Annotated in this window: 113 protein-coding genes (2 of these 113 only partly in view); 65 read left to right on the plus strand and 48 right to left on the minus strand. The window is 69.9% G+C overall.

From position 1 onward, the window contains the following. Together ACG02S_RS10860 and ACG02S_RS10865 are read left to right on the plus strand one after the other, a co-directional pair. Positions 1 to 16 carry the 3' end of a YgjV family protein gene (locus ACG02S_RS10860; RefSeq protein ID WP_394470471.1) on the plus strand. Its footprint begins 515 nt before the window's first position, so only the last 16 of its 531 coding nucleotides appear in the window; the start codon falls outside the window, past its left edge; its stop codon occupies positions 14 to 16. Between the two features lie 8 nt (positions 17 to 24). Beyond that, on the plus strand, positions 25 to 1,134 hold the full coding sequence (locus ACG02S_RS10865; RefSeq protein WP_394470472.1) for a GGDEF domain-containing protein: 1,110 nt from the start codon (positions 25 to 27) through the stop codon (positions 1,132 to 1,134). 159 nt (positions 1,135 to 1,293) lie between these two features. Here ACG02S_RS10865 and ACG02S_RS10870 read toward each other — a convergent pair whose 3' ends face one another. Further along, positions 1,294 to 2,223 carry an MBL fold metallo-hydrolase gene (locus tag ACG02S_RS10870; protein WP_394470473.1) on the minus strand — a complete coding sequence of 310 codons (930 nt, stop codon included), beginning with the start codon at positions 2,221 to 2,223 and terminating at the stop codon, positions 1,294 to 1,296. A 178-nt stretch (positions 2,224 to 2,401) separates the two neighbouring features. Here ACG02S_RS10870 and ACG02S_RS10875 point away from each other — a divergent pair, with 178 nt between their 5' ends. The 5 genes from ACG02S_RS10875 to ACG02S_RS10895 all read left to right on the plus strand — a co-directional run bounded on the left by ACG02S_RS10875 (position 2,402) and on the right by ACG02S_RS10895 (position 7,144). Next, positions 2,402 to 3,172, plus strand: a complete 771-nt coding sequence (locus tag ACG02S_RS10875) for an ABC transporter ATP-binding protein (protein ID WP_394470474.1) — start codon at positions 2,402 to 2,404, stop codon at positions 3,170 to 3,172. Between the two features lie 117 nt (positions 3,173 to 3,289). Continuing rightward, positions 3,290 to 4,003 (plus strand): ABC transporter ATP-binding protein, encoded by a 714-nt coding sequence (locus ACG02S_RS10880; RefSeq protein ID WP_394470475.1) that lies wholly within the window; start codon positions 3,290 to 3,292, stop codon positions 4,001 to 4,003. Positions 4,004 to 4,028: 25 nt separating this feature from the next. Beyond that, positions 4,029 to 5,243, plus strand: coding sequence for an ABC transporter substrate-binding protein (locus tag ACG02S_RS10885; RefSeq protein ID WP_394470476.1), 1,215 nt, complete (start codon positions 4,029 to 4,031; stop codon positions 5,241 to 5,243). A gap of 18 nt (positions 5,244 to 5,261) precedes the next feature. Next, positions 5,262 to 6,149: a branched-chain amino acid ABC transporter permease gene (locus tag ACG02S_RS10890; protein ID WP_394470477.1), complete on the plus strand. Its 888-nt coding sequence runs from the start codon at positions 5,262 to 5,264 to the stop codon at positions 6,147 to 6,149. Then, on the plus strand, positions 6,149 to 7,144 hold the full coding sequence (locus ACG02S_RS10895) for a branched-chain amino acid ABC transporter permease (protein WP_394470478.1): 996 nt from the start codon (positions 6,149 to 6,151) through the stop codon (positions 7,142 to 7,144). The genes ACG02S_RS10890 and ACG02S_RS10895 overlap by 1 nt, the downstream gene beginning before the upstream one ends. On the opposite strand, the gene ACG02S_RS10900 is transcribed toward ACG02S_RS10895, so the two are convergent. After that, positions 7,065 to 7,997, minus strand: a complete 933-nt coding sequence (locus ACG02S_RS10900) for a DMT family transporter (RefSeq protein ID WP_394470479.1) — start codon at positions 7,995 to 7,997, stop codon at positions 7,065 to 7,067. The genes ACG02S_RS10895 and ACG02S_RS10900 overlap by 80 nt on opposite strands. Positions 7,998 to 8,098: 101 nt before the next feature. On the opposite strand from ACG02S_RS10900, the gene ACG02S_RS10905 reads away from it, so the two are divergent. From ACG02S_RS10905 to ACG02S_RS11010, 22 genes are all read left to right on the plus strand, one after another. After that, positions 8,099 to 9,007: a helix-turn-helix domain-containing protein gene (locus ACG02S_RS10905; RefSeq protein WP_394470480.1), complete on the plus strand. Its 909-nt coding sequence runs from the start codon at positions 8,099 to 8,101 to the stop codon at positions 9,005 to 9,007. Positions 9,008 to 9,091: 84 nt separating this feature from the next. After that, complete coding sequence (locus tag ACG02S_RS10910; RefSeq protein WP_394470481.1) at positions 9,092 to 9,223, plus strand: hypothetical protein; 132 nt, start codon at positions 9,092 to 9,094, stop codon at positions 9,221 to 9,223. A gap of 83 nt (positions 9,224 to 9,306) precedes the next feature. Then, positions 9,307 to 14,403 carry an alpha-2-macroglobulin family protein gene (locus ACG02S_RS10915; protein ID WP_394470482.1) on the plus strand — a complete coding sequence of 1,699 codons (5,097 nt, stop codon included), beginning with the start codon at positions 9,307 to 9,309 and terminating at the stop codon, positions 14,401 to 14,403. Next, positions 14,400 to 15,209 carry a hypothetical protein gene (locus ACG02S_RS10920; protein ID WP_394470483.1) on the plus strand — a complete coding sequence of 270 codons (810 nt, stop codon included), beginning with the start codon at positions 14,400 to 14,402 and terminating at the stop codon, positions 15,207 to 15,209. The genes ACG02S_RS10915 and ACG02S_RS10920 overlap by 4 nt, the downstream gene beginning before the upstream one ends. Before the next feature lie 278 nt (positions 15,210 to 15,487). Continuing rightward, the gene (locus tag ACG02S_RS10925) at positions 15,488 to 15,613 is read left to right on the plus strand and encodes a hypothetical protein (RefSeq protein WP_394470484.1); all 126 of its coding nucleotides are present in this window, start codon (positions 15,488 to 15,490) and stop codon (positions 15,611 to 15,613) included. Positions 15,614 to 15,785: 172 nt separating this feature from the next. Then, on the plus strand, positions 15,786 to 17,729 hold the full coding sequence (locus tag ACG02S_RS10930; protein WP_394470485.1) for a right-handed parallel beta-helix repeat-containing protein: 1,944 nt from the start codon (positions 15,786 to 15,788) through the stop codon (positions 17,727 to 17,729). 36 nt (positions 17,730 to 17,765) lie between these two features. After that, positions 17,766 to 18,146: a DUF5329 family protein gene (locus tag ACG02S_RS10935; protein ID WP_394470486.1), complete on the plus strand. Its 381-nt coding sequence runs from the start codon at positions 17,766 to 17,768 to the stop codon at positions 18,144 to 18,146. Between the two features lie 40 nt (positions 18,147 to 18,186). Then, a complete protein-coding gene (locus ACG02S_RS10940; protein WP_394470487.1) occupies positions 18,187 to 18,444 on the plus strand; it encodes a type II toxin-antitoxin system Phd/YefM family antitoxin in 258 nt (85 codons plus the stop codon). Continuing rightward, positions 18,441 to 18,863: a type II toxin-antitoxin system VapC family toxin gene (locus ACG02S_RS10945; protein WP_394470488.1), complete on the plus strand. Its 423-nt coding sequence runs from the start codon at positions 18,441 to 18,443 to the stop codon at positions 18,861 to 18,863. Before ACG02S_RS10940 ends, ACG02S_RS10945 begins: the two co-directional genes overlap by 4 nt. Continuing rightward, positions 18,850 to 21,222: a penicillin-binding protein 1C gene (pbpC, locus tag ACG02S_RS10950; RefSeq protein ID WP_394470489.1), complete on the plus strand. Its 2,373-nt coding sequence runs from the start codon at positions 18,850 to 18,852 to the stop codon at positions 21,220 to 21,222. The genes ACG02S_RS10945 and pbpC overlap by 14 nt, the downstream gene beginning before the upstream one ends. A 165-nt stretch (positions 21,223 to 21,387) precedes the next feature. Beyond that, positions 21,388 to 22,608: a response regulator gene (locus tag ACG02S_RS10955; protein ID WP_394470490.1), complete on the plus strand. Its 1,221-nt coding sequence runs from the start codon at positions 21,388 to 21,390 to the stop codon at positions 22,606 to 22,608. A gap of 213 nt (positions 22,609 to 22,821) precedes the next feature. After that, entirely contained in the window at positions 22,822 to 23,034 is a 213-nt protein-coding gene (gene cspE, locus ACG02S_RS10960) for a transcription antiterminator/RNA stability regulator CspE (RefSeq protein ID WP_394470491.1), read from the plus strand. A gap of 102 nt (positions 23,035 to 23,136) precedes the next feature. Continuing rightward, on the plus strand, positions 23,137 to 24,156 hold the full coding sequence (locus ACG02S_RS10965) for a S1 family peptidase (protein WP_394470492.1): 1,020 nt from the start codon (positions 23,137 to 23,139) through the stop codon (positions 24,154 to 24,156). After that, positions 24,153 to 24,440 (plus strand): CrpP-related protein, encoded by a 288-nt coding sequence (locus ACG02S_RS10970; protein ID WP_394470493.1) that lies wholly within the window; start codon positions 24,153 to 24,155, stop codon positions 24,438 to 24,440. Before ACG02S_RS10965 ends, ACG02S_RS10970 begins: the two co-directional genes overlap by 4 nt. A gap of 81 nt (positions 24,441 to 24,521) precedes the next feature. After that, complete coding sequence (locus tag ACG02S_RS10975) at positions 24,522 to 24,842, plus strand: YbjQ family protein (protein ID WP_394470494.1); 321 nt, start codon at positions 24,522 to 24,524, stop codon at positions 24,840 to 24,842. A gap of 16 nt (positions 24,843 to 24,858) precedes the next feature. After that, entirely contained in the window at positions 24,859 to 25,341 is a 483-nt protein-coding gene (locus ACG02S_RS10980; protein WP_394470495.1) for a YbjQ family protein, read from the plus strand. A 19-nt stretch (positions 25,342 to 25,360) separates the two neighbouring features. After that, entirely contained in the window at positions 25,361 to 26,227 is an 867-nt protein-coding gene (locus tag ACG02S_RS10985; RefSeq protein ID WP_394470496.1) for a M48 family metalloprotease, read from the plus strand. 65 nt (positions 26,228 to 26,292) lie between these two features. Further along, positions 26,293 to 28,479: a heavy metal translocating P-type ATPase gene (locus ACG02S_RS10990; RefSeq protein WP_394470497.1), complete on the plus strand. Its 2,187-nt coding sequence runs from the start codon at positions 26,293 to 26,295 to the stop codon at positions 28,477 to 28,479. Continuing rightward, the gene (gene cueR, locus ACG02S_RS10995; protein WP_394470498.1) at positions 28,476 to 28,871 is read left to right on the plus strand and encodes a Cu(I)-responsive transcriptional regulator; all 396 of its coding nucleotides are present in this window, start codon (positions 28,476 to 28,478) and stop codon (positions 28,869 to 28,871) included. Before ACG02S_RS10990 ends, cueR begins: the two co-directional genes overlap by 4 nt. Positions 28,872 to 28,930: 59 nt before the next feature. After that, positions 28,931 to 29,377 (plus strand): hypothetical protein, encoded by a 447-nt coding sequence (locus tag ACG02S_RS11000; RefSeq protein WP_394470499.1) that lies wholly within the window; start codon positions 28,931 to 28,933, stop codon positions 29,375 to 29,377. Further along, on the plus strand, positions 29,374 to 30,270 hold the full coding sequence (locus tag ACG02S_RS11005; protein WP_394470500.1) for a DUF2145 domain-containing protein: 897 nt from the start codon (positions 29,374 to 29,376) through the stop codon (positions 30,268 to 30,270). Before ACG02S_RS11000 ends, ACG02S_RS11005 begins: the two co-directional genes overlap by 4 nt. Positions 30,271 to 30,383: 113 nt before the next feature. Continuing rightward, positions 30,384 to 31,721, plus strand: coding sequence for an aminotransferase class I/II-fold pyridoxal phosphate-dependent enzyme (locus tag ACG02S_RS11010; RefSeq protein ID WP_394470501.1), 1,338 nt, complete (start codon positions 30,384 to 30,386; stop codon positions 31,719 to 31,721). A 13-nt stretch (positions 31,722 to 31,734) separates the two neighbouring features. Here ACG02S_RS11010 and ACG02S_RS11015 read toward each other — a convergent pair whose 3' ends face one another. The 3 genes from ACG02S_RS11015 to ACG02S_RS11025 form a co-directional block, all read right to left on the minus strand. Further along, positions 31,735 to 32,418 (minus strand): hypothetical protein, encoded by a 684-nt coding sequence (locus ACG02S_RS11015; protein WP_394470502.1) that lies wholly within the window; start codon positions 32,416 to 32,418, stop codon positions 31,735 to 31,737. After that, complete coding sequence (locus tag ACG02S_RS11020) at positions 32,418 to 33,122, minus strand: glutathione S-transferase N-terminal domain-containing protein (protein WP_394470503.1); 705 nt, start codon at positions 33,120 to 33,122, stop codon at positions 32,418 to 32,420. The genes ACG02S_RS11015 and ACG02S_RS11020 overlap by 1 nt, the downstream gene beginning before the upstream one ends. Positions 33,123 to 33,189: 67 nt before the next feature. Next, positions 33,190 to 33,666: a hypothetical protein gene (locus ACG02S_RS11025; protein WP_394470504.1), complete on the minus strand. Its 477-nt coding sequence runs from the start codon at positions 33,664 to 33,666 to the stop codon at positions 33,190 to 33,192. 41 nt (positions 33,667 to 33,707) lie between these two features. On the opposite strand from ACG02S_RS11025, the gene ubiA reads away from it, so the two are divergent. Continuing rightward, positions 33,708 to 34,613: a 4-hydroxybenzoate octaprenyltransferase gene (gene ubiA, locus ACG02S_RS11030; RefSeq protein WP_394470505.1), complete on the plus strand. Its 906-nt coding sequence runs from the start codon at positions 33,708 to 33,710 to the stop codon at positions 34,611 to 34,613. Between the two features lie 76 nt (positions 34,614 to 34,689). Next, positions 34,690 to 36,291 carry a S41 family peptidase gene (locus ACG02S_RS11035; protein ID WP_394470506.1) on the plus strand — a complete coding sequence of 534 codons (1,602 nt, stop codon included), beginning with the start codon at positions 34,690 to 34,692 and terminating at the stop codon, positions 36,289 to 36,291. 111 nt (positions 36,292 to 36,402) lie between these two features. Here ACG02S_RS11035 and ACG02S_RS11040 read toward each other — a convergent pair whose 3' ends face one another. The 6 genes from ACG02S_RS11040 to ACG02S_RS11065 form a co-directional block, all read right to left on the minus strand. Beyond that, on the minus strand, positions 36,403 to 37,464 hold the full coding sequence (locus tag ACG02S_RS11040) for a Gfo/Idh/MocA family protein (protein WP_394470507.1): 1,062 nt from the start codon (positions 37,462 to 37,464) through the stop codon (positions 36,403 to 36,405). Then, positions 37,454 to 38,614, minus strand: a complete 1,161-nt coding sequence (locus ACG02S_RS11045) for an HPP family protein (RefSeq protein ID WP_394470508.1) — start codon at positions 38,612 to 38,614, stop codon at positions 37,454 to 37,456. Before ACG02S_RS11045 ends, ACG02S_RS11040 begins: the two co-directional genes overlap by 11 nt. Before the next feature lie 92 nt (positions 38,615 to 38,706). Continuing rightward, on the minus strand, positions 38,707 to 39,255 hold the full coding sequence (locus tag ACG02S_RS11050) for a hypothetical protein (RefSeq protein WP_394470509.1): 549 nt from the start codon (positions 39,253 to 39,255) through the stop codon (positions 38,707 to 38,709). A 174-nt stretch (positions 39,256 to 39,429) separates the two neighbouring features. Beyond that, a complete protein-coding gene (locus ACG02S_RS11055; protein WP_394470510.1) occupies positions 39,430 to 39,957 on the minus strand; it encodes a chorismate--pyruvate lyase family protein in 528 nt (175 codons plus the stop codon). Next, positions 39,958 to 40,773, minus strand: coding sequence for a pyrroline-5-carboxylate reductase (gene proC, locus ACG02S_RS11060; protein ID WP_394470511.1), 816 nt, complete (start codon positions 40,771 to 40,773; stop codon positions 39,958 to 39,960). Between the two features lie 20 nt (positions 40,774 to 40,793). After that, positions 40,794 to 41,981 carry a GGDEF domain-containing protein gene (locus tag ACG02S_RS11065; protein WP_394470512.1) on the minus strand — a complete coding sequence of 396 codons (1,188 nt, stop codon included), beginning with the start codon at positions 41,979 to 41,981 and terminating at the stop codon, positions 40,794 to 40,796. Positions 41,982 to 42,069: 88 nt separating this feature from the next. Here ACG02S_RS11065 and ACG02S_RS11070 point away from each other — a divergent pair, with 88 nt between their 5' ends. Continuing rightward, positions 42,070 to 43,059 carry an alpha/beta hydrolase gene (locus tag ACG02S_RS11070; RefSeq protein WP_394470513.1) on the plus strand — a complete coding sequence of 330 codons (990 nt, stop codon included), beginning with the start codon at positions 42,070 to 42,072 and terminating at the stop codon, positions 43,057 to 43,059. A gap of 3 nt (positions 43,060 to 43,062) precedes the next feature. On the opposite strand, the gene ACG02S_RS11075 is transcribed toward ACG02S_RS11070, so the two are convergent. Both ACG02S_RS11075 and ACG02S_RS11080 read right to left on the minus strand, forming a co-directional pair. After that, on the minus strand, positions 43,063 to 43,785 hold the full coding sequence (locus ACG02S_RS11075; protein WP_394470514.1) for a proteasome-type protease: 723 nt from the start codon (positions 43,783 to 43,785) through the stop codon (positions 43,063 to 43,065). Then, positions 43,782 to 44,591 carry a transglutaminase-like domain-containing protein gene (locus ACG02S_RS11080; protein ID WP_394470515.1) on the minus strand — a complete coding sequence of 270 codons (810 nt, stop codon included), beginning with the start codon at positions 44,589 to 44,591 and terminating at the stop codon, positions 43,782 to 43,784. The genes ACG02S_RS11075 and ACG02S_RS11080 overlap by 4 nt, the downstream gene beginning before the upstream one ends. A 275-nt stretch (positions 44,592 to 44,866) precedes the next feature. On the opposite strand from ACG02S_RS11080, the gene ACG02S_RS11085 reads away from it, so the two are divergent. Beyond that, positions 44,867 to 45,481: a hypothetical protein gene (locus ACG02S_RS11085; RefSeq protein WP_394470516.1), complete on the plus strand. Its 615-nt coding sequence runs from the start codon at positions 44,867 to 44,869 to the stop codon at positions 45,479 to 45,481. A 78-nt stretch (positions 45,482 to 45,559) separates the two neighbouring features. After that, entirely contained in the window at positions 45,560 to 46,186 is a 627-nt protein-coding gene (locus ACG02S_RS11090) for a sensor histidine kinase (RefSeq protein WP_394470713.1), read from the plus strand. A 48-nt stretch (positions 46,187 to 46,234) separates the two neighbouring features. On the opposite strand, the gene ACG02S_RS11095 is transcribed toward ACG02S_RS11090, so the two are convergent. Further along, positions 46,235 to 48,088, minus strand: a complete 1,854-nt coding sequence (locus tag ACG02S_RS11095; protein ID WP_394470517.1) for an ABC transporter ATP-binding protein — start codon at positions 48,086 to 48,088, stop codon at positions 46,235 to 46,237. A 720-nt stretch (positions 48,089 to 48,808) separates the two neighbouring features. On the opposite strand from ACG02S_RS11095, the gene ACG02S_RS11100 reads away from it, so the two are divergent. From ACG02S_RS11100 to udk, 3 genes are all read left to right on the plus strand, one after another. Further along, positions 48,809 to 49,732, plus strand: a complete 924-nt coding sequence (locus ACG02S_RS11100) for a type IV toxin-antitoxin system AbiEi family antitoxin domain-containing protein (RefSeq protein ID WP_394470518.1) — start codon at positions 48,809 to 48,811, stop codon at positions 49,730 to 49,732. After that, a complete protein-coding gene (locus ACG02S_RS11105) occupies positions 49,729 to 50,586 on the plus strand; it encodes a nucleotidyl transferase AbiEii/AbiGii toxin family protein (RefSeq protein ID WP_394470519.1) in 858 nt (285 codons plus the stop codon). The genes ACG02S_RS11100 and ACG02S_RS11105 overlap by 4 nt, the downstream gene beginning before the upstream one ends. Before the next feature lie 198 nt (positions 50,587 to 50,784). After that, positions 50,785 to 51,426, plus strand: coding sequence for a uridine kinase (gene udk / locus ACG02S_RS11110; RefSeq protein ID WP_394470520.1), 642 nt, complete (start codon positions 50,785 to 50,787; stop codon positions 51,424 to 51,426). 72 nt (positions 51,427 to 51,498) lie between these two features. On the opposite strand, the gene ACG02S_RS11115 is transcribed toward udk, so the two are convergent. From ACG02S_RS11115 to ACG02S_RS11125, 3 genes are read right to left on the minus strand one after another with little or no spacing between them, the layout of a single operon-like run. After that, positions 51,499 to 51,924: a hypothetical protein gene (locus ACG02S_RS11115; RefSeq protein ID WP_394470521.1), complete on the minus strand. Its 426-nt coding sequence runs from the start codon at positions 51,922 to 51,924 to the stop codon at positions 51,499 to 51,501. 38 nt (positions 51,925 to 51,962) lie between these two features. After that, on the minus strand, positions 51,963 to 52,241 hold the full coding sequence (locus ACG02S_RS11120) for a DUF2277 domain-containing protein (RefSeq protein ID WP_394470522.1): 279 nt from the start codon (positions 52,239 to 52,241) through the stop codon (positions 51,963 to 51,965). Between the two features lie 12 nt (positions 52,242 to 52,253). Further along, positions 52,254 to 52,421 carry an oxidoreductase-like domain-containing protein gene (locus ACG02S_RS11125; RefSeq protein WP_394470523.1) on the minus strand — a complete coding sequence of 56 codons (168 nt, stop codon included), beginning with the start codon at positions 52,419 to 52,421 and terminating at the stop codon, positions 52,254 to 52,256. A 33-nt stretch (positions 52,422 to 52,454) separates the two neighbouring features. Here ACG02S_RS11125 and ACG02S_RS11130 point away from each other — a divergent pair, with 33 nt between their 5' ends. The 5 genes from ACG02S_RS11130 (at position 52,455) to ACG02S_RS11150 (ending at position 55,912) form a co-directional block, all read left to right on the plus strand. After that, entirely contained in the window at positions 52,455 to 52,862 is a 408-nt protein-coding gene (locus ACG02S_RS11130) for a hypothetical protein (RefSeq protein WP_394470714.1), read from the plus strand. Further along, positions 52,863 to 54,095 carry a helix-turn-helix domain-containing protein gene (locus ACG02S_RS11135; RefSeq protein ID WP_394470524.1) on the plus strand — a complete coding sequence of 411 codons (1,233 nt, stop codon included), beginning with the start codon at positions 52,863 to 52,865 and terminating at the stop codon, positions 54,093 to 54,095. Between the two features lie 36 nt (positions 54,096 to 54,131). Further along, positions 54,132 to 54,779: a Vgb family protein gene (locus ACG02S_RS11140; RefSeq protein ID WP_394470525.1), complete on the plus strand. Its 648-nt coding sequence runs from the start codon at positions 54,132 to 54,134 to the stop codon at positions 54,777 to 54,779. A gap of 39 nt (positions 54,780 to 54,818) precedes the next feature. Continuing rightward, positions 54,819 to 55,202 carry a hypothetical protein gene (locus ACG02S_RS11145; RefSeq protein ID WP_394470526.1) on the plus strand — a complete coding sequence of 128 codons (384 nt, stop codon included), beginning with the start codon at positions 54,819 to 54,821 and terminating at the stop codon, positions 55,200 to 55,202. A gap of 65 nt (positions 55,203 to 55,267) precedes the next feature. Then, positions 55,268 to 55,912, plus strand: a complete 645-nt coding sequence (locus ACG02S_RS11150; RefSeq protein ID WP_394470527.1) for a pyridoxamine 5'-phosphate oxidase family protein — start codon at positions 55,268 to 55,270, stop codon at positions 55,910 to 55,912. Between the two features lie 15 nt (positions 55,913 to 55,927). On the opposite strand, the gene putA is transcribed toward ACG02S_RS11150, so the two are convergent. Continuing rightward, positions 55,928 to 59,485 (minus strand): bifunctional proline dehydrogenase/L-glutamate gamma-semialdehyde dehydrogenase PutA, encoded by a 3,558-nt coding sequence (gene putA, locus ACG02S_RS11155; RefSeq protein WP_394470528.1) that lies wholly within the window; start codon positions 59,483 to 59,485, stop codon positions 55,928 to 55,930. Between the two features lie 88 nt (positions 59,486 to 59,573). Between putA and ACG02S_RS11160 the strand changes: the two genes are divergently transcribed. The 4 genes from ACG02S_RS11160 to ACG02S_RS11175 all read left to right on the plus strand — a co-directional run bounded on the left by ACG02S_RS11160 (position 59,574) and on the right by ACG02S_RS11175 (position 61,244). Further along, complete coding sequence (locus tag ACG02S_RS11160) at positions 59,574 to 60,047, plus strand: Lrp/AsnC ligand binding domain-containing protein (protein WP_394470529.1); 474 nt, start codon at positions 59,574 to 59,576, stop codon at positions 60,045 to 60,047. A 104-nt stretch (positions 60,048 to 60,151) separates the two neighbouring features. Beyond that, positions 60,152 to 60,496: a Fic/DOC family N-terminal domain-containing protein gene (locus ACG02S_RS11165; protein ID WP_394470530.1), complete on the plus strand. Its 345-nt coding sequence runs from the start codon at positions 60,152 to 60,154 to the stop codon at positions 60,494 to 60,496. Next, positions 60,493 to 61,062: a Fic family protein gene (locus ACG02S_RS11170; protein ID WP_394470531.1), complete on the plus strand. Its 570-nt coding sequence runs from the start codon at positions 60,493 to 60,495 to the stop codon at positions 61,060 to 61,062. The genes ACG02S_RS11165 and ACG02S_RS11170 overlap by 4 nt, the downstream gene beginning before the upstream one ends. Positions 61,063 to 61,100: 38 nt before the next feature. Further along, positions 61,101 to 61,244: a hypothetical protein gene (locus ACG02S_RS11175; protein WP_394470532.1), complete on the plus strand. Its 144-nt coding sequence runs from the start codon at positions 61,101 to 61,103 to the stop codon at positions 61,242 to 61,244. Positions 61,245 to 61,254: 10 nt separating this feature from the next. On the opposite strand, the gene ACG02S_RS11180 is transcribed toward ACG02S_RS11175, so the two are convergent. The 3 genes from ACG02S_RS11180 to ACG02S_RS11190 form a co-directional block, all read right to left on the minus strand. Then, the gene (locus ACG02S_RS11180; protein WP_394470533.1) at positions 61,255 to 61,962 is read right to left on the minus strand and encodes a dienelactone hydrolase family protein; all 708 of its coding nucleotides are present in this window, start codon (positions 61,960 to 61,962) and stop codon (positions 61,255 to 61,257) included. 71 nt (positions 61,963 to 62,033) lie between these two features. Then, positions 62,034 to 63,347 (minus strand): hypothetical protein, encoded by a 1,314-nt coding sequence (locus ACG02S_RS11185; RefSeq protein ID WP_394470534.1) that lies wholly within the window; start codon positions 63,345 to 63,347, stop codon positions 62,034 to 62,036. A gap of 12 nt (positions 63,348 to 63,359) precedes the next feature. Next, a complete protein-coding gene (locus ACG02S_RS11190; RefSeq protein WP_394470535.1) occupies positions 63,360 to 64,187 on the minus strand; it encodes an SEL1-like repeat protein in 828 nt (275 codons plus the stop codon). 148 nt (positions 64,188 to 64,335) lie between these two features. Between ACG02S_RS11190 and ribA the strand changes: the two genes are divergently transcribed. After that, entirely contained in the window at positions 64,336 to 64,944 is a 609-nt protein-coding gene (gene ribA, locus ACG02S_RS11195; protein WP_394470536.1) for a GTP cyclohydrolase II, read from the plus strand. A gap of 152 nt (positions 64,945 to 65,096) precedes the next feature. Here ribA and ACG02S_RS11200 read toward each other — a convergent pair whose 3' ends face one another. Both ACG02S_RS11200 and ACG02S_RS11205 read right to left on the minus strand, forming a co-directional pair. Continuing rightward, positions 65,097 to 65,294, minus strand: coding sequence for a hypothetical protein (locus tag ACG02S_RS11200; RefSeq protein ID WP_394470537.1), 198 nt, complete (start codon positions 65,292 to 65,294; stop codon positions 65,097 to 65,099). Positions 65,295 to 65,552: 258 nt separating this feature from the next. Continuing rightward, positions 65,553 to 65,945: a VOC family protein gene (locus tag ACG02S_RS11205; RefSeq protein ID WP_394470538.1), complete on the minus strand. Its 393-nt coding sequence runs from the start codon at positions 65,943 to 65,945 to the stop codon at positions 65,553 to 65,555. A gap of 350 nt (positions 65,946 to 66,295) precedes the next feature. Here ACG02S_RS11205 and ACG02S_RS11210 point away from each other — a divergent pair, with 350 nt between their 5' ends. Continuing rightward, positions 66,296 to 68,443 (plus strand): ATP-binding protein, encoded by a 2,148-nt coding sequence (locus tag ACG02S_RS11210; protein WP_394470539.1) that lies wholly within the window; start codon positions 66,296 to 66,298, stop codon positions 68,441 to 68,443. Then, complete coding sequence (locus ACG02S_RS26455; protein WP_474103949.1) at positions 68,440 to 70,638, plus strand: putative bifunctional diguanylate cyclase/phosphodiesterase; 2,199 nt, start codon at positions 68,440 to 68,442, stop codon at positions 70,636 to 70,638. The genes ACG02S_RS11210 and ACG02S_RS26455 overlap by 4 nt, the downstream gene beginning before the upstream one ends. A gap of 12 nt (positions 70,639 to 70,650) precedes the next feature. Here the strand turns inward: ACG02S_RS26455 and ACG02S_RS11230 are convergent, their stop codons facing one another. Beyond that, positions 70,651 to 71,421: a helix-turn-helix domain-containing protein gene (locus ACG02S_RS11230; protein ID WP_394470540.1), complete on the minus strand. Its 771-nt coding sequence runs from the start codon at positions 71,419 to 71,421 to the stop codon at positions 70,651 to 70,653. Between the two features lie 111 nt (positions 71,422 to 71,532). Between ACG02S_RS11230 and ACG02S_RS11235 the strand changes: the two genes are divergently transcribed. Further along, positions 71,533 to 71,856 carry a DUF2834 domain-containing protein gene (locus ACG02S_RS11235; RefSeq protein WP_394470541.1) on the plus strand — a complete coding sequence of 108 codons (324 nt, stop codon included), beginning with the start codon at positions 71,533 to 71,535 and terminating at the stop codon, positions 71,854 to 71,856. Between the two features lie 18 nt (positions 71,857 to 71,874). On the opposite strand, the gene ACG02S_RS11240 is transcribed toward ACG02S_RS11235, so the two are convergent. From ACG02S_RS11240 to ACG02S_RS11280, 9 genes are read right to left on the minus strand one after another with little or no spacing between them, the layout of a single operon-like run. Continuing rightward, on the minus strand, positions 71,875 to 72,414 hold the full coding sequence (locus tag ACG02S_RS11240; RefSeq protein ID WP_394470542.1) for a DUF805 domain-containing protein: 540 nt from the start codon (positions 72,412 to 72,414) through the stop codon (positions 71,875 to 71,877). Between the two features lie 25 nt (positions 72,415 to 72,439). Further along, positions 72,440 to 73,819, minus strand: a complete 1,380-nt coding sequence (locus ACG02S_RS11245) for a DUF58 domain-containing protein (protein ID WP_394470543.1) — start codon at positions 73,817 to 73,819, stop codon at positions 72,440 to 72,442. Further along, positions 73,816 to 74,796 carry an AAA family ATPase gene (locus tag ACG02S_RS11250; RefSeq protein ID WP_394470544.1) on the minus strand — a complete coding sequence of 327 codons (981 nt, stop codon included), beginning with the start codon at positions 74,794 to 74,796 and terminating at the stop codon, positions 73,816 to 73,818. Before ACG02S_RS11250 ends, ACG02S_RS11245 begins: the two co-directional genes overlap by 4 nt. Beyond that, positions 74,793 to 76,094 (minus strand): DUF4350 domain-containing protein, encoded by a 1,302-nt coding sequence (locus tag ACG02S_RS11255; RefSeq protein ID WP_394470545.1) that lies wholly within the window; start codon positions 76,092 to 76,094, stop codon positions 74,793 to 74,795. Before ACG02S_RS11255 ends, ACG02S_RS11250 begins: the two co-directional genes overlap by 4 nt. Then, positions 76,091 to 76,822 (minus strand): DUF4129 domain-containing protein, encoded by a 732-nt coding sequence (locus ACG02S_RS11260; RefSeq protein ID WP_394470546.1) that lies wholly within the window; start codon positions 76,820 to 76,822, stop codon positions 76,091 to 76,093. The genes ACG02S_RS11255 and ACG02S_RS11260 overlap by 4 nt, the downstream gene beginning before the upstream one ends. Further along, positions 76,809 to 77,555 (minus strand): hypothetical protein, encoded by a 747-nt coding sequence (locus ACG02S_RS11265; protein ID WP_394470547.1) that lies wholly within the window; start codon positions 77,553 to 77,555, stop codon positions 76,809 to 76,811. Before ACG02S_RS11265 ends, ACG02S_RS11260 begins: the two co-directional genes overlap by 14 nt. Then, positions 77,545 to 78,504, minus strand: coding sequence for a stage II sporulation protein M (locus tag ACG02S_RS11270; RefSeq protein ID WP_394470715.1), 960 nt, complete (start codon positions 78,502 to 78,504; stop codon positions 77,545 to 77,547). Before ACG02S_RS11270 ends, ACG02S_RS11265 begins: the two co-directional genes overlap by 11 nt. A gap of 5 nt (positions 78,505 to 78,509) precedes the next feature. Next, on the minus strand, positions 78,510 to 79,211 hold the full coding sequence (locus ACG02S_RS11275) for an RDD family protein (RefSeq protein WP_394470548.1): 702 nt from the start codon (positions 79,209 to 79,211) through the stop codon (positions 78,510 to 78,512). A gap of 23 nt (positions 79,212 to 79,234) precedes the next feature. Then, positions 79,235 to 79,744: an RDD family protein gene (locus ACG02S_RS11280; RefSeq protein ID WP_394470549.1), complete on the minus strand. Its 510-nt coding sequence runs from the start codon at positions 79,742 to 79,744 to the stop codon at positions 79,235 to 79,237. A gap of 161 nt (positions 79,745 to 79,905) precedes the next feature. Between ACG02S_RS11280 and ACG02S_RS11285 the strand changes: the two genes are divergently transcribed. Beyond that, on the plus strand, positions 79,906 to 80,106 hold the full coding sequence (locus tag ACG02S_RS11285; protein WP_394470550.1) for a hypothetical protein: 201 nt from the start codon (positions 79,906 to 79,908) through the stop codon (positions 80,104 to 80,106). A 16-nt stretch (positions 80,107 to 80,122) separates the two neighbouring features. Here the strand turns inward: ACG02S_RS11285 and ACG02S_RS11290 are convergent, their stop codons facing one another. From ACG02S_RS11290 to ACG02S_RS11315, 6 genes are all read right to left on the minus strand, one after another. Then, positions 80,123 to 81,781 carry a long-chain-fatty-acid--CoA ligase gene (locus ACG02S_RS11290; protein ID WP_394470551.1) on the minus strand — a complete coding sequence of 553 codons (1,659 nt, stop codon included), beginning with the start codon at positions 81,779 to 81,781 and terminating at the stop codon, positions 80,123 to 80,125. After that, positions 81,778 to 82,659, minus strand: coding sequence for a DMT family transporter (locus ACG02S_RS11295; RefSeq protein ID WP_394470552.1), 882 nt, complete (start codon positions 82,657 to 82,659; stop codon positions 81,778 to 81,780). Before ACG02S_RS11295 ends, ACG02S_RS11290 begins: the two co-directional genes overlap by 4 nt. Positions 82,660 to 82,669: 10 nt before the next feature. Next, positions 82,670 to 82,900 carry a cysteine-rich CWC family protein gene (locus ACG02S_RS11300; protein WP_394470553.1) on the minus strand — a complete coding sequence of 77 codons (231 nt, stop codon included), beginning with the start codon at positions 82,898 to 82,900 and terminating at the stop codon, positions 82,670 to 82,672. After that, entirely contained in the window at positions 82,897 to 83,307 is a 411-nt protein-coding gene (locus ACG02S_RS11305) for a DUF1801 domain-containing protein (RefSeq protein ID WP_394470554.1), read from the minus strand. The genes ACG02S_RS11300 and ACG02S_RS11305 overlap by 4 nt, the downstream gene beginning before the upstream one ends. A 12-nt stretch (positions 83,308 to 83,319) precedes the next feature. Continuing rightward, the gene (locus ACG02S_RS11310; protein WP_394470555.1) at positions 83,320 to 84,012 is read right to left on the minus strand and encodes a hypothetical protein; all 693 of its coding nucleotides are present in this window, start codon (positions 84,010 to 84,012) and stop codon (positions 83,320 to 83,322) included. Positions 84,013 to 84,089: 77 nt separating this feature from the next. Beyond that, positions 84,090 to 85,385: a DUF4397 domain-containing protein gene (locus ACG02S_RS11315; protein ID WP_394470556.1), complete on the minus strand. Its 1,296-nt coding sequence runs from the start codon at positions 85,383 to 85,385 to the stop codon at positions 84,090 to 84,092. A gap of 192 nt (positions 85,386 to 85,577) precedes the next feature. Between ACG02S_RS11315 and ACG02S_RS11320 the strand changes: the two genes are divergently transcribed. Then, positions 85,578 to 87,638, plus strand: a complete 2,061-nt coding sequence (locus ACG02S_RS11320) for an oxidoreductase (protein ID WP_394470557.1) — start codon at positions 85,578 to 85,580, stop codon at positions 87,636 to 87,638. A 30-nt stretch (positions 87,639 to 87,668) separates the two neighbouring features. On the opposite strand, the gene ACG02S_RS11325 is transcribed toward ACG02S_RS11320, so the two are convergent. Next, positions 87,669 to 87,872, minus strand: a complete 204-nt coding sequence (locus ACG02S_RS11325; protein WP_394470558.1) for a hypothetical protein — start codon at positions 87,870 to 87,872, stop codon at positions 87,669 to 87,671. 166 nt (positions 87,873 to 88,038) lie between these two features. Beyond that, positions 88,039 to 88,698, minus strand: coding sequence for a DNA alkylation repair protein (locus ACG02S_RS11330; protein ID WP_394470559.1), 660 nt, complete (start codon positions 88,696 to 88,698; stop codon positions 88,039 to 88,041). 180 nt (positions 88,699 to 88,878) lie between these two features. Here ACG02S_RS11330 and ACG02S_RS11335 point away from each other — a divergent pair, with 180 nt between their 5' ends. Continuing rightward, positions 88,879 to 90,438 carry a thioredoxin family protein gene (locus ACG02S_RS11335; RefSeq protein ID WP_394470560.1) on the plus strand — a complete coding sequence of 520 codons (1,560 nt, stop codon included), beginning with the start codon at positions 88,879 to 88,881 and terminating at the stop codon, positions 90,436 to 90,438. A gap of 27 nt (positions 90,439 to 90,465) precedes the next feature. Here ACG02S_RS11335 and ACG02S_RS11340 read toward each other — a convergent pair whose 3' ends face one another. After that, positions 90,466 to 92,208 carry a hypothetical protein gene (locus ACG02S_RS11340; protein ID WP_394470561.1) on the minus strand — a complete coding sequence of 581 codons (1,743 nt, stop codon included), beginning with the start codon at positions 92,206 to 92,208 and terminating at the stop codon, positions 90,466 to 90,468. 254 nt (positions 92,209 to 92,462) lie between these two features. On the opposite strand from ACG02S_RS11340, the gene ACG02S_RS11345 reads away from it, so the two are divergent. From ACG02S_RS11345 to ACG02S_RS11365, 5 genes are all read left to right on the plus strand, one after another. Continuing rightward, a complete protein-coding gene (locus ACG02S_RS11345) occupies positions 92,463 to 93,944 on the plus strand; it encodes an alpha/beta fold hydrolase (RefSeq protein ID WP_394470562.1) in 1,482 nt (493 codons plus the stop codon). Continuing rightward, positions 93,941 to 94,723 (plus strand): ABC transporter ATP-binding protein, encoded by a 783-nt coding sequence (locus ACG02S_RS11350; protein ID WP_394470563.1) that lies wholly within the window; start codon positions 93,941 to 93,943, stop codon positions 94,721 to 94,723. The genes ACG02S_RS11345 and ACG02S_RS11350 overlap by 4 nt, the downstream gene beginning before the upstream one ends. Continuing rightward, positions 94,720 to 95,904 (plus strand): ABC transporter permease, encoded by a 1,185-nt coding sequence (locus ACG02S_RS11355; protein ID WP_394470564.1) that lies wholly within the window; start codon positions 94,720 to 94,722, stop codon positions 95,902 to 95,904. Before ACG02S_RS11350 ends, ACG02S_RS11355 begins: the two co-directional genes overlap by 4 nt. Continuing rightward, on the plus strand, positions 95,901 to 96,401 hold the full coding sequence (locus ACG02S_RS11360; protein ID WP_394470565.1) for a hypothetical protein: 501 nt from the start codon (positions 95,901 to 95,903) through the stop codon (positions 96,399 to 96,401). Before ACG02S_RS11355 ends, ACG02S_RS11360 begins: the two co-directional genes overlap by 4 nt. Positions 96,402 to 96,513: 112 nt before the next feature. Continuing rightward, the gene (locus tag ACG02S_RS11365; RefSeq protein WP_394470566.1) at positions 96,514 to 96,741 is read left to right on the plus strand and encodes a DUF2061 domain-containing protein; all 228 of its coding nucleotides are present in this window, start codon (positions 96,514 to 96,516) and stop codon (positions 96,739 to 96,741) included. Positions 96,742 to 96,763: 22 nt separating this feature from the next. Here ACG02S_RS11365 and ACG02S_RS11370 read toward each other — a convergent pair whose 3' ends face one another. From ACG02S_RS11370 to ACG02S_RS11380, 3 genes are all read right to left on the minus strand, one after another. Then, complete coding sequence (locus ACG02S_RS11370) at positions 96,764 to 97,756, minus strand: thioredoxin family protein (protein ID WP_394470567.1); 993 nt, start codon at positions 97,754 to 97,756, stop codon at positions 96,764 to 96,766. A 102-nt stretch (positions 97,757 to 97,858) separates the two neighbouring features. Further along, positions 97,859 to 98,137 carry a YkgJ family cysteine cluster protein gene (locus tag ACG02S_RS11375; protein WP_394470568.1) on the minus strand — a complete coding sequence of 93 codons (279 nt, stop codon included), beginning with the start codon at positions 98,135 to 98,137 and terminating at the stop codon, positions 97,859 to 97,861. Between the two features lie 26 nt (positions 98,138 to 98,163). Continuing rightward, entirely contained in the window at positions 98,164 to 98,358 is a 195-nt protein-coding gene (locus tag ACG02S_RS11380) for a YgaP family membrane protein (RefSeq protein WP_394470569.1), read from the minus strand. Between the two features lie 190 nt (positions 98,359 to 98,548). Between ACG02S_RS11380 and ACG02S_RS11385 the strand changes: the two genes are divergently transcribed. After that, positions 98,549 to 99,181, plus strand: a complete 633-nt coding sequence (locus tag ACG02S_RS11385) for a cytochrome b/b6 domain-containing protein (protein ID WP_394470570.1) — start codon at positions 98,549 to 98,551, stop codon at positions 99,179 to 99,181. Positions 99,182 to 99,266: 85 nt separating this feature from the next. On the opposite strand, the gene ACG02S_RS11390 is transcribed toward ACG02S_RS11385, so the two are convergent. Next, positions 99,267 to 100,166 carry an Abi family protein gene (locus ACG02S_RS11390; RefSeq protein ID WP_394470571.1) on the minus strand — a complete coding sequence of 300 codons (900 nt, stop codon included), beginning with the start codon at positions 100,164 to 100,166 and terminating at the stop codon, positions 99,267 to 99,269. A 956-nt stretch (positions 100,167 to 101,122) separates the two neighbouring features. On the opposite strand from ACG02S_RS11390, the gene mnmG reads away from it, so the two are divergent. From mnmG to ACG02S_RS11420, 6 genes are all read left to right on the plus strand, one after another. Continuing rightward, positions 101,123 to 103,084 carry a tRNA uridine-5-carboxymethylaminomethyl(34) synthesis enzyme MnmG gene (mnmG, locus tag ACG02S_RS11395; RefSeq protein WP_394470572.1) on the plus strand — a complete coding sequence of 654 codons (1,962 nt, stop codon included), beginning with the start codon at positions 101,123 to 101,125 and terminating at the stop codon, positions 103,082 to 103,084. After that, entirely contained in the window at positions 103,081 to 103,707 is a 627-nt protein-coding gene (gene rsmG / locus ACG02S_RS11400) for a 16S rRNA (guanine(527)-N(7))-methyltransferase RsmG (protein ID WP_394470573.1), read from the plus strand. Before mnmG ends, rsmG begins: the two co-directional genes overlap by 4 nt. Before the next feature lie 78 nt (positions 103,708 to 103,785). Then, complete coding sequence (locus ACG02S_RS11405; protein ID WP_394470574.1) at positions 103,786 to 104,559, plus strand: ParA family protein; 774 nt, start codon at positions 103,786 to 103,788, stop codon at positions 104,557 to 104,559. Further along, positions 104,556 to 105,098, plus strand: coding sequence for a GNAT family N-acetyltransferase (locus tag ACG02S_RS11410; RefSeq protein WP_394470575.1), 543 nt, complete (start codon positions 104,556 to 104,558; stop codon positions 105,096 to 105,098). The genes ACG02S_RS11405 and ACG02S_RS11410 overlap by 4 nt, the downstream gene beginning before the upstream one ends. After that, positions 105,091 to 105,852, plus strand: a complete 762-nt coding sequence (locus ACG02S_RS11415) for a GNAT family N-acetyltransferase (RefSeq protein WP_394470576.1) — start codon at positions 105,091 to 105,093, stop codon at positions 105,850 to 105,852. Before ACG02S_RS11410 ends, ACG02S_RS11415 begins: the two co-directional genes overlap by 8 nt. 43 nt (positions 105,853 to 105,895) lie before the next feature. After that, positions 105,896 to 106,615, plus strand: a complete 720-nt coding sequence (locus ACG02S_RS11420; protein WP_394470577.1) for an extensin-like domain-containing protein — start codon at positions 105,896 to 105,898, stop codon at positions 106,613 to 106,615. Positions 106,616 to 106,676: 61 nt separating this feature from the next. On the opposite strand, the gene ACG02S_RS11425 is transcribed toward ACG02S_RS11420, so the two are convergent. Together ACG02S_RS11425 and ACG02S_RS11430 are read right to left on the minus strand one after the other, a co-directional pair. Then, the gene (locus ACG02S_RS11425; protein ID WP_394470578.1) at positions 106,677 to 108,032 is read right to left on the minus strand and encodes an esterase/lipase family protein; all 1,356 of its coding nucleotides are present in this window, start codon (positions 108,030 to 108,032) and stop codon (positions 106,677 to 106,679) included. After that, positions 108,029 to 108,061, minus strand: partial view of a hypothetical protein gene (locus ACG02S_RS11430; RefSeq protein WP_394470579.1) — the 3' end only. Its footprint extends 2,403 nt past the window's final position; 33 of the gene's 2,436 nt are visible here — the last part of the coding sequence; its start codon lies beyond the right edge, outside the window; its stop codon occupies positions 108,029 to 108,031. The genes ACG02S_RS11425 and ACG02S_RS11430 overlap by 4 nt, the downstream gene beginning before the upstream one ends.

Here is a 108,061-nt window from a genome sequence, read left to right on the forward strand (position 1 = left end):
TACTCACGGCTCATGAGCCCGGCCGTGCCCGCCCCGACCGACGATGCCGACGTGCAGCGCATCGCGTTCGCGCAGTGCGTGGCCGTCCAGCAGCGCACGCTGCTGACGGCGCCGCTGGGCTGGGCGCTGGTGGCCTGGCTGTGCTGGAGCGCCGTGCCGCGCGACCGGCTGCTGGGCTGGCTGGCGCTGGTGCTGTGCGGCTGGCTGGTGTGCCTGCTGCTGATCGCGCTCATACGCCACCAGGGCGCCGACATCGCGCGCCACGCCCGACCCCTGCTGGCGGTGCCCGTGCTGGAGGGCGTCTGCTGGGGCGCGATGGGACCCTGCCTGATGGGCGGCGACGCCATCCTGAATGTCTCGCTGGGCGCCATCCTGTGCGGCGTGGCCGCTATCAACGCCCCGCTCTACGTGGTGCGCATGCAGCTGTACTTCTGCCTGTGCGGTGCGCTGTGGCTGACGCTGCTGACTGGCCTGCTGCGCACGCCGGCGCCAGCGCAGGCCCACCTCGTCATGCCCGGGCTGGCGCTGTTCCTGGCGCTGCTGAGCTTCTACATGCACGGCATCGGCCAGCGCGTGATGGAGGGCATCCGGCTGCAGCTGGCCAACACGCGGCTGACCGTGCAGCTCAGCGAGGCGCTGGCGGCGATGGAACACCAGGCTGCCACCGACGCGTTGACCGGGCTGCCCAACCGCCGCTCGCTGGACCGGGCGCTGGCTGCCCAGCTGGCCCTGGCCGAGCGCGAGCACCGGCCGTTCACGCTGTTGATGCTGGACCTGGACCACTTCAAGGCGGTCAACGACACCCGCGGCCATGCCGTGGGCGACGCGGTGCTGAAGGCATTCGCGCAGCGCGTGCAGGGGCAGCTGCGGCCGTCGGACCTGTGCGCGCGCTACGGCGGTGAGGAGTTCGTCGTGCTGCTGTCGGGCACGGCGGGGCTGCTGGCCATCGACGCCGCCGAGCGTCTGCGCCGCGCGGTGGCCGACGCGCCACTGGGGCCGGGCGTGGCCATCACCGTGTCGGTCGGCATCGCGACGTGGCAGGCGGGCGACGACGCCACCGCGCTGCTGGCTCGCGCGGATGCAGCGATGTACGCCGCCAAGCAGGCCGGGCGCAACCGCGTCATCGCCGGCTGAACGGGCGCCCCTCGTCCGGACTTGCCGCTGGACGCGAGCAAGCCCGGCCGGTCCCCCCAGGGGACGGCGATGCTTGCGGGGGTGACCCCGCTCGCACATCGCCAGACGGGCCGGCTTGGGGCGGCCCTGCGCTCGGCCCGACCACCTGATGCGGGCGCTTCAGCGGTTGGTGGAATAGTTCACCGGCAGCCAGTCGTAGCCCTTGCCGTCCGCACGCAGGCGGCCGATGCCGGGGAAGCTGACGTGCGTCACGGCGACGTAGTAGCCGTCCTTGGCGGCTGCGGCATAGGCCTTCTCGCGCGCCGGGCGGGCGGCCTTGGGGTCGGAGTCGAACTGGATGGTCACCGACGGGTCGGGGAACTGCACGGCGGCCACGTGCATCAGGTCGCCCCAGAACATCATCTTCTGGCCCTGGCTCTCGGCGACGTAGTTGCTGTGGCCGGGCGTGTGGCCGTAGGCGGGGAAAGCCTTCACGCCGGGCACGATCTCGACGCCGTCCTTGCTGCCGTCGAAGGGTTTGAAGCGGCCACTGTCGGAGAAGCCCTTGACGAGTGCCGCGATGGCCTTCGCGCCGTCACCACCCTTGGCGACCTGCTCGGCGCCGAGCCAGTGGTCGCTGTCGCGCTTGTCGATCCGCAGCGTGGCGTTGGGGAAGGCCGTGCTGGAGGCCCCGCCGATGTGATCGCCGTGCATGTGGGTGATGACGATCTCGTCCACCTGCTCCGGGCTGTAGCCCGAGGCCTTCAGGTGGGCCAGCACGCGGCCGGCCGTGGGGCCGAACAGGCCGGCGGTGCCGGTGTCCACCAGCACGACCTTGGCGCCGGTGTTGATGAGGTAGGCGTTGACCGACGTCTCCAGCGGCACGCCGAGGTACACGTTCTGCAGCGTGCGCAGGGTGTTGGCGGCGGGTTGCTGCAGCAGCTTGTCGACCGGCAAGTCGATGCTGCCGTCGGACAGCGCAGTCACCTCGAAGTCGCCCAGCTGCACGCGGTACCAGCCTGGCGCCTGGCCCTTGAGCTGCGGGCCGGCGGCGAAGGCGGTAGCGCTGACGGCCAGCATGAGGGCGGCGGGGAGCAAGCGTTGGAGCATGGCGTGAATTGCGGGAGGTTGGAGGCGCGGCAGGATAGCCGTGGCCGACACGCCTTGCAGTCCCACGGTTGTTGCCGCGCCGTTTCAGGACTGCACGCCTGCGGCTCCACCCCGTGAATGCCCGTAAGCCCGTGCACCGCCTCCCGGCCTAGAGTCGCGCATCCAACGTCGAGACGCCATGAGCGACACCCTCCTCGAGACGCAAGACCTGACCAAGGAATTCAAGGGCTTCACCGCCGTGGACTCGGTCAATCTGAAAGTGCAGCGCGGCCACATCCACGCGCTGCTGGGCCCCAACGGGGCAGGAAAGACCACCTGCTTCAACCTGCTGACGAAATTCCTGGTGCCCACGCGCGGGCGCATCGTGTTTGCGGGCCATGACATCACCGGCGAGACGTCGGCGCAGATCGCGCGCCGCGGCGTGATCCGCTCGTTCCAGATCTCGGCGGTGTTTCCCAACCTGACGGTGCTGGAGAACGTGCGCATCGGGCTGCAACGCTTCACAGGAACAAGTTTCCATTTCTGGCGTGGCCTGACGGGGCTCAAGGCGCTGGACGCGAAGGTGCTGGCGCTGCTGGAGCTGGTGGACCTGCGGGAGATGGCCGCGCTGAAGGCGGCCGATCTGCCGTATGGCCGCAAGCGGGCGCTGGAAATCGCTACGACGATGGCGATGGAGCCGCAGCTGATGCTGCTGGACGAGCCGACGCAGGGGATGGGCCACGAGGACGTGGACCGCGTGACGGCGCTGATCAAGCGTGTGGCCGAGGGGCGCACGGTGCTGATGGTGGAGCACAACATGAAGGTCGTCGCGAGCATCGCGGACCGGATCACGGTTTTGGCTCGCGGCGCAGTGTTGGCAGAAGGGGACTACGCGACGGTGGCCAAGCATCCGGCGGTGTTGGAGGCGTACATGGGTACCGAGGCGACTGAGTTGGTGGGGGCGCATTGATGCTGGTGCCGCTTCCCTCTGCGCTTGCTTGGCGCGGTGCTGTGGTTGCCGGAAGTCCCGCGCGGCGGGCTCCCGGCACCACACTCGCCACCAACCAGCACTACCGAGCACGCTGACATGGCAACTCCAGCACTCGAAATCACCAACCTCCACGCCTGGTACGGCGAAAGCCACATCCTGCACGGCATCAACCTCAGCGTGCAGCCCGGCCAGGTCGTCACGCTGCTCGGCCGCAACGGCGCCGGCCGCACCACCACGCTGCGCGCCATCCTGGGCCTGACAGGAGCCAGAAAAGGCTCCATCAAGATCCACGGCGAAGAGGCGATCCACCTCTCAACCCACCGCATCGCCCAACTCGGCATCGGCTACTGCCCCGAGGAGCGTGGCATCTTCGCCAGCCTCACCGCCGAGGAGAACCTGCGCTTGCCCCCACCGCTGAAAAGCAAGCGCGGCAAGGCCATGTCGGAAGCCGACATCTACGCCATGTTCCCCAACCTCGCCGAGCGCCGCCACAGCCCCGGCACCAGACTCTCCGGCGGCGAACAGCAGATGCTCGCCGTCGCCCGCATCCTGCGCACCGGCGCCGACATCCTGCTGCTGGACGAAATCAGCGAAGGCCTCGCGCCCGTCATCGTCCAGGCCCTCGCCCGCATGATCCGCACGCTCAAGGCCCAGGGCTTCACCATCGTCATGGTGGAGCAGAACTTCCGCTTCGCCGCGCCGCTGGCGGATCACTTCATCGTCATCGAGCACGGCGAAGCCGTGCTGTCGTTTCCCGCCGCCGAGCTGGCTGCCCACCAGGCCCAGCTCGACGAGCTGCTCAGCGTTTGATCACCACACCCACAGGAGACAAAACATGCAAGCGATCCGCACCACTTTGAAGGCCATCACAGCGGCCACCCTCGCCTGCTGCGGCCTCGGCGCGCAGGCCCAGGTGTCCGGCGACGTCATCAAGATCGGCATCATCACGGACCTGTCCGGCCTGTATGCCGACATCGACGGCCAGGGCGGCGTGGAGGCCATCAAGATGGCCATCGCCGACATGAAGGGCATGGCCGCCGGCAAGAAGGTCGAGCTGCTGTTCGCCGACCACCAGAACAAGGCCGACGTCGCCTCGGCCAAGGCGCGCGAATGGCTGGACACGCAAGGCCTGGACCTGCTGGTGGGCGGCACCAACTCCGGCGCCAACCTGGCCATGGCCAAGGTCGCGGCCGAGAAGAAGCGCGTGTTCATCTCCATCGGCGCTGCGTCTGCCCGCCTGACGAACGAGGACTGCACGCCCTACACCGTGCACTACGCCTACGACACCGTCGCGCTGGCCAACGGCACGGGCAACGCGGTGGTCAAGAGCGGAGGCAAGAACTGGTACTTCCTGACCGCCGACTACGCCTTCGGCGCCAGCCTGCAGGCCGACACGACGGCTGTCGTGCAGAAGGCTGGCGGCAAGATCGTCGGCAGCGTGAAGCACCCGCTGTCGGCCAACGACTTCTCGTCGTTCCTGCTGCAGGCCCAGGGTTCGGGCGCGCAGATCCTGGGTCTGGCCAACGCCGGCGGCGACACGATCAACTCCATCAAGGCGGCCAACGAATTCGGCATCACGAAGACGATGAAGCTGGCCGGCCTGCTGATGTTCATCAACGACGTGCACTCGCTGGGCCTGGCCGCCACGCAGGGCATGTACCTGACCGACGGCTGGTACTGGAACCAGAGCCCCGAGTCACGCGCCTGGAGCCGCGCCTTCTTCGCCAAGATGAAGCGCATGCCATCCATGCTGCAGGCGGCGGACTACTCGTCCGTCACGCACTACCTGAAGGCCGTGGACGCGATCAAGACCGACGACCCCGACAAGGTGCTCGCGAAGATGAAGGCCACCAAGATCAACGACTTCTTCGCGAAGAACGGCGAGATCGGCCCCGACGGCCGCATGCGCTACGACATGTACCTGATGCAGGTGAAGACGCCCAAGGAGTCCGCCGAGCCGTGGGACTACTACAAGGTCGTGCAGAAGATCCCGGCCAACGAGGCGTACACCAAGCTCGCGGACAGCAAATGCCCCCTGGTCAAAAAGTGATCTGAGGCCGGCCCCGACATGACTGAGTTGTTCGGTATCCCGCTGCCGGCCCTGCTGGGCCAGCTGCTGCTCGGCCTGGTGAACGGCTCGTTCTACGCGATGCTGTCGCTGGGCCTGGCGGTCATCTTCGGCATGCTCAACATCATCAACTTCGCGCACGGCGCGCTGTACATGATGGGCGCCTTCCTGGCGTGGATGGGCATGGACCTGCTGGGGCTGAACTACTGGGTCATGCTCGGGCTGGCGCCGCTGCTCGTCGGCGCGTTGGGCATCGTCATCGAGCGCACGATGCTGCAGTGGCTCTACAAGCTGGACCACCTCTACGGCCTGCTGCTGACCTTCGGCATCACGCTGGTCATCGAGGGCATCTTCCGCAGTTTCTACGGCGTCTCGGGCCAGCCGTACGCGGTGCCCGAACAGCTGCAGGGCGCCACCAACCTCGGCTTCATGATCCTGCCCAACTACCGGGCATGGGTGGTCGTGGCCTCGCTGATCGTCTGCTTCGCGGTGTGGGCGCTGATCGAAAAGACCTCGCTGGGCGCCAAGTTGCGTGCTGGCACCGAGAACCCCAAGCTCGTGCAGGCCTTCGGCATCAACGTGCCGCTGATGGTGACGCTGACCTACGCGGGCGGCGTGGCACTCGCAGCCTTCGCCGGCGTGCTGGCCGCGCCCATCCTGCAGGTGTCGGCGCTGATGGGCAGCAACCTCATCATCGTGGTGTTCGCCGTGGTGGTCATCGGCGGCATGGGTTCCATCCTCGGCTCCATCGTCACGGGCCTGGGGCTGGGCATCATCGAAGGGCTGACCAAGGTGTTCTATCCCGAGGCGTCCAACACGGTCGTCTTCGTCGTCATGGCCATCGTGCTGCTGGTCCGTCCCGCCGGCCTGTTCGGCAAGGAGAAGTGATGGACAAGAAGCTGATCGGCTACATCGCGCTGTTCGGCGGCATCGCGCTGCTGCCCGCATTGGGCGTCTATCCCATCTTCGTCATGAAGGTGCTGTGCTACGCCCTCTTCGCCTGCGCGTTCAACCTGCTGGTGGGCTTCACGGGACTGTTGTCGTTCGGGCACGCGGCCTTCCTGGGCACCGCAGCCTACGTGTGCGGCCATGCGCTGAAGGTGTGGGGCCTGCCGACGCCGGTCGGGCTCATCGCCGGCGCGCTGGCCGCAGCGGGCGTGGGGCTGCTGTTCGGGCTGTTGGCCATCCGCCGATCAGGCATCTACTTCTCGATGATCACGTTGGCGCTGGCGCAGATGCTGTACTTCTTCTTCCTGCAGGCGCCGTTCACCGGCGGGGAGGATGGCCTGCAATCGGTACCGCGCGGCAGCTTCCTCGGGCTGGACCTCACCAGCGACCTGACGCTGTACTACGTCGTGCTGGGCATCTTCATCGCCGCGTTCTGGCTGATCTACCGCGTCGTGCACTCGCCATTCGGCCAGGTGCTCACCAGCATCCGCGAGAACGAGGCGCGTGCCACGTCGCTGGGCTACGACACGGCGCACTTCAAGCTGCTGGCCTTCGTGTTGTCGGCCGGCCTCGCCGGGCTGGCCGGCGCCACCAAGACGCTGATGCTGGGCTTCGCCACGCTGACCGACGCGATCTGGACCACGTCGGGCCTCGTCATCCTGATGACGCTGGTGGGCGGCATGGGCACGCTCGTCGGCCCCATCGTCGGCGCGCTGGTCATCATTGCGCTGGAGAACAAGATCGGCGACTTCGGCAAGCTGCTGGCCGATACCACCGGCGTGGCCTGGTTCAACGGCCTGGGCGAGTCGGTCAGCCTGGTCACCGGGCTGATCTTCATCGTCTGCGTGCTGGCTTTCAGGCGCGGACTGGTGGGGGAGGCAATGGCGCTGTGGGAGAAGCGGCAGAAGCCGCAACGGCCGGCGTCTTCTTCCTGAACACCAGCACATTCCCCGCCATCACCAGCACCAGGCCCGCCAGCGCCGGCGCCGTCCATACATAGCCCTCCACCCACGCCGACACGTTCAGCGCGACGACCGGGAACAGCACCGTGCTGTAGGCCGCCCGCTCCGGGCCGAGGCGCCCCACCAGCGTCAGGTAGGCCGTGAAGCCGATGACCGAGCCGGGGATGGCCAGGTACAGCAGCGCGCCGACGTAGCGCGGGCTGGCATCGAACACCCACGGCACGCCCGACACCAGCGCATAGCCGCACAGGATGGCTGTGCCCACCGCCATGCCCCAGGCATTGGTCTGCACCGGCTTCAGGCCCTCGCCCTGCAGCGCGGCCGACAGCAGGTTGCCGGTGGAGAAGCACAGCGTGCCGCCCAGTGCCCAGACCAGGCCCGTCAGCGTGCCGGCGCCGGCGTGCTGCGCGGTGATCTCGGGCCAGAACAGCAGCACCAGTCCCGTCAGCCCCAACGCGCCGCCCGCCAGCACCTGCGGTGCGATGGCGCGGCCATGCACCAGCCGCGCCAGCAGCGCGTTCCACAGCGCCGCGCTGGAGAACACGACGGCCACCAGGCCGCTGGCCAGCGTCTGGCTGGCGTTGAGGAAGCAGACGAAGTTCAGGCAGAACAGGCACAGCCCCTGGGCCAGGACCCAGGTGAGCGCTCGCCCACGGGGCACGACCAGCTGGCGCCGCCACAGCAGCCACGCCAACAGCACCAGCGCCGCCAGGCCGAAGCGGTAGGCGATGGACAGGGAGATGGGCACCGGCCCCAGCTGCCACTTCAGCGCAATCCACGTCGTGCCCCAGATCAGCACCACCAGCACGTACAACAGAGCATTCATTCCGCCAGCATCGCGAATCCGCGCGCCGCGCGATTGCAGATTCCTGCGCTTCGTCGGCCCTGCGCCGGCACAGAGCAGCCCGGCGGCCCTAGCATCGCTGCATGGCCTCACTGACCGCCGGCGAGATATCGAATACGGCAGACCAGCCCGTGTTCGACGTGCTGGGGCGCTCCAACGCGCGCCGCGAACGCGAGGTCGCGCTGCCCGACGGCCTGCGCCTGGTGCAGTGGCGCAACGACGGCGGCCGCATGGATTACCAGCGCCCCGGCCACCACACGCTGTCGGTCTACCTGCAGGGCGGGCGCAAGACCCACCTGATCGAGACCCCGCGCCAGACCGGCTCGCCCGGCTGCCACTGCATCCTGCCGGCCGAGCACGAGTCGCACTGGAACGTGGCCGGGCCGCTGCGCTTCGTGCACCTGTACCTGTCGGCCGACGCCTGGGCAGACCGCATCGTGCGGCTGCTGGACGCCGAGCCGCGCGCGATCACGCTGGAGCAGCGCATCTTCGGCGCCGACGTGACGCTCGCCGCCTGGGGCCAGCGCGTCGCGGCGCTGGACTGGCAGGACCCGGCCGAGCGCCTGCGCATCGACGCGCTGAGCCAGGCGGCGCTGGACCACCTGGTGCTGCAGGCGGCGAAGCCCCGGCAGCGTGAGCGGGCCGAGCGGGCCGCGGGCGGCCTGTCGAGCGCTGCCCGGCGACGCGTGCTGGAGTTCGTGGCTGCGCACCTGGACGACGCCGACCTGAGCCTGCCGCGGCTGGCCGAGCAGGCCCGCCTGTCCGAATTCCACTTCGCCCGCATGTTCCGCGCGTCCATGGGCTGCACGGTGCACGACTGGGTGGCCGCGCGCCGGCTGGATCACGCCCGAACGCTGCTGCGCGAGACGGCCCTGCCGCTGGCCGACATCGCCGCCGCCTGCGGTTATGCCGGCGCGAGTCACCTGAGCCAGCGCTTCAAGGTCGCCGTGGGCACCACGCCGGGGCAATTCCGTTGTGCCCGGGCTAGCTGAACGGCAGCTACTGCCAACACGCCGTCAGCAATCACCTGCGAGTTAGGGGGCGCGCTTCGCGCCGCCGTGGCCCACCATCTCGCCATGTTCACGCCCGCCCGCCTTCGCCTCACCGCCGCGCTGCTCGCCGCGGTGCTGGGCTTTGCCGTGGCGCTGGGCGAGACGGCGCGCGAACTGCTGGAAGAGCCGCTCGCCATGCAGACGCCGCAACGCTGAGCGCGCCTCGCGCTGGGGAATTTCTCCCCCTGAACCCACCGCCATCCCTCCCTACACTCGCCCCGCACTCTTGAGGGGTTGGGATGTCGTCCAGCATCGTAAAAAAGGCCGCAGCAGCGGCAGTGGTTGTGGCCGGCGCGGCCGTGGCGGGTTACTTCGGGTGGCAGCATTTCAAGCAACCCGGCTTGCCCAGCAGCGCCGAGGTGGGCGCGGAGGAAGCGGCCTTTGCGTTCAGCGAATGCAAGGCGCGGCTGTTCGACGGCTCGCCGGCCATCGCGGTGATGTTCACGCAGGCCCTGGACCCGCGGCAGGACTTCGGCAAGTTGCTGACCGCCAGCGAGGGCGACGCGCCCCAGCGCCGCGATGACGGCGGCGCCGACCCCAACAGCAAGCCCGCCGAGGCCAGCTTCAAGCCGCTGGCCGCCCGCTGGGTGCTGGGTGACAACCCGCGCGTGCTCTACCTGCCCTTCGTCACGCCCGACCGCAGCTACCGGCTGACGATGAACGCCGACCTCGCCGCCCGCGGTGGTGCCAAGCTGGCCACGCCGCAGGCCTGCGAGGCCGTCAGCGAGGCCATGCCGGCCAGCTTCTACTTCGCCAGCCGCGGCCTGGTGCTGCCGGCCGGGCAGAACGGCGGCCTGCCGGTCGTCACCGTCAACACGCCCGAGGTGGATGTGCAGTTCCTGCGCATCAAGCCGGAGTCGCTGTCGGCCTTTCTGGAACAGGTGGGCGGCAGGCGCCAGCGCTCGGAGTCGTCGGGCGGCGATGAAGAAGGCGAGTCTTACTACGACGGCTACGGCGACAACCAGCGCCGCCTGAAGGGCACCGTCGGCGGCTGGGTGCTGGACGAACTGCGCGCAATGAGCGAGAGCGTCTACATCAGCCGCTTCAAGACCGACGAGCGCGCCAACCGGCGCAACACCAGCTTCCTGCCGGTCGAGAAGATCAAGGCGCTGCAGGAGCCCGGCATTTACGTGGCCGTCATGAGCCAGCCTGGCCGCTTCGGCTGGGACTATCAGGTCACGCACTACTACGTGACCGACATCGGCCTGCACCTGCGCCGCCACGCCGCGCAGATCGACGTGTTCGCCACGTCGCTGAAGAGCGGCAACGCGCTGTCCGGCGTGGAGCTGAGCCTGGTGGACGAGGCCGGCAAGGCGCTGGGCCAGGCCAAGACGGACGGCGACGGCCATGCTGTCTTCACCGGCACCAACGGCAAGGTGGGCGACCTGGCGCGGCTGGTGCTGGCGCGCAAGGGCGCGGAGATGTCGGTGCTGTCGCTGCGCGACGCGGCGCTGGACCTGAGCGAGTTCGACGCCACCGGCCACCCGTCGCGCAGCAACAAGGTGTTCGTCTACGCCGGCCGCGACCTGTACCGGCCGGGCGAGAGCTTCAATGTGTCCGTGCTGAGTCGTGATGCGGACAGCCGGCTGCCGGCCAAGCTCATTGCGCTGACGATCACGGTCAAGAAGCCGGACGGCAGCAAGCTGGTCGAGCAGCTGGTGCAGCCGCACAAGACCGGCCAGGGCTATTTCCAGCACACGGTCACCTTGCCGGCCGACGCGCCCACCGGCGGCTGGACGCTGCAGGCCCGCGTGGACCCGGCTGCGAAGACCCCGGACGCGCAATGGTCCTTCAAGGTCGAGGAGTTCCTGCCCGAGCGCATGAAGCTCACACTGACCGCGCCCGAGGCGCCGCTGCAAGGCGAGGTGAGCTTGCCCGTGCAGGTGCAGGGCGACTACCTCTACGGCGCGCCCGCCGCCGGCAACCGGCTGCAATCCACCGTGTCCACCGAGCGGCTGGCCAACCCGCTGGCGCAGAAGCTGCCGGGCTATCTCTTCGGCGACTTCGCCGACGACAAGGCGCGCACGCGGCAAGACCTGCCCGAGGCCGACCTGGACGAGCAGGGCAAGGCAGAGGTGGCGCTGACCGCCAATCTGTCCGAACGCAACTCGCCGATGCGCGTGCGAGGTGCCTTCAGCCTGCTGGAAAGCGGCGGCCGGCCGGTGGTGCGCAGCATCGAGCGCACCTGGTGGCCGGCGCCCGCGCTCGTCGCCGTGCGCCCGCTGTTCGACCGCAACGTGGCGCCCGAGGGCGGCCTGGCCGGCTTCGAGGTGCAGCGCGTGGACGCGACGGGCGCCTTCAAGCCCGCCAAGGATTTGAAGCTGACGCTCACCTACGAGGAACGCCAGTGGTATTGGCGTTATGACGACGGCCGCGGCTGGCACTCGGGCTTCAACACAACGGACGAACTCGTCGAGGCGCGCACGCTGAAGCTGCAGGCCAAGACGGTGGTGAACCTGCCGGTGAAGTGGGGCCGCTACCGCCTGGAGATCGAAGACCCCGAGACCCAGCAGACCCTGCGCTACGGCTTCTACGCCGGCTACGGCGCGCAGGATGCCGACGACATCGGCAACCGCCCCGACCGTGTGCAGCTGCAGCTCAAGGGCTCACCCTTCAAACCCGGCGACGACGCCAAGCTCACCATCAAGCCGCCGCACGACGGCGAGGCCGTCGTCACCGTCGAGGGCGACCGCGTGCTGTGGAGCAAGCGCGTCAGCGTGAAGGCCTCGGGCACGGACCTGAGCATCCCCGTCGGCGCCACGCCCGAATGGCAGCGGCAAGACTTGTACGTCACCGTCGCCGCCTTCCGCCCCGGCAGCCAGGGCGACCGCGTGACGCCGGCCCGCGCGCTGGGCCTCGTGCACCTGCCGCTGAACCGTGAGGACCGCAAGCTGAAGGTCGCGCTGGAGGCGCCGGCCAAGACGCAGCCGTCCACCACGCTGCCGGTCAAGGTAAAGGCGCCGCAGCTAGCCGGCAAACCGGCCATCGTGACCGTGAGCGCCGTGGACGTGGGCATCCTGAACATCACCAACTTCAAGACGCCCGACCCGGCCGACTTCTTCTTCGGCAAGCACCGCTACGGCGCCGACATCCTGGACCTCTACGGCCGCCTCATCGAGAAGATGGACGGCAACGTCGCGCAGCAACGCTTCGGCGGCGACGCCGGCAAGCGCGACACGCAGAGCATGCCGCGCAAGGTGCTGCTGGTGGACCTGTTCAGCGGCCCCGTCGTGCTGGACGCCAAGGGCGAGGCGACCATCAACCTCAAGCTGCCTGACTTCAACGGCACGCTGCGGCTGATGGCGGTCGTCAGCAGCGCGGACAGCTACGGCTCCACGCAGGCCGACACCGTCGTCGCCGCGCCGCTGGTGGCCGAGCTGAACATGCCGCGCTTCATCGCGCCGGGCGACAAGGCCACCATCGCGCTGGACGTGACCAACCTCAGCGGCACGCCGCAGGACGTGCGCGTGGCGTTGTCGGCCACCGGTCCGGTGCGAATCACCGGCGCGGCCGAGTCGGTCAAGCTCGCCGACAAGCAGCGCCAGATCCTGCACTTCCAGGCTGAGGCGTTGGATGCCTACGGCCTGGCGCCGATCAAGCTGACCGTCACGGCCGGCTCGTTGAGCCTCGTGCGCGAGGCTGCGCTGCAGGTGCAGCCCGTCACGCCGCTGACGCGTGAGAGCCGCCGCATCCGCCTGGAGCCCGGCGCCACGCAGACGGTGGACCGCGCGCTGCTGGACGCCTACTGGGCCGGCTCCGCCACGCTCAGCATGAGCGTCAGCAACACGCCGCCCATCGACATCAAGGATCAGGTGCGCGGCCTGCTGACCTACCCCTACGGCTGCCTGGAGCAAACCACCTCCAGCGCCTACCCGCTGCTCTACATCGACGACGAGGCCGCCAAGCGCTGGGGCATGACGCCCGTGCCGCGCGAGGAACGCGCCAAGCGGCTGGAAGGCGCCTTCGCCCGCCTGGCCGGCATGCAGCAGGCCCGCGGCGGCTACGGCCTGTGGGCCGCGAGCAGCCCCTACGAGGGCTGGCTCAGTGCCTATGTCACCGGCTTCCTGCAAGACGCGCGCGACGCCGGCTTCGCCGTGCCCGAGGCGCAGCTCGCCAAGTCGCTGGACGGCCTGACCGAGCAGTTCCAGCGCAGCCCTGGCCAGCAGATGACACCGCCTTCAGCGCCGCGCCGCAACGACAAGGGCGCCATCGCCGACTTCCGTGAGGCCGAGGTGCTGCGCCTGGCGCACCAGCGCTTCGCCGAGGCCGCGCACGCCGGCTACATCCTGGCCCGCGAGCAGAAGGCGCCGCTGGCCACGCTGCGCACACTGCACGACAAGCACCGTGCCAACGCGCTGAGCCCGCTGCCGCTGGTGCAACTGTCCCTCGCGCTGAAGGCCATGGGCGACGAAGCCCGCGCCAAGGCTGCGCTGGACGACGCGATGGCCCGCCCCTACGGCTACCAACCCGACGACGGCGTTTGGGGGCAATGGCTCGGCGACTACGGCTCCCGCATCCGCGACCGCGCGCTGGCCTACGCGCTGCTGCTGCGCCACAAGGTCACGCACGACAAGCGCGAGAACCTGCTGTTCGACCTGGCCGACGACTTCGGCAAGCGCAACTACTACTCCACGCAGGAGCGCCTGGCCCTCTTCCTCGCCGTGCAGGCCGCGACGAATGGCGCCGGCAAGGACGACGCCTGGAAAACGTCGCTTACCGTCGGCGCCAAGGCCGACGCCTGGACCTGCAGCGGCACCGGCCAGCAGAGCTTCGAGATTGCGCAGCTGCGCTCGGGCCTCGCGCTGAAGAACGACGGCGACAAGCCGCTGTACTTGGACGTCACGGCCCAGGGCTACCCGGTCAAGCCGCTGACCCCGAACAGCGACCGCATCTCGGTGGAGCGCGCGATGTTCACCACCGACGGCAAGCCGGTGACGGCGCGGCAGTTCACGACGGGCGAGATGTTCATCGTGCGCCTGCGCGTGAAGGCCTCGCAGCAGATCAAGGACGGCCTGGTGGTGGACCGCATCCCGGCCGGCTTCGAGATCGAGAACCTGAACCTGAGCCAGGGCCCACAGGCGGGCGAGTTCGCGGTGGAAGGCGTCAACGTGGCGCAGGCCAATGCCAACGAACGCATCGTCCACACCGAGTACCGCGACGACCGCTTCGTCGCCGCGGCGCGGCTGGGTTCGCCGCTGGATCTGTTCTATCTGGTGCGTGCCGTCACGCCGGGGCGGTATGTGGTGCCGGCGACGTTTGCGGAGGATATGTATCGGGCGGAAATCCGCGGCGTCGGCAAGGCCGAGGGGGAGATAGCGGTGGTGGACAAGAGATGATCCAGTTGACGGATACGTGCTCGCTGGACGGCTCTCTTTACGAAAAGCTCCGGCTGGACGGCGTTCGTTTGGCTGGCGGATTGGCCAGCTTGACGCAACGTGCCTGCGTGTACCACCACATATACAAGGCGTCCGGCGGACGGAATGTGTTTCCGTTGATCGCTGCACATGGCGCGCTTTGGGCGTCCGGCTATTTCCGCAAGGGCATGCATGCGGGAAAGGTGCTTTCCTTCAAGTTCGTGTTTCATCCAAAAATGCGGGCGGCCAGATTGGAGGCTCTCGCAAGCTTTGCCGACAAGTTTCGGGACATCAATCGCCGTGTGTGTGCGGAGTCCTACGCGATTTACTTTGCATCTAGGTCAAACGCCGTCGACGAACTGCTGGAAAGAAGGATCGGTACCTCATTTCTACGCCTTCTGAAACGCTGCCACGCAGCGGATGACGGTGCTTCGTTCAGCACCAACGATCGTGCAGCGTTATTCAACGCGTTCTTCGACTGGGAGCAGCAAAACATCGTGGCCCCTGCCGTCAAGGAGGCGTACGACTCGTTCGACTGGCCGATCATCAAGAGGCTAGCGCTGACCCCAAACATTGACTTCGCCTATTTCGGTGCTGGATATTCTTTGAAGTTCGACGACTTCTCGAACACCCAGGAACGAGTCCACAAGGGCTCACTGGCCTACGAGCGGGCCGAGGCCGTGGGTCTGGATACTGTTGAGAAGTCGTTGACCCACTACGGCATTTTGCAGCCGGACTTCTTGACCGATCACAACCGCGTCTTCGCGGCGTTGTTATCGGCTCGGTAGGCTGGGGGAGCTTTGCGGACCCCGCGTTCGTACGACGGCACAGTCGGGGTGCAAGGACGTCACCGCCAACGTACAAGCTGAAGTCACGCGTAAGCCCAGCACGTTGCCCGAACGACGCGACGGCAACTTGGGCAGCATCATGTTGGATGTTTGCGGCAAGCCAAGTCGACGCTGGGGTTCGCCACGCTCACCCCAGCCTACCTGTTGGGTCCCATGTGATCATGTTCCCATTCGCAGCTGGGCGTTGTTCAAGGCCGAGCTGGCGCTGGCAAAGTTGCATGAGCCAAGTCCACGCGCGAGCCCGTACGACACCGCTGATCCGAGCGGAGATTCGACAGTCCAAGCTGGGCGTGGTGGAGCTGGCCGAGCGCTACAACCAGTGCCGCGCCCCAGCGCGCGGATAGCAATCAGCGCACGCACCATGTGCCCGGATTTGACGGCCCCGCCACCAACAACCTGCAACAAAGCCGCGCCTCATCTCGCGCCGGGTCACCATCCGTCACGGGCAGACTGCCGCCGCGCTTTGCCTGACCCGTCGCGCCGCCCGGGATACCTGGCGCATGCCTTCCACGCGCCATGACCGTCCCCGCCTGCCCGCCCAGCCTCGCACCGCAGTCCGCCCCGCCCCCTGCACGACTGCGCGTGCTCGCCGCGCTGGCCCTGGCCGCCACGCTGGCCGCCTGTGGTGGCGGCAGCGGGCTGAACGCCAGCTCACAGCCGCCCACGGTCACACCACCCGTGGCCGCGCCGCCACCCGCACCAGCCGTGGCGCTGCACTTGCGTGTGCAAGGCCTGGCGCTGGGCGCCACGCTGCGGCTGGGGCACGGCGCCGCCACGCTGGACGCGAACTTCAACAACCAGCCCTATGCCTTCAGCCCGCAGCAGCCCGCCGGCGCGGCGCTGGACCTGCGCGTGCTGGCGCAGCCCGAGGGCCAGGTGTGCGCGGTGTCGGACGCGGCACCCACCACGGTGCCGGACGATGGGGCGCCGGTGTTCGTGCGCTGCCGCCATGCCAGCGCCGCGCGCGTGGTCATGCCGGCCACGGCGCCCCGCGGCGAGCTGGTGCTGTCGTTCGCGGTGCGCGAGTCCGCTTACCCCGGCCTGCCCTATGAAAGCCGCCCCGGCGTGGTGGGCGGGCTGTACCCCTACGCGTACCGCCTGACCGGCCTGACGCTGGACGGTGCCGCGCAGCCGCTGGACGGCGTGACGCTGGACGCTCGCCAGGGCACGCTGCGCTTCACGCCGGCGCGCGAGGGCCGCTACGTGGCCAGCGTGGAGGTGCGCGACAGCAGCGCCACGCCTCGCGTGCTGGCGACGACGTTCACGATCACTTCGTCGGCCGCGCGCTTCCTGTTCGTGGCGCCCGGCGGTGACGACGCCACCGGCACCGGCTCACGCAGCGCGCCCTTCAAGACGCTGGCCCAGGCACTGGCCCGCAGCACCGCCGAGCAGGCGCTGCTGCTGCGCCAGGGCCGCCACGCGGCGGCAGGCCTGGTGCTGACCGACGCCCGAGCCCGGCAGCTGCTGGCCTACCCGGACGAGATCGTGACGCTGGACATGGCCGACAGCGGCAACCTGACGGTGCGCGCGGGCACCGCGCCGATGGCGCGCATCGAGGGCGTGGATATCGTCAACGTGAAGCAGTACGGCATCGTCAGCGACCCCGCGCGCGCCGGGCTGGTGGTGCGCAACGTGCGCTTCGTGAACGGCGTGGAAGGCCCCAACAAGAGCGAGAACCCCGGCTTCATCCACGGCTGGGGCGACAACGCCGCCGCGTCGCGCCACAAGCTGCTGATCCAGGACAACGACTTCGGCCGCTACGTGGGCGCGGGCTATGCATTCGTGCTGTTCGACGCCGGCCAGTCGCTGGTGGAGGACAACCAGGTGCGGCTCGGCCCGGGCGTGAACGGCGGCTTCCATGACAAGGACAATTCGCAGTTCAACACCTACCGCCGCAACTACGTGGAGTTCGACCCGGCCGACACCGGCCGCATCGGCGTCCAGGTCTCGGCGCAGGCCAACGCCGAGCAGGTGCACATCCACCACAACCTGCTGGTCAACGGCGACGTGGTGCTGGGCGGGCAGTGCTTCCAGGCCAGCTGCACGATGCGCGAGCACAACCTGCACCACAACACGCTGGCGGGCGGGCGCATCCGGCAGGCGCCGGGCGTGTTCAACAGCGGCAGCAGCGGCACGCGGGTGTTCCACAACATCATCGTGTCGCGCGCCCTGCCGCCGTATGCGGGGCTGAGCTGCCAGAGCGGCGTGCCGGCCGGCTTCGCCACGCAGATGACCAGCGGCGCCAACCTCATCGAGAGCACCCACCGCCTGGCGCACAAGGACGCCGAGTGCAGCGGCAACGACATGGACTGGAGCGTCTGGCGCAACACCCACGGCCGCGACACGCCGGCCTCGGGCAGCGTGCTCAGCGCCACGCCGGTGCTGGGCGGCAGCGGCATCACCACCGGCCTGTCGCCCAGCGATGCCCGCCGCACGACGCACGGCCACCAGTTCCCGTGAGGCCCCGCGCTGAGCGCGTCGCCGAGAATGGCCGCCATGCGCCCATCCCTCCTGCTTGCAGGCGCGCTGCTGCTGCAGACCGCCCACGCCGCCCCGCTGCCGCCCGCCGCCCGCGCGGAGGTGGATGCGCTGCTGGCCCGCCTGCAGTCCTCCGGCTGCGAGTTCAATCGCAACGGCAGCTGGCACAGCGGTGCCGACGCCAAGTCGCATCTGCTGAAGAAGCTGGATTACCTCGAAGGCAAAGACCTGGTGAAGACCGCCGAGCAGTTCATCGCCAGCGGTGCGTCCGGCAGCAGCATGAGCGGCAAACCCTACCTCGTGCGCTGCGCGGGGAAGGCGCCGGTGGAGAGTGCGCAGTGGCTGACGGCGGAGTTGCAGCAGCTTCGGACCGGGCGAGCAGCATCAAACCCGCGTTGACCTAGGATCTGACCTGTCTGGTCAGATTTGGAGATGTCCCATGCAATCCTGGCAAATGCAGGCGGCCAAAGCGAAGCTGTCCGAAGTGGTCAAGCAGGCGCAGTCCGAGGGTCCGCAAGACATCACGCTGCATGGCCGTTCCGTGGCCGTGGTGCTGTCGCGCGAGGACTTCGAGCGGCTGTCCGGGCAGGCCGGTTCGCTGCTGGACTTCATGCAGCGGTCCCCGCTGGCGGCCCTCGGGGACGACGAGCTGGACCCGCAGCGCGACACCAGCCTGACGCGAGCCATCGAGCTGTGAGCTACCTGCTCGACACCAACGTGCTGTCGGAACTGCGCCGCCGCCAGCCCGATGCCCGCGTGGCGGCATGGTTTGCCAAAAGGCCGCCCGGCACCCTGTATCTGAGCGTGCTGACGTTGGGGGAGCTTCGCAAGGGTGTCGAGGTCTTGGAGGACGCCTCACGGCGCCTTGTTCTGCTGGACTGGTTGGAAACGGAGTTGCCGGCGTACTTCACCGGCCGCGTGCTGAATGTGGATGCTGCCGTGGCCGATCGCTGGGGGCGCATCGTGGCGCAGGCCGGCCGCCCGCTTCCGGCCATCGACAGCCTGCTGGCCGCCACTGCCTTGCAGCACGGGCTGATTCTGGTCACGCGCAATGTGCGGGCCGTGCAGGGCTTGTCCGGCCTCTCGGTATTGAATCCTTGGGATGCGCTGGCCTGAAGCCGCCTCGCGGTGGCGCCGCTTTGAGCTGGCCCTCGCCGCACTGCTGCTGGCCGTGCTGGTGCTGGACTTCGCCTGCCCGCTGCCCGAGCCCACCGCCACGTCGCCCACGCTGACCGTGCTGGCTGCCGACGGCACGCCGCTGCGCAGTTGGGCCAGCAGCGACGGCGCGCAGCGCCACCCGACGACGCCCGAGGCCGTATCGCCGCTTTACCTGCAGGCGCTGCTGGCCTATGAGGACCGCTGGTTCCGCTGGCACCCTGGCATCAACCCTGCGGCGCTGGCGCGCGCGGCCTGGCAATGGGCGCGGCACGGGCGCATCGTGTCGGGCGGGTCCACGCTGACGATGCAGGTGGCGCGCCTCGTCGATGACCGGGCCGCCGGCCGCAGCGTGCCCGCCAAGCTGCGCCAGATCGCCCGCGCGCTGCAGCTGGAACTGCACCTCAGCAAGCACGAGATCCTGTCGCTGTATCTGAACCTCGCACCCATGGGCGGCCCGCTGGAGGGTGTGGAGACGGCCGCCCGCGCCTACCTCGGCAAGCCGGCGGCCGACCTGTCGCATGCCGAGGCCGCGCTGCTGGTGGCGCTGCCGCAGTCGCCCACCCGGCTGCGGCCCGACCGCGCCGTGGGCGCCGCGCAGGCCGCCCGCGACAAGGTGCTGACGCGCATGCAGACGCTGGGCGTGTGGCCCGCGGCCGACGTGGCCGATGCCAAGCTGGAGCGCGTCTTCGCGCCGCCATTGCGCGCGCGCTGGCTCGCACCACTCGCAGCTGAGCGGCTGCGCCAGCAGGCCAGGCGCGAGGGCCGCAACCAGGCGGTCATCCAGACGACGCTGGACGCCGGTCTGCAGGCCCGGCTGGAGCAGCTGCTGGCCGACCGGCTCAACACGCTGCCCGATGCCAACTCCATGGCCGCGCTGGTGGTGGACAACCGCACGCTGGAGGTGCGCGGCTACGTGGGCTCGGCCGACTTCGGCGACGCCAAGCGCGGCGCCCATGTGGACATGGTGCGCGCGCAGCGCTCGCCCGGCTCCACGCTGAAGCCCTTCTTGTACGCGCTGGCACTGGACGAGGGCCTGATCCACTCGGAGAGCCTGCTGATCGACGCGCCGCAGAACTTCGGCGGCTATGCGCCGGGCAACTTCCAGGCCGACTTCTCCGGCCCGGTCAGCGTGGCCGAGGCGCTGCAGCGCTCGCTGAACGTGCCCGCGGTGGACCTGCTGGAGCGACTGGGCGCCGAGCGCTTCGCAGGCCGGCTGCGCCACGCCGGCCTGCGGCTGCGCATGCCGGCCAATGCAGCGCCCAACCTCAGCCTCATCCTGGGCGGCGGCAGCACCTCGCTGGAAGCGCTGGTGGGCGCCTACACGGCGCTGGCACGTGGCGGCCTGGCCGGCCGGCCCCGCCTGCTGCCGGACGACCCGTTGCACGAGACGCGGCTGATGAGCGAGGGCGCCGCCTTCATCGTGCGCGAGATCCTGGAAAGCGGCGGCCGGCCCGGCAACCCGTTCCGCGAGAGCGCCCAGCGCGTCGCGTGGAAGACCGGCACCAGCTTCGGGTTCCGCGACGCATGGGCCATTGGCGTGACGGACCGCTACACGCTGGGCGTGTGGGTGGGCCGGCCCGATGGCACCCCCAACCCCGGCCACTTCGGCGCCAACACATCGGCGCCGCTGCTGCGCGACATCGCCGCCGCGCTCGGCCCGGCCGACAGCAGGCAACAGATGGCCCCGCGCCGCCAGCCCGCCTCCGTGCGTGCCGTGCCCATCTGCTGGCCACTGGGCACCGCCGAGGCTTTGACACCGCCCGCCCACTGCCTGCAGCGCCGCACCGCCTGGACGGTGGACGGCGCCGTGCCGCCCACGCTGCCGGACCGGCTGCAGCCCGGTGGCCTCGTCACCGCCGCATGGACGCAAGCCGGCCAGCGTGTGCGCCCCGACTGCGCGCCCGACGCGATGCGCACCGAGACCGTGCGCTGGCCCACGCTGCTCGGGCCCTTCATGGACGCGGCGGCGCTGGACCCGGTCGAACGCCTGCCTTGGGCCCCCGGCTGCGCGCCACGCGCGCCCGGGGGGCAGCTCTTGCGCATCGTCGGCGTGGAACCCGGCAGTCTGCTGCGCCCCACACCCGGCCGGGCCGACGTGACACTGCGGCTGCAGGCCGTCGGCGCCCAGCAGGGCGTGAGCTGGCTGCTGGACGGCCAGCTGGTGGGCGATGGCGAGGGTCAGGGCGTGCAGGTGCTGACGCTCAGGCAACCCGGCCGCCATGCGCTGACCGCACTCGACGGCCGCGGCCGCTGGGCGCGCGTGGCCTTCGAACTTCAGCAAGCCCCTGCGCCGCCGCGTGGCGCCGCGCCGCCCTGAACGCGCCTGCCCGCCCGCTGCAAGCCCCGGTAGGAACCGAGCAAAACTGCCGGGAAGCGCGCCTGATGAAGGCAAGGCCCGCCGACCTTCGCTAAGCTGCCGGGTCGGGCGCGACGATGACGCCCGCTGACCGCGATATCGAGCGGTCCCACCACCACCCACCCCATGAATGAGCTGTTGATCTGGATCCTGGCCATCGCGTTCGCGGCGGTCGTCATGTCGCTGGTATCGCTGCGCCACCGACGCCGCCAGCGCGCGCGCGAGGCAGCCGAGCGCATCGCGCTGGAGCAGGCCGAGCACGTGGCGCGCGCCCGGCAGCTGGCGGCGGACCGCGCCGAAACCCCGGTCGAGCCAGACACGGCCGATGAACGCCGGCGCGCCGAGGCCGAGCAGGAGCTGGCCGAGGCCACGCGCCGCATCGCCGAGGCCGAAGCCGCCCGGCTGGCCCGCGAGCAGGCCGAGAACGAGGCCGCCATCGCCGAGGCCTACCGCCTCGCCGCGGAGATGCAGGCGCGCGAGAAAGAGGAAGCGGAGCGCGCCGAGCGCGAGCAGGCGGAACGCGAAGCCGCCGAGGCCGCCCGGCTGGCCGCCGAGGCGCAGGCTCGCGATGACGCCGAGCGGCTCGCCCGCGAGCAGGCCGAGCGCGAAGCCGCAGCCGCGGAAGCAGCGCGCCGCGCCGAGGAGGCCGAAGCCGCCCGCGTGGCCGCCGAGGCCCGTGCGCGCGAAGAAGCCGAGCGCCTGGCCCGCGAGACGGTCGAACGCGAGGCGGCGCAACGCGAAGCTGCGCGGCTGGCGCAGGAGGCCGAGGATGCACGCCTGGCCGCCGAGGCGCAGGCCCGCGAGGACGCGGCGCGACTGGCGCGTGAACAGGCCTCGCGCGAAGCCGCCGAAGCCGCGGAGACCGCCGCACGGGCCGCCGCCGAAGCAGAGGCCGCACGTCTCGCCGCCGAGGCGCAAGCGCGTGCCGAGGCTGCAGCAGCTGCCGTCGCCACGCGCGAGCTGCGCGCCGACGAGACGCTGGTGCTGGTCGCCGATGACTCCAAGATCGTGCGCGTCAAGCTCAGCCGGCTGCTGGCCACGCGCAGCTACCGCGTCGCGCTGGCCGAGAGCGGCGAGCAAGCGCTGGAGCTGCTGGCGGCCGAACGCCCTCATGTGCTGATCACCGACGTCGAGATGCCCGGCATCGACGGCTTCGAGCTGACGCGCCAGGTGCGCGCCGCGGCTGCGACCTCGCAGCTGCCGGTGCTGATGATCACGTCCTCCGACGACAAGCAGGAACAGGCCCAGGCCGCCGGCGTGACGCAGCTGCTGGGCAAGCCGTTTTCCGAAGAAGCGTTGCTGACCGCCATCGAGCAGGCGCGCCTGGCTGTGCGTGTGCCGGCATGAGCGCCGGCAGCGGGTTGTCGAAAATATAAAACCGCCCCGGCGGCTTTTACGACTACTATCGGGCGGCTGATATGCACAAGACCGTCCGCTCTTAGGTCTTTCCTCCCGCACCGGTGTTCTGCCGGTGGTCTGAGTCGAACCCCCCTTGAAGATTTTCTTGGCGTCTCTTCGCTGGGTGCAATTTCGCGCCTGGAAATCTCAAAGGAATTCAATATGACGACTCAAACCGGCACCGTGAAGTGGTTCAACGAAGGCAAGGGCTTCGGCTTCATCGCCCCTGATGACGGTGGCAAGGACCTGTTCGCCCACTTCAAGGAAATCCAAGGCGGCGGCTTCAAGACCCTGGCCGAGAACCAGCGCGTGCAGTTCGAAGTGACCCAGGGCCAGAAGGGCCCGCAGGCCTCGAACATCCGCAGCGTGGGTTGATCCCCAGCAGCACTGACTGCAGGCGTCGGGCAAGCCCAGACGCCCTCCGATGAAAGCGCGGCCCTGCCGCGCTTTTTTTCTTGCCGCACCGGGAGGCCTCCATTGAAGAACCTGCAAGAAGCCACTGAGCGCATCTGCGAACTGAAGGGCAGCCTGGTGGCGCTGGACGCGCTGATGCCAGCCGTCATCGACACGCTGTCCGCCCCGGCGCTGGCGCGGCTGGCGGCGTCGTTCGACGCGCATGCCGAGGCCGCGCGCACCGTGATGCTGCATTCGGACATCTCCGACGTGGTGCTGACGACGTTCGAGCGTGAGATCGCGCGCAACCGGGCGCTGCTGCAGCGCAGCCAGCTCGCCATGCCCGCCGGTACGGTCGACGCGCTGCTGCTGGCCACGACACGCATCACCACCTTCGTGGGTGCTGCCGTCAAGACCAGTGCGAGCGGCTTCTTCTTCCGCCGTGGCGAGCAGCTGTTCCTGGTGAGCAACCGGCACGTCTTCGCCGACGCGGCCAGCGCGCACCTGCCGGACCGCATCGACATCGGCGTCCACACCGATGCGCAGGACCTGACCCGGCACACGCAGGTCTCGCTGCCGCTGTACCGCGACGGCCTGAGCCAGTGGCGCGAGGCCACCGACAGCGGCGGCACGGTCGACGTGGCCGTGATGGCGATCGCCCACGCCGAGCTCCCGGCCGATGCGGTGCTGCTGGCGTTCGACGAGACCCACCTGGAGGCACGCGAGGAGGGCATCGCCATCGGCGACCCGCTGACCATTCCGGGCTTCCCGCTCGGCTTCCACGACACCATCCACCACCTGGCCGTTGCGCGCAGCGCGTCCATCGCGTCGGCCTACGGCGTGCGCTTCCAGCGCCAGGGCTGCTTCCTGACGGACGCGCGCACGCACCGCGGCAGCAGCGGCTCGCCGGTCGTGCGGCGGCGCACGGCCAGCCAGGCCGATGGATCGCCGGTCAGCTGGCAGTTGCTGGGCGTGCATTCCACGCGCATGGACATGCGCAACCGCGACCAGGTGCAGGACGAGTCGCTGGGCCTGAACTGCGCCTGGTACGCCGACGTGCTGCTGGCGCTGACGAGCGCGCAACCCGCCGAAAGCTCGCCATGAATTACCCCTTGCCGCCCCGGCGTGCGCGCCCGTCGCCGCGAGTGCCTGCCCTGCCGCTGTCGGAGGCCGAACGCTCGGAGCTGCGGCGCCAGGGCGCCAAGGCCGCCGCGCGCGGTGAGGCGCACGACGCCAACCCGCTCAGCCAGTCTCGCAACCAGCCACACGCCACAGGCGAGTCTGCCCAGCTGTGGCGACAGCGCAGCGAGGCCTGGAAGCAAGGCCACGAAGCGCAGTCGCGCTCCCGCACGGCGCGCACGAAGCGCCCCGCGGCCGGGCGCCGCTGAGGCCCCGCGCCGCCGACGCCGGGTGCTCCGCTTCGGGCATCATCACGGCCCTCGGATCACATCACCACAGGGGCCTCGTCCATGCTCGTCAGCAACCTCGAAACCGCGCCGGGCCACCGCATCACCGCGCACCTGGGCATCGTGCAGGGCAGCACGGTGCGCGCCAAGCATGCCGGCAAGGACCTGCTGGCCGGGCTGAAGAACATCGTGGGCGGCGAGCTGAAGGCCTACACGGACCTGATGCAGGAGGCGCGCACCGAGGCCGTGCAGCGCATGGAAGCCGAGGCGCGCGCCATCGGCGCCAACGCGGTGCTGAACGTACGTTTCGTGACCACCAGCATCACCCTCGGTGCGGCCGAGATCCTGGCCTACGGGTCGGCGGTGACGGTGGAGCCGGCCTGACGCCGCGCCGACCGCCATGACCCTGGACTTCTGGCTGGAGACCTTCAACCTGTGGGTGCTGCTCGTCCCGCTGGTGCTGGGCTACGTCGTCGGGCGCGTGCTGGAGCGGCGCCACTACCGCAGCATCCGCGAGCGCGAGCAGGCGCTGCGCCATGTCGTGGCGCTGAACACGCGCTACGTGCCCGACGGCGTGACAGCCGGCTCGGCACAGTTGGTGACGGGCGCCGTGGTCATCTCGTCGGACTACTTCAAGACTTTCGTGGCCGGCTTTAGATCCTTCTTCGGTGGGCGCTTTCGCGGCTACGAGACGCTGCTGGAGCGCGCCCGCCGCGAGGCCTTGCTGCGCCTGAAGGCGCAGGCCGAGGCCGCCGGCAGCCGGCTGGTGATCGGCGTGCGCTTCCAGAGCACCACCATCGCCGGCTCTTCGACGCCGTCCGTGGAAATCCTGGCCTTCGGCACGGCCCTGGTCGACGCGGCGCCGCCCCCGCCAGCGGCGTGAGCCCCGTGGGCGCCGACGCATGACGGCCCCGCGCCTGGAGAACCGGCTGCCGCCGGAAGACTTGCTGGAGCGCGACGACCGCCCGCTGCGCGAGCTGGCCTGGCTGCTGGGCGCTAGCCTCGCCGCGCTGGTGTTGCTGGTGGCCGTGACGGGGTTGTCGGCGCGCTGGCTGGCCCCCAAGCTGCCGTTCCGCTACGAAGTGGCGCTGGCCGAACGCGTGTTCGACGCCGGGCCGCCGGCTGACGCAGCGGCCGCACAGCGCCGTGCCGCACTGCAGGCGGTGGCCGATCGCGTCGCAGCCGTGATGGCGCTGCCACCCGGCATGAAGATCGTCGTTGGCGACGATGCTTCGGCGCTGGTCAACGCGTACGCCACCCTGGGCGGGCGCATCCGCGTGTTCCACGGCTTGCTGCGCAAGCTTGACAGCGAGCAGGCCCTGGCCGCGCTGCTGGCCCACGAGATCGCGCACGTGAAGCATCGGCACGTGGCCGCCAACATGGGTCACGGCATGGCCGTGGCGCTGCTGTTGTCGGTGGTCACACCCAAAGGCGGCGCGCAGGCCGCGCAAGGCCTGCTGGGCGGTGCCGCTCAGCTGGCGCTGCTGGGCTACTCGCGCGACGCCGAACGGCAGGCCGACGCCGAAGCGCTGGCTGCCAGCCTGGCCCTGTACGGCCACGCGGGCGGCCTGGCGACACTGTTCACCGTGCTGCCGCAGGGCGATACACCGACCGGCACGACCTGGCTGCGCAGCCACCCCGACACGACCGCGCGCCTGGCCGCGTTGCAGGCGGCCGCAGCGGCGAGCGGTGCGGCGCTGACGGGGCCCGCCACGCCGCTGCCCACCGCGCTGCAGGACTTGCCGGCCGCCGGACGCGACAAGCGTTGAGCCGCTTGACCTTGCCATCGTGGCAAGCTTGACGATGGCGCATCCCCGCCCGCTGGACGCCCGACATGAACACCCCCGCCGCCACCACCCTCCATGAACTGACGCTGCAGGTCAGCGGCATGACCTGCGCCTCCTGCGTTCGCCGTGTCGAGAAGGCCTTGCAGGCCGTGCCTGGCGTGCAGGCGGCCAGCGTCAATCTCGCCACCGAAAAGGCCTCGGTGCAGGCGCTACCCAACGTGAGCGGCGCGGTGCTGGCCGCTGCGCTGGACAAGGCCGGCTACCCGGCCAGCGTCGTCCAGAGCCAGGCGCCACCGGCCGTGGCGGCATCGAGCGGCTTGCCCGCCTGGTGGCCGGTGGCCGCCGGCACGGTGCTGACGCTGCCGCTGATGGCGCCCATGCTGGCCGGCCTGGTGCTGCCCGGCTGGCTGCAGTGGCTGCTGGCCACGCCGGTGCAGTTCATCCTGGGCGCGCGCTTCTACCGGGCAGGCTGGCACGCGCTGCGGGCCGGCAGCGGCAACATGGACCTGCTGGTGGCGCTGGGCACGTCGGCGGCCTACGGGCTGTCGGTCTACCTGCTGTGGCGCCACCCGGGCCACACGCACCTGTACTTCGAGGCCTCGGCCGCCGTCATCACGCTGGTGCTGCTGGGCAAATGGCTGGAGCAGCGCGCCAAGCGCCAGACGACCGACGCCATCCGCGCGTTGAACGCGCTGCGGCCCACGACGGCGCGCGTGCGGCGCGGTGACGCGGAGGTGGAGCTGCCTGTAGCCGATGTGCGCGTGGGCGACCTCGTCGTCGTGCGGCCGGGCGACCGCATCCCGGTGGACGGCGAGATCGTGGCCGGCAGCAGCCATGTCGACGAGTCGCTGATCACCGGCGAGAGCCTGCCCGTGGCCAAGGCGCCGGGCAGTCACGTGACCGGCGGCGCCATCAATGCCGAGGGTGCGCTGACGGTGCGCACGACGGCCATCGGTGCGGAGACGACGCTGGCGCGCGTCATCCGGCTCGTCGAGTCGGCGCAGGCCGTCAAGGCGCCCATCCAGCGCATCGTGGACCGCGTCAGCGCCGTGTTCGTGCCGGTGGTACTGGTCATCGCGGCCCTCACCTTTGCCGGCTGGTGGTGGCATGCGGGTGACGTGGAGCAGGCGCTGGTCAATGCGGTGGCGGTGCTGGTCATCGCCTGCCCCTGCGCGCTGGGCCTGGCCACGCCGACAACGCTGATGGCCGGCACCGGCGTGGCCGCGCGGCAGGGCATCCTCATCAAGGACGCCGAGGTGCTGGAGCTGGCGCATGCGGTGACGGTCGTCGCCTTCGACAAGACCGGCACGCTGACCGTGGGCCAGCCCGCCGTCGTCGCCGTGGAGCCGGCCAACGGCACGACCCGCACCGACGTGCTGGCGCGAGCTGCCGCGCTGCAGCGCGCCAGCAGCCACCCGCTGGCCGTGGCCGTACAGCAGCAGGCGCAGCTCGAGCAGCTGGCCTTGCCGGCCGCCACAGACGCCCGCGCGCTGCCCGGCCGCGGCATCGAGGGCCGCGTGGACGGGCAACACCTGGCCCTGGGCAGTTCGCGGCTGCTGCACGAGCGCGGCCTGGACGCCGGTGCGCTGGACGACTCGGCGCGTCGGCTGGAGGCCGAAGGCCGCACGGTGTCGTGGCTGCTGGCCGCGGATCGCGTGCTGGGCCTGCTGGCCTTTGGTGACCGCATCAAGGACACCGCCGCCACGGCCGTCGCCGAGCTGCAGTCGCGCGGCATCCGCACGGTCATGCTGACCGGCGACAGCCGCGGCGCTGCGGCGGGCGTCGCGCGGCAGCTGGGCATCACCGACGTGCGCGCCGAGGTGCTGCCCGCCGACAAGGCCGCGGCCGTGCAGCAGCTGCGCGAGGGCGGCGCCGTGGTGGCCTTCGTCGGCGATGGCCTCAACGACGGCCCGGCGCTGGCCGCCGCGTCGGTGGGCTTCGCGATGGCGGGCGGCGCCGACGTGGCGCTGGATGCCGCCAGCGTCACGCTGATGCGCGGCGACCCCCGGCTGGTGGCCGACGCGCTGGACATCTCGCGCCGCACGCTGGCCAAGATCCGCCAAGGCCTGTTCTGGGCGTTCGCGTACAACGTCGTCGGCATCCCGCTGGCGGCCTTCGGGCTACTGAGCCCGGTCATTGCCGGCGCGGCGATGGCGTTCAGCAGTGTCAGCGTGGTGCTCAATGCGCTGACGCTGAAGCGCTGGCGCGGCACCGCGCGGGAGCATCAGCGATGAACATCGGTGACGCGGCCCGCGCCGCGGGCGTGTCGGCCAAGATGGCGCGGCACTACGAGAGCATCGGCCTCATCAGCGAGCCGCCGCGCAGCGACGCGGGCTACCGCGTCTACGGCGAGCGCGAGGTGCACCTGCTGCGCTTCATCCGCCATTCGCGCGACCTGGGCTTTTCTCTGGCGCAGATACGCGCGCTGCTGGGCTTGTGGCAGGACCGCGCCCGCCCCAGCCGCGAGGTGCGCGCCCTGGCGCAGGCGCACCTGGCCGAGCTGGCGGCCAAGCTCGCCGAGTTGCAGGCGATGAAGGCCACGTTGCAGACGCTGGTGAGCAGCTGCCATGGCGACGAGCGCCCCGACTGCCCCATCCTGGACACGCTGGAGAACGGCGCGCGTTGATCCGGCGTCCCTGTGGACTTGCTATCGTTCGCGGATCCCTGGTTCACTGCAGACCTCTCATGCGCATTGCCCTCATCAGCTTGCTGGCCCTGGCCGCCCAGACCGCCTCGGCCACCTCCTTCGGCGGCTCGTCCGCCTCGTCCGCCGCTGGCGCCGGCTCGGCCTCGTCCGGCAGCGTGTCGGATTCGTTCAAGACCTCGTCCGGCAGCAGCAGCGGCGAGGAGAAGCGCGCCGAAGGCCGCTACCGCGTCACCGAGGTGGCCCAGGCCGACACCGCCGGCAAGCTGCGCCTGAAACTGGAACGCGATGGCGCCGCGCCGTTGGAGCTGACGCTGCCCGCTCAGGCGCTAGCCGCCCGTGCCGTTCACGTCGGCGACGAGGTGCAGGCCACCCCCCAGCCCTACGGCACCGCGTTCGCGCATGCCGACACCGGCAAGGCCTTCTTCCTCGTGCTGGAAGACGCCTGGCAGCGCGAACTGGCGCCGCGCGTCGTGACGGCGTCTTGATCCGCACCGTCGCCGCGGTCGCGCTGCTGGCGCTGGCCGCGGGCGGCGCCAGCAGCGCGAGCGCGGCCTCGCTGCTGCCCAACGGCTGCGAGCGCGCCGTGGACGCCACCGCCGACCAGCAGCACCGGCTGCTGCGCTTTGCGGCGGTGGTGCGCGAGACGCTGGCCGCGTCGGGTGCGCGGGCCGCGCTGATCTCTCGCTCGGGCACCGACCTGTCGCGCTTCGGCCTGCGCTACTCGCACGCCGCCATCGCGCTGGCCGACGGGCTGGACACGCCGTGGGCCGTGCGCCAGCTGTACTACGCCTGCGCCGAGGGGCGTCCTCGCCTGTTCGACCAGGGCCTGGCCGGCTTCGTGGCCGGCAGCGACGACGTGGACCAGGGCTACCTCAGCGTGCTGCTGCTGCCCGACGACGCCGCGCGCGCGCTGGCCACCGCGGCGCTGGACAAGCCGCTGGCGCTGGGCCTGCTGAACGCGCGCTACAGCGCCAACGCCTACCCGTTCAGCACCGAGTTCCAGAACTGCAACCAGTGGGTGGCCGAGCTGCTGGCCGCCTCCGTCACCGGGTTGCACACGCGCGAGGATGCGCAGGCCTGGCTGAAGCGCGAGGGCTATGCACCGGTGCCGGTGAAGGCGTCGGGGCTGTTGATGCTGGCCGGCCACTTCGTGCCCTGGCTGCAGTACCGCGATCACCCGGCCGAGCAGCTCAACGCCGGCCTCGTGCAGACCAGCGTGCCCGACGGGCTGGAGGCGTTCGCACTGCGTCTGTGGCCGACGGCGCGGCGCCTGGAGTTCTGCCACGGGCCACAGGGCGCCGTGTGGCTCGAGGGCGGCGAACGGCTGGCGGCAGGTTGCGTGCCGCAGCCGGGTGACCGGGTCAGCGCGCTGGACTGAGCTCGGCCCGCTGCCGCCAGCGCGGCACTCTACAAATCTGTGGATGCAAGCCCTGGCACCGCCACGCACAGTCCGCTCCCACAAGACACCACACGGTTTTCAACGGGGGCACCATGGATGAATTGCTGGAGCGCGCTGTCGACGCAGCGCCGGGAGAAGAAGCCATGGACGGCACCGCACTGCGCGGCTCGTCCTTCGATTACCTGGCGCTGCCGGGCACGGACCTGGCGGCCAAGGCGCAGGCCTTCCATCAGTGGGCGCAGACGCGCGTGCACCACGGCGTGTTTCCGTATGCCAAGCGGCTGGGTGGCCGGCCCGGCGCGACGGCCGAGCTGACGCTGCTGGACGGGCAGCGCCACGCAGGGCTGAACTTCTCGTCGCAGGAGTACCTGTCGCTGGCTCGCCACCCCCAGGTGGCCGCGGCGGCGCAGGCCGCCATGGCGCGCTACGGCGTGCACAGCGCCGGCTCCACGGCGCTGGCCGGCAACGTCGAGGAGGCTGTGGCCCTGGAGGCCGAGCTGGGCGAGCTGCTGCGCATGCCCGAGGTGCTGCTGTTCCCGACCGGCTGGGCCGCGGGCTTCGGCGCCATCAAGGGGCTGGTGCGCGAGACCGACCATGTCGTCATGGACCAGCTGGCCCACAACTGCCTGCATGAAGGCGCGCGAGCCGCCACACCCAATATCCACCTGCACCGCCACCTGGACATGGAGCACGTCGCGCGGCTGCTGCAGCGCGTGCGCCAGCGCGACCCGCACAACGGCATCCTGCTCGTCACCGAGGGCTGCTTCTCGATGGACGCCGACGCGCCCGACCTGCGTCGCTTGCAGGCGCTAGCGCGCGAGCACGGCGCGCTGCTGATGGTGGACGTGGCGCACGACCTGGGCTGCATGGGCCCCGGCGGGGGTGGTCAGCTGGCGCTGCAAGGCGTGCTGGGCCAGGTGGACTTGGTGATGGGCTCGTTCTCCAAGACCTTCGCGTCCAACGGCGGCTTCGTCGCCTGCCACGACCGCGCGATCAAGGAGTACCTGCGCTTCTACGCGGCGCCCAACACCTTCTCCAACGCACTGTCGCCCGTGCAGGTGGCCATCATCCGCGCCTGCGTGGGCATCGTGCGCTCCTGCGAGGGCCAGCAGCGGCGCGACCGCCTGATGCACGCCATCCTGGGACTGCGCAGTGCGCTGACCGAGCAGGGCATCACCGTGCTGGGCCAGCCCTCGCCCATCGTGCCGGTGCTGCTGGGGCAGGACGCCGTGGCGCGCGTGGCCTGCCGCGAGATGAGCCAGGCCGGCCTGCTGGCCAACCTGGTGGAGTACCCGGCCGTGTCGCTGAACAGCGCGCGGCTGCGCATGCAGGTGATGGCCGACCACACGCCCGCGCTGTGCCAGACGGCGGCGCGCATCGTGGCGGACTCGTTGCAGCGCGCCCGGTTGTTAACGGGCACCTTGAACTGACCCGGCGGAAACGTCAGTGCACCGGCTCCCAACCCAGGGGGGTCCAGCGCAGCAACGTACGCGTCGGCAGCGAGGCGCGCCGATCGCCCGATTCCAATGCCTCGCGCTTGGCGCGACGCAGCGCTTGCCGGCCCGCCGCTGACGTGTCGGCGCTCCACAACAGCATGTCGGGCGACGCGGGCGCCACCAGCAGCTGGCCCTGCTGGCCTTGCGCCAGCGAGGCCCAGTCAGCATGCAGCAGCACGCGGGAGGACTCGGCCGGCCCCTGCAGCCTGCCGATGACATCCGCCGCGACCGGTCGGGCGACCTGGTCCAGCGGCGGCAGCGCCGCGCGCAGCTGCGTTCGCGCCAGCGCAAGTGCCTGCGCGGAGCTGAGGCCCAGCGGCTCGATCTCGTCACGACCAACCGGCCGCAGCAAAGGCCCCACCGCGACCAGCGCGACGATGCCAGGCGCGACACGCTCAACCACCGGATCACCCCGCAGCGCTTGCGATCCCATCAGCCGGCCGAAGGCGCGGACGGCGTCCAGGCTGGACTCATCCCAGACCGTCAGCAACAGACCCTCGCGCGTGGCCGGCGTCACCGGCGCGGGCTGCGGTGATGACGGCGCGGTTACGTCCGGCGCTGCGGACGCCAAATCCTGGGCGCACACCGGCCCGCTGGCAGCCAGCAGCGCCGCGAGCCAGACCGTCTTCATCAGCCCCGGTTCGGAATCTGCAGCCCGCGCTGCACTGCCGGCCGGTCAACGAAGGCCTTCAGCACGCGGTCGACTTGCCCGAAGTCGCCGTAGCCGACGAGATCGCCCGCACCGTAGAAGCCGATCAGGTTGTTGATCCACGGGAAGACGGCAATGTCGGCGACCGTGTAGTCGTCACCCAGGATCCAGGTCTTGCCCTGCAGGTGCTTGTCCAGCACGCCGAGCAGCCGGCGCGACTCCGCCACGTAGCGGTCGCGCGGGCGCTTGTCCTCGTAGTCCTTGCCAGCGAACTTGTGGAAGAAGCCGAGCTGGCCAAACATCGGGCCGACGCCGCCCATCTGGAACATCAGCCACTGCAGCGTCTCGTAGCGGCGCGCTGGGTCAGCGGGCATCAGCTGGCCGGTCTTGTCGGCGAGGTAGACCAGGATGGCGCCGCTCTCGAACAGCGCCAGCGGCTGGCCGCCCGGCCCGGCGGGGTCGATGATGGCCGGGATCTTGTTGTTCGGGTTCAGCGACAGGAACTCCGGCGTCAGCTGGTCGTTGGTGTCGAACTTCACCAGGTGCGGCTCGTAGGCCAGCCCCGTCTCCTCCAGCGCGATGGACACCTTCACGCCGTTGGGCGTGGGCAGCGAGTACAGCTGCAGCACATCGGGTCGCGTGGCGGGCCACTTCTTCGTGATGGGGAAGGCGCTGAGATCGGTCATGGCAGGTGAGGATGGAGGGGATCGGTGACTCTAGACCGCCTGGATTGGCCCTGCGTCGTCGGGGATTTCACCCGCGCCGTGCCAGCAGCCGGCGCACGCCCATGACCGCCAGCGCTCCCAGCGCCGCCGCCACGCAGGCGCCATGCAGCGTCAGCAGCGACACGATGCGGAACAGGCCGTTGTCCGCGCTCAACGGCTGCAACGGCTGGATGTCGACATGCATGACGCTGTCCAGCACCACATGGCTCCACGCGCCCAGCAGCGCGCCGACGGCGACACGCTTGAGTGTCAGCCCTCCCACCCAGCGGGGCGGCAGCACGCGCCGCAGCAGCGCCCACGCGCCCACCATGGCCAGCGCCACCAACGTCGCGCCGACGTAGGTATGGAAGAACGCGTGGACCTGGGCGTTGCCCCGCACGAGGTTGTAGAGCGACTCGACGTCGATCAGCACATTGGCGGCGCAGAAGGCGAGGAAGCTGACCTGCTGCGGCGCGACGGCGTACACGGCGGCGCCGGGGCCGAAATGGAAAGGCGTGATGGGCATGACGGCGCGACTATGACGCAGCGCGGCGTGAAAATGCGGCCATGACCTCCGCCGCCCCTGCCGCTGCGCCGCCCTCGCGGCTCGCGCTCTACCTGCAACTGATCCGCTGGGACCGCCCCGCCGGCTGGCTGCTGCTGCTGTGGCCCACGCTGGCCGCGCTGTGGATCGCCGCGGACGGCTGGCCGGGCTGGCACCTGCTGGCGGTCTTCACGCTCGGCACGGTGCTGATGCGCTCGGCCGGCTGCTGCGTCAACGACGTGGCCGACCGCGACTTCGACCGCCACGTGAAGCGCACTGCCCAACGGCCCGTGACGAGCGGCGCGGTGTCGGTGAAGGAGGCGCTGGTCCTCGGCGCGGTGCTGGCGCTGGTGTCCTTCGCCCTGGTGCTGACCACCAACCCGCCGGCCATCCTGCTGAGCTTCGCCGCGCTGGCCGTGGCCATCGCCTACCCGTTCGCCAAGCGCGTGCTGGCCATGCCGCAGGCCGTCCTGGGCGTGGCGTTCTCGTTCGGCATCCCGATGGCGTTCGCCGCCGCGCTGGGCGGCATGGAGTGGAACCTGCGTGCCGTGCCGCTGTCGGCCTGGGCGCTGCTGGTGGCCAACCTGTTCTGGGTGCTGGCCTATGACACCGAGTACGCCATGGTTGACCGCGACGACGACCTGAAGATCGGCGTGCGCTCGTCGGCCATCGCTTTGGGCCGCTGGGACGTGGCGGGCATCATGATCTTCTACGCGGCGTTCCTGTCGATGTGGACAGGCCTGGGCCTGCGCCTGGGGCTGGGCCGCTGGTTTCTGCTGGGCATGGGCGTGGCGGCGCTGCAGGCGCTGTGGCACTACACGCTGATCCGCCGGCGCAGCCGCGCCGAGTGCTTCCGTGCCTTCCGCGCCAACCACTGGCTGGGCTTCGCGGTTTTCGCGGGCACGGTGGTGGACCTGGCGCTGCGCTGAGCCGCCGCTGCGCTACATTGGCCGCCCGGGGCGGCACAGATCGCCCGCTGTCCACTCGAACAGGGAGTTCGCGAAGATGTCGTATTCATTGCGCAGCCATGCCTGCTGGGCCTTGGTGTCGTTGAGCCTGCTGGCCGGTTGCGGCGGCGGCGGCGAAGCGGGCACGCCCGTGTTCCGCGACGTTCCGAGCACCGGTGGCGGCGGTGGCACCGGCAGTGGCGGCGGCAGCAGCGCCTCGCCGGACCCGGCAGGCCCGTCGGCGAGCTTTGCGCAGCAGTGCGCGGCCAACAACACGCTGGCTGCCGCCAACCTGCGCAACTCCACCCTGGACACCGAGAAGAAATGGGTGCGAGCCTATTTCGACGAGGCCTACCTGTGGCGCGATGAGGTGCCGCGCGTGGACCCGACGGCGTACAGCAGCAGCAACCCCTACGACGCGCTGGACAGCTACTTCGAGGCGCTGAAGTCGCCGCAGCGCACCGACAGTGGCGCGCTGCGCGACCGCTTCAGCTTCACGTACGAGACGGCCAAGTGGAAGGCGATGTCCGAGAACGCCACCGAGGCCGGCTACGGCATCGAGTGGAGCAGCGCCAGCACCACGCCGCCGCGCCGGCTGCGCATCGCCTACGTGGAGCCGGGCACACCCGCCGCCAACGCCAGCCTGCAGCGCGGCGACGAGCTGGTCAGCGTGGACGGCACCGACGCCGACACGCCCACGGCGGCCGGGGTGGCCGTGCTCAACGAAGGCCTGTATCCCAGCACCACCGGCACGTCTCACGCCTTCGTGTTCCGTCGCAACGGGGTGACGCTGTCGCGCAGCCTGGCCAGCGCCACCATCACACGCAACCCCGTGCCGCAGGCCCGCGTGCTGACGCTGGCCAACGGCGCACGCGCCGGCTACCTGCTGTTCAACGACCACAACCTGCCGGCCGAGCAGCTGCTCATCAACGCCGTGAGCGACTTCCGCACGCAGGGTGTCACCGAGCTGGTGCTGGACCTGCGCTACAACGGCGGCGGCTACCTGTTCATCGCCAGCGAACTGGCGACGATGATCGCCGGCACCACGCGCACCACAGGCCAGGCCTTCGAGACGCTGCGCTACAACGCCCGCCGCAGCGCCGAGAACGAGACCACGCCGTTCTTCGCCGAGTCCTGCATCGCCGTGAACGGCCGCTGCTCCAGCGTGCAGCCGCTGCCCACGCTGAACCTGAGGCGTGTCTACGTACTGGCGCAGAAGGGCACCTGCTCGGCCAGCGAGTCCATCATCAACGGCCTGCGCGGCGTCAACGTGGACGTGGTGCTGATCGGCGGCCAGACCTGCGGCAAGCCTTATGGCTTCACGGCCAAGGACAACTGCGGCATCAGCTACTTCCCCATCGAGTTCGCGGGCGTCAACGCCAAGGGCTTCGGCGACTACGCGGACGGCTTCGTGCCAGGCACCGGCGCCAGCGCGCGCTTCGTGCCGGGCTGCACCGTGGCCGACGACTTCGGTCGCGCGTTGGGCGACACGCAGGAGGGGATGCTGGCTGCAGCGATGCAGCACGCGGCCACCGGCCAGTGCCCCATCGGCATGAGCACCGGGGCCAGCGTGCGCGCGTTGAGCGGCCTGGAAGGCGGCACACCGCTGCAGCTGCAACGCCACCCGGCGCGCAGCAACAGGCTCCTCTTGCCGCGCTAAAAGGAATTCGCGGGCCGAGCGCCGGGCCGCTCCCAAGCCGGCCCGCCTTGGGCGATGTGCTTGCGGCTCGATGCCGCAAGCATCGCCGTCACCTCGGGGGACCGACCAGACTCACCCGCGTTCAGCGGCGTGAGGCTGGGCGAGGGGCTTCTTGTTCACGCCGCTGGGAAATTTCGCGCGGATGGCATCCATCCAGCGCAGCAGCCCCAGCGTCTCGCTGTGCGGCATGCGCGGGCTCTCCAGCAGCCCTGCGCGGATGCAAGCCTGGGCCTCGGCGACCTCGCCCTCGAAGCCGTTGACGACGTACTTCGCCTCGTGCCGCTCGGCCGGCGCCTTGCGAGTGACCACCTCCACCGCCTCGGCGCCCCAGAAGTCCACCGGGAAGCGCAGCCCAGCCTTGGAGCCCTGCGCCTCGAAGGCGTTGACGGACGATGCGTCGAAGCCGCAGCGGAACTGCGACGTGACGTCGCCGGGAAAGTGCAACGTCACGTTCAGCGCCGCGTCCACGCCGGTGGGTGCGATCTTGGCTGCGACGTCGATGGACAGCGGCTCGGGGCAGACGCCGTCGTTCATCTGCTGCAGCACCCAGCGCGTGACGGCGAGGTTGTAGATGCCGATGTCCCACAGCGCACCGCCGGCCAGCGCCGGGTTCCACTGGCGGTGCTGCGGGTCGTAGGTGGCGCTGAAGCAAAAGGTGGACTGCATCGCGCGCAGCTCGCCGATGGCGCCTTCGCGCAGCAGCTTTGCCGCCAGGTCATAGGCCGGCAGGAAGCGCGTCCACAGCGCCTCCATCAGGAACACGCCCTGCTCGCGCGCCAGCGCGACGAGTTCCTCGCCTTCTTCCAGCGACGTGACCAGCGGCTTCTCGCACAGCACCGGCTTGCCCGCCAGCAGCGCGGCGCGGATGTACTCGCCGTGGTGAGAGTGCGGCGTGGCGATGTAGACCGCGTCCACGCCCGGATCGGCCAGCAGGTCTGCCAGCGCTGTCGTCACGCGCGCGGGCTCGCCGGCGCCCTGCCACTGTTCGGCATAAGCCTGGCCCTTGGCCGCGTCGCGCGCGAACACGGCGGCCAGGCGGGCGCCCGGTACGCCCGCGAGCGCGCCGGCAAAACGGTTGGCAATGCCGCCGGGGCCGATGACGCCCCAGTTGAAGATTGCGAGGTCATGGGCCATGGCTGAGCGCTTTCACGAGGTCGGACTGGGTGAGGATGCCGACGAGCCGCGCGGACTCGCCGACGATGGGGATGTGGTGGTGCCCGGTGGCCGAGAACAGCGGCACCAGCTCGGCGATGGCGCGCTCGGCGCTGGCCACGCGCACCTGTCGCGTCATGATCTGGCCGACCACCTCGGGTTTGGTGGAGTGCGTGTGGGGTGACGGCTTCAGCAGTGTCTGCAGCCGACCGGCCAGGCCCTCGCGCTGCTCGCCTTCGGCCGCGCGCATGAAGTCGGCGCGCGTGACGATGCCGACCACGCGGTCCACGCGGTCCACCACCGGCAGCGCCTTGATGCGGTGCTGCTGCAGCAGCGCCCAGGCCTCGGCCAGCGGCGTGCCGAACTCCACGGTGACGACCGGGCTGGACATGATGTCCGCGCAGCGCAGGCCGCCCAGGCGGTTGCGGTAGGCCAGCAGCTCGGCCTCCTGCAGCAGGCCGGCGAGGTCGTCACGCGGCACGTCCAGCACCTGGTTGTAGCGGGCCAGCACGGCGTCCAGCTCCGCGTCGCCGAAGCGCGGCGCGGCCACATGCGCGCCAGCTGCTGCCGGGGCTGCCGGCGCATGCTGGGCGTGCGGATAGCGCCGTCCCGTCGCGCTGTTGTAGGCCATGCCGGCCAGCACCAGCAGCAGCGAGTTCAGCGCCACCGGCACGAACGCGAAGTGCCAGTCCAGCATGCCGGTCAGCACCATCAGCAGCGCCGCCGCGCCGCCGGGCGGGTGCAGGCAGCGCAGCGCGAACATCGCGCCGATGGCCAGCGCGACCGCGCAAGCGGCGATGCCAAGCGGCGGCAACGGCAGCCAGTGTATGCAGGCAATGCCCACCAGCGCGGACACGGTGTTGCCGCCCACCACCGCCCAGGGCTGGGCCAGAGGGCTGGCCGGCACGCCGAACACCAGCACCGCGCTGGCGCCCAGCGGCGCCACCAGCCAGGGCAGGTTCGCGCCGTCGAACAGGTGCGTCAGCAGCCCCGCCAGCAGCACGCCCAGCCCCGCACCCAGCACCACGCGCAGGCGCTCGCGCGCGTCAACCGCCAGCGGCGCGGGTCGCAGCGCGTCCAGCAGGCGCGAGGCCCGCTCGACGAGCGCGGTGGAGGTGGCGGCAGGGCGCATGTTCGGCAGCACCCCGGGTGTTGGACCCGGGACGGGCGCCGATTGTGCGACCCGCGGCGGTACGCCGAGTTACGAGTGGCGCCGACCCAGAGTCACGCCTTGCCGAGCAGGCTGGCCATCTCTGCCTTCAACACCAGGGCCTGAGCACGGCGCTCCTTGGTGGCGGCGCGCTGGTAGGCGACTTCGGCCTTCTCGCGCAGCGCGACGGCGCGTTCCAGCGCCTCCTGGTAGCGCTCCACCGTGTAGGTGTTCTCGGTGCCGATGTAGACGCTGCGCGCCAGCGGCGTGTCGCCAAAGCGCGGCAACGTCACCGCAAAGCTGCAGTCGCGCACCCGGCTGCCGGCGCGTTGGCGCACGATGGGGCCGGAGATGCCCGACGGCAGATCACTCTGCTTCTTGCGGCTGGGCGTGCGGCGCAGCCGCGACGGCGCCGGCAACGTCGCGATGCGCTTGAGCAGCTCCTTGGTGGCCAGCGCCAGCGCGCGCCTGGCGCCGCTGCCGTCCTGGCTGTGGTCCGAATACAGCTTGGTGCCGCCGTAGCGCAGCTGCCAGCCATGGGTGGACAGGTGGTCGATGCGCTGTATGCACTGCGGCACGACGAAGCGCTCGCCGCTGAAGATCACAACCTCACGGGTTTTCATTTTTGCCCCAAACATCCGTCATCCGTCCTCCTGCTGCCGTGGCGCGGAGGATCTACTAACGCCCCTTCAATACGGATCAAGTTTAGAGCCGCTTGCGGCCCTGTCGCGAATATATGATTCGCGAAAACCATTTCATGACCTAACTGTCAGGTCGTAGACAGCTGGAATCGCGTTTCAGGGACGGTGCCGCGCCAATGCCGGCGCGAACAGCTCCATCACGCGCAGCTGGGCGCCGCTGCGGCTGAACACCGAGTTGCGGGACCACTGCATCTGCGCCGGCAGCGGCGTGCCAGTGGCCGCCAGCCACTGACGCGCGGCGTGGCGGCGCGTGTGGCCCTGGCGCGCCAGCCGGCGCGGCCGCAGCTCGCTGCGGCGGATGCGCGGGTCGTCGTACAGCAGATGCGCCAGGGGCAGGTTGCCCAGGCCCTTCAGCGCACGCCAGGGGCCCAGCGTGGCGCGCTGGTGCAGCGCCGAACGCGCCCACACCAGCGGTTCGCCGTCCACGCGCAGGATGACCTCGCGCACCACGGTCAGGCCGCGCCGTGGCAGGCCCAACGCGTCGCGCTCGCGGGCACGGAACGGCGCCACCGCCTGGCGCAGCACCTGCACCTCGAAACGCTGGCCCAGCCGCGCCAGGCGCCGGCTCAGCGAGCCCGGCGCGCGCAACCAGTCGCGCAGGCTGTCGCGGGTGGCAATGCCCATTCAGCCACCAAATTCGCGGCCCAGCTCGGCAGCGCGTTGCTGTGCGGCCAGCACGGCGCGGCGGATGGCCGCGTCGACGCCGTCCGCCTGCAGGGACGTGATGGCTGCGTGGGTCGTACCTCCCTTGCTGGTGACGCGCTCGCGCAGCACCGTGGGCGACTCGTCGGCCGCCAGGCCCAACCCGGCCGCACCGGCACAGGTGGCCAGCGCGAGCTGCCGACCCTGCTCGGCGCTCAGGCCCATGTCGACGGCAGCGGCCATCATGGCCTCGACCATGAAGAAGAAATAGGCCGGGCCCGAGCCCGACAGCGCCGTGACGGCGTCGAGGTCGTCCTCGCGGTCCACCCACAGCGTGCGGCCGGTGGGCGCCAGCAGCCGCTCGACGGTGGCTCGCTCGTCGGCCGACACCGCCGGCCGCGCGTACAGGCCGGCGATGCCCTGGCCGATCAGCGCCGGCGTGTTGGGCATGGCGCGCACGACGCGCCCGCTGCCGCTGGCGGCGGTGATCGACGCGGTCGTGATGCCGGCCATGACGGACAGCTGCAAAGCGCCGTCCACCCAGGCCCGCAGCGGCGCGGCGGCTTCGGCGAACAGCTGCGGCTTGACGGCCCAGACCACGGTGGTCGCTTCGGCCAGAGCGGCATCGCCAGCGGGCAGGGCCTGCACGCCGAACTGCGCGGCCAGCTTGGCGCGCTGCGGCTCGTAGGGTTCCACGACGATGAACTGAGCGGGCGTCATGCCGGCCCGCAACAGCCCGCCAATGACGGCACTGGCCATGTTGCCGCCGCCGATGAAGGCGATCTTGTCTGCACTCATGGGGCGAGTCTAAGGGTGGGTCAAGCCGACTCGGCCACGATGCGGTTGCGCCCGGCCGCCTTGGCGGCGTACAACGCGCGGTCGGCGCGGCGGTACAGGCTCTCGAAGTCCTCGCCGGGCGCGGCGGCCACCAGCCCCGCGCTGAGACTGACGGTGCGGCCGTCGGCGGCCCGCAGCGCCGCGGCGGCCTCGCGCAGGCGCTCGCCGATGCCCACCGCCATGGCCGGCGTGCAGTTGAACATCAGCACTGCGAACTCGTCGCCGCCCAGGCGCCCGGCCAGGTCGCCGTGGCGCAGCGAGTCGCGCAGCAGCGCCGCAAAGCGGATCAGCACGGCGTCGCCCTCGGGGTGGCCGAGCTGGTCGTTGATGGACTTGAAGCCGTCCATGTCGCACACCATCAGGCAGACGGGCAAGCGGCTTGCCAGTGCCTGGGTCAGCAGCACACCGCTGGCCGCCTCGAAATGCGCGCGGCTGGCCACGCCGGTCAGCGCGTCCGTGTTGGCGCGCCGCTCCAGCTCAACGCCGGCGGCCTGCAGCCGCGCCTCGATGCGGCCGTGCAGCATCAGCAGCATGGCCGACACACGCGTCACCGCCGCAGCGATGTTGACGACCATCAGCACCGCCAGCAAGTGGCCGGGCACCGCCCGGTCCGTGCCGACATAGGGCCAGTTCTCCACCGAGCGCCACAGGCTCATCACGACGATGACCGCCGCGCTCAGCGCGATCAGCGACAGGCCCCGGCGCGACGGCGGATCGCCCGTGCGCAGCTGGCTCAGCACGTACTGCCCGAACAGCAGGCCCTGCAGCGTGTTGATGGCGGTGAAGATGACCGAGCGGCTGGCGTAGTCCAGCCCCCCGTGCCATGCGGCATACCAGACGCCGTAACCCAGCACGGCCAGGCCCCAGCGCCAGGCCATGCCAGGCCACAGGCGCCGGCCGAACCAGATGCGCAGGCCCAGCTCCAGCAGCGGCATGCCGGCCAGGAAGGTCAGATTGCCGACCGCCAGCGCCAGCCCACCCAGCGAAGTTGCACTCGCCAGCAAGAGCAGCAATGCGCCGACAGCGAGCATGGCCTCGTTGAGGACCCACCAGCCGAAACCCACCTTGCCGCGCCGGCGCGCGCTGCGCCAGAACAGGCCCAGCAGGGCCGCCATCATCAGGTGGACGACGGTGCTGATCGTGAAGGTGGTCGCGAGGTCGAGAGGCATGCAGCCAGCGATGCTAGCGCGCTGCCTTCGCCCAGGCCGCGTCGCGCGGGCAGCATGCCAGCAACATGGCGCGGTTAACGTCACGCGCATGAGCTACCCCCACCGCCGCACGCTGCTGTTGCCGTTGCTGATCGCCTTGGCCCTGGCCGGTTGCGCAGGCGGCCCCCCGGCGCCCAAGCCCTGGGCCGAGACGGCAACGCGCGAGCTGGGACTGGCGTTGGGCCGCTTCGACGCGCAGGGCCGCAGCGTGCACGTCACGCGCGGCGCCGGCGCTGCGGCGGGCCAGCCGGTCGTCGTGTACCTGCCCGGGCTGGGCCAGGAGGGCGACGCCGGCCAGCGCTGGGTCGCAGCCTGGGCCCAGGCCGGCTACACGGTCCTGGGCGTGCAGCCGCTGCCAGCGGACGCCGCGGCCTGGCGCTCCGAGCTGGCGCGCACCGGCGAGTTCCGCGAGCTGGGCCTGCTGCATTACGGCGACGCGCTGCGCGCCGAGCGCCTGGCGGCACTGCGCCGCCTGCTGCCCGCGCTGCAAACCGCGCAGCCCGGGCTGGACTGGCAGCGCGCCGCGCTGGCCGGCTATGAGACCGGTGCGCAGACGGCGCTGGACGCGCGCGGCGAAGCGGGCTGGCAGGCCGTCATCGCAATCAGCCCGCCGGCCATGCAAGCGCCTGCGGGCGGCACGGCCGCGCTCGTCATCACCAGCGAGCTGGACCAAGACCCGCTGGGCCTCGTGCGCCGTCCGGTCGAACGCCGCCAGGCTTTCGAGACGATGGCGCCAGGCAGCGGCTGGCTGCTGAACCTGGGCAGCATCAACCACCTGGCGCTGTCCGGCACGCTGGCGCCCGAGGGCTGGCACGCGCAGGACCAGCAGCACAGCAAGCCCGCCGGCCGCGGCCAACAGCGCGGCAGCGGCGAGAGCCCGCGCGGACCGCAAGGCGGTGGGGCCCGCGGACCGCGCAGCGGCAGCGTGACCGAGGCGGCACAGGCCGACCTGCGCGAAGCGCTGCGCGACAGCACGGCCTTCCTGGACGCCCGTCTGCGTGGCCGGGCGCTGGACGCGCCGCGGCTGCAAGCGCGGTAGCGGTCACCACACCAAGGCGGGCAGCTCATGGAAGACCCGGCGGGTGCCGGCGATCCAGTGGCTCTTGAGCACTTCGAAATACGCATCGCCGGCATCGAAGCGACGCTTCATGCTGACCTGCAGCGCGTTGCGGGCGTAACACAGCAGGTCGATTGGCATGCCCACCGACAAGTTGCTGAGCATCGTCGAGTCGTAGGAGACGAGCACACACTTGGTCGCGTCCTCCAGGCTGGCGCCGTGCGTGACGGCCAGGTCGAGGATGGGCTTGCCGTATTTCGCCTCGCCAGTCTGCAGGAAGGTCGTCTCGGTGCCGGCCTCGATGAAGTTGCCCTCGGCATAGATACGGAAGAGCCGCATGTCCTCGCCGGCGATCTGACCGCCGAGGATGAACGAGGCGTTGAACTTCAGGCCACCGCTTTCCAGGAAGGGGCCGTCGCGGCGCTCGATGTCGCGCATGGCGTCGGCCACCAAGTTGGCGACGTCGAACATCGACGTGACCGACCAGATGTGCGACGCTCCGGCAGCGGCCCGCTGGCGCAGCACGCCGATCACTGCCTGCGTGGCTGCCAGGTCGCCCGAGCTGAGCAGCACCAGCACACGGTCGCCGGGCTGCTCGAACACGGTCATCTTGCAGAAGCTGGCGTAGTTGTCCACGCCAGCATGGGTGCGTGAGTCGCTGGCGAAGATCAACCCGTCGTCCAGCTTGACGCCGACACAGTAAGTCATGCCGCCACCTCGTCGGCCCAGACCTTGAAGCTCTCCAGCTGGTTGGGCCCGAAGGTGCTCGATAGCGCCACGTCGCTGGCGTCGCGGCCACGGGCGATGAGCACCCGGCCGATGCGCGGCACGTTGTTGCGGGCGTCAAAGGTGTACCAGCGGTCGCCAAGGTAGGCCTCAAACCAGCCGGCGAAGTCCATCGTGCCCCAGGGCTGCGGCGTGCCGTAGTCGCCCAGGTAGCCGGTGCAGTAGCGCGCCGGAATGTTCATGCAGCGACACAGGGCGATGGCCAGATGTGCGTAGTCGCGGCACACGCCCTGGCCTTCGTTGTAGGCCTCCAGTGCGGTGCGCGTTCGGCGTGCATGCTGGTAGCCGAACTCGATGTGGCCGTGCACGAAATCGCAGATCGCCTGCACGCGCGCCCAGCCCGTGGGGCCCTCGGCGAAGCGCTTCCAGGCGATGTCGGAGAGCTGGTCGGTCTCGCAGTAGCGGCTGCCCAGCAGGTAGACCAGGGTCTCCTGCGGCAAGGCCTCGACCGGGATCTGCGGTGCATCGGGCGCGACGATGTCGGGTTGTCCGTTGTCGTTAACAAGGGCATCGGTGCTGAGCATGAAGCGGCCCGCCGGCGCGACGACCCTGCTGCACCAATTGCCAAACAGATCACGGTAGGCCGTCACGGGCACCGACGGATGGGTCAGCAGGTGGTCGGGCCGGACGAGGTCCGACGCACGGGAGTAGTGGATGCTGAGCTGCAGGATCATCGGCGTGGGCTGTTTGCACTGATGAACCATCTCGAATCCAACGCGGAATTGCATGGGAAGTCCCTTGTAAACACCGACGGTGACCGATGCGCTAGCCGCCGTCTGTTCGCTACCGAACACAGCGGCCAGTGGCGGCGTCCCCTACATGGCGCAGGCACCCTGCCCGGCTTCCCGGAGCGTCACTTGGCTGCTGGTTCCGCCCCCCTTGTCAACAAGCTGCTTGGAGCGCTCCACGAGGTCGAATGGCGACGCTGGCAACCGATGCTGGAGCCGGTCGAGCTGCCGCTGGGCCGAGTGCTCTGGCCGAGTGTCCCGTTTGCAGCAACCCGATGTCCAGCCGCCCGCAGCTCGGCGGCGGTGAACCATTGGGTGTACTGAATGCCGTCAAACGCGACCCGCTGACCCTTCCGGTCGCGTGCGTCGTCGTGCTGGCGTTGATCTCCATCAGCGAGGTCGCGTACTGGCAGTCCGCCCACACGCTGGACCGGCTCGGCGCCATGGCCATCGTGACCGTGCGCCTACAGAAACTCCAATGGGGCGTGCTGGGCGCCACCGCGGCGCAGCACCTCGACGCCACCACCACGGTGGCCTCGCGCCAGGCGCAGTCGCTGGCCTGCGGCCGGGCGATGCTGGCGACGGCAGCCGACCTAGCGGCACTGGACGCCTGTTCGGTCAATCAGCCCCAGCCCCTGGCGCTGCTGGCCGACCTGCACCGCATGACGGCGGCCAAGCTGGCGTGGCTGCCGGGCAGCAGTGAGCAGATGAAGGCTATCCGTGCGCTCAGCGCCGAGCTGCTGCAGTACGAAAGCCTCCACGTGGAGGCCGGCCCCAGCAGCCTATGCGTCACGTTGAAGATGGGTCGCATGGGCGTGGCCACGCTCAGCGCGCTGGAGCTGCTCAACTTGTTCATCGCGCTGCGCCAGCGGATGACGTGCTGGAGCTGAAAGTGGCGCAGCGCACGATGGAGCTGACCGAACTGACCCACCACCGGCAAAACGGCCCGCGAGGACGAGCGCGGCCGGCTGGCGCGCGACCTGCACGACGAGTTGGGTGCGTTGATGACCTCCGCCAGGCTCGACGAGGCGCGCATGCGATCGAGGCTGGCGGCCTTGCCGACACCCGCTCCCGAGGCGCTGCAGCGGCTGACCCATCTGACCGCGACCCTGAACCAGGGAATTGCACTCAAACGCCGCATCATCGAAGACCTGCAGCCGTCAGTGCGGCCCCTGCTCGGCCTGGTGTCGGCGCTGGAGATCATGGCTCGCATATTCGCCACCACTTCGGGGCTGCAGGTGCAATGCCAGCTGGAGCAGCTGAACCTGGGCGCACACGCCAACCTCGTGATCTATCGCCTGATGCAGGTAGCGCTGACCAACATCGGCAGTTATGCGCAGGCCAGTCAGGTCTGGCTGGCTCTTCACCGCCGCGAAGGGCTGGTGGAAGCGTCGGTTCGCGACGACGGCGTAGTTTTCAACATGCAGCAGCCGCTGCGCTCGGCCCATGGCTTGATGGGCATGCGTTTTCGCGTCGAAGCAGAAGGCGGCACGATGCGCATCGTGGCGGCGCCGGGGCTCGGCACCCGCGTCTCGGCCACGCTCCGCGAGCAACCGCAACCCCCACTGGACGCACCCATGGCGCCGAGCGCCTGACGCCGGCCCGCACGAGCGGCCTGTGCCGCCCCGAGGATGGCACCCGGCTCAGTCTTCCAGCCCCAGGAACCCGCCGCTCTGGTGCGCCCACAGGCGCGCGTAGATGCCGTTCATCGCCAGCAGCTCGGCGTGCGTGCCCTGCTCCACGATGCGGCCGGCGTCCATGACGATGAGGCGGTCGAGCGCGGCTATTGTTGACAGCCGGTGCGCGATGGCCACGACCGTCTTGCCCTCCATCAGCGTATACAGGCTTTGCTGGATGGCCGCCTCAACCTCGCTGTCCAGTGCGCTGGTGGCTTCGTCCAGCAGCAGGATGGGCGCGTCCTTGAGCATCACGCGGGCGATGGCGATGCGCTGGCGCTGGCCGCCGCTGAGCTTCACGCCGCGCTCGCCGACGAAGGCCTCGAAGCCGGTGCGGCCCTTGGGGTCGGACAGCGACGCGATGAACTCGTCGGCATGCGCACGCACGGCAGCGCGCTGCATGTCGTCCACGCTGGCATCGGGGCGGCCGTACAGGATGTTCTCGGCCACCGAGCGGTGCAGCAGCGAGGTGTCCTGCGTGACCATGCCGATGTGGCGGCGCAGCGAGTCCTGCGTGACGGCGGCGATGTCCTGGCCGTCGATGAGGATGCGGCCGCCATCGGCCGGCAGGTCGTACAGGCGCAGCAGCAGGTTCACCAGCGTGCTCTTGCCGGCGCCGCTGCGGCCCACCAGGCCGATCTTCTCGCCGGGCTTGATGGTCAGGTCCAGGCCCTCCACGACCACCTTGCCGTTCGGGTAGGCAAAGCGCATGTTCTCGAAACGCACCTCGCCGCGCGGGACTGTCAACTCGGCTGCGCCGCTCGCATCGGCAATCGCCTGCGGTTTGCTCAGCGTGGCCAGGCCGTCCTGCACGGTGCCGATGTGTTCGAACAGCGAAGCCATCTCCCACATCACCCAGTGCGAGATGCCGTTCAGCCGCATCGCCATCGCCGTGGCAGCCGCCACCGCGCCCACGCCGATGGCGGACACGCCCCACAGCCACAGCGACAGCAGCGCTGTGCTGCCGACCAGCAGCGCCGACAGCAGCGCGTTGACGACCTCGAAACCTGTCACCAGGCGCATCTGGCCGTAAGCCGTGACCATGAAGTCCTGCATCGCCGACTTGGCATAACTGGCCTCGCGGCGGCCGTGGGCGAACAGCTTGACGGTGGCGATGTTGGTGTAGGCATCGGTGATGCGGCCCGTCATCAGGCTGCGCGCATCGGCCTGGGCCTGGGCGATCTTGCCCAGGCGCGGCACGAAATAGCGCAGCGCCACGAGGTAAAGCGCCAGCCAGACTGCAAACGGCGCCATCAGCCAGGCATCGAAGCTCGCGACGATGGCGACCATGGTGCCGAAATAGACGGCCACGTAGACGAGGATGTCGACGACGATGAGCCAGGTGTCGCGCACCGCCAGCGCCGTCTGCATGACCTTGGTGGCAATGCGCCCGGCGAACTCGTCGCCGAAGAAGGCCAGGCTCTGGTCCAGCATGCGGCGGTGGAACAGCCAGCGCATCCGCATCGGGAAGTTGCCGAACACGCCCTGGTACTTCATCAGCGCCTGCACCCCCGCCAGCACCACGCTGACGCCCAGCACACCCAGCAGCAACAGCACGACCGGCTGCGGCTTGGACCACAGTTCGGCGGGCTGCATGCCGGACAGCCAGTCCACCAGCGACGCCATCAAGCTGAAGAGCAACGCCTCGGCGGCCGCGATGCCGGCCGTGAACAGCATGACGACGACGAGGTGCTTGCGAACGCCATCGGCGCAGCGCCACAGGAAGGGGAAGAACTTGCTCGGCGGGGCGGTGCCGGCAGGTTCGGGATAGGGGTCGACGAGGCGCTCGAAGCGGGCGGCCAGGGGTTGGAGCAGGGGCATGCCGCTAGTGTCGCCGGGTAGCGCTGTCAGGGCGTGGCAAGAGCGTGAAGCAGCGGGCGCGTGAGAGGCCGGGGGCGGGAGCTCAGGCTTGGTCGCCGCAGTGCGGCGCATACGCCGTGGCTGCTGGGGAGGTGGTCGAGCAGCCGCTTTGCGGCGAGTGCGGTCTCTCGCTCTTTCAAACTCAACGCCCGAAAGCTGCTGTTCAACGTGCGAGTTCAGCGGGCGGTTAAGCCGTCCGCTGAGTGAAAGGTTGGGCGGCTGAAGAGGTGTCATTCATTGCACAGGCAAGTTGTGTCCGTGTATAGCGAACGAACTCCGAGCCGTCTATACAATGCGTCCTTAGGACGCATTGTATAGACGGTGAGAAAATCCGCAATGCATCAACTCTTCAGGGAGGGCAACCAGTTTCAGCGTGTCGTATTGACAAGTTTCATAGGAATGACTAAGCTGCGTCCTAAGGACGCAGCTTAGTGTTTACATGTGTAACTTTGGCGACACTGCAGACTCACCAACTGACCCAGCTCGGCTTTATGCGAAAAAGTGCTGAAAGCAGCACACCACTTGAAAAATCATTTTAAAATTTTGCTAGCCTAGCGGTAGACTGCGTCCTTAGGACGCAGTCTACCGCTTGATAAACAATTTGAAATTGCCTTCAACGATCTCCCCTACTTGAAAAGTTTTATTGAACCATCTACCATGCGTCCTTAGGACGCATGGTAGATGGTTGAAAAACGGCAAATTTCGATTCCAGCAGCATTGGCGCAGGTGCTAGGGCAGCGCGGAGCTTTGGTAGTGACTCGCTATGAGCTTGCCCATCTGGCCTGGGGCATCTACAAGCAGTCAAGTCACGATGGCACGCCCTTGCGAAACCACAAGACGCAGCTCGACCGCGCAGCATTCAGCCGGATCGAGGCCAAGTTGGTTGCGAACGGGGTGCTGCAACCCATTCCAGGCGTTCCTGAAAACGCGGCATACGTACTTGTGGGGGCCAACATCTCAGACGCCCGCGTACTTGCCTGCGCAATTGATCCCTTCTGCTACGTCTCGCACCTGAGCGCCATGGAGTTCCATGGCATCACAGACCGGATGCCTGAGCAGCTCTATATATCAACGCCTGCAACAGCAAAGTGGAGGTCCTTCGCTCAAGATCGGATGCAGCGCGACCTTGGCGAGGACTACGCCGACTACACCCGCGCCGGATTGCCGGCAGTGCAGCGAAGCGCGTTCACCAAGCTGAACAACCGACCGGTGCATCTCTTCAAGAGTCTGCACCTCGGCGCTTATCGCAACTTCAAAGAACAGCGTCTCCGCGTTGCCACCCTTGGCAGAACTTTCCTCGACATGCTGCGCGAGCCTTCTCTGTGCGGAGGTCTCAGCCATGTGCTCGCGGTGTTCAAGGAGCATGCTGCCGCTAATCGCAGACTGATTCTGGATGAACTCGATCAGCATGGCGCAGCCATTGACAAGGTGCGTGCTGGGTGGGTGCTGGAGCAAGTAGCCGGGCTCACAGACTCGCGAATCGATGCCTGGGCCGCCCTTGCGCAACGCGGAGGCTCTCGCAAGCTAGATGCCAGCGCTGATTACAGCTCCTCGTTCTCAGAGCGGTGGGCACTGTCGATCAACACACCGATGCCAACCGAATGAACATCGACCTAGAGGCCTGGGTGGACGCTGAAACCGATCCCCAACGCCGAGAGTTCCGGCAAGCAGTACGACTCATCCTGCGCGCAGTGGCGAACTCGAATGATCTCGCACCACTGATGGTAATGAAGGGCGGCATCCTGCTAGCAATTCGCTACAAGAGCGCCCGGTTTACGAAAGATGTCGACTTCTCTACGCAGAGACGACTTCAAGAGGTGCATCTGCCAGCCCTAATCGCTGAAATTGAAGCTGCACTAGGTTCCGTGAGTTCAGACAATGAGTACGGCCTGGCCATCGGACTGCAGTCGCACGCAATCAATCCGAAGAATCGTCCAGACAACGATTTCCCGACACTTCAACTGAAGATTGGCTACGCGAATCGAGCATCAAACAACGAAATGCAGAGATTCGCCAACAAGCAGTCAGCGAAGGCTGTCCAGATCGACTACAGCTTTAACGAGTGGGCATCCGAAGTTGAGCGCAACGATGTCGACGGTGGCGCACTGACGATGTACGCTTATCACGATCTGATCGCCGAGAAGTTGCGATCAGTTTTGCAGCAGCCAATCCGTAACCGCTCACGATTTCAGGACATCTATGACCTGTGCCTCCTGTTGGAGTGCACCTCACTAGACGATGGCGATAGGCAAACCGTCCTAGAGAAGTTGCACTCTGCTTCTGCGGATCGGCAGGTGCCCATGAACTCCTCGGCCATGCGAAACCCAGAGGTCAAAGCCCTGTCTGCCAAGGACTACCCTTCTGTGGCCGCACTCATAGCGACAAAGCCGCCGGAGTTTGAAGTCGCATACAGCACTGTTCAAGCCTTCTTTGAGAGCTTGCCTTGGCCGAGCGAGTGAGCTGGCGGCGGCGCCGTGCGAAGCCCATTGGACTCGTTACCCGCAGCTGAGGAGCCGCAAAGCAGTCGTTGGTGAGAAACAGCAACCAGCCTTCAGCAGCCGGTCAACTGCAAGCCCGCCGGCCGCCCCCGCAAACGCTCAGCCTCCCCAGGCCACCCTGTAAATTCTCGGCCTTCTCCCCAGCCCGTCCCCGACCTCATGCCCAAGTCCCAACACAAACCTTTCGTCATCGGTGTCGCAGGAGGCAGCGGCAGCGGCAAGTCGACGGTGACGCGCCAGGTGCTGGCCGCCATCGGGCCGGACAACGTGGCGGTGGTGATGCAGGACGACTACTACCGCGACCAGTCCCACATGCCGCCGGAGGACCGGCGCAAGCAGAACTACGACCACCCGGATGCCTTCGACTGGCCGCTGATGGCGCAGCACCTGGCCGCGCTGCGCAAGGGCGAAGTGATCGCCATGCCGGTGTACGACTTCGCGGCCGACAACCGCTCCAGCGACACCATCACCGTGAAGCCCGCACCGGTGATCGTCGTCGAGGGTCTCTTCGCCCTGTACGACGCCAAGCTGCGCAACATGATGTCGCTGAAGATCTATGTGGACACGGCCTCGGACGTGCGCTTCATCCGCCGGCTGCAGCGCGACATCTCGGAGCGTGGCCGCAGCACCGAATCGGTGGTGAACCAGTACCTGGAAACGGTGCGCCCCATGCACAAGCAGTTCATCGAGCCGACCAAGCGCAATGCCGACGTGATCCTGCCGCACGGCGCCAACGGTCCTGCGGTGGACATCATCACCACCAAGGTGATGAGCCTGCTGCACGAGGGTGGCCGGGGCTGAGCCCCAGGCCGCCGCATCACCGCTTCGGCGCCGCGCCCCGCAGCACCGCGCATCAGGGTCAGCGGCCGGGGCTCACTGACTGGCCGCCGATGCCGGCGGCGCGACCGGCACGGGCACCGTGACGCCCGGCGACAGCGAGATCTCATCCACCACCGTGACGCCGGTGACGAAGTGGCGCGTCTCGCCGAAGCAGGCGGACGGCAGGCCCACCTTCTGCTCATAGTGGAGGTTCACGCGCTTGCCCATGACCTTGTTGATGGCCTGGGCCGTGGCCTCGTCGTGCACGGTGAAGTAGAACTTCTCGACGGTCGCGCTGCCGGGCAGCGACACCAGCGCCTGCTCGCCCTCCCAGGTCTTGCAGATCCAGCCCTTGCGCGAGAACTTCTGCACCCAGCCGGCGCGCTCGCCCTCTGCGTAGCTCCAGTGCCAGGCGAACGCGAACCAGGCCGCGATCAGCAGCAGCAGGGCGACGACGGACAGGGCGATCTTGAGGCGCATGGCGGGTCAGGCGTGGGGGCAGGCGCGGCGATTGTGCGTCAGCCCTGCGGTGTGCCGAAGCGCTCGGCCGAGCGCGCCTTGGCCTTGGCAGCCTCGACCTCGCGGTTCTTCGGCTCGGCCGTCGTGGTCAGCGACGCGATCAGCTGCCGCGCCTCGTCGGCGATGGCCTTGACGGCATGGTCGAAGGCTTCCTCGTTGGCCTTGGACGGCACGTTGAAGCCGCTGAGCTTGCGTACGAACTGCAGCGCCGCGTCGCGGATCTCGAGCTCGGTGGCGGGCGGCTCGAAGTTGAACAGGGTGCGGATGTTGCGGCACATGGGCAAGGCCTTTCAGCTGGCGTCCGGATGACGTTCCTTCCAGGCGCGCAGCGCGCGGCAGTACTCGTCCATGGCCAGGTCGTGCAGGTCGAAGATGCAGGGGTCACAGCCGTTGCCGCAGCAGGCGTCGAAGTCCGGCGCGGGCGGCGGCTGGGGCATCGGGTCGGGGTCGGTGGTCACGGCGCCGATTCTGGAGCAGCGAAGATGCCAGGCATGTATGCCATCAAGGCCGAGATCCGCGACCCGCAGGCCACGCGCTTCGTCTTCGCCGCACAGAAGACGATGTACGGCGGCAAGTGCATCGCCGTGGGCGACGTGATCTACCTGTTCGCCAGCGAGAACGAAGGCGGCGCGGGGCTGGTGGCGCGCGGCGTGGTCACCGCCGTCTCGCCCGCGCCGAAGAAGCCAGGCGTGGCGCGCCAAACGCCGCGCGTCAGCGTCACGGTGCAGCGCACCGCGCTCGCCACCCGCCGCCTGGGTCGCACCGAGCTGAAGCCGTTTACGGACTGGGCCGACGGCCGGCCCGACACCGAGCTGAACTTCAAGCTCTACCGCCAGGCCACGGACAAGATCGTGGGCCTCAGCGGGGCGGCGGCGGCCTTCCTCGACGGCTGTTTTTGAATGGACTCGCTGATCTCCGCCGCCGCCCGTGCACTGGCCGCCGGCGATGCGTTGCAGGCGCTGAAGCACGTGGCCTTGCGCGACGATGCGCCGGCGCTGGCGCTGCGCGGCATTGCGATGGCGCAGCTGGGCGAGCTGGCGCGCTCGCGCGAACTGCTGCGGAAGGCGGCGCGGGCTTTCGGCACGCACGAGGCGCTGGCGAAGGCGCGCTGCGTCGTCGCCGAGGCCGAGGTCGCGCTGGCGCTGCGCGACTTCGGCGCGCCGCCGCGCGCGCTGGAGGCCGCACGCCACGCGCTGGAGGCCCGCGGCGACCATGGCAATGCCATGCAGGCGCGGCTGATCGCAGCGCGGCGCTGGCTGCTGCTGGGCCGGCTGGCCGACGCCGCCGCGCTGCTGGCCGACCTCGACACCGCCGGGCTGGCGCCACTGCCGGCCGCCGTTGCGGCACTGGCGCAGGCCGAACTGGCGTTGCGCGCGCTGCGGGTCGACGACGCGCAGGTCGCCTTGGCCCGCGCCGGGGACGAAGCGCTGCGGGCTGGCATTCCTGCGCTGCAGGCCGAGGTCGAGCATGCGCGGGCCGTGCTGCAGCAACCCGCCGCGCGGCGCGTGAACGCGGACGGCAGCGCGACGCCGCTGCGGCTGTCCGAAGTGGCCGCGCTGCTGGACTCGGGCGCGCTGGTCGTGGACGCCTGCCGCCACGGCGTGCGCGCAGGCGCCACCTGGCTGGCGCTGGCGCGCCGGCCCATCCTGTTCACGCTGGCGCGCGCGCTGGCCGAGGCCTGGCCGGGCGACGCCAGCCGCGAGGCCTTGATCACCCGCGCGTTCCGGCTGCGCGAGCCCGACGACACGCACCGCGCACGGCTACGCGTGGAGATCGGCCGGCTACGCGCGCTGCTGGTCGACCTGGCCAGCGTCACCGCCACGCCGGACGGCTTTGCGGTGCAGCCACTGCACGGCCGCGCCGTGGCGGTGCTGGCGCCGCCGGTAGAGAGCTGGCAAGGCGAGCTGCTGGCGCTGCTGGCCGACGGCGCGGCCTGGTCCACCTCCGCACTCGCGCTGGCGCTAGGCAGCAGCCAGCGCCACGTGCAGCGCGAGCTGGGCGAGCTAGAGGCAGCGGGCCACGTCTGCGCCGTGGGCCAGACGCGCGCGCGGCGCTGGCTGGCGCCGCCCTTGGTCGATCTCGCCGGTTTCACGACCATCTTGTTACTCCCCGCCGCGCCGCCGTCTGCGTAGATTGGCGGCCATGCGCTGCAACACGAGGACCCCGCAATGACCGCCAACACCCACCCCGCCGAGATCGTCCGCGAGTACGGCCCCTTCGACGACAGCCCTGCCATCCACGGCGTCACGCACGACGGCGAGCGCGTCTGGGCCGCGACGGGTGCGGCGCTGCTCGCCATCGCGCCGGCCAGCGGCGACGTGCAGCAGCGGCTGCCACAGGCCTGCGACGCCGGCACGGCTTTCGATGGCCGGCACCTGTGGCAGATCGCCGCATCGCACATCGCCAAGATCGACCCCGCCTCCGGCGCCGTCGTCGCCACCATCCCGGCGCCAGGCAACAGCTGCTCGGGCCTGGCCTGGGCCGAAGGAAGCCTCTGGGTGGGCCAGTACCGCGACCGGCGCATCGTGCAGATCGACCCCGCCACCGGCGCGGTGCGCCGCAGCATCGAGACCAACCGCTTCGTCACCGGCGTGACCTGGGTTGACGGAGAGCTGTGGCACGGCACCTGGGAAGGCGACGAGAGCGAGATCCGCCACATCGACGCTGACAGCGGCGCCGTGCTGCAGACGCTGCAGATGCCTGCGGGCACCGGCGTCAGCGGGCTGGAGTCCGATGGCTGCGATCTGTTCTACGCGGGGGGCGGCAGCAGCGGCAAGGTGAGAGCCGTGCGGCGGCCCCAGCGCGCCGGCAGTTGATCCCGGTTGCTTTTCTGCGGTGGCTCGCACAATGCCCGCGTGCCCGTATGGATGCTTGATCGACAGGTGCTGCAGCCGCACGGCTATGCCGAACGTTCCTGCGTTCTGGTCAGGTACCGGCTGCCAGCGTTGCGACACTGCTTTGTGCTGTGCCACGAACCCAATAGCGGCGAGACGCCATCGGCGGAACTGATGGTTTTCTTTCTGGGCGAGGCTGCGCGGCTGGCCGAAGCCTCCGTTGGGGACGATCAGGCTTTCATGCTGATACACAGCGGCCGTTCCATCCGCAGGCGCGGCAACTGGCACCAGCACGTCTTCGTCGTTCAACGCCGATGGCAGAAGGCGTGGGTCTATACCGTGCTGGGCTTGAAAAACATCGCCCTCGCGGTTTACAACGTCGTCGCGGGTGATCGCCACCGCTGACCGACCTGCCCCAGCCGAGCGGGCGACCACCACAATCGCGGCATTCCGATGCCTGCCCGCGAGCCATGACCACCGCCCACCGCCTGACTGCAGCGCTCATCCACACCGAGGCCCAGCTGCGCGCCCTCATCGGCGAGCCCGCCGCCATCGTCTGCGCCAAGATCACAGACCGGCTCAACGCCGCGACCCGCCGGTACGTCGAACAGTCGCCCTTCATTTGCCTGGCCACCAGCGACGCGCAGGGCCGCTGCGACGTGAGCCCGCGCGGCGACCCCGCCGGCTTCGTGCGCATCCTGGACGACCGCACGCTGCTGGTGCCGGAGCGGCCCGGCAACCGGCTGGCGGACTCGCTGCGCAACCTGCTGGCCAACCCGCGGCTGGGCCTGCTGTTCATCGTGCCGGGTGCGGCGGATACCTTCCGCGTCAACGGCCGCGCGGTCATCACCACCGATGCGGCGCTGCTCGCCCCCAGCGCCGTCGAAGGCAAGGTGCCGTCGCTGGGCCTGATCGTGGACATCGAGGAGGCCTACACGCAGTGTTCCAAGGCCTTCCTGCGCTCGCACTTGTGGGACCCGGCGCGCTTCGTCGGGCCGGGCGCGCTGCCGACCAGCGGCGAGGTGCACCGCGCCATCCAGGGCGAGGGCTTCGATGCGGAGCGCCACGACCACGAGCGCGCGCAGCGTTATGGCCGTCGTGAAGGCTTCTACTGAAAGGCGGGTGGGCGGTCAGTGGCCGCCGGCCAGCAACGCCGCATTGCCCCCCGCCGCTGCCGTGTTGACCGTCAGCGTCTGCTCCGCCGTGAAGCGGTAGAGCTGGCGCACATGGCCGGCCGCGGTGACCAGCGGCAGGATGGCGCCGGGACGTGCGGCGAGGATCTGCGCGAGGCGGTGGGCAGTCGCCGCGTCCGACGATGCCAGCGCGACGCCGGCCAGGGCCGGTGCGGCGAGCACGCCGGCCGTGGCGGTCTCGGGCAGCAGCGTCAAGGCCTGGGCCGGCAGGCCAGCGCGCAGCAGGGCCTGCGCCGCGCGCTCGTCGCCACCCAGCCAGACGACGCTGTTGCCGGCCAGCAGCGCGCTAACGGCCGCCGCCAGGCCCACCTCGCCACGGCCGAGGACGGCGAAGGCGCCGCGGGCATGGTGGCGCAGCGTGTTGCTTTCGCCAGTGGGGCCGGGCAGCACGGCTTCGGCGAACAGCGCCTGCGCGGCAGTGAACAGGTCGCGCAGCACGAAGGCCGCGGGCGCATCCATCGTGTCGACACCGCGGCGCAGCGTGGCGATGCGCTCGGCCAGCGGCGTGCCGCGCCACGTCGCCTCCACGCCCAGCGCCAGCGGCGTGGGCGGGCCGTCGAGCTGCAGCGGCGCAGCGGGCGCGTCGATGCGCGGCTCGGCGGCGAAGCGGCGCAGGTAGTCCGGCCCGCCGGCCTTGGGGCCAGTGCCGGACAGGCCTTCGCCGCCGAACGGCTGCACGCCCACCACGGCGCCGATGATGTTGCGGTTGACGTAGACGTTGCCCACGCTGGCCAGGCTGGCGAGCCGTTCAGCACGGCTGTCGATGCGCGTCTGGATGCCCAGCGTGAGACCGTAGCCCAGCGCGTTGATGTCGCGGATGACGTCGTCCACCGGGCCGCTGAAGCGCACCACGTGCAGCACGGGGCCGAAGATCTCGTCGCCCAGGTCGGCAACGCGACGGATCTCGAACGCGACGGGGCGGATCTGGCGCGGCAGCGCGTCGTGCACGGGCGCCTCAGCGATCAACGTCGCCTCGCGCTTCAGGCGCTCGACGTGGCGGCCGATACCGGCGTGGGCTTCGTCGTCGATGACGGGGCCGACGTCGGTGGCCAGCTGCTCGGGCTTGCCGACCCACAGCTGTTGCAGTGCGCCCTTCAGCATCTCGATGACGCCGTCGGCGATGCTGTCCTGCACGCACAGCAGGCGCAGCGCCGAGCAGCGCTGGCCTGCGGAGCGGAAGGCGCTCTGCACGACGGCGTCGATGACCTGCTCGGGCAGCGCGGTGGAGTCCACCACCATCGCGTTCAGGCCGCCGGTTTCGGCGATCAGCGGGACCGGTGCGTTGGACTTCTTCGCCAATGACTTGTTGATGATCTGCGCCACCGCCGTGGAGCCGGTGAAGCACACACCCGCCGTGTGCGCGTGGGCCACGAGGCCGGCTCCGACCGTCTCGCCCGCGCCGTGCAGCAGCGCCAGCGCGTCGGCCGGCACGCCGCTGTCGTGCAGCAGCTCGACCATCTTCAGCGCGACGAACGGCGTCTGCTCGGCCGGCTTGGCCGCGACGGTGTTGCCTGCCACCAGCGCAGCGACGACCTGGCCGGCGAAGATGGCCAGCGGGAAGTTCCACGGGCTGATGCAGACGAACACGCCGCGGCCCTGCATGTGGGCGGCATCGTGCTCGGCGGTGTCAGCGTAGTAACGCAGAAAGTCCACGGCCTCGCGGACCTCGGCCACGCAGTCGGCCTGGGTCTTGAAGGCCTCCTTGACCAGCAGCGCGCAGAACTCGGGCAGCCGCCCGTCCAGCGCATCGGCAGCGCGGCGCAGCATGGCGGCACGCTGCGCAACGGGCGTAGCGTTCCAGGCGGTGAAGCCGGCGTGCAGGCGGGCCATGGCGGCATCGACGTCGGCGGCCGTGGCCTCGGGCACGGTGTCCACGCGCACCGTGTCCAGCGCGGCCTGCAGCGGCGCGCGCTGATGCGGCGCGGTCAGGTCGGCGCCGTTGGAGTTGGCGCGGCCGCGGCCTTCGCCGTCCAGGTAGAGCGCCGGTGGCAGCGGCAGCGCGCTGGTGTCACGCACGTCCAGCAACGGCGAGCCCAGCAGCTCGGGCACCTGCACGGTCGGGTCGGCCAGCTGGTGGACGAAAGACGAGTTGGCACCGTTTTCCAGCAACCGGCGCACCAGGTAGGCCAGCAGATCGCGGTGCTCGCCCACGGGTGCGTAGACACGGCAGGGAATGCTGCCGTCCTTCAGCACCTCGCGGTAAACACCTTCGCCCATGCCGTGCAGGCGCTGCATCTCAAACTTCGCGCCGGCAGCGCGCGCCATCTGCACGATGGCCGCGATGGTGCCGGCGTTGTGCGTCGCGAACTGCGGGTAGATGACGTCGGCATGCTGGATCAGCGCGCGGGCGCAGGCCAGGTAGGAAACGTCGGTGTGCTGCTTGTGCGTGAACACCGGGTAGGCCGCCAGGCCCAGCTCCTGGGCGCGCTTGATCTCGCCGTCCCAGTAGGCGCCCTTGACCAGCCGCACCATGAAGCGCAGGCCGTGCTTGCGGGCGATGGCCGCCACCTCGTCGACGACGGCCAGCGCGCGTGTCTGGTACGCCTGCACCGCCAGGCCAAAGCCGCGCCACTGCGGGTGGACGAGGGCAATGCGCGCGGCCAGCGTTTCCAGCACGTCCAGCGACAGCTCCAGGCGGTCGACCTCCTCGGCGTCGATGGTCAGGTTGACGTTGGCGTTGGCCGCCAGCTCGATGAGTTGCCACACGCGCGGCAGCAGCTCGGCGAACACTCTGCTGCGCTGCAGCACCTCGTAGCGGCTGAACAGCGCGCTGAGCTTGATGGAGATGCCGTCGGAGGCTTCGGGGCTGTCGGCGCGCTGACCCGCCGCGATGGCCTTGATTGCGTTGATGTACGCGGCCTGGTAGCGCTCGGCGTCGGCCTCGGTGCGCGCACCCTCGCCCAGCATGTCGTAGCTGAAGCGCAATTGCCTCTGCTGCTTGCGTGCGTCGTCCGCCTCGCTCATCGCCTCGTCGATGTTGCGGCCCAGCACGAACTGCCGGCCCAGCAGCTGGATCGCGCGCACGGTCGCGGCCACCACGGTCTGCGCGCCCAGGCGCTTGAACATCCCGCCCTCGTCCTGCGCGCCCGGCAGGAAGCGCTTGGACATGGAGATGGCCGACGCCGAGAGCGCCGCCAGCATCTTGTGCGGGCTGCCAACGCTTGCGCCGTCGAAGTCGGCGCGGCCCAGCTGGTCGGCCGTCAGCGCGATGGCGGTGGGCGCGTCCGGCACGCGCAGCAGCGCCTCGGCCAGCCGCATCAGCGCCAGGCCCTCGCTGCTGGTGATCGGGTACTCGCGCAGCAGCGACTCCATGGCCCAGAACGGCGCCGGGTTGCGCCGAACCTGCTGCACCCAGGGTGACGCCATCGCGAGGACGCCAGGCCAGTCCAGCGCGGGGCCGACGCGCGCGGCCAGGGCCTGCACCACGGGGCCTTCAGCCCGGTAGGGATCGGGCAGGCGGGGCGACTCGGGCGGGGTGGCGAACGGCGTGGACATGCAGAACCTCCTGTGAGGATTGGCACTCTATCCATGTGTTTCATGGATTAAATTGCAAGCATTAGCCGACGACTAGAGATAAATCCAGATGAACGACGACGCCAGCCGACTCGACAAGATCGACGAACGCATCTTGCGCGTGCTGCAGGCCGACGGGCGGATTTCCAACCTGAAGCTGGCCGAGGCCGTGCATCTGTCGCCCACCGCCGTGCTGGAGCGCGTGAAGCGGCTGACCCGCGACGGCTACATCCTGGGTTACGAGGCACGGCTGAACCCGGCCAAGCTGGGCGCGGCAATGCTGGTCTTCATCGAGGTGCACCTGGACCGCACGGTGATGGACGTGATGGACACCTTCAAGGCCGCCGTGCAGGCCCGGCCCGAGATCCTGGAATGCCACCTGGTGGCCGGCGGCTTCGACTACTTGCTGAAGACCCGCGTGCGCGACATGGCCGCCTACCGCGAGTTCATCGGCAGCGTCATCTGGACGCTGCCGGGCGTGCGGGAGACGCGGACCTACGCCGTCATGGAGGAGGTGAAGTCGACGAATGCGCTGCCGTTCTGATGAACGTGTCGAGTTTTCTTTGAATGATCGACGCGTCAGGTGATCATGTCGATGGAGTCGACACATCCTTCTAATTTGTCAATTCGCAAAAGGTTCGTCGACACATGACCTGCGACCCCCAGCAGCCGTACAACGACCTGCCGGCACTTCCTCCGCAGGCGGAGGTGGAGTCGCGCGCGGTGCTGAAGGCCTGTATCGCCGCCCGCGCGGCGGTCGCGGAGCCGAAAGCGGCCGGGCAACTGATCCCGAATCAGGGCGTTCTGATCAATTCGAGCCCGCTGCTGAAAGCGCAGGACAGCAGCGAGATCGAGAACATCGTGACCACCACGGACCAGATGTTCCTGTTCGACGCACCAGCGAAGCCGAGGCCGATCCCGCCACCAAGGAAGCGCTGCGCTACCGCACTGCGCTGTGGGAGGGCTTCCAGGCACTGGCCAGCCGGCCCTTGAGCACCAACACCGCCGTGCAGGTCTGCCGCTCCATCCAGGGTGTCGATATGGACATCCGCCGCACGCCGGGCACGACGCTGACCAACGACCGCACCGGGCAGGTGATCTACACCCCGCCCGAGGGGGAAGCCCTGCTGCGCGAGAAGCTCGCCACCTGGGAGCGCTGGATGCATGGCACCCTGCCCGGCAGCGAGCACGTGGACTCCCTGGTGCGCATGGCAGCGAGCCACTACCAATTCGAGGCGATCCATCCGTTCACCGAAGGCAACGGCCGCACGGGGCGGGTGCTCAACCTGCTCTACCTGGTGGAACAAGGCCTGCTGGACATTCCCGTGCTCTACCCTGAGCCGGCACATCCTGCGCAACAAGGCCGACTACTGCAACGGGGTGCAGGCGGTCACCACAACGGGCGCCTGGCAGCCCTGGCTGCTGTTCATGCTCAAAGGCGTGACCGAGACCGCGACGTGAACCATGAACAAGGTGGTGGCGTTGCGGCACCTGCTGAACGAAACCGCCGAACGCATGCGCAGGGACGCCAGCCAGATCTATTCACGCGAGCTGGCTGAACTGGTGTTCGCGGCCCTACTGCCGCATCGCCCATGTGGTGGACGCCGGCCTGGCCAAGCGCCAGACGGCCAGCGCCTACCTGAAGGAGCTGGCCGCCATCGGCATCCTGCACGAGCACAAGGTGGGCCGCGAAAAGCTCTTCCTGAATCCGGCGTTCATGGAGCTGTTCAAGCGCGAGTAGCGGTCCACCGTCAGCCCAGCTCGCGCCCGAAGAACCGCATCGCCCGGTCCCACGCCACCTGCGCCCACGCCGCGTCGTACTGCGTCTGCGGGATGCGCCCCGGGCCCTGCGCCTGCTCGTTGGCGAACGCATGGTGCGCCAGGTAGCGGTGGCCTTCGTAGCGCACGCTGGCTTCGGCCAGCTTGGCCTCCAGGCCGTCCACGCCGGCAATGGCGAAGAACTCGTCCTGCGTGGCCCAGTGCGCCTGCAGCGGGATCTTGATCTGGCTGGCGTCCACGTACTCCAGCGGCGGCATGCCGTACCAGACCACCGCGGCGTCGGCCTCGGGCACCATCGTCGAAGCCAGCACGGTCAGCGCGCCGCCCATGCAGTAGCCGGTCACGCCGACCTTGCCGCTGCCGAGCTTCAGGCCCTTCAGGTAGCTCACCGCGCCCCGCACGTCCTGCGAAGCGGCGTCGCCGAAGTTCAGATCGGTCATCAGGTGGTGCGCCTCTTCGGCCTCGACCGTGCGCTTGCCCCGGTACAGGTCGGGCACCAGCGCCGTGAAGCCGGCTGACGCGAAGCGGTCGGCCACGCCGCGGATCTGGTCGTTCAGGCCCCACCATTCCTGGATGACGACGACCGCGCCGAGCGGTTGAACGGCTTCGGCGAGATAGCCGCTGACGGTGCCGCCGTCGGGGCGGGTGAAGGTGCACGAGGAGGCGGATGGGCGGGTCATGGCAGGCTCCAAAAACGGCAAACCCGCAGCCTACCGCCCCCATGCCGGTCGTGCCGCGGTGGGGTCGCCCGTCAGATCTCGCTGATGACGAAGCTGCTGGCCTCCAGCCGCGTGCGGCCTTCGGCGCGCAGCCCGCCGCCGCCGACGCGCAGCGGCTCGACGTTGGCGTGGTGCGCGACCAGTCGGCCATCGACGAACACCCAGGCCTTGTCGTCGCTCGTGACCAGTCGCAGCGTGATCTCGGCCGCGCCATCGGCAGGCCAGGGCACGCTGCGCAGCAGCTGCCATTTGTCCTTGGCGGCGTCGTACTCGTGCAGCCACAGCGTGTTCTCGCCCCACATCGCCGTCAGCAACGCCCTGCCCTCGGCCTGCTTGGCCGTGGCAGACGGGCGGCCCTGCAGCATCACGCCGGCGCGGTGGTCCTCTCCCCTGCCCTGCACGCGCACGCGGGCGGTCACGGCCGTGCCGGCGTAATCCAGCGGGAAGCGGCTGGCGGGCACGGTCCACGCAGCGGTCTCGTCGCGCAAGCCTTCCAGCACGAGGCGCTTGCGGCCCGTGTCGCGCTCGAAACGGCTGCCGTCATCGGCCCAGTTGTCGCCCCAGGCGTCATCGCTGGCGCCGGCCTGCGCACCGTCATCGCCCTTGCCCAGCAGCTTGCCGAACAGGCCGGTCACCGCCTTGGCGGCCCCAGCGGCGGAGCGCTTCGTCTGGAAGCCTTCCTGCAGCAGCACCACGGCGCCAGGCAGCGCACGCGCGCCGGACAAGCGCGCCAGCCGCTCATCCACACCCGTGGCCTCCAGTGTCAGCGCCTGCACCAGCGCCTGACCGCGCGAGCTGCGCACGCCGATGCGCACCGGCTCCAGGTCGTAGACCTCGCTGCGCCCGACCTCCTGGCCATCCACCGACACGGTCAGCCGGCTGCCCTGGCTGTCCACCACCAGCGTGTGCGGCGCGCCGGCGTCGCCCGCCAGGCTGGGCGCAGGCACGCGGCGCAGCAGCGGACCGATCCACTTCTGCTGGATGGCCCGGGAGACGACGAGGTCGCGCTCGCGCGGGCGCAGCAGCACGGCGATGACGGTGCCGTCGGCGCCATGCAGGGTCAGGCCCAGCGTGGCATCCGTGGCTTCAGGCTGCACGGCGGCCAGCGTGACGCTGGCGCGCCAGCTGGCGCCGGCCGGCAGCGTGACAGGCCGCGTGGCGGTGTGCACGACGCGGTCCTCGGGCGATGCGGCCACCTGCAGATGGCCGCCTTGCCATTGCGAGCCGCCGTCGAGCTGCCAGGCGGCCGGCGCCAGCAGGCTGGCGGGCGGGGTCTGTGCCGACAGCGGACCGGCGGCCAGGCACAACGCCAGCAGAAAGAGTCGGAAAAACGGGGTGCGGTGCATGGCGCGCCTTCTTCAACGGAACAGCGGGGCCAACTCGGCCGCCGTCAGGCGGCGGCGGGTGGCGCTGGCGTAGGCCGATTCGGCGGCCCGCTCGGCCGCGCCGGCAGCGGCCTCATCGGGCGGTGCGCCCCAGCCGTTGCGGTGCATGCGCGCCTTCAGCAGCAGGCAGGCGACGATGTCGCCGGGGATCGCCTCCTTCTTCGGGAAGTTTCCGGGCCGCGCCGTCTCACACAGCGACACCAGCCGCAGCGCCTCGCCTTCATCGCGCGGCACGCCGCGGCCCGTCAGGTACAGCTTGGCCAGCGTCAGCGCCGCCCACGGGTAGAAATGCTGCGCCGAATAGGCGTTGCGCCGCAGGATCTCGGCCGCGCGCGCGGGGTTGGACGACGGGAAGAAGTGCTGCGCGTGCCGGCGCTGGTGCAGCGCGAACTGCACCATGCGGCGCCGCGCAGCGATGTTGTAGTCCTGCGGGTCCACATGCGCGTCCAGCAGCGCCTGCAGCGCTTCCAGCTCGCCCCGGGTCTCCATCGGCACGTCCAGGTCGGCCTCCAGCAGCAGCCACATGCGCTCGTTGTTGCGGCTGTCTTCGTCCATGCGCCTTTGTGCATTGGCCGCCAGCACGCCCAGCCCGCTGGCGATCGCGTTGGCCGCTGGCGTGCTGGCCGTGATGCTGCGGTTCTGCAGCGCCTTGTAGCGGGCCTCGGCGTCCGCCGTGGTGTAGCCGCGCAGCAGCGCCTCCCGCGTGATTTCGTCGCGCGTGGCCGCCGCCTGTGCGGCGCCGGCCCAGGCCAGCAGCAGCGCCGTCATGGCGATGCAGGTGAGGTGTCGTCTTGTTGTCATGGCCTCTTCGCTGATGGCAGGTGCTGCCGGTTCGGGCGGCCAATGTCATCTCATCGGCAACCGACGTCCATTCGGCAAACCCTGCGAGCCACATGGGCCAACTTTCCTGCGCCCGGCCCGCGGCGCGGGCAGCCACGACAATCGGGGCATGAAGATCGAACGCATCGTCTCCACCCGCCTGCCCACGCCGTTCGGCGAATTCGCCATCCATGGCTTTCGCGAGGGCGACACCGGCCAGGAGCATGTGGTGCTGAGCATGGGCGACCTGACGGCCGGCGACGAGCCGCCGCTGGTGCGCGTGCACTCCGAGTGCATGACGGGCGAGGTGTTCGGCTCGCTGCGCTGCGACTGCCGGCCGCAGCTGGAGGCGGCGATGAAGAGCATTGCCACCCAGGGCCGGGGCGCCATCGTCTACATGCGCGGCCACGAGGGGCGCGGCATCGGCCTGGTGCAGAAGCTGCGCGCCTACGCCGAGCAGGACGCGGGTGCCGACACCATCCAGGCCAACGCCCAGCTGGGCCTGCCCATCGACGCGCGCCGCTACGACGCGGCCGCCTGCATGCTGCGCGCGCTGGGCGTCAACCGCATCCGGCTGCTGACCAACAACCCGCTGAAGATGGCCGCGCTGGCCGAGTTCGGTATCGAGGTCGTGCAGCGCGAAGCGTCACTGACGCGGCCCGGGCCGGAGAACGAGCGCTACCTGCGCACCAAGGCCGACCACATGGGCCACCACGACCTGGGTCATCTGTTCGAGTGAGCCGCTGAAACGGCGAACGCCATGCAGTGCATGGCGTTCGTGCGGGGCGTCGTCGTCATCCACTCAACCACGGGCCTCCGGGCGATCGGTGGCTGGCGGACGTGACGATGCGCCCCTCCTCCCGTTTCGGGAGGTGCTGCAGATCTGCATGGTCAGCGGTTGCGCTGGCCGCCCGGGTTCTGACGCTCGATGTCGCTGTTCTGCGGGCGCGACGGATCGCGCTGGCCGCCCTGCTGCGACACCTGGTTGGGCGCACCGCCTTGCTGGTTCTGGTTCTGCGACGGGCTGCGGCCCTGATCCTGCTGCTGTTGCTTGTTGCCGGGCTGCTGGTTCTGGTTCACGTTGGACATGGATCACTCCTTCAGTTGACAAGTGCCGCACCGCGTTCGGTGCTGCACGTCCAACCTTAGGCTGCTGAGCCGTGAGGTCTGTAGGAGGACGCCGCGCGGGGCCGACCAAGACGCTGCGAGACGTGCACACATGTGTTGTGGCGCGACCGAGCGGCCGGTGGATGCAACAGGTGTTTACTCAAGCCGGCGTTGAGGGCTGCCTCAGCCCGCCGCAAGGCGAAGGACGCCGAGCGCTAGCTGACCATCTGACACCGCGCGTCAGGGGCGCCGCGCGTAGCTGCGCGTGAGCGCCTCCCAGGCATGCCCGTCGGGCTCGCGCCAGTAGACGATGCGCCCGCCGCCGTGGGGGTTGACCTGGAAGTCGTCCGGCCCGCCGGGCGTGCTGCGCCAGGCGATGCCCAGCGCCTGCAGCCGCGCCAGCAGGGCATCGAACTCGGCGTCGCTGACGCGAAACGCCACGTGCTGCAGCGGCACGGCACCCGCCGCGACCTCGTCGAAGTCCAGCGTCAGGTCGTCCGACACATAGACCGCGCTGAAGGGCCCCATGGCCGCCTGCGCGGACCACGGCACGTCGAGGATGGCGGCCAGCCGCTCGGCGGCGGCGCGGCGGTCCCTGGCGGGGACGAGCAGGTGATCGAGGACGGCGGGCATGGCGACCGCTAGGGTTGGGAAGACCGCCACGATACCCAAGGTTGTGCGCGCCTGGATGCCGGGCCTGCAAACGCGGCAAAAGCCACGCGCACGGCGCCCGGCTCGCGGCCGGGCTGGCGCCATGGCGTCGGGCGCTCTATAAGATCGGGCGAAATTGACAAGGCAGTCAACATTGCGGGCGCGGCCCGTGACTGGCCGTCACCGCCCCAGGTCTGACACGGGGCCAGAAAGCACGCGGGTTGGGCACTGACGCCGCAACCCGTCCAGGGGGGAAAGTGGTGGCCACGCGTTCGCTTGATGACCCGCTGAGCACCGCTGGGGAACCGGCGCCCGCGTTGCCGCTGCGGCTCATGCTGAGGTTCACATCCGAGGCCTTCGAGCAGCGGTTCGGCGCGCACTACCTGTCCTTCTACTACCGCTATGCGCAGGCGGCGCTGGTGCTGGGCATGCTGCTGGTCGCCGGCGACTTTCTTGTCGACTGGCTGGTCGAACCGGAGCTGGCGGCCAACTGGCTGCGTCTGCAGGTCGCCGTGCCGGGGCTGATGCTCGCCCTGGCCTACACCTTCCTGCCCCAGGCCCGGCGGCACTGGCAGGGCATGCTTGGCGGCTTCATCGCCGCGCTGTCGTTGTGCCTGTTCTGGATCCTGCTGCGCATCGACGCGGAAGGTGGCCAGGGACTGAGGTCGTGGGTAGGCATCCTCAACTTCACCTTCCTCGAGTTCTACTGCTTCGTCGTGCTGGGCGTTCAGTTCCGCGTCGCGCTGCTGGCGGGCCTGGTGATCCTGTTCGCGTTCGGCGCCACGCTGTGGTGGCACCCGGGCCAGTCCGTGGCCGAACTGGCCTACTGGCTCTATCACGTGGTCACACTGTTCATGTTGGCAGCCGGGGTGGGCTGGTGGCGCGAGTTCATCGTGCGCAAGGATTTCTCGGCGCAATGGGCGCTGGAGCAGGCCCGCGCCGCCGCCGAGCAGATGGCGCAGACGAAGAGCGCCTTCCTCGCCACCATGAGCCACGAGATCCGAACGCCGCTCAACGGCGTGCTGGGCATGAACGAGCTGCTGATCGACAGCCCGCTGAACCCCGAGCAACGCAGCTGGGCCGACGCCGTGCGGGCCTCCGGCCGGCACCTGCTCGCGCTGATCAACGATGTGCTGGACGCCTCCCGCATCGAGGCCGGCCGTCTGCCGCTGGAGGCGGTGGCGTTCGACCTGCCACAGGTGCTGGAAGACGTGCGGCTGATGTTCGCGCAGCCCGCGCAGGCCAAGGGACTGACGCTGCGGATGGACTGCGACCCCATGCTGGGCACCGCACACCTGATTGGCGACCCCTTGCGGCTGCGCCAGATCGTCGCCAACCTGGTCGCCAACGCGATCAAGTTCACGCAGCAGGGCGGTATCAGCGTGAACGTGCGGCACGAGCCCGCCGCCGACCTGGCCCGCGTGCGCATCGCCGTTGAGGACACCGGCATCGGTATCCCGCCCGAGGCACAGGCCCGCATCTTCGAGCGCTTCTCGCAGGTGGACGAATCAATGACGCGCCGCTTCGGCGGCACCGGCCTGGGCCTGGCCATCTGCCGCGAGCTGGCGGCGCTGATGGACGGCGACATCACGGTGCAGAGCCTCCCGGGCCGGGGCACGCGTTTCACGGTGACCGTGACGCTGCGCATGGCCGACGGCGACAGCTCGGCGCCATCCACCGCACCCCTGGCCGCGCCCGCGCGGCTGCAAGGCCATGTACTTCTCGCCGAGGACCACCCCGTGAACCGCGCCGTGGCCATCGGCATGCTGCGCCGGCTGGGCGTGACCTGGCAGGTCGCCCAGGACGGCGTCTCGGCCGTCGAGCAGGTGCGCCTGCATCTTTTCGACGCCGTGCTGATGGACTGCCAGATGCCAGGCATGGACGGCTACGCGGCCACCCGCGCGATCCGTGCGCTGCCCGACGGCCGTGGCCGTCTGCCCATCGTCGCGCTGACAGCGAATGCCACGGCCGACGACCGCGCCCGCTGCCAGCATGCCGGCATGGATGGCTTTGTCGCCAAGCCCTTCGCGCTGGCCACCCTGGCGGCGGCGCTGGCCCCGTGGCTGGCCGCCGGCACCGGCCCCGCGCAGGCCGCCGTGGTGCCCGCACCACTGCCCGCAGGACGGGCACGCATCGCCTCGGCGACCATCGCCACGCTGATAGAACTGGACGAGGCAGGCGGCTCGAGCCTGCTGCGCGAGGTCGTGTCAGGCTTCCTGGATGCCGCCGGACCGGGGCTGGTGGCGCTGCACACCGCGCTGCTACAGGACCGCCCGCAGGACGCGGCTCGCCTGGCCCACACATTGAAATCGACGGCCGGCAATGCCGGCGCCCTTGAGCTTTCCAGGCTGTTCGGCGAGATCGAGCGCAGCGCCCGCAGCGCCGACCCACGCAGCGCCCGGCCGTGGCTGGACCAGGCCCGCCAGGAACACGCGCAGGTGCAGGTCGAGCTGAACGCGCTGCTGCAGGAGCTGGCATGAACGCCGCCGGGACCCGCGTGCTCTTTGCCGACGACGAGGCCGGTACACGCACGCTGATGCGGGCGGCACTGCGCAAGCTGGGCCTGGACGTCACGCTGACCGCCAACGGCCGCGAAGCGCTCGACGCGTTCCGCGAGTCACCGCACACCATGGTGCTGCTGGACGTCGACATGCCCGAGGTCGACGGCTACGAAGTCTGCCGCCGGCTGCGCGCCGAGGCCGGCGACCTGCTGCCCATCGTCATGGTCACAGGCATGGACGACGTGGTCTCCGTACAGCGCGCCTACGAGGCCGGTGCGACGGACTTCATCGTCAAGCCGATCAACTGGTCCATCCTCGGGCACCGGGTGAGCCACCTGCTGCGCAACAACGGCCTGCAGCGCGAACTGCAAACCGCCGAGGCCCGCACCAAGGCCATCCTGCAGGCACTGCCCGACCTGTTGTTCGAGCTCGATTCGGAGGGCCGCTTCCTCGAATGCCATGTGCCGGCGACGGAGGACTTGGCCCCCCATCTGCGCGCGCTGCAAGGCCGCACGCTCAGCGAGGCGCTGTCGCCCAAGCTCGTCGATATGGGCCTGGCGGCCATCGCCGAGGCCGCGCGCATGGGCCGCTCGACGGGCCGACAGTACCGCCTGCACATGCCCGGCGGCGCGCGCTGGTTCGAACTGTCGGTGGCGCGCAAGCCGGGCGACGGCAAGGCGGCTCGCTTCATCGCGCTGTCGCGCGACATCACCGAGCGCAAGGCCGCCGAGAGCCGCATCGGGCTGCTCGCCGAGTCGCTGCATCAGACCAACATCGACCTGCGCCGCGCCAACGATGCGCTGCAGCGCCGGGCGTTCGAGGACCCGCTGTGCGGCCTGCCGAACCGGGCGTATTTCACCGAACGGCTGGAGCAGGCGCTGAAGCTGCGGTCGGACGCCAACGACCCGGCCATCCACCACGCCAGGCTGGCCGTGATGTTCATGGACCTGGACGGTTTCAAGCCCATCAACGACTCGTTCGGCCACGCTGCCGGCGACGAGGTGCTGCGCGAGGTGGCCAAGCGGCTGCGCATGATCGTGCGCGAGGGCGACGTGCTGGCGCGCCTGGGCGGCGACGAATTTGTCGCGCTGATCGAGTCGCCCGACGCCGGACAGGACGCGCTGCGGCTGGGCGCGCGCATCATCGATGCGCTGAAGCGGCCCTTCGCCGTCGGCACCCAGAAGCTGTCGCTGTCGTGCTCCATTGGGGTCGTCGTCCACCCGGACCAGGAGTCCGCCGGTGACCGCCTGCTGGCGTGCGCGGACGCGGCCATGTACGCAGCCAAGCGCGTGGGCGGCAGCACCTGCATGCCCTACGACGACAGCATGGTGGATGGCGGCACCGAGCAGGTGCTCATGCAGCAGGCGCTGCGCGAGTCGCTGGAGCGCGGTGACCTGACGCTGTCCTACCAGCCCAAGGTCGACAGCGTGCACGGCCGCATCTACGGGTTGGAGGCGCTGCTGCGCTGGGAGCATGCCCGCTTCGGCACCGTGCCACCGAGCGTTTTCATCCCGCTGGCGGAGCGTTTCGGCCTGATTGGCGCCATCGGCAACTGGGTGCTGGAGCAGGCCTGCGCGCAGCTGGCCAGCTGGCATGGGCAGGGCCTGCACACGCGCGTCGCCATCAACCTGTCGCCCCACCAGCTGCGCCAGCCCGATCTCGTCGACCGCATGAAGCAGACCCTGCGCAAGCACGGCCTGCACCCGGCGCGGCTGACCTGCGAGATCACCGAGTCGGCCATGATGGAGAACTCGGTGGAGGAACGCGGCACGCTGGACCGCATCGCCGCGCTCGGCGTGCGGCTGTCCATCGACGACTTCGGCACCGGCTACTCATCGCTGGCCCATCTGCGCCGCATCCCCGCCCGGCAGCTGAAGATCGACCGCAGCTTCGTCGTCGACCTGGAGATCAGCGCCGAGGCGCGCGCCGTCGTCGATGCCATCGTCCAGCTCGCGCACGCCGTGCGAATGCAGGTCGTGGCAGAGGGCATCGAAACCGAAGCGCAACTGCAGATCCTGCGGGAACTCGGCTGCGACGTGCTGCAGGGCTTCTACGTCGCCAGCCCGATGCCGGCAGACGCGGTGCCCGTGTGGATGTCGACGCGCGAGAACGCCCGGCGCGAGGGCATCGAAACCAGCTTCGACAGTCTGCCGGGCCGCATGACGCAGTTCTGAGCGCCGTCCGGGTCAGCTGGCGCGGCTGTCGGCGAGCGCCCGACGGGTGATCTCGTCGGCCGGGAACAGGTGCTCCACCTTCAGCGACGCCAGCGTGATGTCCAGCGGCGTGCCGAAGCTGGTGACGGTGGAGAAGAAGCTCAGCGTGCGGCCGTCGGCGGCGCGCAGCCGGAACGCCAGCACCGGCAGGTGGCTCGCGGCCTCCTGCGCGACCCAGGGCTGCAGCGTGGGCCGCAGCTCGTCCAGCAGCGCCCGCAGCCGCGGCAGGTGCTCGGCCTCGCGGCTGGCGCGGGCCCACATCTCATTGCACAGCCAGGCCTCGTCCACGCACAGCGCGCGCAGGCCGCCCGGCGCGAACACGGCGCGCAGCAGGTTCAGCGGCTGGGCCAGCATCGCGTCGGCCGGCAGCCCCAACAACGCCAGCAGCCGTGCCAGGCCGGCGTTGGCCATCACCACGTTGTACTCGCCGTCCAGCACCAGCGCCGGTGCCGCGCCGTTGGCGTGGATCAGCTGCTCCAGCGCCGCGCGCACCGGCGCCATCTCGGGCGCGTCCAGCGCGCGCTCGGCATGGGCCGGCGCGTAGCCGGCGGCCAGCAGCGCCTGGTTGCGCTCCTCCAGCGAGGCGCACAGCGCGTCCAGCAGCGCGATCAGCGTCTCGCGGCCGGCGCGCGCGCGGCCGGTCTCGATGCAGCTCAGGTGGCGTTGCGAGACGCCCGCGCGCAGCGACAGCTCCAGCTGGCTGACGCGGCGCGACTTGCGCAGGGTGGCAAGGGTGGCGGTCATGCGGCGCATTCTGCGGCGCGGCCCGCGGCACGGCGATGACCTGCGAGGTCATTGCGGCCATGCACCCGGTTGCCGAGCATGGCGCCACTTTCAACCCCCTGGAGAAAAGCCATGCGCCCCGCCGCGTTCATCGCCACCGCCGCCGTTTTCGCCGCCTTCGGCGCCTACTCGCTGTACGTGATGTGGGAGCTGGGCTATGTGGGCCTGTGGGAAGCCTGCATGGCCAACATCGGCACCTGGCAGCTGCTGCTGGACTTCATCATCCTGTCCGGCCTCGCACTGGTCTGGATGGTCGGCGACGCGCGGCGCACCGGCCGCACGGTGTGGCCGTATGCGCTCATCACGGTCTCGGCCGGCTCATTCGGGCCGCTGCTGTACCTGCTGCTGGCCCCACGCACGGCCGCCACGCGGCAGGGCCGCGAGGCAACGGCCTGAACGCTCAGGCCGCCACGTTCAGCGCGCCGCTTCCTGGGCGGCGCGCGCCTTGGCCTTGTCGGTGTACACCTTGTACTGCGGGATCGCCACCGCGGCGAGGATGCCGACGAAGCAGACCACCGGCAGGATCAGTCCCAGGATGCGCACGCCCCAGTTGTTGGGCGGCGGCGGCGGGCCGAAGCGATTGGCGCCGCGGCTGCCGGGCCAGAAGATCCACGCGAACACGATGACTGGGATGATGGACGTCAGCGTCCACCAGCCGCTGATGCCCATGTCGTGGCAGCGCTTGATACCGGTGATGACGCTGAACCACAGCAGCACCGCCAGCGCCAGCAGGCTCACCGCCGTCACCGCCGTCGTCGAGCTGATGAGGGCCACCGTCAGCACACCCGAGACCATGCCGTGGACCAGTGACGCCACCGTCGCATAGGCCAGGTAGCGCAGCCGCCCGATGCGGCCCTGCGCCGAGAAGAGCTTCAGCTCGCCCACACCATCGGTGTGCAGGTCGGCCACATGGGCGCGGGGCGGGGCGTACTGGTTCATGGTCTGTTCTGTCATGGGTTCTCCCTGGAAAAAACGTGGTTCACAGCAGCCCGGCGCGCTTGACCTGGTGATACCGGTTCACCAGCGTGGCGGCCAGCGCCTGGGGTTCGACGTCGATGGACAGCCGGTCGTGGTCGACGACGCGCGCGAAGGCGTCGTGGCGGGCCTGTGACAGCAGGTGCGCGCTGGCCACGGCCACCGCGTCGTCGGTGTCGTTGATGGCCTGGCCCGCGATGCGGCCGAGCGCCGTCTCGCGCAGACTGGCCAGCAACACCAGGTGGCGCTGGCGCAGCAGGCGCAGCGCGGGCTGCAGCTCGGGCGAGTCCTCGTCGCGGAAGTTGGTCAGGACGATGACCAGCGAACGGCGGCGCAGCCGGCGCGACAGCGTCTGGGCGGCGTCCAGGTAGTCGGAATGGTGACCGCCGGGCTGCAGGTCGTGCATCTTGTTCATCAGCACGTTCAGCGTGCCCATGCCCTTGCGCGGCGCGCAGTCACGGCGCGCGTGCTCCTCGCAGCCGAAGGTCATCGCGCCGACCTCGTCGCCCTCAGTCAGCGCCACGTAGGACAGCAGCATCAGCGCGTCCAGCGCGTCGTCGAAGTGGCTGGTCTCACCGGCACCGGCCGACTGCTCGTCGGCGCGCATGCGGCGGCCGCAGTCGAGCAGGAACATCACGCATTGGTCGCGCTCGTCCTGGTACTCGCGCACGACGGGGCGGCGGTGGCGCAGCGACGCCTTCACGTCCAGGTGGCGCAGCGGGTCGCCGCGCCGGTACTCCGCGAGCTGGCGGAAGTCCGTCCCCTGGCCGCGTTGCACGAAGTTCTTGATGCCGATCTGAGCCAGGCGCCGATCTCCCGACAGCCAGGCATAACGCGCCAGTGCAGCGAAGTTCGGGTACACGCGCAGCTGCTGCTCGGCGCCCAGGCGCTCGCGCACCTCGAACGCCCCCGCGCGGGTGCGCCACAGCAGCTGAGTCAGCCCGAGCGTGGCCATGCCGCGCTGCCTCGCCGTGGCGTGGAAGCTCGTCTCGCTGCGGCTGTGCGCCGCGATGTGCAGCCGCTGCGGCAGGCCTTCGAAGTCGAACAGCGGGTCCAGCTCGTCGAACATCTGCAGCCGCCAGTCCAGCGGCCCGGGGTTGACGAGCGCCAGCTTCAGCTCGGTGCGCGCGCCGATGGCAAACGCGGCCGGCAGGCGCCGCTCGATGCGCAGGCCGCCGGCCCGCCACAGCCGCAAGCTGCGCCACAGGTCCAGCGCCGCGACCGCCAGCAGCGCCAGCAGCAACCCCGTGCCCAGCGGCGCGACGAGCGCCAGCGGTACACCCAGGCCCAGCGCCCCTGCGGCGGCCAGGCCCAGCCCCGCCAGCACGGCAATGGCCGCCCGCGTGGGCAGCACGATGCGGCGGTGACGCCCGGCGGGCTTCAAAGCCGTGGTGCCTCCACGCTGTCGAGCGCGGCCTGCAGCAGCTCGTCGACATCGCGGCCCTCGATCTGCGCGTCGGGCGCCATCGTCACGCGGTGGCGCAGCACGGCCAGGGCCTGGGCGGCCACATCGTCGGGTGTGACGAAGTCGCGGCCGTGGATCAGCGCCGTGGCACGCGCGGTGCGCACCAGCGCGACGCTGCCTCGCGGGCCCGCGCCCACGTCCAGCCCCGGCCAGCCGCGGGTGGCGCGCACCACGCGCACCGCGTAGTCCACCACCTTGGCGTCGGCGTGCACCAGGCCGGCCAGGCGCTGCAGCTCCAGCACCTGCACGTCGTCCAGCGCCGGCTTCACGGCCTCCAGCGGCAGCTCGTGGCCGGCGCGGCCGGTGGTGACGAGTTGCACCATCGCCGCTTCCTCGTCGTGGCTGGGGTAGCCAACCCGCACCTGCAGCAGGAAGCGGTCGAGCTGCGCCTCGGGCAGTGGGTAGGTGCCTTCGGTGTCCACCGGGTTCTGCGTGGCCATGACGAGGAAGGGCCGCGGCAGTGGCAGCGTCTCGCCCTCCAGCGTGGCCTGGTACTCCTGCATCACCTCCAGCAGCGCACTCTGCGTTTTGGCCGGCGCGCGGTTGATCTCGTCGGCCAGCAGCAGGTTGGTGAACACCGGGCCATGGCGCACGCGCAGGCGGCCCAGGCCGGAGCCGGTGTCGTCCAGCACGCTGTGGCCGATGACGTCGGCCGGCATCAGGTCGGGCGTGAACTGGACGCGCGCGTACTGCAGGCTCAGCGCCTGCGCCAGCGCACGCGCCAGCAGCGTCTTGCCCAGGCCCGGCACGCCCTCCACCAGCACGTGGCCCGACGCCACCACGGCCACCAGCATCTGCTCCACGGCCTGCGTCTGGCCGACGACGGCCTTGGCGATCTCGGTGCGCAGCGCGTGCAGCCACTGCGTGGCGAGCTTGAGTTCCTCGGGCTTGATCATGGGGTGGGTCTTTCTTGGAGATGTCGGAGGAGCCGACGCCGCGCCGTCTCCAGCACCTGCAGGCGCTGCGCCAGCTCGGCCCGGGTGCTGAAGCGCGCGGTCAGCGCGGCGGCGAGGTCCAGGGCCGGCAGGCCGGTCGCGTCGGCAATGGCGCGGGCGCGCTCGGCGGACGGCAGGCGCGCAAAGCGCGGCAGACTGCGCGTTGCCTGCTCGACGAGCGCGCGCTGCTGCGCCGCCAGCAAGGCTTCGCGGCCCGTGCCGTGCAGATAGGCGCCCAGGCCGCGCACCTGTTCGGAGATGGAGCGCCGCAGCCGCGGCGCTGGCGCCAGGCGCGGGCCGAAGCGCACGGCCGCGCGCCACAGCGCCGCCGCCAGCGCCAGCAGCAGCGCGACGATGGCGATCCAGCCGCCGTGCCACAGCCAGGGCAGCAGGGCTTCACGCTTTTCCTGCAGGTAGATCCAGGCCACGGCGCCGGGCTCGGCCTGCACGGCGGCGGCCAACAGCAGCGGGTGCTCGCAGTCCAGCGCGCCTGCGTTGTGGAAGATGCGGGCATTGACGTTGAGCACCGTCACGCTGCCCTGGCCGATGGGCAGCCGCATGGCCTGCGCGGCGGGCTCGGACGGTGCGGACCGGGACGAGGCGGGCCGGACGGCGTCGAGCGCCTCGGCCTGCTGCGCCAGCAGCGCTTGCGTTTTGCGCGTGCCGTCCACCTGGGCGAGCGTCCACACCGGCGCCTGGCCGCGCTGGGCGCGCAGGAACCATTCCCGTTCGAAACCGTGACAGGCGGCGACCCATGCGGTGCCGTCCCACAGCGGCGGCGTGGACTGCAGCTCCGTGGGGCCCTGCGACGCCGGGCGCCTGGCACGCGGGGCCGACGGCCCTTCAGGCACCGGCCGGGGCTGGCGCTCCGACTTGCTCACGTAGACCTCCGAGACCGGCACCCACGTCTTCAAGGCCGTGTCGTCCCAGTCGGACGGTTGCGTCAGAACCAGGTGGCCGCCCTGTTCGACCCACTGGCGCAGCTGCGCAGCGCGCCCGGGCACCAGCTCCCAATCATGGGACAGCAGCAGCAGCCGCGCGCCCGGCGGCGGCAGCGTCGCCAGCGCCTCGTGGTGCGCGACCGTCATGCCCAGCCGGCGCAGCAGCTGCTCGAACGCGTAGACCGGGTTGTCGCGCGCCTCGCCGCGCGCCGGGCGCGCACGCTCGTCGTCCACCCATTCGGTCTCCGTGGTCAGCCACCAGCCGAGCAGCAGCAGTGCCGCGGCGGCAAGCAGCCAGGCCAGCCGGCGCACCGTCATGCCGCCCTCCCCGCCACCGGCAGCTGCGCGTCGAAGCCCTGGCACAGCGCATCCAGCGCGTTGGCCGGCAGCTCGCGCCGCGCATAGGCCACCGCCTGCCAGCCGGCCACCAGATCCGCCAGGAAGGCCTGCGACGCGGGCGCCAGCCGCAGCGCCGATAGCGCCAGGCATTCCCGCTCGGTGCTGGCCGCGCGGATGGGCACGCCGTGGGCATGCACCAGCCGCGACAACGCGCCGCGGTACAGCAGCGACAGCGCCGCACGCTGCTCGCCGCGCTGCCCCAATGCGCGCGCGGCAGCGCCGATGTCGTCGGGCAGGCTCTCGGGCCGGATGTCCAGCGTGCCCACGTGGGTGGGCGGCAACGCCGCCAGCGCCGGGCCGCCGGCGCGCAGGCGCAGCCAGTCGCGCAGGCGCAGCAGCACCGCAACCAGCAGGCCTGCGCCGACCAGCCACATGGCCACGCGCAGGCCGGTGGACAGGTTGTCGAGCAGGTCCATCCACCAGCGGGCGTCGTTGTTGTCGGACTTGTTCTTTTTCTTCTCGTCCGGCTGCTTCAAGCGCAGCCGCTTCGCCGTCTGCTTGCCGGGCAGCAGCGGGTCGGCCGCCACCGCGCTGGCCGCGGCCTGCACGGCGCTCGCGCTCATGGCCGGCGCGGCGGGCGGCGGCGCTGCGGCAGCGGTCAGCGCCATGCACAGCACCGCCAGTGCCAGGCCTTCACGCGAACGCACGGCGGAACTCCTGCTCGATGTCCCAGGCCTCCAGCGCGACGCGCCGGTTCAGGTACATCGCGAACCCCGCCGCCACGTAGAACGGCTCCAGGAACAGCACGACAGCCAGGTAGCCCGTCGCCATCACCAGATCCAGGCCCAGCTGGCCGGCGGCGTGCGCACCGGGGTTGAAGAACCAGTCCCAGATATCGCTGCTGCGGTTCTCAGGCGCGAACCACCACAGCAACGCCACCAGCCCGTAGACCAGCACGGCCTCCGCGTGCACGAAGGCGGTCTGCAGCGCCATGGCGGCACCGCGGTTGTCGTTGAGCATCAGCCGCGCCCGCTGGCGCCGCGCAGAGCCGCGCTGCGCCTCCAGTTGGTCGATGGCCTGGGTGTAGGCCCGCCACGGCGAGAAGCGCCGCCACAGCAGCGTGCGCAGCAGCTGCCCGCCCAGCACGTGGCGGCGCGCCTGCCAGAGGTCGCGCCAACCCGTCGCCTCGCCGAACACCGCGCGCGACAGCACGAACAGCAGGCTGCGGTCCAGCCAGGGCTTGAGCCAGAACACGATGACGAGGGGCAGCCAGCCGGCCACGTCCACGGTGCACAGCGCCAGCAGACCCACGACCAGCAGCAGCGGCGTGAAGCAGCGCCAGATCGAGCGCGCATGGCTGCGCACCAGCGCTGCACCCAGGTCGCAGGCTTCGCCTTGGCTGCGCGGACGCAGCGCGATGGCCAGGCCGTCAACGCGCATGCGTGCCTCCCCGGCCCATGGCCAGCAGCCACGCCAGCACCAGGGACCAGCACAGGCCGGCCACGCCGTACTTGACCGCCGGCGCGATCCAGGCCGCACTGGACCAGAAGGCCTCGAACACCGCCGCCACCACCAGCAGGAAGAACGCTGCATAGACCAGCGGCACGGCGACCAGCGCGGCGGCGCGCAGCGCCTCCAGCCGCGTCTGGCGGCCCGGCGCCAGCCAGCCCAGGCCCATGCGCAGGCCGGCCGCGCCGGCCAGCACGATGCCCGTCAGCTCGAACGCCGCGTGCGTGGCCACGAAGGGCCAGAAGTTGTGGCCCAGGCCCACCCGCGTCAGGTGCCCGGCGACGGCGCCCATCAGCAAGCCGTTGTAGACCAGCACGAACGCGCTGCCCACGCCGGCCAGGATGCCGGCGCCGAAGCAGCGGAAGCCGATACCGACGTTGTTGAAGATGTAGAAGCCGAACATGTACCAGTCGTCGCCGGCGTTGCGCAGCCGCCCCAGCGCGCTGTTGCCATCGGCGTACATGGACTCGTAACGTCGCAATTGGCCGGCATCCAGCAGGCGCAGCGCGAAGTCGGGGCCCGTCAATGCCAGCAGGAACGACAGCAGCAGCGGCAGCCCGAACAGCGCCAGCGCCACCAGCACCAGGCGGCCTTCGGCGCGCACCGCGCGGGGCAGATCCACGCGCAGCAGGCGGCCCAGGCGGTGCAGGCCGTAGTCCTGGCGGCGATAGATGATCTGGTGCGCGTCCTGCGCCAGCGCCTCCAGCCGCGCCACCAGGTGGATGGGGTAGGCGCGCGACTGCGCCAGCGCCAGGTTCTCGCAGACGCGCCGGTAGCGCGCGGCCAGCAGCGCGCCGTCCACCGGCTTGCCCTGGCGGGCCAGCGCGACCTGCTCGGCGAAGGCGTCCCACACCGGGCCGTACTCGGCCTCGAAGCGCATCGGGGTCACGCGCGTCTGCCCATCAGCCACTGCGCCACGCCCAGCAAGCGCTCGGACGGGGAGCGTCTGGGGCCGTCCGCCGACGCGGGACGCAGCGCCGGTGCAGCCAGCACGGCCAGTTCCTCGAAGCGCGCGGGCGTCAGCCGCTTCGCACGGCCCGCCCACGACAGGATGGCGGCCTGCTCAGAGGCGTTCAGCGGCCGTACAGGCGCGACCGGCTCGGCCGGCGGTGGCGCGTCGTGCAGCACCACGGGCTGGGCGTGCACGACCAGCGTGCCCGCCGCCAGGTCGCCCAGGCGTTTGCACTCGCGGTTCAGCAACAGCGTGACGATGCCGAAGCCGTAGGCCAGCGGCAGGAAGTCCGCCACGCGCAGCAGGTTGCGCGTGAACGAGGCCGCCGGCGTGACGGGCAGGCCGGTGTCCATCACCACGCGCAGCCCCAGCGCGCGCTTGCCCGGCGTTGCGCCCCAGCGGCTCAGCTCGAACACGATGGGGTAGAGCCACTCCACGGCGAACAGGCCGATCAGGATCAGGCCACCGCCCATGGCCTTCAGCGCCGTGAGCACCATCGCCATCATCAGGTAGAGGCCCAGGCGGATCAGCAGGTCCAGCAGGAACGCCATGGTGCGCGCCACCAGCCCCGCGGGCTGCAGCGACAGCACGATGCCTTCCGGCGTCTCGACCCGGGCCAGCGTGTCGACACGCACGGGCGGGGCAGCGGTCAGCGCGCTCAGAGCTTGATCACCTTCGTGTCGGCGATCGTGTCATGCAGGCACTGGCGCGACTCGCGGAAGATCAGCAGCGAGTCGATCAGCCCGTAAACCATCGCAACGACGGGGTTCAGGTTGGTGGCGATGCCGATGCCATAGCGCAGGCCCAGCAGGCGCCACGCCTCGGGCTTGGAGCCGTCGCAGCGCACGATGCGGATCTGGAGCAGCATCTTGCCCAGCGTCTGCCCGCGCGCCAGCAGCGGCCAGCCCTGCACCAGCAGGAAGACCCCCAGTCCCAGCAGCGTGGAGCCGGCACGCCACGATCCCAGGCCCGGACTGCCCGCGTTGAAGGCCAGGGAATCCAGCAGCGGGACTTTCAACGCCGCCCAGGCCACGCCGCCGGCAATGAGCGCGTCGACGATGGCGGCCAGCAGCCGCGTGCCGCGGCCCGCGAGGACCATGCCCTCCGACGCGACATCCGCCACAAGCGCCTGCGGCGGTGCAAAGCGCTGGTCGACAGCATCCGACATCCACATCCCCCTGAAATTTTTCCGCGGATTTTGCCGGCCGGCGCCGGGCGCCCGGATGGGTGTATTCACCATCGCCGCGCGAACAGTCGGTAGCAATCTGACCGTCAACCCTAGCGCCAGGCAGCCGTTGAACCTGCACCGATGTTTGACGGAAGAACTTCATGACCACGCTGACGCTCACTTTCAACGGTCAACCCGGCGACGCCCGCAAGGCCCTCGGCGGCCTGTTGCAGCGCTACCGCTCGGCCTATTTTGTGGAACGCAGCAGCAACGAGTACGCGGTGACGGCCGACGAGGTCACGGCTGCGGAGCTGGCGCGGCAGCCGCAGTGGTCGACCCGACCGGCGCAGCCGCAGCGCTGACGTCCGGCGGCGCCGCTCAGCGCGCCTTCTCGCGCTCCTGCAGCGCCCGCCACATGACCTTGCCGGTGGCGCTCTTGGGCAGGCTGTCGGCGAACTCGATCTGCGCCGGCACCTTGTAGGCGGCCATGTGCTCTCGGCACCAGGCGCGCAGGTCGTCTGCGGTCAGCGCCTCAAAGCCCGCGCGCTTCACGACGACGGCCTTCACCGTCTCGCCGCGGTAGGCGTCGGGCGCGGCCACGATGCAGGCCTCGGCGATGCCGGGGTGGGCGTGCATCAGGTTCTCCACCTCGCTGGGCCAGACCTTGAAGCCGCTCGCGTTGATCATGCGCTTGAGCCGGTCGGTCATGAAGAAGTAGCCATCGGCATCCACCAAGCCGATGTCGCCGGTGCGAAAGAAGCGCCGGCCGTCGAACTCGATGAAGGCAGCCTCGGTCGCGTCGGGCCGGCGCCAGTAGCCGTCGAACACCATCGGGCCGTGCACGATGACCTCGCCGCTCTCGCCCGGCGGCAGTTCTCGGCCCGTGTCGGGGTCGATGACGCGCGCGTCGCAGCTCAGGTAGGGCACGCCCAGGCACTGCTGCTTGGGCGCGTCGTAGGGATTGCCGTGGCTGGGTGCGGCGGTCTCGGTGAGGCCGTAGCCCTCCATGTAGCGCAGACCGTGGCGCTGCCACAGGCGCTCGGCCACCGCCTGCGGCATGGACGCGCCGCCGCCGCCGATGGTGACGAGGCTGGACAGGTCGAAGCCGTCTGCCTGCGGGCTGGCCAGCAGGTCGATGACCATGGTGGGGATGTTGGTCCAGCGCGTGATGCGGTACTGCGCGATGAGGCGGGCCGCGTACTCACGCTGCCAGCGCGGCATCAGCACCAGCGCGGCGCCGCAGGCCAACGTGCCGTGCATGACGACCACGATGCCGGTGATGTGGAACATGGGCAGCACGCCCAGCACCACGTCCTCGTGGCAGGCGTTGGCCCACAGCGCGCCGGCGAACACGTTGTGCTGCAGGCTGCGGTGCTTGTGCATGCAGCCCTTGGGGTGGCCGGTGGTGCCGCTGGTGTAGGGCAGCAGCGCGAGGTCGTCGGCGCCCACCGTGGTGACGGGCGGCGCGGCGGTGCAGGCCAGCGCGTCGGCCCAGGCCGTGGTGGCAGCGGGCAGCGCGATGTCGGCGTTCAGCCAGTCGGCCCAGCCGGACGGCAGGTCCGGCAGCGGCGTCCCCTCGGGCAGCGCCTCGGCCAGGCGGGTCACCAGCAGGTCCTGCGCGGCCATGCCGGCAGACAGCCACTCGGCCGTGAGGTCGGCGCTGGTGATGGCCAGCACGGCGCCGCTGTCCTCGATGAGGTGGCGCAGCTCGGCGGCGCGGTTCATCGGGTTGACCGGCACGACCACCGCGTTCGCAGCGTGGATGGCGTAGTGCGCGATGACCAGTTGCGGGCAGTTCTGCAGGCCCACCAGCACGCGGTCGCCCTTGCGGACACCGCGCTCGGCCAGCCACGCTGCCAGCCGCTGCACCTGCGCCAGCAGCTCGGCGTAAGTGGTGGTGTGGCCCAGGAAGTGCAGCGCCGGCCGCTGCGCAAAGCGCCGCGCGCTGACCGCCAGGTTGTCGGGCAGCGCCGTAGCCGGCGGCGCAATGGCGTGCGGCACGCGGGCGGGCCAGAACCGGTGGTGGGCGCGGGTCATGCAGTCGTCTCCGTCTTCTTGGCCACCACGAGATAGACGCCCAGCAGCGTCACGCCCATGCCGGCGATGGCTTGTGCGCCCAGTGTCTCGCCGAACAGCCACCACGCCATCACCGACGTGACAGAGGGCACCAGGTACATGGTGCTGCTGACCGCCGTGACGCGGCCGTGGCGCAGCATGTAGAACATCAGGCTGATGCCGCCGGCCGTCAGCACGACGATGCTCCAGGCCATCGCAATGAACACGTCGCGGTTCCATTCAATGCGCATCGGCTCCAGCGCCCACGCCGCGGGCAGCGTGACCACCAGCGACGCCACGAACTGCACGACCTGACCGGTGCGCAGGTCGAAGTTCGGCACGAAGCGCTTCTGGTACAGCGTGCCGGCGGTGATGCCCAGCAGCGCCATCAGGCACAGCAGCAGCGGCGTGGCCAGGCCCGCACCCAAGGTCAGCTTGTGCCAGATGACGAGCAGCACGCCAGCCAGCCCCAGCGCCACACCCGCCCACTGGCGCGGCGTCACGCGCTCGCCGATCAGCGGCGCGAGCGCGGCCACCAGCACGGGCTGCAGGTTGACGATGAGCGCTGCCGTGCCGGCCGGCAGGCCTTGCCGGATGGAGACCCACACGCCGGCGAGGTAGACCGCCTGGATGGCGATGCCGGCCACCGCCAGGTGCGCCATCTCGCGCCGCGTGGGCCAGGCCGCGCGCGCAACCAGCGCCAGGCCTAGCATCAGCACCACGACGCCGGCATAGCGCCAGGCCAGGAAGGTCAGCGGATCGGCATGCGGCGCCGCCAGCTTGGCGACGATGTAGCCGGTGGCCCAGATGAAGATGAACAGCGGCGGCGCGAGGCGGTCGAGCAGAGGTGAGGCACGCATCAGGCGGCCATCATGCCTGCGACGCTCCGGGCGGCGGTGGCTGATCAGGCAATTCAGCGGCGTCGACCAACTCGCGCAGGCAGCGCACGCACAGGCAGCGGTTCGGGTACTGCGCCGCCAGCGCGGTGCGCAGGCGATCGGTCAGGCGGATGCCAAAGCAGTCGCAGTGGCCCGCATTGGCGCCGCAGGCAAAGCTACCGCCGCAGCGGGGGCAGTTGGTGTCGAGCAGCGCGCCGTTCACGCGCGCAGGTCCTGCAGCGTGGCGGCGCAGAGCTGCGCCAGCACGCCCGCGTCGACGTCCGCCAGCCGCTTGATATAGACGCAGCCCTTGCCCTCGCGGTGCCTGCCCAGCCGCGCCAGCAGCGCCGCTCGCTCGCGGCCGCCGCTGACGTAGAGGCTGATATCGCCCTTGCCCCCGGCGCCGCTGGCGAAGCCGATCTCGAAGATGTCGCCCTCGCGGCCGCTGTCGTGGACGTAGTGGTGGCGGCCGAAGCCCACCATGCGGCCCCACATAGCCGGCGGGTGGCCGCTCGCGTGCTGCATCAGCGCAATCAGCGCGCGGCAGTCGGCGGCGCGCGCCTCGGGCTGGGCGGCACAGTAGGCCTCGACGTCGGCATCCGTGGGAGCGGTCTTGTTGGCAGTGGCCATGGCGACTCCGGGTCAGAGAAGCGATTGTGGATCGTCATCCAGCACGGGCAGCGGCGTGGCGCGCGCCAGCGCCATCCAGGTGGCGAAGTCGGGCTTGCACGAGCGCTTGGGCGCCGGACGGGCCAGCTCCAGGTGGCTGTCGTGGCCGATCAGCACGCCGTATTCGGGCGGGATCTCCTGTGGCTCGGCGATGCCGGCGCGGATGACGAACCAGCACTGGCTGCTGAGCGCGCGGTAGGCGGCCGACTTGGCGGGCCGGCGCAGTTCGCCCAGCAGGTCCGCGCGGCTGACCTTGATCTCGTGGATGGCGGGTTCGAGGTAGTCCTCCACCGTGCTGTGGCGGATGGAGTAGACGTCGGGCAGCGCGTGGACCCATTGCGTCTTGCCGTCCTCGCCAGGCAGTCCGGCGCGCAGCGCCAGGCCCCGCCAGGCGATGCGACCGCCGCGCTGCATCTCAGTGGCGACGCGCTCGACCAGGCCTTCGTGCGCATCACGCGCCGCGCGGTTGCGCACCAGCGAATCGGCGATCAGCGCCACGCCGGCATCGGTCACGCGCAGCCGCTCGCGGCCACCGGCCTCGGCCAGGCGCTCGACCCAGCCGCCCGCCAGCAGCTCGATCTCGACCAGGTCCTGGCAGGGCCAGCCGGCGCTGCGCCAGATCAGGCGCAGGCGCTGCAGGTGGAGGCGGGTGGGCGAAGCGGCCATGACGCGATCTTCGCGCGACAAAGAAAAAGCCCCCGGGCCGTTGGGCGCGGGGGCTTGCCGGAAGGCGATGCGGCGGATCAGCGCTCGCGACGCGGCACGGCGGTCATGCCGCCGGCGGCCGTGGGCACCGAGAAGAACGTCCACACGCTGTTGGCCGGGAAGGCCAGCGTCGTGTTGTTGTTGTTGAAGATCGGCGTGGCCGAGCTGGACACGCTGACTTCCACCTGCGACGCGGTGCTCGACGAGATGTTGGCGAACGTCGACGACGTGCCGGAGGCCACGTTGCTGGCGATGGAAGTGAAGTCCACGTTCAGCGACGACGTCACCGTGGGCAGCGCGTTGACCTGGCGGATCTTCACGTTGCCGGCGACGGCGGGCAGGCGGTTGTCGTCATCCAGCACCGTCATCTGCGGCGCGGCGGCGCTACCCCAGACCAGCAGCGTGTAGTCCTTGCCGGCAACCAACGTGGGCGCCGTGAAGGTGACCGGCGCACCGTTGATCGTGGTGGCCAGCGTGCTGGCACCGGCGGCGGTGGTCACGTAGCTGCTGATCAGCGGGCTGGTGGCAGGCGCGGTCCACATCGGCGTGCCGTTGACGGACGAAGTCACCGTACCGCCAGCGGTCAGCGCAGCGACCGTGCGCACGCGGCTCTGCGAGGCCGGGAAGCTCTTTGCCGCGCCCTTCTGCACCAGCGTGATGCCGTTGACCAGCACACCACCGTCGGTGGAGGTCAGCAGCAGCGTGTTGACGCTGGCGGAGTCCAGCGTGACGGCCGGGATATCCAGGCGCAGGTCTTCGCCGCGGCGGTTGACGCCGGTCACACGGACGCGGAAGGTGCCCGAGTTGATCTGCTGGTAGCCGCTGCCGGCGCTGAGGTTGCTGACCAGCGGGCTGGCGGTGGCGAGGTCATCCCCCGCGGCCGTCACATAGACGTCCACGGCGCCAGCATCCGGCGCGAGGTTCAGCACCAGCAGCTTGGCCTTCGTGGCCTCGGGCGCGGTCTCGGTTTCCTGCAGCACCGTCGTGCGGATGGCGCCGGAGAAGCCGTAGGTGATGTAGGTGTAGTCGCTGCCGGCCGTCAGCGTAGGCGTGGCCGCGTAGATGCTGGTGCCGACCGGATTGATCAACACCCGCGTCGTCGAATTGATGTCCACCGAGCCGTATTCGCCCACGCCCGCGTAGGCAACGTCGGCGTTGATCTTCTTGTCGGCGACTTCCAGCGACAGCGAGTTGTACGAGCGCGTGGCGTTCAGCAGGCGCACGTTGGCGTTACCGCCGCCGTCGCTACCACCGCCACCGCACGCGGTCAGGAAGGTCGTGGCCGACAGGCTCAGCGTCAGGGCCAGTCGTGTGGCCCAAGGGGTAAATCGCATCGAAAACTCTCCGAAAAAACCTTGCCGCCGGGCCGATCCCCAGGAAGGCGGGTTCGTGATTAGAACTCAACCGCGCAATATCGCCGTTTCCACTGTCTAGCGTCCGGTGAAGAACTGTTGCTGGAAAACCCGCAGCTTCGTTGGAGTGGCCGCTCCAATCCATTCGTCACGCTGCTGGATAGCATCGGCCGCATGAGCTATCCCCACCTCCTGGCCCCGCTGGACCTCGGCTTCACGACGCTGAAGAACCGTGTGCTGATGGGCAGCATGCACACCGGACTGGAGGACGGTCGCAAGCATTTCGAGCGCATGGGGGCCTACTTTGCCGAGCGCGCACGCGGCGAGGTGGGGCTGATCGTGACCGGCGGCTTTGCGCCCAACATCGAGGGCTGGGCCAAGCCGTTCGCCGGCACGCTGGCGACCTCGGGCGCGGCGCGTCGCCACCAGCTCATCACGAACGCCGTGCACGCCGAGGGCGGCAAGATCGCGCTGCAGATCCTGCACACGGGCCGCTACGGCTACTCGCCGCTGTGCGTGGCACCGTCGCGCATCCAGAGCCCCATCACGCCGTTCACGCCGCGCGAGCTGTCGGCACGCGGCATCGAGCGGCAGATACGCGCGTTCGTCCGCTGCGCGAAGCTGGCGCGCGAGGCCGGCTACGACGGCGTGGAGGTGATGGGCAGCGAGGGCTACTTCATCAACCAGTTTCTCGTCACGCACACCAACCAGCGCGATGACGATTGGGGCGGTTCGTACGAGAACCGCATGCGGCTGCCGCTGGAGATCCTGGCGCGCGTGCGCGAGGCGGTGGGGCCAGACTTCATCATCATCTACCGGCTGTCCATGCTGGACCTGATCCCCAACGGCAGCAGCTGGGAGGAGGTGCTGGAACTTGCTCGCCGCGTCGCGCGCGGCGGCGCGACCCTCATCAACAGCGGCATCGGCTGGCACGAGGCGCGCATCCCGACCATCGCCACCAGCGTGCCGCGCGCGGGCTTCGCGTGGGTGACTGCAAAACTTCGCGCCCAGCTGCGCGAAGAGGGCATCACGACGCCGCTGATCACCAGCAACCGCATCAACACGCCCGAGGTGGCCGAAGGCGTGCTGGCGGACGGTTCGGCCGACATGGTATCGATGGCGCGGCCCTTCCTGGCCGATCCGCATTTCGTGAAGAAGGCGCGCGAGAACCGCGCCGACGAGATCAACACCTGCATCGCCTGCAACCAAGCCTGCCTGGACCACACCTTCCAGCAGCAGATCTCTACCTGCCTGGTGAACCCGCATGCGGCCTACGAGCAGCTGCTGGTGGTGCGGCCGGTGGCTTCGACCGGAGGGCAAAGGAAGCGCATTGCGGTCGTCGGCGCCGGCCCCGCTGGCCTGGCCGCCGCCACGACGCTGGCCGAGCGCGGCCACGTGGTGACGCTGTTCGACGCCGCGGCTGAGATCGGCGGCCAGTTCAACATGGCCAGACGCGTGCCGGGCAAGGAGGAATTCAGCGAGACGCTGCGCTACTTCCGCCGCCGCATCGAGGTGACCGGCGTCGCGCTGCAGCTGAACCGCCGGGTCTCGGCGGACGACCTGAAGGGCTTCGACGACGTGCTGCTGGCGACCGGCGTCAGCGCGCGCGATCCGAAGATCAAGGGACAGGCGGAAGGCATCGCGCGTGGCCAGGTGCTCAGCTACATCGACGTGCTGCGCCACGACCGGCCGGTGGGCGCGCGGGTGGCCATCGTGGGCGCGGGCGGCATCGGCTTCGACATGGCCGAGTACCTGCTGGAGGCCGGCCACTCGCTGACGCTGGACCCGGCCGCGTGGCGCCGGCACTGGGGCGTGGGCGACCCGGAGCGGGTCCGTGCAGGGCTGCTGCGCCCCGCGCCCGAGGCGGCCACGCGCCAGGTCACGCTGCTGCAGCGCAAGAGCGGCAAGCTCGGCGCGGGCCTGGGCAAGACGACGGGCTGGATCCACCGAGCGGCGCTGAAGATGAAGCAGGTCGACATGCTCGCCGGCGTCAACTACGAACAGATCACGCCGCAGGGGCTGTGGGTCAGCTACGGCGAGAAGCGGGCAGATGCCCAGCTGATTGAGGCCGACACCATCGTGCTGTGCGCCGGGCAGGAGCCGCTGCGCGAGCTGGAGGCGCCGCTGAAGGCGGCCGGCGTCAGTGTGCAGCTGATCGGCGGCGCGTTGGAGGCCGGCGAGCTGGATGCGAAGCGGGCGATCCGACAAGGCACCGAAGTCGCCTGCAGGCTGTGACCTCGCGGCATAGCAGGGCTGGGCTGGAACTCAGGCCTGCGACAGCTCCCAGAGCTGGTACAGCGTGTCGTTGTCGTGCTCGGTGATTTCCAGGCCCTGAGACAGCTCGAAGGTGGAGTCGTACCAGCCGCAGATCTCGGGCTTGGCGCCGGCCGGCACGCGGGCACGGGCGGGCACGAACATGGCGGGCTTGGTGTTGGACCACGGTTGCTGCGACGAGGCGAAGAATTGCATGGCGGGCTCCGGTTGATGGGTTGAAGCATCGGCGGCAGACACTTCTTGCAACATCACCCAGAGGGCGGAACGGCGGGGGAGATGGTGGGCGGCCCACCCCCCATCTCCCCCAAAAGGGGGTGATGAAAATGGGGTCAGAGTAGATTTCCAGCGGCTTGCGAAGCGTTCAGGCGGAGTGGCTCAACTCCCGCCGGGCATCGCTGCCTATCCAGCGGGCCGACTTCTCCTGACGCGCAGTCAACGTCTGCGCCAATGTGAGCGCCGGCTCACGCAAGGCATCGCTGCGTTTGCCGATCTGGCGCAGCGCCCAGTTCACGGCCTTCTTGACGAAGTGGCGGTCGTCCCCCGCCGCAGACTCGATCAGCGGCAGCCGGGCCAGGAAATCCGCGTCCGGCCGCGCCTTCTGGTGGACCGCCGCCACCGCCAGCAGTGCGAAGCCGGCGCGCTTTTCGAACTCTGGCTGGCGCGCCGCCCAACGCGGGATCGCGTCCCAGGCCAGCGGGCTCTTCACGAAGGCGTTCAGGCAGGCCTGGTCGCAGACATCCCAGGCCTGCAGGCCGGCCACCCAGTGGTCCATCTGCGCCGCCGTCAGCCGCGCCGGCTCGGCCACCATGCCGGCCAGGATCTGCGCGTCGGGGATGCCGGTGTCCCACAGCGCCAGGGCCAGCGCATGGTCGCGCTTGAACTGGCGAGCCAGCGCGCGCAGCGTCGGCACGGCCAGGCCCAGCCGGCCGTCCCCGGTCAGGCCGAAGCGGGCCATGCCGGCCAGCTGGTCGGGCCGCGCCTGGGCGCGCAACGCAGCCAGCGCGTCGTCCAGGCGGCTCACGGATGAATCCTGCGGCCTTCAGCCTTGCCTGGCCGACGGATCGGCCAGGCGTTCGCCAGGCGAGAGTGAGCTGGCTTGGGGCGGCCCGGCGCGGCGCTCATGTGCTTATTCGGCATGCGCTGATTCTGCGATGCGCGGGCAGCAGAGAATGGCCGCTTCGACACGATAGCCCCGAACCCGATGAAGCTCACCCCTCGCTTCGCCGCACTGGCTGCCGCAGTCTTGCTGGCCAGCGCATCCGCCGCCCCTGCCGCCCCCGGCCCCGGCGTGTCCTGGCAGGCCGCTGCCGCCGACGCCGACATCGACCGCTTCTTCGTGCAGGCCAAGGCCGAGAAGAAGCCGGTGCTGCTGTACTGGGGCGCCAAGTGGTGCCCGCCGTGCAACCAGCTGAAGGCCACGCTGTTCAACCGCGCGGATTTCATCGAGCAGAGCAAGTCTTTCGTGGCCGTCAACATCGATGGCGATGCGCGCGGTGCGCAGAAGCTGGGCACGCGCTTCAAGGTGCGCGGCTACCCGACGCTGATCCTGTTCAACGCCAAAGGCACCGAGATCACCCGCCTGCCGGGCGAGGCCGATGCGGTGCAGGTGATGTCGGTGCTGCAGCTGGGCCTGGCCGGTGGCCGCCCGGTGAAGGCCGTGCTGGCCGACGCAAAGGCCGGCAAGAAGCTGTCGGCCAACGAGTGGCGGCTGCTGGGCTTCTACGGCTGGGAGACCGACGAGCAGCAACTGCTGCCCGTCGCCGAGCGACCGGCCACGCTGGCGCAGCTGGCCAAGGCCAGCGAGGGCGCCGACACGGACACCGCGACGCGGCTGTGGCTGAAGTCCATCGGCGCACTGGCCGAGGGCAAGGCGGCCGACCCGGCGCAACTGCCGCGGCTGCGCGGCGTGCTGGGCGATGCGGCGCAGTCCCGTGCGCAGATGGACGTGCTCGCGAACGAGGCCCCGGACCTGGTGAAGGCGCTGGCGCCGCAGCCCGGCGAGGCGCGCAGCAAGCTGGTGGCCGAGTTCGACGCCGCGCTGAGACGGCTGAACGCGGACACGACGCTGTCTCGCGCCGACCGGCTGAACGCGCTGCAGGCGCGCATCGAGCTGGCACGGCTGGAAAGTCCCAAGGACGCGGTGAACCCCGCCGGCCTCCCCGCAGCGCTGCTGACCGAGGTGCGCGAGCAAACCGGCCGTGCCAACCGCGAGATCACCGATGGCTACGAGCGCCAGGCCGTCATCACGCAGGCGGCCTATGTGCTGGGCCGCGCCGGGCTGTGGAAGGAAAGCGACGAGCTGCTGAAGTCTGCCTTGGCACGCAGCCACTCGCCCTACTACCTGATGAGCCAGCTGGGCGGCAACGCCCGCAAGCAGGGCCACAAGCTGGAGGCCCTGCGCTGGTACGAGGAGGCCTTCAACAAGAGCGAGGGCCCGGCAACCCGGCTGCAGTGGGGCTCCAACTATGTCGCCGCGCTGGTGGAACTGAGCCCCGAGGACACGCCGCGCATCGAGAAGGCCGCAGCCCAGCTGTTCGCCGAGGCCGAGAAGGACCCCGGCGCGTTCTACGAGCGCAGCGAACGGTCGCTGAAGAAGGTCGCCACGCTGCTGACCAGCTGGAGCAAGGCTGCACCACAGGCCGCCGCCGTGAGCCGGCTGAAGGCGCAGCTGGACGGCGTGTGTGGCAAGCTGGAGGCGGACGATGCCAAGGCCCGCAGCGCGTGCCTGGCGGTCTTCAAGGGCAGCGCGCCCAAGGGCTGAAGGCGCGCGGGCGGTTGCGCCCGCCGTTCAGCGCGAGAACAGCGAGAACGGCGCGCCGACGAAGACGCCCACCTCGAAGCTGCGCTTGGGGTGCAACGTGGAGCGGGTCTTGTAGTCCAGGCTGAGTCCGCCCGTGAAGGGCTTGTCCTTGTTGTCGCTGTCGCGCAGCAGGTAGATCGGCAGCGAGTAGATCTTGCGCTTGATGCGCCGGTCGTACTGGAAGCCCATCGAGACGGCAGCGTGCTTCCAGGACACACGGTACTCATAGCCGAACACCCAGCCGCGCTGCCGCTCGGGCGCGGCGAACGAGGCATCCACGCAGCTCAGCCAGGTCTGGCCCGCCAGCGGCGCGGCGGGGCAGATCGTCTCGACCGGTGCCTCCTTGTAGGCCTCGGCATAGTTCGCGCGCAGCACATGGAAGCGCTGCTTTTCCAGGCCGGCCACGGCCAGCTGCACGCCCAGTGACTTGGGCGTGTTGCGCGCCAGCTGCTCGTCGTCCAGCTTGTCGCGACTGCGGTAGGTGTGCTCGCTGTAGCCCAGCTTGGCGTTGACGCCGAACACGTACAGCGCCTCGCCCCAGGAGCCGAAACTCTCCACGTCCCTGGTGATGTCACGCACCCATTGCACCGACGGGACCACCTGGTCCGCGTTCCTGAAACCGATCAGCCGCCCGCGGCCATCGCTGCCCTTGGGCGCTGAAATGATCAGCCGCGTGTCGCGTGTCAGCGCGCCGGGGATGCGATTGAGGTCCAGCCGGATGGTGGCCTCCGCGCCGCTGGCGCTGGCCGACAGGCGCGCTGCATCGGAGCTGCCAAACAGCGACTGCGCGTCCGGCAGGTCGTCGAGCCGGACCAGCAGATCCACCAGCCCCTTTTGTTTTGAGCTGCTGACCGAGGTGATGCGTTCGTCCAGCCAGTAGCCATTGCCCCTGGCCATTTTGGACTGGTCCTTCACGGCGTCGATATCGCCCTTCAGCCTGAAGGCCTGGGTCTCCAGCTCGGCCAGTTCCTCTGCGGAAAAACCTGCGCATGGCTGGCCCGGCTGACAGGCCGCCCATGCGACCGCCTTCGCGCTGACACGCTGGATACCGGCCTGCAGCGGCTTCAGCGCCTGCTGAGACTGCTTGGCCTGCGCCGTTGCCTGCTGCGCATGTTGAACATCTGGCGCCACGACCGGGAGGGCGGCGCCGGGCTGCTGGTTGCGCTGCGCCACCCGCTCGCGCACGGTGTCCTCGGCCGCGGCGGCGACTTTGACGGCCTGCGCTGCCGCCGCCTCGGCGGCACCCAGGGCCTCCTGTGCCGCCATGGCCTGTGCACCCAGCACCGCGATCGCGTTGTACTGGCTGGCCGTGAGCACCGGCGCGGTCCCGCCCGGGCAGTCGGCGGGCTGGGCCGCGCAGGCCAGCAGGTTCTCGGTGGCCAGGTACAGCGCTGCGCTGGCCTTGGCCAGGGCAGCGTCGGCGTCGGCCTTGGCCTTGGCGGTGAGCGCCAGTTGCCGACGCGCTTTCAGCGCGTGTTCGCGCTTGTCGCGCAGCGTCTCGATTTGCGACGGGTCCTGGGTGGCCAGTGCCTGGTCGGCTTCCAGCACCGCCTGCTCGTGGCGCTTGAGGGCGTCTTCCTGAGCCGCGCGCTCGATGCCTGCCGTGATGACCGCCTGCTGCGCGACAGCCACGACCGGGCGCGCGCCGCTGTCCGGCGTCAGCGCCCAGGCGGCCCCCCCACACAACGACAGGCCCAGCAGGACCACTCCCGAACGGTGAAATGAGTACATGGACATCTCCTGAACCGGGCGACACCGCCCGCGCGGACTGTTGCGCCGGGTCCGCGCACGCACATCCTCAGTTCTGGCGGTTGTTGCAGCGTCGCACCGCGCCTGCGGTCCGCCCGCCCTCGCCCGCCCTCGCCCGCTATTCGCCCGCGACCGGCGCCGTCCATGGCGTGCCAACGGCCGTTCGCCCGCCGTGGGGCCGGCGCGGCGCGTGGCGCCCGGATACTCGCGCCAACACCACTGACCCAGACCTCCGCATGCTCCGCCCCCAGCTTGCCCTGGCCTTGTTGGCGACCGCCGCCACACTCAGCCCGCCGGCCCGTGCCGCCACCCCGCCGCTGCAGCCCTGCCGCATCGCCGGCATTCCCAACGAGCTGAAGTGCGGCAGCCTGCAGCGCCCGCTGGACCCCGCACGGCCCGACGGCGCCCAGGTCGACATCCACTTCCTGGTGGTGCCCGCGATGGCGCGAAACAAGCAGCCCGACGCGGTGCTGATGCTGGCGGGCGGGCCCGGCCAGAGCGCCATCAACGTGGCGTCGCGCGTGCTGCCGCGTCTGTCGCGCCTGGCCAACCGGCGCGACATCGTCTTCATCGACCAACGCGGCACCGGCAAGTCCGCGCCGCTGGAGTGCCCCGACGACAGCAAGCTGCCCATCACCGAGCAGCTGGACGAGGCCGCGCAAATGGCGCGCCTGGACGCATGCCGCGCCGGGCTGGAGAAGCTGCCTTACGGACAGCAGGGTGGCCTGCGCTTCTTCACGACCACCGTCGCGATGCAGGACATGGACGCCGTGCGCGAGGCGCTGGGCGTGCCGCAGTGGAACCTCGTGGGCGGCAGCTATGGCACGCGCGCCGCGCTGGAGTACCTGCGCCAGTTCCCGACCCGCGTGCGCCGCACCATCATCGACGGCGTCGCGCCACCGGACATGGTGCTGCCGGCCAGCTTCTCGACCGATGGCCAGGCCGCGCTGGACCAGCTGTTTGCCGCGCACGCCAAGACCCACCCGACGCTGCGTGCCGAATGGCAGGCGTTGCTGGCCTCGCTGCCGCGTCAGGTCACCGTGGCGCAGCCGCTGACCGGCCAACCCGAGCGCTTCACGCTGACCCGCGACCTGCTGCTGCGCGCCGTGCGCCCGCCGCTGTACCAGCCCGCGCTGGCCGCCGCATTGCCGGCCGCTATCCAGATCGCCGCGAAGGAGGGCCGCTTCGACGGCCTGTTCGGCTTGACGTCGGCGTTCGGCGGCGGCAAGGACATGCGGCTGGCGATGGGCATGCACTTCTCGGTGGTCTGCGCCGAAGACGCGCCGCGCCTGGCCGCCGCGAGCGACAAGCCAGGCGCCGACTTCGGCCGGGCGGCTGAGGAGATGTACGCGCGCGTTTGCAAGACCTGGCCCCGCGGTGACGTGCCGGCGGAGTTCTACAAGCTGCCGCCCGCACCCAGCCCTGTGCTGGTCATGAGCGGCGGTGCCGACCCGGCCACGCCGACGCGCCACGGCGAGCGCGTGGCCAAGGCGCTGGGCGCGGTCCACCCCGAGCGCGTGCAGCACCTGGTGGTGCCACAGGCCGGCCATGGCGTGATGGCCGTCGGCTGCGTGCGCGACCTGATGTTCCGCTTCATCGACGCCAAGTCCGATGCCGACGCGTTGCCGCAGGACGGCAAGTGCGCCACGCGCATTCCGCGGCCCACCGCGTTCCAGCCCATCCAGGCGGCCCCGCAGACGACCGGAGCGGCACAATGATCGACATCCAGGACGTTCACAAGCAGTTCGTCTCGCGCACCGGTGCGGGGCTGTTCAAGCGCGGCGAGAGGCGCATCGTGCACGCGGTGCAAGGCGTCACGGTGGCGGCCGCCAATGGGCGCATCACCGGCCTGCTGGGCGCCAATGGCGCCGGCAAGACCACCACGCTGCGCATGCTGGCCGGGCTGTTCGCGCCCGACAGTGGCGCCATCGGGGTGGATGGCATCGTCGTGAAGGACGCACCGCTGAAGGCCTTGGCGCGCATGGGCATCCTGGGCGACGCGCACGGGCTGTACCCGCGCCTGTCGGCCCGCGAGAACATCGCCTACTTCGGCCGGCTGCAGGGCATGGACCCCGACGCCGCCAACGCGCGCGCCGACGAGCTGGCACGGCTGCTGGACATGCAGGCCATCCTGGACCGCCGCGCCGACGGCTTCAGCCAGGGCGAGCGCATGAAGACGGCGCTGGCCCGCGCGCTGGTGCACGACCCCGCCAACATCGTGCTGGACGAGCCCACCAACGGCCTGGACGTGCTGGCCACGCGCGCGCTGCGTGAGGCGCTGCGCTGGCTGCGCAGCCCCGACGGCGGCAGCAAATGCATCGTCTTCTCGACGCACATCATGCAGGAGGTGGAGCAGCTGTGTGACGAGGTGGTGGTGGTGTCCAAAGGCCGCAGCGTGGCGCACGGCAGCGTGCCGCAGCTGCTGGAACAGGCGGGCGAGACCCGCTTCGAGGACGCGTTCGTGAAACTGGCATTCCCCGCCGAGGTGGCTGCATGAAACAAGCCCTGATCGTCTTTTCCAAGGAACTGGCCGACGCGCTGCGTGACCGGCGCACGCTGCTGCGCATGCTGGTCCCGGCGCTGCTGATGGGGCCGCTGATGCTGATGGCGCTGTCCGGTCTGCTGGCCTCGTTCGAGCAGCAGGCCGAGAAGCGCGTGGTCGTCATCTACGGCACGGAGTACGGGCCGACGCTGGTGAACTTCATCCAGCGCCAGAGCTACACGGTCGTCAGCCTCGAGATCAAGAACGCCCAGGAACGGGACAACTACGAGAAGGGGCTGCGCAAAGGGTCCGAGGTGGCGCCGCTGCTGGTGATTCCGCCCGACTTCGAGGCCAGGCTGCTGGCCGGCGACGCGCCCATCGTCGAGGTGGTGAGCGACAGCGCCAACCAGCGCGCACAGGCGGGCGCCGGTGCGCTTCACCGCCTGATGGGCGGCTTCAACCAGGAGCGCGCGGCGCTGAACCTGGCGATGCGCGGTGTGTCCATGGAGTTGCTCAAGCCCGTCGACGTCCAGGAGCGCGACCTCGCCAGCGCCCAGGCCCGCGCGACGCGCATGACCACGATGATCCCCATGTTCATCATCATGGCCGTGCTGTACGGCGCGCTGACAGCCGCGCTGGACAGCACCGCGGGCGAGCGCGAACGCGGCTCGCTGGAGCCCCTGCTGATGAATCCGGTGCCGCACAGCGCGCTGGTGTGGGGCAAGTGGGGCGCCGTCGCGTTGATGGGCATGGTGGTGGCGCTGCTGTCCAGCTTGAGCTTCGTGCCGGCGCAGTGGCTGCTGAAGAGCGACAGCCTGCAGGCCATGTTCCAGTTCGGCATGGGCGAGGTGCTGGCCTTCTGGCTGCTGCAGATCCCGCTGGCGGCGGGACTGTCGGGCCTGCTGATGGCGCTGGCCATCCGCTCCAAGACCTTCAAGGAGGCGCAGGCCGGCAGCACGCTGGTCGTCACGGTCGTCAGCCTGATGCCCATGGTGAGCCTACTGAACCCGGGGGCGGATGCGCCCTGGTACCTGTGGGTGCCGGGTCTTGCCCAGAACACGCTGATGCTGGCCGTGCTCAAGGGCGAGGCGCTGCGCTGGCAGCAGGTGCTGCCGGGCGTGGTGATGGGCTTTGCGCTGGCAGCCGTGGCGCTGGCCTATGTGGCGCGGTCCATGCGCGCGGCGGTGGCGCGATGAGGGCCGCTGCCCTCCTCGGCGGCATGGCGCTGCTGGCCGGCTGCACGAGCCTGGCCAGCCTGGAGCCCGCCACGCCGGCCGACTACGCCGGCCCCACTGTCAACGTGGCCGACCAGGCCGTGCAGGTCAGCGGCCAGCTGCTGCATGTGTTCGAGATGACCCACGTCGACGGCCGGCGCCTGGCCAGCACCAGCATGGCCACCGTACGCGCCAACCAGGGCCGCGGCTTTTCGGTGGCACCGGTGGCGCTGACCAACGAATTGCCGCTGCGCCCGGCCCGCGTGCAGTTGCAGGCCACCACGCAGTACGCCGCGCCGTTGCTCGCAGTGACCCGCCCGACCTGCCGCACGCAGGGCGAGGTGGACTTCGCGCCCGAGGCGAGCAAGGCCTACCGCGTGACGGGCCGCATCACGGCCGAGGCCTGCGAGGCGTGGATCGAAGACCTGGCGACGCAGCGGCCCGTGACGGACAGGGTCAGCGGCCGAGGCACGAAGTAAGGCTGAAGCACTGAGCTGCGGCAGCGATTGCCGCGATAGCCACAAGCGAATGGCCGACGCCGTTGAGAATGATTAGCATTTGTCTATCAAAACACGCAAGGCGATAGACATCATGACCAAGACCCTCAGCTTCGGCGTCATGCACCTGATCACGGCGTTCAGCGTGACCTACGCGCTGACCGGCAGCGTGGCGGTGGCCGGCGCGGTGACCTTCGTCGAACCGCTGGCCAACACGGTGCTGCACTACTTCTTCGACAAGTACTGGGACCACCCGCGCGCGCAGGCGTTCCGGGGGCGCTGGCGGGCTGGCGGCGCCCGGCACGCGCAGCAAGCCGGTTGAGCCTGGGAACCCGACGGGGCCTTCAGCGCACTCCGTCCAGCAGCACACGGCGCAGCGTGGCCTGATCGGCGATGCCGTTGTGGCGGCGCATCAGCTGGCCGTCCTTGAAGGTGAAGAAGGAGGGCAGCCCGCTGACGCCGTACTGGTTGGCAAAGTCGTTCTGGTTCACCGAGGTCCAGGGCTGGAAGGCGACCCGGGCGAAGCCGGTGCCCTGCGGCGACTCGGCGGCCGCCAACGCGTTGAACACCGGATTGGCGCGCACGCAGTAGCCGCATTTCGGGTCGTTCGAGCTGAGCTGCACCACCACCCAGCCTGGCGTCGCGCGCACCCACGCGTTCAAGTCCGCCGGTGCCACTTCCTTGACGAAGGCGCTGGGGGCAGGCGCCGTCCCGGGGCCGCCTACCGCGGGCGGCAGCGGCGCATCGGCCGCCGGCGCACGCTGGCGTTCGACATAGGCCAACAGCGGGGTGCGGTCCAGTTGCGGCGCGGCGACGGTCTTGACGACCGACGCATAGCCACCGTGGCTGGCCCCGACCCGCACGGCGACGACCGCGTCGGCGCGGTGCGCGATCAGGTAAAGGCCACGGTCGCCGAAATAGTTGTATTGCAGCCGCTTGGCCAGGTCCAGCTCATGGAACCAGTAGACCGAGGCGTCGGGGCTGTCAGCGCGCCCGGCACAGGGGATGTCGCAGATGGTGAGCAGCTCGAAGCCCTGCTCGCGCAGCTGGCCGGCGTAGTGGCGCGCGATCAGCAGCGGGCTGTCGTCGGCGGGATGCTTGTACTGCTGCATGCTGACCTTGCCCTCGTACGGCAGGCGCCAGCGGCTCTCGTTCTTGCCCTTGGCCCGCTCGGGCGGCGAGATGGGCAGCGCACCGGCCTCCAGCGGGTTGTCGTAGCGGCCCAGCTCCTGCGCGCGGGGATAGGCGCGCAACTCCTGGGCCCGCGCGCTGGCCGCGCCCAGCAGAAGAAAGGCGGCGGCCAGCAGGCCAGCGCCATGGCGGCGTGTGAATCTCATGTGGCTCCCTGATCTGTCCTGGGCTCCGGCCCGGTGGCACGCAGCGCCGGCAGTCTAGGAGCGCGCGGCAGCAGCGGCGCTAGACGACCTAGGGAGGCGCGGTTACGAATTGCAGGTGGGCGGTGTGGCGGGTGCGGTCTGCTGCTCCATCCAGCCCAGCCAGCGCATCGCCTGCTCGCGGCTGTCGCCACACATCTCTTCGTGTGGCGGCAGCGAGCCGCACACCGCCGGTCGCTCGGGCCTGCCGAAGATGCGGCAGCGCAGGTCGTCTTCCAGCTGCACGCAGCGCACCCCCGCCGGCTTGCCGTGGGGGTGGCCGGGGATGGGCGAGCTGATCGACGGGGCGATGCAGCAGGCGGCGCAATGCGGTCGACACTCCATGACGCGATTGTCGGCCGCCGCGCGGCCTAGGACTTCAGCGGACAGGTGCTGAAACCGAGCGCCGAGTACAGCGGGCAGGTTCGCAGCAGGCCCGTGGCCAGGGGCACGATGCCGACGTAGCCCCAGGCGCCGATGGTGCCGCTGGCCGCCAGGCCCAGCAGGGCCAGTCCGCCCACCACGCGCAGCGCGCGATCGGCAGTTCCGACATTGGTCTTGAACATGAGGCACTCCTCTTGCGGTGGTGACACCGGCATGCTGCGCCCAAGACCGGCACTGCCGCGGGCCGAGCCTGCATGCCATTTGCGCCAGCGCAAACTTGCTGCAGACAGGCGGGCAGCACAGCGGCCGCTTCAGCCAGTCCTCAGGAAGCCGGCTCAGCATGGCGTCGTCATGCACCCCCTGGAGCCCCCCATGAACGCCTCGGCCCACCCCGATCCTGCGGTCACGCACGCCGCCGCCAACACCGAGGCCCAGCAGCCCGACCTGGTCACCCAACCCCTGTGGGACGTCCCCGTGCGCCTTCTCCATGCGCTGATGGCGCTGAGCCTGGCGGGTGCATGGCTGACCGCCGAAGCCGACGGCTGGCGGGCGGTGCACATCAGCTTCGGGCTGACGCTGGCCGGCGCGATGGCGCTGCGCCTGGCGTGGGGCCTGTTGGGCAGCAGGCCGGCGCGGTTCTCCCACTTCGTGCGCGGGCCGGCGGCCGTGCTCGCTCACCTGCGGGAGCTGCTGGCCGGCCGCGCCCGGCCGCATGCGGGCCACAACCCGGCAGGCGGCTGGGCGGTGCTGGCGCTGCTGGGGACGGGGCTGCTGGCGGCCGGCAGCGGCTGGCTGACCTTCAGCCGCGGCGAGGCATGGGAGGAGGTGCACGAGTCATTGGCCACCGGCCTGTTGCTGCTGGTGGGCGTGCACATCGCCGCCGTCCCCACGAAGATGATGGCCTTGAAGGACTCGTCGAGCGGGGGAGAGATCGACCTTCTGCTTGTCGATCAGCAACAGCTTCTTGCTGAGGGCGCTGTCAGCCATGATTGTTCGCGTTCTTGACTGGTGGTATTTCTCCGTCTCGCATCCTGCGCCGCCTGGCTGCACTGCAACAGCGTGAGGCAATCGGGCCCGTTGATCCAGGTGTTCACCAGCCGGGCGCCGTTTCCCAACCCGTTGGGAAACCCAGTTCAGACATCGGCACCCGTGGATAGGCGGCGAATGAAGCGCTCAGCGCCAGCTTCCAGCGTTCAGGCAAGCCCGTCTGGTTGAGCAGGTAGTTGACGACCGTCGCGATGGCGAAGAAGGACTTCGGTTGCCGAAAGGTGATCCCACCCTTCTTGTAGCCCGCCGGCGCAACGCCAAGCTGGACGTTCAGAAGCTGACCATGATGTGCCGCCAGGTTGCGCAGAACGGTCAGCGCGTGGATCCACGACTCGAACGTCTGCGGCTGGTCCACGCCGAAGCGCTTGGCAATCGTCTTCTTGTCGTTGGGATCTCGCAGGATGGCAAAGGTGCGCGACCACATGCCAAAGGAAACGCACTCGCTGATCGCCCAGCTTGGCGGCAGGTATGGGTCGTCGTGCTGGATGAAGTAGTGCTTGATGAAGGCCTTGCCCTTTGACCGGCCGACCTCATCCTCGACCTTCTTCACCATCTTGCCAATGCCCCACTGCTCCGTGGGCTTGAAGATGCGCGGTTCGAGAAACCAGTGCGGCGAGTGGGTCAGGCTCAAGTGGTTGGCCATCACCGATCGGATGGCTACCTCTAGGCGGTCAACGGCCTCGATCGTCGCCGCGCGGACCTCGCGATCGAGCTCGCATCGCTGACGGATGTCTTCGAAGTCGTAGCCAGCAGGGAAGCGCTTGGTTACCGGATCCTGAACCTGGTGCCAGTACCCCTTGAGCCGGTAGGCGCCGACGCCACGCAGGTAGGCCAGGGCTTGGGCATCACTGGCGACCACGAGGCCGCAGAGCTTCAGCTTCTGGAGCAACTGCTCTGGCGTGCTGGCGGGTTTGGTAAAAGGCCGAAGCGCCGATGTGGCCATGCTCGTGTCCGCCTTAGTCCGCCATCCGATAATTCATCGGAATGGGTCCAGACAAAAGAAAACCCGCCTTTTGCACGTCTGCTTTTGGCAGAACCCTGGTCTCGCAACCAGGACGTGTGGCGGGTGTGTTGGGTGCAACTGTAGCAACTGCTACGGACCCGAAGCAAGACTTTTTTGCTTATGCGCCTTCAAAAACCTGGGTTGCGGCCATGAGGAGCTACCGTCCCACCCCAAGTACTTTAGGCTTCAGAGCACCGCCTTGTAGGCGGAGAAGTCGATTGGCGCGACTGTACCGAGCTGCGGACCAATAGCTCATACCAGGCGAACATCAGCAACCGCTGCCAAGATGACTACCGATTCGTTCGCACGCTCCGGCAGTAGCAGCTGCTCAACAGCACTGGATCGCGTGCTGGCGGCACTGAACTGGATGCTCACGTCCACTTGAATACGCAGACGCCCCTGAGGCTGCGTTAGACCTATACCGATTCGAGGAACTACGAGCGCTCGGCCCTTGCGGTCTACGGAGGCACGGACCGCTCAGTCTGAGCAGCGTGCCAGGCGGCCCCGTCCGCTCAAGACTTGAATGTCATTCTGGTTTTCCTGACCGGTTTGTTTGTCAGTGCGGTTTCGGTGAGGATTGAAGGAACGGCCTGATTCGCAACGACTTTCGGCTCTGGAAGAGCTCACGCCACCGCCAGTGCGGTTTGCTCAAAGGGTCGAAATCGGGGTCATCGCGGGAAGGCTTTGAAGCCTTCGCCTTTGTCAGATTTCCTTGCAAACACAGGCGCTTGTTGCTCCGACCTGGTCAGGACTATTCGTTCCAGACTGGGACTCTTTTGACACGAATCACGGGGTCCTGACACGAACAATCGGCGGGTGACTTATCCACAGCCCGTTCGTAAAATTCGCGGTTCGCCTGGACGCCCCGTTCCAGCGGTTTGTTCTTCAGGACCGAGATGCTTTACCCCAAGGAATTCGATGTCATCGTCGTTGGCGGCGGCCATGCCGGCACCGAGGCGGCGCTGGCCGCTGCGCGCATGGGCGCGCAGACGCTGCTGCTGACCCACAACATCGAGACCCTGGGCGCGATGAGCTGCAACCCCAGCATCGGCGGCATCGGCAAGGGCCACCTGGTCAAAGAGGTCGACGCACTGGGCGGCGCGATGGCGCTGGCCACCGACGAAGGCGGCATCCAGTTCCGCATCCTCAACGGGAGCAAGGGCCCGGCCGTGCGCGCCACCCGCGCCCAGGCGGACCGCATCCTCTACAAGGCCGCCATCCGCCGCATGCTGGAGAACCAGCCCCACCTGCAGCTGTTCCAGCAGGCGGTGGACGACCTGATGGTGGAAGGCGACCGCGTTGTCGGCGCCGTCACGCAGGCCGGCATCCGTTTCCGCGCCCGTGCCGTCGTGCTGACGGCCGGTACCTTCCTGGACGGTCGCGTGCATGTGGGCCTGCAGAACTACGCCGCCGGGCGCGCAGGCGACCCGCCGGCTGTGTCGCTGTCGGCGCGGCTGAAGGAGCTGAAGCTGCCCCAAGGCCGCCTGAAGACCGGCACGCCGCCGCGCATCGACGGCCGCACCATCGACTTCGCCAGGTGCGAGGCCCAGCCCGGCGACCTCGATCCTGTGCCGGTGTTCAGCTTCATGGGCAACACCGCCATGCACCCGAAGCAGGTGCCGTGCTGGATCACGCACACCAATGCGCGCACGCACGAGATCATTCGCAGCGGCTTCGACCGCAGCCCCATGTTCACCGGCGTCATCGAGGGCGTCGGCCCGCGCTACTGCCCGAGCATCGAAGACAAGGTCAACCGCTTCGCCGACAAGGACTCGCACCAGATCTTCCTGGAGCCCGAGGGCCTGACGACGCACGAGTTCTACCCCAACGGCATCTCCACCTCCCTGCCCTTCGACATCCAGCTCGCCGCCGTGCGCAGCATCCCCGGCCTGGAGAACGCCGACATCCTGCGCCCCGGCTATGCCATCGAGTACGACTACTTCGACCCGCGAGGCCTGAAGGCATCGTTCGAGACGAAGATCATCCAGGGCCTGTTCTTCGCCGGCCAGATCAATGGCACGACCGGCTACGAGGAAGCCGCGGCGCAGGGCCTGTTCGCCGGCCTCAACGCGGCGCTGCAGGTGCGCGGCAACGGCCCCTGGACACCCGCGCGCGACCAGGCCTACCTGGGTGTGCTGGTGGACGACCTGATCACCAAGGGTGTCACCGAGCCCTACCGCATGTTCACCAGCCGCGCCGAGTTCCGACTGCAGCTGCGCGAAGACAACGCCGACGCGCGCCTGACCGAGACCGGCCGCCAGCTGGGCCTGGTGGACGACGCCCGCTGGGATGCCTTCAATCGCAAGCGCGACGCTGTTTCACGTGAAACAGAGAAGCTGAAGAGCACCTGGGTCCACGCAGGCATCCTGCCAGCGGCGGATGCGGAGCGGCTCGTGGGCAAGGCGCTTGAGCGTGAATACACCTTGGTCGACCTGCTGCGCCGGCCGGGCGTGGTGTTCGACACCGTCGCCGAGGTCGCCGCGATTGCACGTCCCGAGGCCGGTGTTTCACGTGAAACCTTGAACGCCGAGCTGGGTACGGAGCTGGCGGCCCTCGTCACCGAGCAGGTCGAGATCAGCACCAAGTACGCCGGCTACATCAACAAGCAGGTCGACGACGTCGCCCGCGCCGCCCACTTCGAGCACTTGAAGCTGCCCGACGAGCTGGACTATGGCCTCGTCCACGCCCTCTCCTTCGAGGCGCGCCAAAAGCTGAACAAGCACCGCCCCGAGACACTGGGCCAGGCCTCGCGCATCTCCGGCATCACGCCAGCGGCGATCTCTCTACTGCTGGTGCACCTGAAGAAGGGCAAGTTCAAGGGGTTCACCGAGGTCGCTGAAGTGGTGGTGTCTGCATGAGGGAGACGCTCCACGCGGCAGCCACCGAACTCGGCCTCGAACTCAGCGACACCCAACTGGACCAGCTGCTGGCCTACCTGGCCCTGCTGCAGAAGTGGAACAAGGTCTACAACCTGACCGCCGTGCGCGACCCGGCGCAGATGCTGAGCCACCACCTGATCGACAGCCTGTCGATCATCGCCCCGCTTCAGAAGCACGGCGCACCGGCCCGGCTGATGGACGTTGGCGCCGGTGGCGGGCTGCCCGGCGTGGTGATTGCGATCTGCTGCCCCAACACCGACGTGACTTGCGTGGACGCCGTGGCCAAGAAGGCCACCTTCATCCAGCAGGTCGCCGCAGAGCTGAAGCTGCCCAACCTGCACGGTGTGCACAGTCGCGTCGAGCAACTGACGACGGAGCCGTTCGGCGTCATCACCTCCCGCGCTTTCGCGTCGCTGGTCGACTTCACCAACCTGACCCGCCAGCTCTTGGTGGAAGGTGCCGTCTGGATGGCCATGAAGGGCCAGCACCCAGCCGATGAGATCGCCGCCCTGCCCGCCGACGTCGATGTGTTTCACGTGGAACAACTGGCCGTCCCAGGCCTAGATGCCCAGCGCTGCATCGTGTGGATGCGGCCGCGCTGAGCGCGTTTCACGGGTCGCGCCCGAGGGCCGGCCCTCTCTGACGCCGGTACGATGCCGGCTGCTCCCGGAACCCTCGCCATGGCCAAGATTTTCTGCATCGCCAACCAGAAGGGTGGCGTCGGCAAGACCACCACCACCGTCAACCTCGCCGCCGGCCTGGCACAGATCGGCCAGCGCGTGCTGGTGGTCGACCTGGACCCGCAGGGCAACGCCACCATGGGTTCGGGCATCGACAAGCGCAAGCTGGAGATGACGGTCTACGACGTGCTGTTGGAGTCCGCCTCCATCGCCGAAGCCAAGACCCGCGCCGACAAGGCCGGCTACGACGTGCTGGGCGCCAACCGCGAGCTGGCGGGCGCCGAGGTGGACCTGGTCGCGCTGGAGCGCCGCGAGGCGCGGCTGAAGGCGGCACTGGCCGAGGTGGGCCAGGACTACGACTTCATCCTCATCGACTGCCCGCCGTCGCTCTCGATGCTGACGCTGAACGGCCTGTGCAGTGCGCACGGCGTCATCGTGCCGATGCAGTGCGAATACTTCGCGCTGGAAGGCCTGACCGACTTGGTCAACACCATCAAGCAGATCCACGCCAACCTGAACCCGGATCTGGAGATCATCGGCCTGCTGCGCGTCATGTTCGACCCGCGCATCACGCTGCAGCAGCAGGTCAGCGACCAGTTGAAGACCCACTTCGGCAACAAGGTCTTCGACACCGTCATCCCACGCAACGTGCGGCTGGCCGAGGCGCCCAGCTACGGCCTGCCGGGCGTGGTGTTCGATCCCAGCTCCAAGGGCGCCGTGGCCTTCGTCGACTTCGCCAAGGAGATGGTGCGGCGGATCGAGACGATGCGGTGAGCGCCCCCGTACTGCGCGCCATGCAGGCAGGCGACGCCGATGCGGTCGCCCTCCTCCACGCCGCCAGCTGGCGCAGTGCCTACCGAGGCGTGTTCACCGACCAGTACCTGGACCACGAGGCCGACGCCGAACGGGGCCAGGCCTGGCGGGCGCGTCTGCAACCCGACACGACCGATGCCGGCTGGGGCCTGGTGGCCGAGGACGGCGCCGGCCGCTTGCTCGGCTTCGCCTATGTCATGCCGGCCCACGACCTGGTGTGGGGCGACTACGTGGACAACCTGCATGTGTCGCCGGACCTGAAGGGCGGCGGCATCGGCCGGCGGCTGATGCAAGGCGTGGCCGACCGCTTGCAGCGCGACGGCTCCAAGCTCCCGCTGTATCTCTGGGTGCTGGACGTGAACACCGCCGCGCGAGGCTTCTACGAACGCCTGGGCGCCGAGATCCGAGACCTGCAGCTCAGCGACCCGCTCGCCGGCCAGCGGCATCCCGTGTGGCGCTGCGTCTGGCGCCGCCCCGCCCTGCTGCTCGACCATGACTGACGCCACCACCCTCCAGGCCCTCGCCCTGCGCGCCGAACTCGCCGGCCTGGACGCCAGCGCCCCGCCCCAGCAGGCCGACATCGACGGCTGGCTGATCCGCCTGTCGCCCGGCAAGGCCAAGCGCTCGCGGTGCATCAATGCGTTGCGCTGTGGGACCTTGCCGCTTGACGACCTGCTGGCCCGCTGCCGGCAGGCCTACGACGCCGCCGGCCTGCCACTGGCCGTGCGCGTGACGCCCTGGAGCCAGCCCGCCGACCTGGACGAACGCCTGGCCGCCAAGGGCTGGGGCAGCTTCGACGCCGCCGACGTGATGGTGCTGGATGCCCTCCTGCCCGATCCCACGCCGGTCGCCATCCAGGCGCTGGATGCCGCCACCTACGCCGCCACCGTTGGCGCGCTGCGCGCCTCCTCGGCAACGGCCATAGCCGCCCACGCGGAGCGCATCGCTAACGCGCCTGTCGCCTACCAGGGCTTCGTGCTGAACGACGTCGCCGGCGCGCTGCTGGCCTGCGGCCAGATGGTCGTCGCGGGCGACCTGGTGGGCCTGTACGACATCGCCTCGGCCGCGCCACGGCAAGGTCACGGCGAACGCCTGTGCCGGGCGTTGCTGACGCTTGCGCACGCACAGGGCGCACGCCAGGCCTACCTGCAGGTGGGCAGCGACAACACGGTCGCCCAGCGGCTCTACGCGCGCCTGGGCTTCGTGTTCGCCTACCGCTACCACTACCGCAGCCCCGAAGCGGAGCTGACCTGACACGTCTGCGCCGCGCGGGCGCACGGCTTGCCACGCTCACTGCATGAAGCGCATTGCCCTCACGCTGCTTGCCGTCGTCGCCATGGCAGGGGCCGTGGGGGCGCTCGGCTGGCAGCAGGCAGGGTGGCGGCTGCCAGATCGACACAACCCCTTCGCGCCCCTGCAGGTGGACACGGCGCCCAACTGGCTCACCAGCTTCAAGCTCGCCCGAGCGCAGCGCGACTCGGCGCGTTGCGCGGCGGTGGCCAGCGGCCTCGACCGGCTCGGCTGGCGCGCCTCACCCGTGCCTGACCGGCGCACTGGCGAAGGCTGCGGCTTCGCCAACGCATGGCGTATCGAGACTATCGGCGCCGTCCAGGTGGGCGACGCGTTCACGCTCTCCTGCCCCTCGTTGCTTGCCCTGGCCATGTGGCAGCACCACGCCGTAGAACCGGCGGCGTTGCGCCATTTCGGCCAGCCGATGCGCCGGCTTCAGCATGTCGGCAGTTACGCCTGCCGCAACCTGTACGGTCGCGAAAGCACCCCTCGCAGTCGGCATGCCACAGCCGATGCACTGGACGTCACCGGGTTCGTCCTGGCCAGCGGCCGCCGCATCGCCGTGCAACGCGACTGGGGCGCAAAGGACGCCGCCGCCAGCGCCTTCCTGCACGAGGTGCACGAGGGCGCCTGTCGCTGGTTCGACGGTACGCTGGGCCCCGACTACAACGCCGCCCACCGCGACCACTTCCACCTGGAAACCGGCGGCTGGCGCACCTGCCGCTGACCTGAAAGGCAGCGCCGAACCGGTCCTCAGCAGCAGCGCTTGCGCCAGACTGCCACGCGCGTCACCGCAGCCGCCGGTCCAGCCAGTTCAGCACCCGCTGATCCTGAAAGTAGTTGGTGTGGTGCGTCTCGGCGCTGACGCCCAGGTCCTCCCACTGCGGCGCCACCAGCACCGTCTTGCCCAACTGGTTCATGGATTGGCTGTCCACGACCAGGTCGTTGGGCTGGTCGAAGATCAGGTCGGCGCCGTAGTACATGGCCTGCCCCTTCAGGTTCGTCATGCGCTTCCACAGCTTCCACAGCGGCGCGTTGACTTCGCTGGGCATGAAGCTGCCGCCGATGGCGCGCACGTCCACGCCTGACGCAGCGCCCTGCAATGGCCACAGCTGGTCCAGCTCCAGGTTGTTGCCGACGCGGCCCTGCGCCAGCAGGCCCGGCACCAGCGCCACGGTCGCATCGGCCAGCGGCGTGTTGGCGCCCAGCTGCAGCACCTTGCCGAGCACGCAGGCCAGGCCGGCCACGCCCAGCGTCAACGGCTCCAGGCCGGGCATGAGCCTGCCGGCCCGCTGCGCGGCCTCGCCCACCGCGTCGGCCACGCTGGCCAGCGTGTCCAGTGCCTGGCGGATCTTGTCGGGCGCGGCCAGCGAGGTGCCAGCCAGCGGCGAGCCGACGAACAGCGCCTGCCGCGCGCGCAGCGCGGGTGCCAGGCGCAGCAGCCAGCTGATGACCAGGCCGCCACGGCTGTGTCCGACGAAGTCCAGCTCCGCCGGGCAGTCGGTCAGCGCGTCGCGCAGCGCCAGCGCGTTCAGCCACGGCGCAACGGACAGCGTCGGGTGGTCGAAGGCCAGCACGGCCGCGTAGTGGCCGCCAGCGCGCGTCAGGCGGTCGAACAGCGTCTCGCCGTCGGCGCTGGCCTTGAACTCGGTCGCGTACATGTCGCTCTTGCTGAAGGTGCCGTGCACCAGCACCAGCACGCGCCCCTTCAGGCCGGCCAGCCAGCCGGCCTGAAGGGGCGCCCAGCCCTGGCCGTCCCAGCGGCGCAGGCCCTCGGTCGGCGGCGCGCCCGCCTTCAGTGCCGGGTTCAGCCGCCGGTCCAGCGACTGCAGCCCGGCCGTCACCTGATTGAGGCCCAGCTCGCGCACCGGGATTCGCTCCACCGTCTCGCGCGTCTCGGCACCGAAGGCACGCCAGCTGCGCCGGCCGGCCTCGCTGACCCGGCGCTGCGCGGGCGGCTCGTAGACCCAGCGCAGCAGACCGTCATCGCGCACCAAGCGCACGGCCGCTCGGGCATCGCCGGTCTCGAAACCGCGGCGGCGGCGCTGCTGGATGCCCACGCGCGGCGCGTCGACCGTCGCGGGCGCCTCGGCGGCCAGCTCGGCCCGCGCCCGGGCCCACAGGTGTTGCGGTGCGGTACTCATGCGTTGTCTTTCAACAAGGGCAGCGGCGT

Origin of the sequence: Pelomonas dachongensis, assembly GCF_043555865.1 — a bacterium.
Taxonomy (GTDB): Bacteria; Pseudomonadota; Gammaproteobacteria; order Burkholderiales; family Burkholderiaceae_C; genus Pelomonas; species Pelomonas dachongensis.

What these genes read in the sequence shown, in the direction of transcription:
- putA (WP_394470528.1), bottom strand. Translation starts at nt 59,485, where the DNA reads ATGTCCACGCCGTTCGCCACCCCGCCCGAGTCGCCCCGCCTGCCCGAT.
- pbpC (WP_394470489.1), top strand. Translation starts at nt 18,850, where the DNA reads ATGCGCTGGCCTGAAGCCGCCTCGCGGTGGCGCCGCTTTGAGCTGGCC.
- ACG02S_RS11285 (WP_394470550.1), top strand. Translation starts at nt 79,906, where the DNA reads ATGACCACGCTGACGCTCACTTTCAACGGTCAACCCGGCGACGCCCGC.
- ACG02S_RS26455 (WP_474103949.1), top strand. Translation starts at nt 68,440, where the DNA reads ATGAACGCCGCCGGGACCCGCGTGCTCTTTGCCGACGACGAGGCCGGT.
- ACG02S_RS10870 (WP_394470473.1), bottom strand. Translation starts at nt 2,223, where the DNA reads ATGCTCCAACGCTTGCTCCCCGCCGCCCTCATGCTGGCCGTCAGCGCT.
- ACG02S_RS11230 (WP_394470540.1), bottom strand. Translation starts at nt 71,421, where the DNA reads ATGACCGCCACCCTTGCCACCCTGCGCAAGTCGCGCCGCGTCAGCCAG.
- ACG02S_RS11115 (WP_394470521.1), bottom strand. Translation starts at nt 51,924, where the DNA reads ATGCGCCTCAAGATCGCCCTGTCCGTCGTCGCCCTGCTGCTGCTGATC.
- ACG02S_RS11065 (WP_394470512.1), bottom strand. Translation starts at nt 41,981, where the DNA reads ATGCCTCTCGACCTCGCGACCACCTTCACGATCAGCACCGTCGTCCAC.
- cspE (WP_394470491.1), top strand. Translation starts at nt 22,822, where the DNA reads ATGACGACTCAAACCGGCACCGTGAAGTGGTTCAACGAAGGCAAGGGC.
- ACG02S_RS10940 (WP_394470487.1), top strand. Translation starts at nt 18,187, where the DNA reads ATGCAATCCTGGCAAATGCAGGCGGCCAAAGCGAAGCTGTCCGAAGTG.
- ACG02S_RS11365 (WP_394470566.1), top strand. Translation starts at nt 96,514, where the DNA reads ATGACCAAGACCCTCAGCTTCGGCGTCATGCACCTGATCACGGCGTTC.
- ACG02S_RS11295 (WP_394470552.1), bottom strand. Translation starts at nt 82,659, where the DNA reads ATGCGTGCCTCACCTCTGCTCGACCGCCTCGCGCCGCCGCTGTTCATC.
- ACG02S_RS11190 (WP_394470535.1), bottom strand. Translation starts at nt 64,187, where the DNA reads ATGACAACAAGACGACACCTCACCTGCATCGCCATGACGGCGCTGCTG.
- ACG02S_RS11050 (WP_394470509.1), bottom strand. Translation starts at nt 39,255, where the DNA reads ATGAAAACCCGTGAGGTTGTGATCTTCAGCGGCGAGCGCTTCGTCGTG.
- ACG02S_RS11290 (WP_394470551.1), bottom strand. Translation starts at nt 81,781, where the DNA reads ATGACCCGCGCCCACCACCGGTTCTGGCCCGCCCGCGTGCCGCACGCC.
- ACG02S_RS11055 (WP_394470510.1), bottom strand. Translation starts at nt 39,957, where the DNA reads ATGGGCATTGCCACCCGCGACAGCCTGCGCGACTGGTTGCGCGCGCCG.
- ACG02S_RS10910 (WP_394470481.1), top strand. Translation starts at nt 9,092, where the DNA reads ATGTTCACGCCCGCCCGCCTTCGCCTCACCGCCGCGCTGCTCGCCGCG.
- ACG02S_RS11405 (WP_394470574.1), top strand. Translation starts at nt 103,786, where the DNA reads ATGGCCAAGATTTTCTGCATCGCCAACCAGAAGGGTGGCGTCGGCAAG.
- ACG02S_RS11135 (WP_394470524.1), top strand. Translation starts at nt 52,863, where the DNA reads ATGGACTCGCTGATCTCCGCCGCCGCCCGTGCACTGGCCGCCGGCGAT.
- ACG02S_RS11350 (WP_394470563.1), top strand. Translation starts at nt 93,941, where the DNA reads ATGATCGACATCCAGGACGTTCACAAGCAGTTCGTCTCGCGCACCGGT.
- ACG02S_RS11070 (WP_394470513.1), top strand. Translation starts at nt 42,070, where the DNA reads ATGAGCTACCCCCACCGCCGCACGCTGCTGTTGCCGTTGCTGATCGCC.
- ACG02S_RS11310 (WP_394470555.1), bottom strand. Translation starts at nt 84,012, where the DNA reads ATGGCCGCTTCGCCCACCCGCCTCCACCTGCAGCGCCTGCGCCTGATC.
- ACG02S_RS10885 (WP_394470476.1), top strand. Translation starts at nt 4,029, where the DNA reads ATGCAAGCGATCCGCACCACTTTGAAGGCCATCACAGCGGCCACCCTC.
- ACG02S_RS10890 (WP_394470477.1), top strand. Translation starts at nt 5,262, where the DNA reads ATGACTGAGTTGTTCGGTATCCCGCTGCCGGCCCTGCTGGGCCAGCTG.
- ACG02S_RS10975 (WP_394470494.1), top strand. Translation starts at nt 24,522, where the DNA reads ATGCTCGTCAGCAACCTCGAAACCGCGCCGGGCCACCGCATCACCGCG.
- ACG02S_RS10990 (WP_394470497.1), top strand. Translation starts at nt 26,293, where the DNA reads ATGAACACCCCCGCCGCCACCACCCTCCATGAACTGACGCTGCAGGTC.
- ACG02S_RS11280 (WP_394470549.1), bottom strand. Translation starts at nt 79,744, where the DNA reads ATGTCGGATGCTGTCGACCAGCGCTTTGCACCGCCGCAGGCGCTTGTG.
- ACG02S_RS11210 (WP_394470539.1), top strand. Translation starts at nt 66,296, where the DNA reads ATGCTGAGGTTCACATCCGAGGCCTTCGAGCAGCGGTTCGGCGCGCAC.
- ACG02S_RS11355 (WP_394470564.1), top strand. Translation starts at nt 94,720, where the DNA reads ATGAAACAAGCCCTGATCGTCTTTTCCAAGGAACTGGCCGACGCGCTG.
- ACG02S_RS11340 (WP_394470561.1), bottom strand. Translation starts at nt 92,208, where the DNA reads ATGTACTCATTTCACCGTTCGGGAGTGGTCCTGCTGGGCCTGTCGTTG.
- ACG02S_RS10925 (WP_394470484.1), top strand. Translation starts at nt 15,488, where the DNA reads ATGAGCCAAGTCCACGCGCGAGCCCGTACGACACCGCTGATCCGAGCG.
- ACG02S_RS11360 (WP_394470565.1), top strand. Translation starts at nt 95,901, where the DNA reads ATGAGGGCCGCTGCCCTCCTCGGCGGCATGGCGCTGCTGGCCGGCTGC.
- ACG02S_RS11130 (WP_394470714.1), top strand. Translation starts at nt 52,455, where the DNA reads ATGTATGCCATCAAGGCCGAGATCCGCGACCCGCAGGCCACGCGCTTC.
- ACG02S_RS11325 (WP_394470558.1), bottom strand. Translation starts at nt 87,872, where the DNA reads ATGCAATTCTTCGCCTCGTCGCAGCAACCGTGGTCCAACACCAAGCCC.
- ACG02S_RS11025 (WP_394470504.1), bottom strand. Translation starts at nt 33,666, where the DNA reads ATGCCCATCACGCCTTTCCATTTCGGCCCCGGCGCCGCCGTGTACGCC.
- ACG02S_RS11045 (WP_394470508.1), bottom strand. Translation starts at nt 38,614, where the DNA reads ATGCGCCCTGCCGCCACCTCCACCGCGCTCGTCGAGCGGGCCTCGCGC.
- ACG02S_RS11270 (WP_394470715.1), bottom strand. Translation starts at nt 78,504, where the DNA reads ATGCGCTTCGAGGCCGAGTACGGCCCGGTGTGGGACGCCTTCGCCGAG.
- ACG02S_RS10915 (WP_394470482.1), top strand. Translation starts at nt 9,307, where the DNA reads ATGTCGTCCAGCATCGTAAAAAAGGCCGCAGCAGCGGCAGTGGTTGTG.
- ACG02S_RS11335 (WP_394470560.1), top strand. Translation starts at nt 88,879, where the DNA reads ATGAAGCTCACCCCTCGCTTCGCCGCACTGGCTGCCGCAGTCTTGCTG.
- ACG02S_RS11250 (WP_394470544.1), bottom strand. Translation starts at nt 74,796, where the DNA reads ATGATCAAGCCCGAGGAACTCAAGCTCGCCACGCAGTGGCTGCACGCG.
- ACG02S_RS11075 (WP_394470514.1), bottom strand. Translation starts at nt 43,785, where the DNA reads ATGACTTACTGTGTCGGCGTCAAGCTGGACGACGGGTTGATCTTCGCC.
- ACG02S_RS11165 (WP_394470530.1), top strand. Translation starts at nt 60,152, where the DNA reads ATGACCTGCGACCCCCAGCAGCCGTACAACGACCTGCCGGCACTTCCT.
- ACG02S_RS11305 (WP_394470554.1), bottom strand. Translation starts at nt 83,307, where the DNA reads ATGGCCACTGCCAACAAGACCGCTCCCACGGATGCCGACGTCGAGGCC.
- ACG02S_RS11105 (WP_394470519.1), top strand. Translation starts at nt 49,729, where the DNA reads ATGAACATCGACCTAGAGGCCTGGGTGGACGCTGAAACCGATCCCCAA.
- ACG02S_RS11015 (WP_394470502.1), bottom strand. Translation starts at nt 32,418, where the DNA reads ATGAAGACGGTCTGGCTCGCGGCGCTGCTGGCTGCCAGCGGGCCGGTG.
- ACG02S_RS10985 (WP_394470496.1), top strand. Translation starts at nt 25,361, where the DNA reads ATGACGGCCCCGCGCCTGGAGAACCGGCTGCCGCCGGAAGACTTGCTG.
- ACG02S_RS11085 (WP_394470516.1), top strand. Translation starts at nt 44,867, where the DNA reads ATGTCCAGCCGCCCGCAGCTCGGCGGCGGTGAACCATTGGGTGTACTG.
- ACG02S_RS11240 (WP_394470542.1), bottom strand. Translation starts at nt 72,414, where the DNA reads ATGACAGAACAGACCATGAACCAGTACGCCCCGCCCCGCGCCCATGTG.
- ACG02S_RS11010 (WP_394470501.1), top strand. Translation starts at nt 30,384, where the DNA reads ATGGATGAATTGCTGGAGCGCGCTGTCGACGCAGCGCCGGGAGAAGAA.
- ACG02S_RS10980 (WP_394470495.1), top strand. Translation starts at nt 24,859, where the DNA reads ATGACCCTGGACTTCTGGCTGGAGACCTTCAACCTGTGGGTGCTGCTC.
- ACG02S_RS11370 (WP_394470567.1), bottom strand. Translation starts at nt 97,756, where the DNA reads ATGAGATTCACACGCCGCCATGGCGCTGGCCTGCTGGCCGCCGCCTTT.
- ACG02S_RS11235 (WP_394470541.1), top strand. Translation starts at nt 71,533, where the DNA reads ATGCGCCCCGCCGCGTTCATCGCCACCGCCGCCGTTTTCGCCGCCTTC.
- ACG02S_RS11380 (WP_394470569.1), bottom strand. Translation starts at nt 98,358, where the DNA reads ATGTTCAAGACCAATGTCGGAACTGCCGATCGCGCGCTGCGCGTGGTG.
- ACG02S_RS11420 (WP_394470577.1), top strand. Translation starts at nt 105,896, where the DNA reads ATGAAGCGCATTGCCCTCACGCTGCTTGCCGTCGTCGCCATGGCAGGG.
- ACG02S_RS11375 (WP_394470568.1), bottom strand. Translation starts at nt 98,137, where the DNA reads ATGGAGTGTCGACCGCATTGCGCCGCCTGCTGCATCGCCCCGTCGATC.
- ACG02S_RS11205 (WP_394470538.1), bottom strand. Translation starts at nt 65,945, where the DNA reads ATGCCCGCCGTCCTCGATCACCTGCTCGTCCCCGCCAGGGACCGCCGC.
- ACG02S_RS10895 (WP_394470478.1), top strand. Translation starts at nt 6,149, where the DNA reads ATGGACAAGAAGCTGATCGGCTACATCGCGCTGTTCGGCGGCATCGCG.
- ACG02S_RS11320 (WP_394470557.1), top strand. Translation starts at nt 85,578, where the DNA reads ATGAGCTATCCCCACCTCCTGGCCCCGCTGGACCTCGGCTTCACGACG.
- ACG02S_RS11120 (WP_394470522.1), bottom strand. Translation starts at nt 52,241, where the DNA reads ATGTGCCGCAACATCCGCACCCTGTTCAACTTCGAGCCGCCCGCCACC.
- ACG02S_RS11080 (WP_394470515.1), bottom strand. Translation starts at nt 44,591, where the DNA reads ATGCAATTCCGCGTTGGATTCGAGATGGTTCATCAGTGCAAACAGCCC.
- ACG02S_RS10875 (WP_394470474.1), top strand. Translation starts at nt 2,402, where the DNA reads ATGAGCGACACCCTCCTCGAGACGCAAGACCTGACCAAGGAATTCAAG.
- ACG02S_RS11150 (WP_394470527.1), top strand. Translation starts at nt 55,268, where the DNA reads ATGACCACCGCCCACCGCCTGACTGCAGCGCTCATCCACACCGAGGCC.
- ACG02S_RS11020 (WP_394470503.1), bottom strand. Translation starts at nt 33,122, where the DNA reads ATGACCGATCTCAGCGCCTTCCCCATCACGAAGAAGTGGCCCGCCACG.
- cueR (WP_394470498.1), top strand. Translation starts at nt 28,476, where the DNA reads ATGAACATCGGTGACGCGGCCCGCGCCGCGGGCGTGTCGGCCAAGATG.
- ACG02S_RS11040 (WP_394470507.1), bottom strand. Translation starts at nt 37,464, where the DNA reads ATGGCCCATGACCTCGCAATCTTCAACTGGGGCGTCATCGGCCCCGGC.
- ACG02S_RS11160 (WP_394470529.1), top strand. Translation starts at nt 59,574, where the DNA reads ATGAACGACGACGCCAGCCGACTCGACAAGATCGACGAACGCATCTTG.
- ACG02S_RS11415 (WP_394470576.1), top strand. Translation starts at nt 105,091, where the DNA reads ATGACTGACGCCACCACCCTCCAGGCCCTCGCCCTGCGCGCCGAACTC.
- ACG02S_RS11000 (WP_394470499.1), top strand. Translation starts at nt 28,931, where the DNA reads ATGCGCATTGCCCTCATCAGCTTGCTGGCCCTGGCCGCCCAGACCGCC.
- ACG02S_RS11390 (WP_394470571.1), bottom strand. Translation starts at nt 100,166, where the DNA reads ATGGCCACATCGGCGCTTCGGCCTTTTACCAAACCCGCCAGCACGCCA.
- ACG02S_RS11425 (WP_394470578.1), bottom strand. Translation starts at nt 108,032, where the DNA reads ATGAGTACCGCACCGCAACACCTGTGGGCCCGGGCGCGGGCCGAGCTG.
- ACG02S_RS11345 (WP_394470562.1), top strand. Translation starts at nt 92,463, where the DNA reads ATGCTCCGCCCCCAGCTTGCCCTGGCCTTGTTGGCGACCGCCGCCACA.
- rsmG (WP_394470573.1), top strand. Translation starts at nt 103,081, where the DNA reads ATGAGGGAGACGCTCCACGCGGCAGCCACCGAACTCGGCCTCGAACTC.
- ACG02S_RS11140 (WP_394470525.1), top strand. Translation starts at nt 54,132, where the DNA reads ATGACCGCCAACACCCACCCCGCCGAGATCGTCCGCGAGTACGGCCCC.
- proC (WP_394470511.1), bottom strand. Translation starts at nt 40,773, where the DNA reads ATGAGTGCAGACAAGATCGCCTTCATCGGCGGCGGCAACATGGCCAGT.
- ACG02S_RS11385 (WP_394470570.1), top strand. Translation starts at nt 98,549, where the DNA reads ATGAACGCCTCGGCCCACCCCGATCCTGCGGTCACGCACGCCGCCGCC.
- ACG02S_RS10920 (WP_394470483.1), top strand. Translation starts at nt 14,400, where the DNA reads ATGATCCAGTTGACGGATACGTGCTCGCTGGACGGCTCTCTTTACGAA.
- ACG02S_RS11315 (WP_394470556.1), bottom strand. Translation starts at nt 85,385, where the DNA reads ATGCGATTTACCCCTTGGGCCACACGACTGGCCCTGACGCTGAGCCTG.
- udk (WP_394470520.1), top strand. Translation starts at nt 50,785, where the DNA reads ATGCCCAAGTCCCAACACAAACCTTTCGTCATCGGTGTCGCAGGAGGC.
- ACG02S_RS11035 (WP_394470506.1), top strand. Translation starts at nt 34,690, where the DNA reads ATGTCGTATTCATTGCGCAGCCATGCCTGCTGGGCCTTGGTGTCGTTG.
- ACG02S_RS10900 (WP_394470479.1), bottom strand. Translation starts at nt 7,997, where the DNA reads ATGAATGCTCTGTTGTACGTGCTGGTGGTGCTGATCTGGGGCACGACG.
- ACG02S_RS10880 (WP_394470475.1), top strand. Translation starts at nt 3,290, where the DNA reads ATGGCAACTCCAGCACTCGAAATCACCAACCTCCACGCCTGGTACGGC.
- mnmG (WP_394470572.1), top strand. Translation starts at nt 101,123, where the DNA reads ATGCTTTACCCCAAGGAATTCGATGTCATCGTCGTTGGCGGCGGCCAT.
- ACG02S_RS11255 (WP_394470545.1), bottom strand. Translation starts at nt 76,094, where the DNA reads ATGACGGTGCGCCGGCTGGCCTGGCTGCTTGCCGCCGCGGCACTGCTG.
- ACG02S_RS10930 (WP_394470485.1), top strand. Translation starts at nt 15,786, where the DNA reads ATGACCGTCCCCGCCTGCCCGCCCAGCCTCGCACCGCAGTCCGCCCCG.
- ACG02S_RS11180 (WP_394470533.1), bottom strand. Translation starts at nt 61,962, where the DNA reads ATGACCCGCCCATCCGCCTCCTCGTGCACCTTCACCCGCCCCGACGGC.
- ACG02S_RS10935 (WP_394470486.1), top strand. Translation starts at nt 17,766, where the DNA reads ATGCGCCCATCCCTCCTGCTTGCAGGCGCGCTGCTGCTGCAGACCGCC.
- ACG02S_RS11095 (WP_394470517.1), bottom strand. Translation starts at nt 48,088, where the DNA reads ATGCCCCTGCTCCAACCCCTGGCCGCCCGCTTCGAGCGCCTCGTCGAC.
- ACG02S_RS11100 (WP_394470518.1), top strand. Translation starts at nt 48,809, where the DNA reads ATGGTTGAAAAACGGCAAATTTCGATTCCAGCAGCATTGGCGCAGGTG.
- ACG02S_RS11185 (WP_394470534.1), bottom strand. Translation starts at nt 63,347, where the DNA reads ATGCACCGCACCCCGTTTTTCCGACTCTTTCTGCTGGCGTTGTGCCTG.
- ACG02S_RS10970 (WP_394470493.1), top strand. Translation starts at nt 24,153, where the DNA reads ATGAATTACCCCTTGCCGCCCCGGCGTGCGCGCCCGTCGCCGCGAGTG.
- ACG02S_RS11200 (WP_394470537.1), bottom strand. Translation starts at nt 65,294, where the DNA reads ATGTCCAACGTGAACCAGAACCAGCAGCCCGGCAACAAGCAACAGCAG.
- ubiA (WP_394470505.1), top strand. Translation starts at nt 33,708, where the DNA reads ATGACCTCCGCCGCCCCTGCCGCTGCGCCGCCCTCGCGGCTCGCGCTC.
- ACG02S_RS10955 (WP_394470490.1), top strand. Translation starts at nt 21,388, where the DNA reads ATGAATGAGCTGTTGATCTGGATCCTGGCCATCGCGTTCGCGGCGGTC.
- ribA (WP_394470536.1), top strand. Translation starts at nt 64,336, where the DNA reads ATGAAGATCGAACGCATCGTCTCCACCCGCCTGCCCACGCCGTTCGGC.
- ACG02S_RS11265 (WP_394470547.1), bottom strand. Translation starts at nt 77,555, where the DNA reads ATGCGCGTTGACGGCCTGGCCATCGCGCTGCGTCCGCGCAGCCAAGGC.
- ACG02S_RS10905 (WP_394470480.1), top strand. Translation starts at nt 8,099, where the DNA reads ATGGCCTCACTGACCGCCGGCGAGATATCGAATACGGCAGACCAGCCC.